This window comes from Staphylococcus parequorum, from assembly GCF_039237145.1.
GTDB lineage: Bacteria > Bacillota > Bacilli > Staphylococcales > Staphylococcaceae > Staphylococcus > Staphylococcus equorum_A.
On sequence record NZ_CP150682.1, the window covers coordinates 749,729 to 865,071 of the forward strand.

Genomic DNA, 115,343 nt, shown 5'->3' on the forward strand with positions numbered 1-115,343 from the left:
AAATAATTAGCTATGATAGTTATATAGAGAAAAAGATGACAAGGAGTGAATAAACATGTCGATATTAAAAGTAGAAGGACTAACAAAAAAGTACGGTAACAGACATCAGCAACAAGAAGTATTAAAAGGGATAGATTTTTCAATTGAAAAAGGTGAATTTGTTACCATAATGGGGCCTTCAGGCTCTGGTAAAACGACACTTTTAAACGTCCTAAGTTCTATTGATTATATAACGAGTGGCACAGTTGAAATTAATGGCAATAAAATAAATAACATGAGCAACAAAGCGTTAGCAGATTTTCGTAAAAAAGAGATAGGTTTTATTTTCCAAAACTATAGTGTCTTACACACATTAACAGTAAAAGAAAATATCATGCTTCCTTTATCAATTCAAAAAATGTCTAAAGCAGAAAAAGAAAATAATTATAATGAAGTAACAAAAGCGCTAGGTATTCATGAACTGGGTCATAAATATCCGAATGAAATTTCTGGAGGACAGCAACAGCGTACTGCAGCAGCACGTGCCTCGGTACATAAACCTGCTATTATTTTTGCTGATGAGCCTACAGGCGCATTAGATTCAAAAAGCGCACAAGATCTTCTCAATAGACTTGAAGATTTGAATGAAAGCATAGATGCAACGATTGTAATGGTCACACATGATCCAGTGGCAGCAAGCTATTCTAATCGTGTCATTATGTTAAAAGATGGTAGTGTTCATTCTGAAATATACCAAGGTGAGGACTCGAATCAAGCATTTTACAAAAATATCATTCATATGCAAACTGCTTTGGGTGGTGTAGCAAATGAGTTTTAACCAAATCGTAATTAAGAACTTCAGACAAAATATACGGCATTATGCGATGTATATATTTTCGTTGATTGTCAGTATCGTATTATATTTTAGTTTCGTTACATTAAAGTATACAGAGAGTATAAACAATGTAAATTCAATGTCTATTATTAGAAAAGGGTCTGAAGTAGGGTCATATTTCTTATTTGCGATCATACTTATATTTTTAATGTACGCAAATCAATTATTTATAAAACGACGGACACGCGAATTTGCTTTATATCAATTGATAGGTTTAACACGAAGAAATATTATGCGCATATTATTAATTGAACAGGCCGCAATGTTTTTAATAACAGGATTGATGGGCATCATTATTGGTGTCTTTGGTTCGAAGATTCTCTTAATGATTGTACTCAAGGTATTAACTATAGACACGAGTGTATCATTAACGTTCCAATTACCTGCTGTTATACAAACCATTTTATTAATTATCGTGTCTTTCCTATTGATTATGGCACAAAGTTTCATCTTTTTACGTAAGCGCAGTATATTATCAATGATGAATGATAGTACAAAATCTGAAGCAACTCAATCTAAGATGACATTTATTGAAGTTATCTCGGGCATCTTAGGCATAACCATGATTGTTTTGGGTTACTACATGTCTACTGAACTGTTTGGCAAATTCGCAGAGCAATTAATGTTCGCACCATTCGCCATTCTGTTTTTAACTATTGTAGGTGCATATCTGTTCTTTAGAAGTTCAGTGTCGTTGATTTTTAAAACAGTAAAACGTTCAAAAAATGGTAACGTGTCTATAACAGATGTTGTATTTACGTCTTCAATTATGCACAGAATGAAGAAAAATGCATTATCACTCACAATAATAGCGACGATATCTGCTGTTACTGTAACCGTGCTATGCTTTGGTGCAATCAGTAAGTCAACGATTGACGATACAGTGAAACAATCCTCACCACAAGATTTCAATTTTCTAAAAAATAAACAAGCACAACAATTTGAAGATGAATTAAAACAAAAGGATATAGGTTATAACAAAGTATATAAAGAAGTTACTCAATTAAAAGTAACTAAAGAGAATTTTTATGATTACAGTAGTAATTTTGGTGAAACTGATAAAATGTTTATAACAAGTAATAAATATTTTAATGATAAAGGTATTACGGACCATAAAGCGAAAATGATAAATATGGCTTCATCCGCAAGTATAATGAAATTTAATTTAAATACAAAAATTCAATTTGACACTAAACCAGCGCAAACATTTAAAGTAATTGATGCGAAAAAAGAAGTGGATTTTAAAAATGATGTCAGCTTTGCTTCACCAGTATTACTCATAAGTGAACAGCAATATAATCAATTAAAACCACAGGGCGAAGAAACACGTGCACAATATGGTTATGATTTGAAGAATCAAAATAATTGGAAAGAAGCTAATAAAATCGCTCATTCCGTTCATTCTGATATCTATCCTCAAAAATTAGTACGTCAAGAATTGAATGACTCTGCAGGTATTTTATTATTTGTCACATCATTCTTAGGATTAGCATTTTTAGTTGCATCAGGTTGTATCATCTATATTAAACAGATGGATGAAACAGAAGATGAGATACCGAGCTTTCGTATATTACGCAAAATTGGATATACGCATAGTGATATGCTCAAAGGGTTAGGACTTAAAGTAATGTTTAATTTTGGACTCCCACTTGTTGTGTCATTATTACATGCATATTTTGCAGCTAAAGCATTTATGTTGATCCTCAGTACTACAAATATGTTACCTGTCTATATTGTTATGGGTGCATATTCAATCGTTTATTGCATATTTGCAGTTATGTCATTTATCCATTCAAGTAGAATCGTTAAACATTCTATCTAAATCCGAATAATAAAATTAATAATTTAAAAGTTTAGTCAACACACTATAACGGAGCAGTTATAGTGTGTTGTTAGTGCATTCGTTTTATATTGTTCAAAACTAATTAAAAATTCAAAATGTTTGTATATGTTCTGAAGTGGTATCTAGCAAGTAATAGGCGTAAAAAATGGAGGTATTACAAATGAACTTAACTGAATTTCATAAACAAATTAAAGGTTATACGCAAGATAGACAGCCAGGAATTGAAAAAGATATGAATCCACAGCCACTTTCAGAAATGAAAGATTACAAGAGTGGTGGTAAATTGAAAGGAAAAGTTGCTTTGATTACCGGTGGAGATTCAGGCATTGGACGTTCAGTGGCAACACTATATGCTAAAGAGGGCGCAGACGTTGCGATTGGATATTATGATGAACATGAAGATGCTGAAGCGGTAGTACATCGTTTGGAAGCTTTAGGTGTAAAAGCAAAAGCCTATGCACATGATTTGAAAGATGTAACATCATCACAAAACTTAATTGAAAAAGTCGTAACTGACTTTGGTGGATTGAATATATTAGTTAATAATGGTGGCGTTCAATTTCCAAAAGACAATTTTGAAGATATCACACCAGAACAGGTAAAAGAAACATTTGAAACAAATATTTTTGGAATGATGTTTTTATCTCAAGCCGCAGTGCCACATTTAAGTGATGGTGACGCGATTGTTAATACTACAAGTGTGACAGCTTATAGAGGTTCGGGGCATCTTATAGATTACTCAGCGACAAAAGGCGCGATTGTTGCATTCACACGCTCGTTGGCAACTACGTTGATTGAAAAAGGCATTCGTGTCAATGCAGTGGCACCTGGCCCGATTTATACACCTTTAATTCCAGCAACATTCACAGAAGACAAAGTTGAAGATCAAGGTTCTGACACACCAATGGGACGTAGAGGGCAACCAGCTGAACTGGCACCATCTTATGTATTTTTAGCAACATACGCAGATAGTTCGTATATTACTGGGCAAGTCATACACGTCAATGGTGGAGATTATATGACGTCATAAATTTATAGATGAGGATTAAGAGAGTAAAACAGCGAGACTCCTATTGAAAAGGGGTCTCGCTGTTTTTGTTTTCCTTAAAATGTATCGAGATTGCTGAATAACGAATCTTTTAAAGCTTCCATATTTACGACAACATTGCACTTTTTAGCAACATCAATGTCATGTGTTGCTATTATGATAATTTTATTGTCATTTAAACATGCTAATAACTTATCTAGAATTTTTTCTCCATTTATTCTATCTAATGATCCTGTTGGTTCATCGGCTAGTATAATATTAGGATTTTTTAATAACAATCTAATTAAAGCGATGCGTTGTTGTTCTCCACCGCTTAATGTTGATATTTTTCGCTTTAAATCAACATTTACATTTAATTCCTTTAATAATATATTTTTACGTTTTCGTTTTTCTGCTTTCGAATGTTTTTGGAAGGCTAGTCCAATATCTAAATTGTCATCAACTGATAAATTATCTATTAATCCATAGTTTTGAAATAGATAACCTAATTGCGTTTTATAGAAATGGTTATCAGCAATTAATTTTTTGCCATTAAGATATATATGACCTGAATCTATTTTTTCAAATCCAGCAATACTATTTAATAATGTGGATTTACCGGATCCGCTATACCCCATTAAGGCATATGACTTACCATTTTTAAATGAGTAATTTAAATCTTTAAATATAGTATTTTCTTCTTTTGTAATTGTTAATCCTTGTATTTTTATCATTATCATCACCTAATATTTTTGGGGAGCGCTTGTTTCTCAATATAGTGTATTTCTTTCACGTATGTCCCTTTATGAATGATTTCTACAAACTTTTTACTTGGATCATAACCACCGAATGTTAATTTATAGTTCAATTTTTCCCCATTCTTGGAATACGCTGTGACATCGTTATATTGCTGTGTGTGTTGTTTAACTATGGCATACGATTTTTCTTCTTGTAGAAAAGGGTTAAATCTATCAAAGTTATCATTTGTTAGGAATGTAGTAACAGTAAGTATTATGATAATAATAATAACGATAGTTAATTTTTTACTCATTATTCTAACTCCTTTAAATTGATTAGGTTATTTTTTTCTAACTTATTTATATATATACTTTGTATTAATATTTGAATAATTATAATAAAGATAAATAAAAGGAGGATTGTGCTGTTATTCATAACTGCTATAGATATAACACCAACTAAAATGACTAAACCATTACTCAATAGTAAGTATTCACTATGATTTTTAATCAAATTGAAACCATGTATTTTTCTTATCATTAAAAATTTCATGTTTTTTTCAAAGTATTGTTGGATATCAAAAATTATTGTTAATACCAGTGTGATAAAAGATAAAAGTATTGAAATAGATATAATAAGCATTTTTATGTTAAGTGCTTTAAAATCCTTTAATACGATGTCTTTGTAATTTGTAATGCCACTTACAACATCTTCTAATCCATATTCCTTCAAATGTTTATTGGTATTTTTAAAATCTTTAAACAAGTAACTACCTTGTGTGACTGATGAATAATAAAAGTTATCTCCTAGGTCTGTTGCATCTATTAATACAACTAGAGGGCTTTTACTAAAATTATTTTTTAAACTAGATCTGGTATCAAAAGTAAATATTTCAAAGTTATCATTTGTTTGTTTCATGTTAATTTCTTTATTTCGATTATTATCCTGTTGGAAGTTAATCCAATCTTTGAAATCTTTTTTAATTTCTTTTTTAAAGTTATGCGCTTTAGTTGGTAATAATAAGTCAATTGTATTTTTAGAATTGGAAAGCTCCAATCGTTTATTAAATGCACTATTATAGAAATCTACGAAATTGCTATTTAAAAAAACAACATTACCATTTTCAGGAGTGTAATTCGTAGGGTGGGGATGATATAAATTATTGTGTCTAATAAGTAATGATTCATGTTTTGCTTCAGTATTTGAGATTAATTTATGAAATTTTTTGGATATATCACTTTCTTCTGAATGAGTGTACTTAAGTGGTGCAACTTCAATGACGTAATAATCATCTAACTTTGTCCAGTACTTTTCAGTTTCTTTAATCTTTTTCAATTCATGATATGAACTTAAATTTTGTACTAACAAAATTGCTAATACAATTAGAATAATTATCTTGAACGATACAGTTATCATTCGTAATAATGTATAGGGTTTTTTGCCTTTGATAATTAGTGGTATATCTGTCTTTATAAATAGTGTATAAGAGCAAAGTGAAATTAAAAAAAGTACGCTGAATAAAATGATTATGCCTAAGAAAACACGTACTATAAAAGTAAAAGTATTGTCTAAAATGTCCAATGCTAGTGATAAAATTAGTATAGAAATTAAAAAGAAACTTAATAAGAAAGTGTAGTATAAACATTTCTTACGTATATCTTCAGATATTATTTTTGAAATTGAATAACCATGTAATTTTTTAATACCATATTCTTTGAATTTTATATTGGCTATTTGTAAAAAATAAAAAATATAAAGTATTAATATTGAAACCATAGGGAATAGCAGTCCCTTATCATTTATGACAGATAAAAATAAGACGAATTTATTTAAACTAAGTATTTCTGAATCTACGCCTTTTTCCTGTAGTAGCTGTTTAATATTGTGGGGATCAAATGAAGCGCCCATTACAAAATAATTCCCTCGGACATCTTTACTAAGAAGGGTGTCATAGTTGATATATTTATACTTAATATGATTTTGGAATTTTGGTTTTTCTTCATTAAATGAGTATATATATTTGTATGTGTCTTGATTCGTATTTAAGATAGATTTATAGATTGTTATATTTTCCTTTTGGGAAATGGATTCAATTGTTTTATAAATTTCTTGCTTATTGTGACTATAATTCCAAGCAGAAATGTTTAATATGGTATGACTACCAGGTAATAATTCTTCCTCTTCTCTTAATGTGAATATCAGGACTAATATAGTAATGATACAAAGCGTTATAATATCTAAGGTCAATTTTATTATTTTCATACAGTACCTCATCAATTAAGGAAATGAATGCAATTTGTATTCATTTCCTTGCTATTATTAGTAAACGTTGTAATATGTTCTATTTACGAAGAATGATTTTGGAGCAGATGCTCTAGCTTGGATACCAGCTCTCGTTTTTCCACTATAGGATTTATATTTACCCACTGCTGTAGAGCCATGTGCTTTATAATTATTACTGTAATATGACCAAACATATTTGCTTCCTACTCCATAATTCCAAATTCTACCTTGTGCATAGATAGTTGCTGCATTTGCTATTGTTCCAGAGCCTAATACTATTGCTAAATACAATAAAATACTTATAATAGTCTTTTTCATTTATATAGCCTCCTGTTGTATAAATTAATATTATTATATAATTATAATCGAAATATGTCATTATGCTTTTTTTACACTTACCCCTTAAAAATTTATATTTTCCCACAAAAAAAGCGCATCTCCTTTAAATATTAGGAGATGCGCTTAATTTATTTGTATGAAGGTTGTCTTGGCTAATCTATTTGTTGAAATTTATGTTAATAAGGTACAACAATTACACTATCGATACGAAATTGGGACAAGATTGACACCCAGCATATCAGATAACGTTTGTTCTGTAATTATCTAGAAGAAAGTTGATAAACTTTAAAAGAAATCAGAAGGGATAAGATCATCTAATTGTAAGTGCTTTAATGAATCGAAATTCACACTTTCTATACTTTGAAGCAATTCACCATTTTTAGCTTGGTTATAATAATTAACTACTTCTGCTTGTACGTCATGGTCTTGGAATGTTTTAACTACGCCTAATATCAGTAATACTGCGATGGCCCCTTTAATGATTGTCTTCATAATAAATGACTCCTTCTATAAGTTTATATACTTATTCTATACCGTTTTGTACTTTGTGACATGCGTCCCTAGTATCGAAATTATATCATACCTTAGATGTATCACGACGTTACAAACTATTAAGTAACGTCTATTTATAATTTATAAACCGAATACAATAGGTAACCAGAAATATACGAATAGCGAGATGATAACAATTGCACACATGTTTAAAATAAATCCAGCTTTAACCATGTCTTGCATTTCTAATTCATCAGAACTAAATACAGCAGCATTTGGTGGTGTTGAAATTGGCAACATAAATGCGCAGGTTGAGGATACTGCGACAATTCCCATAATAATAAATGGGTCTTGGCTAATTGCTGCGGCTAAACCAATACTGATTGGCATTAACATATTAGAAACAGCTGTATTAGACATCACTTCTGTTAAGAATAAAATAGCTGTCGTCAATACGATAACAACAAGAATTAATGGTAAAGGTTCGACGAAACCTAACATACCACCAAACCATTTTGTCAGTCCTGAATCTTCAAATGCAGCAGCTAAGGATAAGCCACCACCGAACAATAACAATATCCCCCATGGTAGTTTACTCATGTCATTCCATACGAGTAACGCGCCATTAGATGACTTAGCGGGAATAAGGAAGAGTAACACAGCACCTAACATTGCTATAACTGTGTCTGATAAGTTTAAGGAAGCAGGCAAGAGACCGCCACCAATCCACAAGATACTAACGAAAAGGAAAACAATACCTGTTAATTTTTCCTCTAAACTCATCGGACCTAAATCATGTAAAGCTTTCTTTGCAAAATCTGAAGATATTTTATCGGAGTCTTCAATTTTAAATAACCATTTTGTCATTAATAAGTATAAAATGATTAACAATATAATTGTTAATGGTAAGGCGAATAACATCCATTGCGCAAAGGACACTTCTCTATTTAAAGTAGAGGAAGCGATGGCTGCGAAAACTGCATTTGGTACTGAACCAATAAGCGTTGCTAAGCCGCCGATAGATGCAGAATAAGCGACAGTTAATAATAATGCTTTCCCGAATTTGTGCGCTGATTCTGGTTTGAGGAATTGTGCATCTTTAATTTCTTTTATTAATGCTAAAGCAATTGGCAACATCATGAGTGCAGTTGCTGCATTGGAAATCCACATTGAAATAAATGCAGTTGCAATCATTGTACCTAAAATAATACGATTACTATTTGAACCCATCAAAGAAATGATGGTCATAGCAATTCGTTTATGTAAATTCCATTTTTCAATTGCCAGTGCGATAATAAAGCCGCCCATATACATAAATACGATTGGATCAGCATAAGCACTCGCAGCTACTTGTTCATTTGTACCACCACTCAAAGGTAGTAATATCAGTGGAATGAGTGATGTAGCAGGTATGGGAATTGCTTCTGTAATCCACCATGTAGCCACAAAAAGTGTGACTGCAAGAACAGCACGTGGTTCATCCGCTAAACCTGTAATACTAGGTATAAAATAAAAAATGATGAAAAGTGATGGTCCTAAGATTAAACCAATTTTTTCTTTCATATGCAAAAATCCCCCCTTGTTATTGTCTACAGTTGCAAGAATATCAATTTAAAAAGAGCAAAACAATGTATTTTTTCAGAAAATTATAAAAATTAATGAAAAATGCTGTTAAAATGTATTTAATATCTTAAAATAAAAATTTATTTCAAGGGGGGAAGTTCATGGTATTAGGTGCACTTATAGCTAAAGGTGACACGTGGACGTTATGGGCTATTATTATAGTTTGGGCAACAGTTAGTTTATTCCTAGAACAGCGATACAAGTGGGCAAGTACAATTTCAGGAGCAATTATAGCACTGGTGGGGGCAATGCTCTTATCAAACTTTAAAGTGATACCAACGAGTTCACCAGTGTATGACACGGTATGGGATTTTATCGTGCCACTTTCTATTCCATTATTATTATTCAGTTCAAATATTTTAAAGATATGGAAAGAAAGTAGACGATTATTATTCATTTTCATGATTGCTTCAGTAGGGACAATGATAGGTACAGTGGTCGCATTTCTTACTTTAAATCAATGGATACCTTATCTTTCTAAAATAGGTGCCATGATGACTGGAAGTTACATTGGTGGTGGCGTGAATTTTGCAGCTTTGAGTTCTAAATTTCAAACACCTGGAGACATGGTTTCTTCGACAGTAGTTGCTGATAACAGTGTTATGGCACTGTATTTCATATTACTTATAGCCCTTCCATCAATGCCTTGGATAAAAAAACATTTTACTACTAATTATAAAACTGAAACGACACCTGAGACACATCAGTCATTTTGGCAACCGAAAAAAATTCAATTATTAGATATTGCATTTTCAATGGCAAGTGCGATTGCGCTTGTGGCAGTTAGTTTCAAAATAGCAGAATTGATACAACTATGGGTACCTAAAAGTAATCTCATATTAACAATTATTGTATCTTTCTTTGGTGATTCATATTTATTATTAACAACATTGACATTAATCGTTGTTGCTATCTGGGGAGATTTCTTTGAGAAGTTAGCAGGTGCATCAGAAATCGGCACTTTCCTTATTTATATATTCTTTGTAGTCATTGGTACACCGGCTTCATTTGCTACAATTATTACAACTGCACCATTGTTGTTTGTTTTTGTCATTATTATTTTGATTTTCAATTTAGGTTTAAGTCTTATTTTAGGTAAGCTCTTTAAATTTAAAATTGAAGAAATATTGTTAGCAAGTAATGCAACTGCGGGAGGACCTACTACTGCAGCAGCATTAGCTATTGGAAAAGGCTGGTCTGGTTTAGTGGGACCGATACTTATTATTGGTACATTGGGTTATGTAATAGGTAATTATGCTGGAACAATAATGTATCAATTACTTATCCAACTGGGATAAATTGTAAAAGGTGCTAGAATACGTAGGTGTATTTGACGAAATTTAGTGAGGGAGGGGTAAATGTATGAGTGAAAAAGAAAAGATGTTAGCAGGTGAATGGTATGACGCTAACTTTGATGAAGCTTTGGATGTTGAAAGAAATAAAGCGAAAGATCTTTGCTTTGAATTAAACCACACAAAGCCGAGCAATTCAGAAAAACGCAATGCAATTTTAACTGACTTACTCAATGATAAGCCAGATAATTTAGAAATATTAAGTCCATTTCAAGTAGATTATGGCTATAATGTTTTTTTAGGAAATAACGTATTTGTAAATCATGATTGTTATTTTATGGATGGCGGAAAGATTTTCATTGGAAATCATGTCTTTATAGGTCCTAAATGCGGACTTTACACGGCTGTCCATCCTCTTCAATATCAACAAAGAAATTCAGGATTAGAGCAAGCATTGCCAATTACTATTGGAAATCATGTGTGGCTAGGGGCCAATGTTTTAGTTTTACCAGGTGTTACGATTGGTGATGGAGCAGTCATTGGGGCAGGTAGTCTTGTGGCTAAGGATATTCCAGAAAATGTAGTAGCAGTCGGGTCACCAGCTAAACCTATCAGTAAAATAGATAATTAATAGATAAAAAGCGATGATAGCATTCATTACGTAATGGATGTTACCATCGCTTTTTTCTTGTACATAGTGTAAATAATCATGAAATATAAAAATAATCTACAATAGTCATTATCATTAAATCGTGTAATATTAAAAAACAAATTAAAATAATGTAGAAAAATATTCCGCGGGGCTTAAATTTAAAATAATAAAATTGTTCGGAATATAATAGTGAAATGTGTTAAGATATAAAAATGTGAGTGAAAAGGTAAGTAGTATAATTGTAGATTAATATATAAGATAGATGAATCTGATTTTTAGAAAGGAATCGATAAATCCGCTTATAGTTAGAATTGAAACAATTATTTCCACACAAAACATAACTACTTCAAGAAAAGGAAAGAGGCATTTCAAAGATGGATATATTAATTGGAACTTTGTTTTTAGTTGTAGTATTAGCGTTATTTACACTGTTTACATATCGAGCACCTATGGGTATGCGTGCAATGGGTGCTTTAGCAAATGCTGCAATAGCAACATTCTTAGTTGAGGCATTTCATAAATACGTAGGTGGCGACCTATTAGGTATTAAATTTTTAGGTGAACTTGGCGATGCTGCTGGAGGTCTTGGCGGTGTAGCTGCAGCTGGACTTGTAGCATTAGCTATCGGTGTTTCACCTGTATATGCTTTAGTTATAGCTGCGTCATGTGGAGGGCTAGATTTAATACCTGGTTTCGTAGCTGGGTATGTTGTTGGTTATCTAATGAAATATGCGGAAAGAAAAGTACCAGATGGTATAGATTTGATTGTAGGTATTTTAATTATTGCGCCATTAGCAAGATTAGTTGCGACGGGTATTACCCCATTAGTAAATAATTCATTGTTAAAAATAGGTGACATCATTCAAAGTTCTACAGAAATCAACCCAATTATTATGGGAATTATTCTTGGTGGTGTTATTACAGTAGTAGGAACAGCACCGTTAAGTTCTATGGCTTTAACGGCATTACTTGGTCTGACTGGTATGCCAATGGCAATTGCTGCTATGGTTTCTTTCTCATCATCATTTATTAACGGCACAATGTTTAATAAATTGAAATTAGGTGATCGTAAATCAAGAATTGCTGTTTGTATTGAACCGCTATCTCAAGCAGATATTGTATCGGCGAATCCCGTTCCAATATATACTGCGAATTTTATAGGTGGTGCATTGGCAGGTGCGGTTATCGCTTCTTCTGGAATGATAAATGATGCAACTGGTACGGCAACACCACTAGCTGGTTTCTTAGTCATGTTTGGATTTAATGATCCATTGAAAATTTTCATTTATGGCGCAATTATCGCTGTTATTGGTCTAATTGTAGGCTATGTATGTTCTAAAATTTTCAAAAATTATCCAATTGTAACGCAAGAGGATATAGAATCCCGTTAAAACATACGCTGTAATGCGTTGAACTATAAAATATTGATGAATAAAGGACGTTTAGATTTTTCAAATGAAATCTAAACGTCCTTTTATTTTTGAGATAGTTGAAACAGTAATAGCTAACTAGTTATTAATCACTGATTTGACTATTAAGTATATCTGTAATAAACATATGTCCTGGTGCGTGGGTTATCATCAATTCTGGCTTCGCATCTAGAGCGATAGATTGTGGTGTCACACCACATCCCCAAAAGACAGGAACTTCATTTTCTTTTATTGTGGCAGGTTCTCCAAAATCAGGTTTTGTAATATTATCAATACCTATTTTAGACGGATCGCCAATATGTAGTGGAGTCCCATGCATATTTTTAAAACGCGAAGTAATTTCAGTTGCTTTAATGGCTTGCTGCATTGTCATAGGGCGCATGCTTACGGTGATATTACCTGTGAATTCGCCACTTGGTTCTGCAGGTATATCAGTGATGAACATAGGTACGTTGTGCTCTTCTTCAATATGTCGAATCGGAATGCCGGCTTCTAATAACGCATGTTCAAAGGTGAAACTACAACCGATTAAAAAGCTAACCATATCATCATTAAATAGATGTGTGACATTTGTTGGTGATTCAACAAGTTCTCCATAACGATAGACGCGGTATTCTGCCACTTCTGTGCTAATATCTGCAAATTTTCCGTAGAAAGGAAATGTGGTAGAACCTTTTTCTGATACATCTAAAAGTGGACATGTTTTCGGATTTCTAAAACAAAACCTTAAAAAATCATATGCATAGCTTGAAGGTAGAATAACGACATTAGCTTGTACGTAACCTTTAGCCATACCACTTGTAGGATCAGTAAGCTCGCCATTACTAATCATTTCTCTTAATTTATGTGGTTGTATATTATCTAAATTCATAAAACCATCCCCTTAATTTAAGACTTATCGTTAGTTTAGCAAAAATAAGTCATAACAGTTAAATATATGTATATTCCAAGTTTATAAAAATTCCCCTCCATTAGTTAGAGAATGAAGGGGGATCATTTTATTTGTCGTTATTATTTTCGTGTTTTTTATCTTTTCTATGTTCTTTGTTTGATTCAGTTTCTTTATCATTACTAATAGTGCTTTGTTTATCATTTACTGAATCATCTTTTGAATCGCTAGTATTCTCATCTTCACGCTGTTCAAGTGGAATTGAATAATCTTTGTCATCATCTATATGTGTCATTTTAAAATGTTTCGTTGGTTCTCTACGTAACGCACGCATCAGTGACACAATCATTAAGAGTAAGATAATAGAGAACGGGAGCCCAGTGACGACAGAGGCAGTTTGTAAACTTGTTAATCCACCAGCAATTGTCATAGATACTGAAATTGCCCCGATTAAAACGCCCCAAATTATTTTGTGTTTCGTCTTAGGATTTGCTATGCCACCTGTTGCCATGCCCGAGACAATATGTGTTGTTGAATCAGCACTTGTGACAATAAATATAAATATCAGTGCGATTGCTAAAGCACTCGTAATGTCAGCAAGAGGGAATTTAGACAATAATTCAAACAAGGCTACGGTATAGTCTTGATCTACAACGTTAGCAATATTATCATTCTCGTTGAGTGCAATTTTAACTGCGGTGCCCCCAAAACCAGCAATCCAAGTAAATGAAATTAGTGGTGGAATAATGAGTACGCCAACGATAAATTCTCTTATCGTACGTCCCCGTGAAACGCGCGCAACGAATCCACCGATAAATGGCGACCATGAAATCACCCATGCCCAATAGAAGACTGTCCATTGTTGAATCCAGCCATTGTCTCCAGTGTATGGGCTAATACGTAAACTATATTCAATAAAATGGCGCAAATAATCACCAATTGCTAAAGTGTATGATTCGAAAATAAATTTTAAATCACCAAAAATGAACATAAAGATAAGGAGTAAGGCACCTAAGCCTATATTTATGTTACTTAGCCATTTCACGCCTCTATTTAAACCAGTTACTGCCGAAGTTAAGAAAATAGCTACCATTAAAACAGTAATTGTGATTTTAGTAATATTATTATTAGGTACGTTGAAGACATGTTCTAACCCGCCGCTAATTTGCATAATACCTAATCCTATTGAAGTTGCGATACCCATCACTGTCGCAATAATAGCTAAAATATCGATGATGTTTCTGTAAGGGCGCTTATATGCTTCGCCAAATACAGGCTCCATTGCTGTTGAAATGAGTCCGTCACGGTTTTTTCTGAATTGGAAATAAGCAACGGTGAGTCCGGCAATTGCGAATATAGACCATTGTGAAATCCCCCAATGGAAGAATGTATAACCCATTGCTACTCTTGCAGACTCGGCGGACTCATCTGCGACCGTACCTGGGAAGGGAGAATGTAAATAATGACTTAATGGTTCAGCCACGCCCCAAAAGACAATCCCTACACCTAAGCCTGCTGAAAATAACATCCCAATCCAAGAATGCATAGAAAACTCAGGTTCTTCATCATCTTTACCTAATTTAAAGCGTCCGTAACGCGATACAGCTAGCGCTATTAAAAAGATATCTAAAATAAAAATAATAACTAAGAATAACCATCCGAAAGAATTTGATATGTAGTCATAAACTTGTTGTGCGTATGTTCCAAACCCCTTTGGGAAAATACCAGCAACTAAAGTGATGAGTAAAATGATAGCTACTGAGATAATATAGACCAAATTACGATTTTTTGTTTTTCTTTTATGTTTATTATTCATGGCGTTTTTTAATCATTCCTTTGTTTATTTAGGTAATAATTAGATACCCCTATTATTATCTTGATATTCATTGGGCTAAATTTGTTTGTTTTAAGGTTTAAATACAATAGAATAGATTGAGCAGTCATATAATTGCATAACGTTATTTGTGTGGGGTATAGAATCAATGAAGCAAGAAGTAAATTCCTGAGGAGGAAAATTATGAAAAGAACTGTGGAAAAAATATTAACCTGGGTAGGCATTATCTTACAGTTTATCTTAATATTTTTAATGGCTATCGTAACGCCATTTTTAAATGATGCGAGTGTGAAAGACTCACTCATACAATCAATGAATAATAGTCGAGAATTTAACCAGTTATCAAGTCAAATGACACCGTCACAATTATTAGAGATGGCGAGTAGTTTGTTTATTATAGCTTTAGGAGCCGTTATCGTATGTACAATTATCGCAATTATATTTGCATTATTAATCAATAAAATTCCTAAGGTATCAGGTGTAGTACTGATATTAATTGCAATTGTTACAGTATTTACATTTAATTGGATTACCGCATTATTGTGGTTAGTAGCTGGTATTTTATTATTAGTAAGAAAAGCCCATAAACCAAACTATGAAGGTGTTAATCATTCAAATAATAGAAGCAATACAGACAATCATTATCAAGAGCGAAATGCTGAATTAAAAGATGAATCACCTGAACAACATTCTGATGACAGAGACTTTACAGAGCAAGGGGAACTAGGCGATGATAAAGAAGAAGCATCGACTTCTGGTGAACATACGTATCAACGTCGCCAAGATCGTAAAGATAAATAAAAATGGAACAAAGTCAGTTTAAGTAATTAAATAGGATACTTTCATGGTGAACGTAAGTTGATGAACGGTAACCCTATGAATAATAAAATAAAGAAAGAGGACTAGCTGTATTTTACAATCAGCTAGTCCTCTTTTAATTATTGTATTTGATATATAATTTTTCATTATAATTTGTTAGTTTACTAGTCCATTTTGCCGTGTTTATAACTTTCATATACTTTGTCATAATTGATGTGTCCAATACCACCTACCATAAATTTTCCGAGTTTGAATAAGTTGAATACATATGCTAAACAAACTGATATTGTAACTGTGAGGATGAAAGTGAAAGCAATGTTTCTTAATGAACTATCCGCTCTCAATAAACCTAAATCATGGACAAAGAAGTAATGAACTAAATATATACAGAATGAGTAGTTACTTATAAATAATACGAATTTTGGTACATATTTTACATAGGATGAGAATAAGAAAAATAGCAAGATCACCATTGTGACATAAAATGGTATATCAAAGCGTTTAGATTCTACCCAAGTACTAACACCGAATAAATAGTTACTAATTAATATACCTGCTGACAAGATTGTGCCAAAAACAATAAGCCAAGTATATTTTTTAATATTCTTCATGAGAGACTCATAATATATGCCTGTGTAAAAACCAAGTAAGAAATAACTAATCCAACCTAAAAAGAGCATCCAACCTTCTCTTCCCCAAAACAATCCTAAAATTGGATTTTCTGATGGGGGTACAAATTCTCTAAATGCCCAATACAATGTGGCGAATATGGTTGCACCAATAATTACAGGAATAGGCTTCCATTTGATGATGTATTTAGCAAAGAGAATGTGTAGTATATAGAATTGGAAAATAATTACAATAAAGTATGTCACAGCGCCACCGTGAAACATCGTATTTGAAACATGTCCAAAGTAATCTTCTAATGTCTCAGGTTCAAAATAGAAATATGAGATAGCTAGATTAACCACGATATATGGGATACCTAAATAAATCAATTTGTTTTTAAAGAAACCAGGTTTTGTTTTAACCTGATAATTTTTCGCTAATAAAAATTCTGAAATGAATACAAATAATGGCGTACTAAACATTAGCAATAATTGAAATATTCTAATGGCAGTGCCATGTCCCACAAAATCCATCTTGGAAAACGTGGTTGTAATCGAATGAATGAGAACAATACTTAAACAAGCTATAGTACGCATCCAAAAAATAACAGACGTATATGTTTTCATAAATAGCTTAACCTCTCGATTGTTCTTTTATTTTTGAAATAAATATTGATATGATTATATTCAAGTTTAAATAGTAACATACGTAATGAGAATTCAGTGTAAATATTAGAATAAAATTTATTAAATTAGCATTTACTATTTGTACAATAACAACAATAAATTTCAATGAATATAATAGCAAATTTTAGGGAATAATGCGAAATAGGTTAGATACGATATAATTAAAAAAAGTGATTGTAAGCGATTGCATTTGTGGTGTGATACATATACAATAAAATCAAGAATGGAATAATTCCATTTGTGTTTTCTATTTACAAACTTACATGGGGGTAGAAAAATGGTAGTTAATTATCAGAATGAACCAGGTATCGATTTTACAGACAGTAAAAATGTAGAATCATTTAAAGAGGCTTTAAAGAAAGTTAAAGGTGAATTAAATCAAAAAATTCCTTTAGTAATTAATGGGGAAGAAATATTCACAAAAGATACGTATCAATCTATCAACCCTGCCAATACTACTGAAGTTATTGCAGAAGTTTCAAAAGCAACTCAAGCAGATGTGGATAAAGCATTTGAGTCTGCAAACGAAGCTTATAAATCATGGAAGAAATGGTCACACAAAGATCGTGCTGAATTTTTACTTAGAGTATCGGCAATTATTAGACGTCGTAAAGAAGAAATCTCAGCAGTGATGGTTTACGAAGCAGGTAAACCATGGGATGAAGCTGTAGGTGACGCAGCAGAAGGTATTGATTTTATTGAATACTATGCGAGGTCAATGATGGAATTAGCGGACGGTAAACCAACATTGGATAGAGAAGGAGAACATAATAAATACTTCTATAAACCAATTGGTACTGGTGTTACAATTCCACCATGGAACTTCCCGTTTGCAATTATGGCTGGTACGACATTAGCGCCAGTAGTTGCAGGGAACACAGTACTTTTAAAACCAGCAGAAGATACACCATTAACTGCATATAAATTAATTGAAATTTTAGAAGAAGCTGGATTACCAAAAGGTGTTGTTAACTTTGTACCAGGCGATCCAAAAGAAATCGGTGACTATCTTGTAGATAGTGTACACACGCATTTTGTAACTTTCACAGGTTCACTTGCTACAGGTACGCGAATTTTTGAAAGAGCTGCAAAAGTACAAAAAGGACAAAAATTCTTAAAACGTGTTATTGCTGAAATGGGCGGTAAAGATGCAATCGTAGTTGATAAAGATATCGACACTGATTTAGCAGCAGAATCTATCGTAAGTTCTGCATTTGGTTTCTCAGGACAGAAGTGTTCAGCATGTTCTCGTGCAATCGTACACAAAGATGTATATGATGAAGTGTTGAAAAAATCAGTTGAATTAACTAAGAATTTAACATTAGGCAATACTGAGAATAACACGAACATGGGACCAGTTATTAATAAAAAACAATTCGACAAAATTAAAAATTATATTGAAATTGGCAGTAAAGAAGGTAAATTAGAGTTCGGTGGTGGCACGGATGGTACTACTGGATACTTTATTGAACCTACAATCATCTCAGACTTAAAATCAAGAGACCAAATCATGCAAGAAGAAATCTTTGGCCCAGTTGTTGGCTTTGTTAAAGGTAATGACTTTGAAGAACTATTAGACATTGCTAACGATACAGATTATGGCTTAACAGGTGCTGTAATTACTAATAATCGTGAAAACTGGATTCATGCAGTTGAAGAATACGATGTAGGTAATTTGTACCTTAACCGTGGATGTACTGCAGCAGTTGTTGGCTATCACCCGTTCGGTGGTTTCAAAATGTCAGGTACTGACGCTAAAACAGGTAGCCCAGACTATCTATTAAACTTCTTAGAACAAAAAGTCGCTTCAGAAATGTTCTAATTAAAATTATAAAATAATTTAAAAGCCTCTCATTGCTTTGCAGTGAGAGGCTTTTTGGTGTGAATTTATTGTTTTACGTCTTTACTTTGATATTAATCATTTTATGAAAGATTTCATCTATTTCGTGTGCGGGACGTTTGATATTGTGGTCGCGCATCCACTCCATAAAACCAAATAAACTTGCGCCATATACATAAAAAATCAGTTCGATTGGAACACTTGGATCTACAGAAATACGTGACATATTATCTTTAATGTCATTTTGTAATACACGGATGAAATAATTTGTAATCGTTCGTTCAAAATCTTTGTCTTCTATTTGCTTTTCTTTAACTTTGTTAAGTTCATCGATATCTGTTATTGTTTTTTCCATAATAGTAAATGGATTGTTAATACGTTCTTTAAAATCAATTGAAAAATAATCTTTCATTAAATAAGTAATTAAATAAATGAGTAAGTCATATTTATCGTAAAAATGTTTATAAAAAGTTGTTCGATGTACCAAAGCTTCATTGCAAATTTGGTTTACAGTAATTGTTGAAAAGGGTTGTTTTTCTAAGAGATCATAAAAGCTCTTAGACAGCGCACGTTTGGTTTTAATAACACGAAGATCTTTTTCATTCATTCTACACTTCTCCTTTTTTGTAGTTTAAATAGACACATTCGCATAATTAGTTCTTTTTATAATGCGGCTGAGCTTGTAAAATGTTAATATAAATAATCTACACTATATGTATAAACTATAACGTTGATTAAATTAGGAGGCAATAGTTTGGCAAAGTTTTTGTATAAATTAGGTTCGTTTATTGCAAAACATAAATGGTGGAGTGTAGTTGCATGGGTCGTTTTACTCGTGGCAATTATTATACCGCTTACAATAAGTTCACCTAAATTTGATAATGACATCACTATGAATGGTTTAGAGTCACTCGATACTAACAAAAAAATTGAAGATGAATTTAACCAGGATAGTGAAAAAGCTCAAATAAGGATTGTATTTAAAAGCGATTCTGAGAACGGCATAGTTAAGGAAGACATGACTAAAGATATCAAAGACACATTGAATGACATCAAAGACAATGATGATGATATCAAGAATGTTTCAGATCCTTATGATAATAAACAAATAAGTAAAGATAAAACAACTGCTTTTGCAGATGTCAATTATGATGTGTCTGCTACAGCTTTAAAAGCAGATTCTAAAGATAATGTGAAAGATGAAGTTGAAAAATTAGAAGACAAACATAACGTACAAGCTGAATTAATGGGTACAGGCATGGAATCTACTGAAATTGGTGGTGCTTCAGAAGTAATAGGCATTATCGTAGCATTCGTCGTACTATTAATTACTTTTGGCTCATTTATTGCTGCAGGTATGCCAATCATTAGTGCATTACTTGGCTTAGGCACAGGTGTAGGAATTATTTCATTACTTACTTACGCGTTTGATATTCCAAACGTTACATTGACGTTAGCCGTTATGATTGGACTTGCAGTTGGTATAGATTACGCACTGTTTATACTATTTAGATATCGTCAAATAGTGAAGACAGAACCAGATCATATTAAAGCTATCGGTTTAGCTGTAGGTACAGCAGGTAGTGCTGTTATCTTTGCTGGTGTAACTGTAATTATTGCAGTTTGTGGGTTAGCACTCGTTGGCATAGACTTCTTAGCAGTCATGGGTTATGCATCAGCTATTAGCGTATTAGTAGCGGTAATTAGTGCATTAACATTATTACCTGCAATAATCAGTATTTTCCATAAGAGTATTAAGCCTAAACAAAGTAAATCAGAATTTGAAGGCGATGTTGATACAGCTTGGTCAAAATTTGTTGTAGGTAAACCTTTAGCAGCAGTCTTAATTGGTCTTATTATTTTAGTAGTAGCAGCAATTCCAATTAGTGATATGCGCTTAGGCATTCCAGACGATGGTATGAAATCAGAAGATACAACACAGAAAAAAGCATATGATATTATTTCTGACAAATTTGGCGAAGGCTATAATGGTCAAATTGCTATGCTTGTGAATGTTAAAGATAAGAAAGATGATCCTCAAGCATTACAAAAAGATTTACAAGATATGACAAAAGATATTAATGATATGGATAACGTAGATATGGCGACGCCTCCACAACTAAGTGATAGTAAAGATTATGCCTTAGTTGCTGTAATTCCTGAAAAAGGACCTAACGCGCAATCTACCAATGATTTAGTCCATGATTTAAGAGATTATAATGATGATGCAAAAGACAAATATGATTTCAAAACAGAAGTCTCTGGTCAAAGTGTAATCAACATTGATATGTCTCAAAAATTAAATGAAGCAATTCCATTATTTGCGAGTGTCATTGTAGCGTTGGCATTTATTCTATTAATGGTAGTATTCCGCTCAATCATTATTCCATTGAAAGCAGTGCTAGGGTTTGTATTATCATTAGTAGCAACACTTGGCTTTACGACATTAATTATGCAAGAAGGATTTATGTCTGGTCTATTTGGTGTTGACACTACAGGACCATTACTCGCATTCTTACCAGTGATAACAATCGGTTTATTATTTGGTCTCGCAATGGATTATGAAGTGTTCTTAATGTCACGTATTCATGAAGAATACAGTAAGACACGAAACAATGAACATGCTATCAAAGTAGGTATTAAAGAAAGTGGCCCAGTTGTGGTAGCTGCAGCATTGATTATGTTCAGTGTGTTCATCGCATTTGTCTTCCAAGATGACGTGATGATTAAATCAATGGGTATAGCACTCGGTTTCGGTGTGTTATTCGATGCATTTATCGTGCGTTTACTATTGATACCTGCACTTACACAGTTGTTTGGTAAAGCATCTTGGTATATGCCAGCATGGTTAAACAGAATTTTACCAAGTGTAGATATTGAAGGTCATGAATTACAAAGTATGATGCCTGCTCAAAAATTCAGCGCATCAAAAGAAAGTTATGATCGTACATTCAACATTCACCAACAATCAACTACAACAACTAAAAATAACAATGAAATTCCAGTTGATAGAAAAACTAAAATGTTATATGACGAGATTGCGCAACAAACGGCGCAGACAGATTTCTTATATCAAGCATTAGAAGACTATCAAGCAGGTAAAAAACAACCGCATTATTACAGCGATAATAATGATGCTAACAATGTAGATAACAGTACAGAACGTCATACAACATCAAGTACAGAAAACAAAGATGAAGACGTTATGTCACTGTTAGCACAACAAAGTAAAAACATTAACAAGTTGAATGAATTAATCGAGAAAACGATAAATAAAAAATAAGTTTAATTATATTAAGATGCTTAATTATTAAGAGCATCTCTTACTGCCAACAAAATCCCGGATTTTGTTGGCAGTTTTTTTGTCCAAAGATCAATAAAATAGCATAGATTATAGCCGGATTTTTAATTTTTAATGAACCAAACAATGTAACAGCAGCATAAAGGATGGATTACGCTTTGTGTTAGTGCTGAGAAGTAGATTGACGGTATGGAAATAGAATGAAATATATGGATACCAGAAAGGCGATATTTTTATTGTTGATGATTATATTGATTATGCTCCTATCATTTAAAGAAGCATCACGTCTACGTTATTCAACAAAGGGTCTAACACATAAATTACACTCAAAAAGTATATAATGTAAATAAGTTAAATATATTTAATATAGGAGGAACTGTCATGGTGAAACAATTAATAGATATATTGAAAGAGAAAGAAAACCGAATGATTGAGATACGCCGCTATCTTCATCAATATCCTGAGTTATCTTTCCACGAAGAAGAAACGCCTAAGTATATTGAAGATTTTTATAAAGATAAAGATTGTGAAGTAGAAACGAATGTAGGTCCGAATGGTTTGAAGGTGACAATCGATAGTGGGAAACCTGGTAAGACGATAGCAATACGTGCTGATTTTGATGCTCTACCAATTCAAGAGGACACGGGGTTAGCATTTGCTTCAAAAAATGAAGGTGTGATGCATGCTTGTGGTCATGATGCACATACAGCATACATGTTAATTCTTGCTGAAACACTTATCGAACTGAAGGATCAATTTAAAGGTAAAGTTGTTGTTATTCATCAACCTGCTGAAGAAGTGCCTCCAGGCGGTGCACAAGCGATGATTAAAGATGGTGTCTTAGATGGAGTCGACCATGTATTAGGCGTCCATGTGATGAGTCATATGCCATCTGGTAACGTATATTATCGTGAAGGCAATGTACAAACAGGTAGAGATTTCTTTAAACTTAAAGTGAATGGGCAAGGAGGACATGGTTCTTCACCACATACGGCAAACGACAGTATAGTAGCTGGAGCATATTTTGTTAATGCTTTACAAACGATTGTTTCGAGACGCTTAAATCCTTTTGAAACAGGCGTCGTAACGATTGGTTCATTTGATGGCAAAGGACAATTTAATGTGATTAAAGATAGTATTGAAGTAGAAGGCGATGTACGTGCCTTGACTGATGATACCAAACATACGATTAAAAAAGAGGTTAAACGTTTAACTGAAGGCTTAGAGGCAATGTTTGGTGTGACATGCGAATTAGAATATAATGATGATTACCCTGCATTATATAATGATCCAGAGTTTACAAAATTTGTTGCAGAATCTATTGAAAACGCTGATACAGATGCGATTAAAGGTATAGAAAGATGTGAAGCACAACCACCATCTGAAGATTTTGCATATTATGCTAAAGCTATACCTAGCACATTTATTTATGCGGGTGCTGCCCCTGATAATGGTGACATTCATCCTCATCACCATCCTAAATTTGATATCAGTGAAAAATCATTACGCGTAGCAGCTGAAGCAGTAGGCGTTACGGTATTCAATTACTTAAAATAAATTATTAAAACATCAAATAAAGGTTGTAGCTTATTATACTGGGCTACAACCTTTATTTTTGTGCGCTTATGATTTTATTCTTATTTTACATGTAGTTTATGTAGTCATATTAAAGTGTATATATAGAATAATAAAAAAATGAAAAAGGATGATTAAAATGAATGCGGATAAAAAATTAAGTGAATTGCTTGAAGATTATAATAAGCCATTAAAAAAATTATTCAAATATGATAAGTCAAAGGCACTTACATTTGATAAAGAAAGTAGAAGTGCAGTTCAAGAACAAAAAGGTATTTTTGTTATCTTTAAAAATAAAAAACCATTATATGTAGGACAAGCAGGTGGGTTTATGACGGGATATAAACTTACTCAAAAAGATTTAAATGATAAGCTGGCACAATTCAATGTGAAATCAGATGCTGGTACAGCAAAATTTAGAAAAGCCTATGTAGCACAACAAAATTTAGATGAATCAGAATTAAAAAATATTAAAGCTGAAGAACATAATTTGAAATTCCAATATATTAAAGTTAAAGGTAACCCAGCACTCATTAATATCTTGGAAATACTTGCTTTAGAATATGCGAAAGAAAATGATGTCGAATTATATAATTTTCTATAAAATCACCTGATGTCAAAGCGGTGAATAGGAAGAGGGTTGATTGCTATGAATATAAGAAATTTCAATATTCGGTTTCAACACCATGATATTAAAGTGAAATTACCTAAAGGATATTTTAAGCGTAACGCTGGTCCATACCCTTTAGTTGTTGTTCAAGATGGCGATGATTTATTTAAGGATATTGAACGAGAAATCATATTTGTGGGGTTACTGCCGAATGATGATACAATTTATGCGTCTTGGCAAGATGTAGTCGAGGATGAAGCATTTTATAAAGCAGCGGATGATTATATCTTATGGATTTCTGATCAATTGTTACCTTATTTAAAAAAATGTTTCAATATATCTGAACAACGTAGGGATATAAGTATTGCTGGGGCGTCACTAGGTGGATTAGTTGCGCTTTATGCTTTATTCAAGAAACCTGATGCTTTTGGCACATATATACTGCTTTCACCTTCAATATGGTATCCAGGCTTTCTAACATTTATGAAGCAACAACATATTATTAAAGCAGAAGAACATGTTTACTGGTACATTGGCATGCTTGAAGATGAGCAACATCCAGATATCAATACCAATATCTTAGCTCAAACTGAGCAAGGCGTAGACATTTTAAATGAACTTTTAATTTCTGAACAAATGTCATTTCACTTCGTTACAAGTAATAAAGGGCTACATCAGAAAATGTATTTTAAAAAATACTTTAATAAAGCGGTAAAAAAATTATTTTAGGTAATATACCCACGAAAATATGACAAATTATAGTCAATAGTTATCAGAAAATTCAAAATAACGGCATGTAAATTCTGACCTTTATATTTAATTAATGATAATATTTAAAGTGTAAGAAATTTCAAAAGAAATCATCGTGCCTAAAATGTGTAATAATCTCATTTGTAAAATACGAATACAAGAGTCTTTTGAAATTCTAACTTTATATTATTAACAAACATAGGGGATGCTTTTATGGTAGAAAAAATGAAACAAATTTCAGGGGGTAAATTGTTGACGGGTATTGTATTATCAATATTAACTTATTGGTTATTTGCCCAATCATTTTTAAATATTGGGCCTCAAATCCAGTCAACTTTTGGAGCTAGTCCAGGTATAGTCAATATTTCTATAAGTTTAACGTCATTTGTTACCGGTGTGTTTATGGTAGTAGCTGGTAATATTTCAGATAAATTTGGTAAGGTAAAGATGACACGTATTGCACTAGTATTAAGCATCGTTGGTTCACTTATGCTTATCGTCTCAGGTAACGTTGTATTGCTGATTCTAGGTAGAGTTGTGCAAGGTTTATCAGCAGCAATTATCATGCCAGCGACGATTTCCATCGTCAATGACTTTTTTGAAGGGGACGAAAGACAAAAAGCATTGAGTTTTTGGTCAATTGGTGCATTTGGTGGTACAGGTTTATCATCCTTCTTTGCAGGAGCGATGGCAACGTTTATATCATGGCAATCTATTTTTATTTTGTCGATTATATTATCGCTTGTAGCAATGATGTTATTAAAACATTTACCAGAAAGTGAATTAATTAAAGATAAAACAAATCGTTTTGATTATGTTGGACTGACAATATTTGTGATTATGATCGCGAGTATTAGTTTTGTCATTACGCAAGGATATAAAATGGGGTGGTTGAGTACACCGACATTAGTATTATTAGCTGTCTTTATCATATGTGTATTTATGTTCTTCAAAGTAGAACGTGGCAAAAAAGTGCCGTTTATCGATTTGGAATTATTTAAAAACAAGCCTTATATAGGCGCAGTACTTGCGAACTTCTTACTTAACACAGGCGTTGGTGTGATTGCTTTATTTAATATGTACGCGCAAGGTGGATTGAAATTTAGTGCGTTCCAAGCAGGTTTACTTACTTTACCGTACTTAATTACACTTCTTATTGTTGTGCGCTTAGGTGAAAAGAGTATTAAAAGATTTGGTGCGAAACGTGCGTTGGTTATCGGACCAATATTTACAGCAATAGGTATATTATTATTTAGTTTAACGTTCTTTGGTACCTCAGGATATATCGTTGTAGCGTTAATTGCATCAGTCTTTTTTGGTGGAGGTACAGGTCTTTTTGCAACACCTGCATTGAGTACTGCAGTTTCAACTACACCACCAGAAAAAGTGGGCGTCGCTTCCGGTATATTTAAAATGGGCTCAACACTTGGTGGCGCCTTTGGTATTGCGATTATGACTTCTATTTACACAGCGATTATGCAAAGTGGACAAAGCGTACATACAGCGGCAACAACAGGTTTTATCGTTGGTGCTTGTATCGTTGGTTGTGGTGTTCTTGCAAGTGCATTAATCATACCAACACGTAAAATAAATATGTAAATATTAAAATTAAAGGGAGTGGGACAGAAATCTAATTTTGCTAATAAAATTTCGTCGTATGAACCCAGCCCGGCACAGCTACTGTAAAATGGAATATAAGCGCTTCAGCGCTTGCATAAGAACTACTTGTCTTCATAAATGAAGTAGTAGTTCTTTAAAAGCTTGATATAAGCGCATTTTCAATTCAGTCAGCCACTGCCAATATAAAAAATGAGCCTGAGACATGTGCTATGTCCCAGGCTGTTTGTTACGTTGAATGATAAAATGTACTATTCATCATGCATTTCTGATTTTTTATATTTATGTGCCAAATGTAAATCATGTGACAATGCAATAAGCGGTCTAACCGTCATCTGTACACTACCGATTACAAACAGTATTGTACCTAATGTGACAGTAGAATCACTAAAAAATAAAAAACTACCTATTAAGAATATGATGCCAAGAACTACATCGTTTAATTGGTATAGTGCTTTATAAATCATTGTGAGACGTTCAGATCTTTGAGGTGTATTAAAATTTAAATCAGCACTTTTGTTAATAGGATTTTGTTGATTTGATTTAGACATAGAAAGGCCTCCCATACATATCTTGAGTTGTCTTACTCATTCCCTTAATGGTTTACATAAAACCAAGAAAGATTTATGATAAAACAAATTCAGAAGGACAGAAAGAGGGGAGCATCATGCATTATAAAAGATACTATCAAGCACCTATCGGACGCATTGCAATAACATCTGACGGAGAGCATATCACTGGCTTGTGGCTACCCAATCAAACCGATTTCGAATTAAAATATGATGATAAGTTAGTTGAAACAGAACAACCTATCTTTGATAAAGTAGAACGTTGGTTAGACGCGTATTTCTCGGGAAATATTCCGGAAATTGATTTTCCTTTAAAAGCGTCAGGTACGGAATTTCGTGAACAAGTCTGGGCAGCACTTTTAGAAATACCCTATGGCAAGACAGTAACTTATGGAGAACTCGCACAAATAATAGGGAAAAAAAGAGGTAAAACCCAAATGTCGTCACAAGCAGTGGGTGGTGCAGTAGGCAACAATCCAATTTCAATTATCATTCCCTGTCATAGAGTTGTTGGTAAAGATGGTAGCTTAACAGGTTATGGTGGCGGCATTGATACCAAAATCGAGTTACTTAAATTAGAAAAAATGGATATGGATGCATTTTATAGACCGAAAAATAGTACAAAGCCTTGAGCCCGTAGTATTGAGAAATAAGTTAATTTTTTCAAAAACCACTCTTAAATACGCTTGTAAGTTGTAAAAAATCTCTAACTAAGTTGATAATTTAACTCAGTATGGTATTCTATTACACGTCTTTGTTAAAAAATTAAGGGATGGTGAGCATTTTGCCAAAAGAAAAAAAACAATTTTCAAGTGTATTTATATATTCAGCTGCCATCATAGGATTACTTGTTTTGGTTGGTGCAATTTTCCCACAACAATTTGGGAGTATTACAGGTAGTGTGTCTACTTGGGTTTCAGATACATTCGGTTGGTATTATATGTTGTTATATACTGTAATATTAGGCTTTTGTGTGTTTCTAGCATTTAGCCCAATCGGTAAATTAAAGCTAGGTAAACCTTCGGATAAACCAGAATTTCGTACTATTTCGTGGTTAGCGATGTTATTTAGTGCAGGTATGGGGATAGGTTTAGTATTCTATGGCGCATCAGAGCCTATTTCGCATTATTTAGCACCGCCAACTGCAGATGCTGAAACAAAAGCAGCCATGTCAGAAGCATTTCAATCATCATTTCTGGACTATGGGATTCATCCATGGGCGATGTATGGTGTTGTAGCTTTGGCACTGGCATATTCACAGTTCCGTAAAGGAGAAAATGGTTTAATTTCAAAAACATTACGTCCTATCTTAGGAGATAAAGTAGATGGGCCTATTGGCACGGTTGTTGATGTGCTAGCAGTCTTTGCAACAGTAATCGGTGTTGCGGTTTCTTTAGGTGTAGGGGCCATTCAAATCAATGCTGGTCTTAATTATTTATTTGGTATACCAGCTAATTCACTGGTTCAAGGTATTATTATAGCAGTCGTTACTGTCTTGTTTTTATATAGTGCATGGAGCGGTTTAAGTAAAGGTATCCAATATTTAAGTAATTTAAATATGGTATTAGCAGGCTTACTACTCTTAATCGTTTTTATCGTGGGTCCAACGCTACTCATTTTAAACATGATGACAAGTGGCACAGGAGACTATTTGAATTCGATTTTACTTAATACTTTAGACGTAGCGCCATTAAATGAACAAAAATCGGACTGGATGCAAACATGGACGATATATTATTGGGGCTGGTGGATGAGCTGGAGTCCATTTGTTGGTATATTCATCGCTAGGATTTCAAAAGGACGTAGTATTAGAGAATTTGTTGTTGCAGTTTTAGGTGTTCCAACAGTGATTAGTATCATCTGGTTTAGTGCTTTTGGTACGACAGGTATCACAGTAGGACAAAAACATGGTGAACTATTTAAATTACCGCCTGAGACACAGCTATTTGGAATCTTTAATGAATTACCCTTTGGGTTTATCCTTTCAATCATTGCTTTAGCGCTTATTGCATCATTCTTTATTACCTCTGCAGATTCAGCGACTTATGTATTAGGTATGCAGACTGCACATGGTACGTTAAACCCTTCAGGTTTTGTTAAAATTGTCTGGGGCTTAGCATTAGCAGCTATTGCGTATGTCTTATTATTAGCTGGTGGGGACACTGGTTTAGACGCCTTACAATCAGCTGCCATTATATCCGCACTGCCGTTTAGTTTTGTAGTGATATTAATGATGATTGCTTTATATAAAGATGCAAACAAAGAACGGAAATATCTAGGTTTGACATTACAGCCCAATAAAGAGCGATACGAAGCATATACTCGTAAGATTGAACAAGAACAACAAGAACAAGCGGAAAAATAATTACGTTATAACATGATACGTACATAAAACAGAGGAGATACAGTCGTAAATTGACAAATATCTCCTCTGTTTTTGTTTATTGAATAAAAAGAAAAGAGGCTGAGACATAATGACGTGTCTTAGCCTCTTTTTTTATATTGGCAGTGGCTGACTGAATTGAAAATGCGCTTATATCAAGCTTTTTTCAATTCTAGTCAGCTGTGCCGGGGTGGGACGACGAAATTTTATTAGAAAAATTAGATTTCTGTCCCACTCCCTTTTTTATATACATAAATTTATCTAAATTCAGTTAAGACGTCTCAGCACATAATTTAAAGGCATAAGCTAAATATGATAATTTAAATTATGTTCCTGAATCATGATACGATTAAGTGATTTCAGATTTAATTTAAGGTATTATAATTACGGATATGATCATTAATACTTTCAAGATAGAAAATATTCTTTTTCTCATCAGCTAATTCAGTTTCGTGATCGAATTCTAAATTATCAAAACGTTTGAAGAAAGATTCATATGTTTCAACTGAAACTTCAGTACGGTTGTTTAAAAGGTCTTTATGTCCTTGAATATCAAGTGCATCTTGGTAGCCTTTTACAATTTTACCACTAAAGAACTCGCCTACAGAACCAGAACCATAACTGAATAGTCCGATTGTATCATCTGCAGACAGGTCATGTGTTTCTAATAATGAAATCAAACTTAAGTATAAAGATCCAGTATAGATGTTACCTACATAACGATTATAATATGTAGCATCTTCATAACCAGAAGTTAAGCGTGCTTTTGTTTGTTCATCAACAGAATCTGTTAAAATTGAGTCAAGTGCTTTTTTACCCATTTTAGTAAATGGTACGTGGAAACATAATGATTTAAAATTATCTAATGTTTTATTGTAGCGACGAGCATATTCATTCCAGCTTTCTTGGAACGAATGAATGTAAGCATCTTTCGATAATGCACCATCAACGAGAGGATATGGTTGTCCACTTGGACGCCAAAAATCATAGACATCTTCAGTGAAGGCAACTGCGTCATCATTTAGTTCAAGAATACGTGGGTTTTGTGATATTATCATAGCAACTGCACCTGCACCTTGTGTAGGTTCGCCACCAGAGTTTAAACCGTAACGTGCAGTATCGCTAGCGATAACTAATACTTTTTCATCTGGACGTTGTGCTAAATAATCTTTAGCTAATTGAATTGCTGGTGTTGCAGCATAGCAAGCTTCTTTCATTTCAATACAACGTGCAAATGGTTGAATGCCAAGCAAGTTATGTATTTGTACTGCTGAAGCTTTCGCAGAATCAATTGCAGATTCTGTTGCAACAATAACCATACTGATTTGTTTTTTATCTTCATCAGTAATGATGTCTTTTGCGGCATTTGCGCCCATTGTAACAATGTCTTGGCTTACTGGACTAACTGCCATTTCATTTTGGCCAATGCCAAGTAGAAATTTATTTGGGTCAACTTGACGTGATTCTGCAAGTTTAGCCATATCTACATAAAATCTTGGAACGTAAAAATTAATTTGATCAATACCAATTGTCATAAAGCGTATCGACACCTTTCTATATATAAATAAGCACCTGTATCATACCAAATCACGCTTATAAAATACAATGATTTAAAATTAACTGTAAATAAAGGAGATTGAAAATGAATAAAATAGCAATCGTAAGTGCAAAACGTACACCAATTGGAAGATTTAAAGGGAAGTTAAGTAATTATTCAGCAGTTGAACTCGGAAAGAAAACATTAAAAGCAGCGATAGAAGCAATTAAATTGGATCCAAATACAATAGATCAAGTCATTTATGGCAATGTGTTACAAAGTGGAAGTGGACAAAATCCAGCGCGTCAAATTAGTATCAATGCAGGTGTACCGAATACAACGCCAGCTATGACAATTAATGAAGTGTGTGGCTCAGGACTAAAATCAATTATCCTCGGTAAACAAGCGATCCAATTGGGAGAAGCGAAAGTAGTTGCAGTTGGTGGCGTAGAAAGTATGACGAACGCACCACAACTTATTTTAAAAGAGGGAGAATCACCTGTTCAAAGCTTTATGCATGACGGTTTAACAGATGCTTTTTCAAATGTGCCAATGGGCATTACAGCAGAAAAAATAGCTGAGAAATACGATGTGACACGTGAACAACAAGATAAATTTGCAAATGATTCTCATCAAAAAGCACATCAAGCGACTGAAGCGGGTAAATTTGATAATGAAATCGTACCGTTAAAAGACGTAAATGGTGAATGGATGACAAGTGATGAAGGTATACGTGGTAATACGAGTATAGAAAAACTTGCAACTTTAAAAACAATTTTCAAAGAAAATGGCACAGTTACTGGTGGTAATGCTTCTAGTATTAATGATGGTGGTTCAACGATTATCTTAATGGACGCAGCTTATGCAAAAGAACAAGGACATGAAATTTTAGCACTTCTAGGAGAGCATGCTGAAATAGGTTGTGACCCCGATTATATGGGTTATGCACCCTATCATGCAGTTACAAAATTATTAGATAAGACAGGTAAACATATTGATGATGTAGATGTTGTTGAAATGACTGAAGCATTTGCATCACAAAGTATTCCTGTTCGAGATAATTTAGGCATAGCTGAAGAAAAACTCAATCTATATGGTGGTGCGATTGCGTTGGGTCATCCAATCGGTGCAACTGGTACACGCTTGGTGACGACGCTTGTGAATGTATTGTCTCAAGAGGGTAAACAAAGTGGTATCGCTACTGCTTGTATTGGCGGCGGCTTAGGTATAGCACTAGAAATTGAAAAGGGGAATAAATAATGGAAGCGTTAGATAAGTCATTTCGTCATTTATCTCGTGAAGAGAAATTAGAGCAACTTGTTCAAAAAGGTTGGTTAAGTAATGAAAATAAAGCGGTATTGCTAAATAACCCACTTATTCCTGAAGAGATTGCGAATAGTCTAATTGAAAATGTGATTGGCCAAGGTTCTTTACCTGTAGGATTACTACCAGAAATTATTGTTGATCAAAAAGCATATGTCGTGCCAATGATGGTAGAAGAACCTTCAGTTGTTGCGGCTGCAAGCTATGGCGCTAAACTTGTCAATCAAACGGGTGGTTTCAAAGTGGTATCTAGTGAACGCTTAATGATTGGCCAAATTGTTTTTGATGGCGTAAATGATACACAGGCACTTGCACAAAAAATTAATCAGCTAGAACCACAAATCAAACAAATTGCTGACGAAGTATATCCTTCAATTATAGAAAGAGACGGGGGCTACCGCCGCATAGAAATTGACACGTTTTCAGCGGAAGGCTTATTGTCATTAAAAGTATTTGTAGATACAAAAGATGCTATGGGTGCGAACATGCTGAATACAATTTTAGAAGGTATTACAGCTTATTTAAAAAATGAATTAGACAATATTGATATTTTAATGAGTATTTTATCTAACCATGCGACAGCGTCTGTAGTTAAAGTGCAAGGTGAAATTGAAGTTTCCGCTTTATCCAAGGGTGGCCGCAATGGACAAGCAGTAGCGAAACGTATGGAACGTGCTTCTGTATTAGCTCAAGTAGACATTCACCGTGCAGCGACGCATAATAAAGGTGTAATGAATGGTATCCACGCTGTGGTCTTGGCAACAGGTAATGATACACGCGGTGTTGAAGCAACTGCACATGCATATGCAAGCAAAGATGGACAGTATCGTGGCTTAGCAACATGGCATTATGATGAGCAACGTCAGACACTGGTTGGGACGATTGAAGTTCCTATGACATTAGCGACAGTCGGTGGTGGCACAAAAGTGTTACCAATTGCTAAAACAGCGCTAGATTTAATGAAAGTAGATTCCGCTGAACAACTTGGACATGTAGTTGCAGCTGTTGGCTTGGCACAAAACTTTGCTGCCTGTCGTGCATTAGTGTCAGAAGGCATCCAAAAAGGACATATGAGCTTACAGTATAAATCATTAGCCATTGTCGTGGGTGCAGAAGGTAAAGAAATCGCACAAGTCGCAGATATGTTGAAAGATGAGCCAAGAGCCAATACAGCTATAGCACAGCAATTGTTAGATCAATTAAGAGAGAACGAATAGAAGTAGCGTATATAAAGCACTTTCAATTTGATAGTTATCATTGAATCATAGTTGGATATATTAGGGGGAGACACAATAATGTCTCCCCCTTTTTAGCGTGCTTAGTCTGAAGAAAAATAGATGTCCCTGATTAAAATGTTATAACGTTATTTTTATTACGCAATGCTACGGTTATGATTTTATTTTAAGAAAATACTATCATATACTTGTGATATAAGAAAAAGTAGAAAAGGGGTATGAATAATGGAAAACAACAACATTCCGACATTATCGTATAAAGGGAATGCAAGTACAGCTGTGCCAATACTTGCACATGAAGCGGATATCCAAACGGTTACGGCAGAACAATGGTTAAAAATCTCTGATGAGGGTTTACAACTTGAAGGGCTATGCTTTGATAAAGATGGGAATCTCCTTTTATGTGAAGTATTTGGGGGCACAATCTTTCACGTAGCTTTGCCAGAGAAAAAAGTGACAACACTATTTCAATCACAAAAACAAAATCCAGCAGCAGTTAAAATACATAAAGATGGAAGACTTTTTGTTTGCTATTTGGGAGATTTTGAAAGCTCAGGAGGCATCTTCGCAGTAGATTCAGAAGGTGAACAAGAAGTTCCAATTGTTTCAGATATTGATACTGAATATTGCGTTGACGATTTAGTATTTGATAGTAAAGGTGGATTTTATTTTACAGATTTCCGTGGTTATTCTACAAACCCTAAAGGTGGCGTATATTATGTGTCATCAGATTATAAAACGATTACACCTGTTATTCAGAATCTTGCTGTGGCCAATGGTGTGGCCTTAAGTACTGATGAAAAAACATTGTGGGTTACAGAGACAAATGCAAATCGATTACATCGAATAGATTTATTGGATGATGGTGTTACGATTGCGCCATTTGGTGCCTCTATTCCTTATCACTTCACAGGACATGAAGGCCCAGACTCTTGTTGCATTGATAGCGATGACAACCTTTATGTGGCAATGTATGGCCAAGGAAGAGTACTTGTTTTTAATACAAAAGGCTATCCAATAGGTCAAATCTTGATACCAGGACGTGACCAAGGACACATGTTGAGATCAACGCATCCTGCCTTTATTCCTGGCACAGATCAATTAATTATTAGTGCGAACGATATAGAAATGGGTGGAGACTCTTGGTTATTTACTGCTAAAGGTTTTGCTAAAGGCCATCATAGTTATCAATTTCATTAATTCTCCAACTGAATAAACAGATATAGAAAAAATGTAACTTCGACTCGGAGTTACATTTTTTCTATATTAAGGTTCTTAATGCGTAGTAATGCTCTTTAATAAAAATCGGGAAATATAATTTGACGTATTATTTTATAAAAAAGCGAGTTGTAAAAAATAGTGACCTATGTGTATAAAAAAAGTGATTTGGATAATGTAAAATAACTATAAATGTGATAATAACTACCTTTAAATAATAAATACGCTGTTGAAAGCGCATAAAAAGTTAAGTATGATATAAAATAACAAAGGGGGTGCCTACTATTTTTAATAAGAAAACTAAAAATAATGGCGAAAAGATTAGGACAAAGAAAGAATTAGGACTTACGTCTGCTTTAATTACTTTAATCATTATGATAACTTCAATGTTATTTACGGTAGCTGTGCTTGAAAAAGAGCCTCATATACCATTAATGATTGGTACGGCAGTCGCGATTATTATAACCATGCTACATGGTTACGCATTTAGCGAAGTAGAAGAAATGATGTATAAGGGGATTCGACATGCATTGCCTGCTATAGTAATCATTATTCTCGTAGGTTTAGTAATTGGCTCGTGGATAGGTAGTGGTGTAGTAGCTACTATGATTTATTATGGACTGCAATTAATCGATCCAAGATATTTTTTAGTCGTAGTAATTGTGCTCTGTGGCGTTGTGGCATTAGCTATAGGTAGTAGTTGGTCTACAATGGCGACAGTAGGCGTAGCATCTATGGGTATTGGCTTGAGCATGGGTATTTCTCCAGGTATGGTTGCAGGCGCAGTCATCTGTGGAGCTTACTTTGGAGATAAAATGAGCCCATTATCTGATACGACCAATTTAGCTTCTGGTTTGTCTGGTGTTAATTTATTTGAACATATTCAGCACATGTTTTATACAACAATACCAGCTTTGGTAATATCACTAGTTGCATTTTTCTTTATCGGTATACGTTTTGGTGATAAAAATTTTGATACAAAAAATATAGATGAAATACTGACTACGATGCAAGATAGTTTTGTGATTACACCGTGGTTACTCATAGTACCATTGGCAGTCATCGCACTTGTAGTAGTCAAAGTGCCAGCAATCCCATCGATTTGCGTAGGTATTATATTAGGGTTCTTCGCGCAACTGTTTATACAAGGTGATTCCATTGTAGAGGGGTTAACAGCACTACAAACAGGTTACACGATTGAATCAGGCAATTCACTGGTTGATGAATTATTTAACCGTGGTGGTTTAGAATCGATGTTCTATACGATTTCACTTACACTTGTCGCAATGACATTTGGTGGCGTACTTGAATATTCAGGCATGTTAACTGCATTAATTTCAGTTATTTTAAAATTTGCTAAAACTACTGGATCATTAATTGCATCTGTAATAGTGTCATGTATTGGTACAAACTTTACATGTTCCGAACAATACATATCCATTATCGTCCCATCTAGAATGTACGCTGGGGCATTTAAAAAGAAAAATTTACATGCTAAAAATTTATCCAGAGCTTTAGAAGATGGCGGTACGTTAACGTCTGTATTTGTACCATGGAATACATGTGGTGTATTTATTGCTTCAACATTAGGTGTGTCTGTTATAGAATATGCGCCTTATGCAATTTTAAATTACACAGTACCAATCATATCTATTATATTTGGATATATCGGTTTTAAAATCATAGGATTAAGTGAAGAAGAAATTGAACAAAATAGAAAAGAAGAAGAAGCGAACTTAACATAATACAGCATTGTGTTTTAAAATCAGTCATCATGTTGATTTGTAACAGTTGTATTTAACACCAGTGTAGCAAGGTAAATAATATAATATGAACTCAGTTTATAGATATATATCTGATTAATTAAAATTGTCCGAATATATTGAAAAATAAATGCACTCCAAAGTTGAATGTAGTTTCAATTTTTAGGAGTGCATTTTTCATGTTTAGGGTTCGTTTTTGATAAGTATTTAAAAATAATAAGGGGCTGTGTGTTAACGTTTTTGTAACGAGTTAATATTGAAATATTGAAATTTAAACGTATACTGGAAAGTATTAATTATGTTTCAAGTAGAGGAGAACGTGCATGGATATTAAACAGATGAAGTATTTTGTTGAAGTTGTAAACCAAAATAGTATGACAAATGCTTCCAAATCTTTATATATTGCTCAGCCAACAATTAGTAAAGCGATAAAAGATTTAGAAAAAGAATTGAACATGACACTTTTCGATCGCAGTAAACGACAACTTGCATTGACTGATGCAGGAAGAGTGTTTTATCAAAAAAGCAAAGAAATTTTAACACTCTATAATGATTTGCCTAGAGAGGTTAATAGTCTACTTGGTTTAGAAACAGGTCATATCAGTATAGGTTTATCTGCAGTGATGAACATGAATAAGTTTATTCATATACTTGGTGAGTTTCATCAGAAATATCCAAATGTAACATACAATTTAGTGGAAAATGGTGGGAAGATGATTGAGACTCAGTTAATTAAAGATGAGCTTGATATTGGTATTACCACAATTCCAGTAGATCAGTCCATTTTTCATTCTGTGTTACTATACGAAGAAGAATTGAAACTCGTATTGAATAAAGAGCACAGATTGGCGAATTATGAACAAGTAGATATGAGTATGTTAAAAGATGAGGACTTTATACTATTTAATGAAGATTTCTATTTAAATGACAAAATTATTGAATCGGCTAAAAATTCAGGATTTGTGCCAAATACAATTTCTAAAATTTCTCAGTGGAACTTTATTGAAAATTTATTAAGTGCACATCTTGGTGTGAGTATCTTACCAGAGAATATTGTGAATTTACTTGATGGTAATTTTAAAAGTATAAAAATTGATGACCCAGCAATGCGTTGGGAGTTAGGCGTTATATGGAAGAAGGATAAATATTTAAGTCATGCGACTAAAAAGTGGATTAAATTTATGAAACAACGATTATAAAAAGTACTTATATAGCTTATCGTTTTTCTAGTCAGTCTTGAGAGGGCAGGAAGAAATCAAATTTTGATTTCTTCCTGCCCTTGTTTTGTTTACAACAACGTAAATAATCAAATACAAAGTCATGTAAGTGTTGTGATAACAAAGACTTTTGAATGAAAAGGGTGAATATTAAAAGTTTAATTTTAATATAATGAAATATAATAGACTTAATCGCTTACATGAATAAAAGTAATAGGTGTCATTGATAATCAATATTTTTATTATATTACATACGGGCTTATACTAGTATATGTAATCAACAAAACACCAAATAAAAATGACGATAAAGGGATGATAAAAATGCAGATGTCACTAAAGGTAGTTAGAGTTTTATTTCAAATATTAATGATTATGGCTATTACGTATGCTGGAAATGTCTTGCAAAGTGTTCTGCACATTCCAATTGCAGGAAGCATCGTAGGCTTAATCTTATTTTTTCTCTTACTACAATTTAAAATTATCCCATCACAATGGGTTAGTAAAGGTTCGAATTTTTTCTTAACAACTATGGTATTTTTCTTTGTACCGTCTGTTGTAGGCGTCATGGATGTCGTATCTGAGATTAATTTAAATTTCATTTTATTCTTCGCAATGATTATTTTAGGAACTTGCTGTGTTGCTTTAATTTCAGGGTTTATAGCGGAGAAAATGGTTAGAACTACGGAATATGGGAATGGACAAGATTAGATGACACTTTTAAATGGTTTGATAATGATTGTCTTAACAATTGTTATGTATGTTGGAGCTAAAAAATTACAGCAAAAATTTAAAAACCCTTTTTTAAATCCAGCACTCATATCTTCTATTGGTATTATTGCTATCTTGCTTCTATTTAATGTAGATTATCAAGGTTATATGGTTGGCGGTCAATGGATTAACTATCTATTAAACTGTACGGTGGTTTGTTTAGCTTTTCCGTTATATCAGAACCGTCATAAAATATTAAAACATGCCAATATCATATTCAGTAGTGTCTTCTCAGCAGTGATATTAAACTTTGTATTTATATTCTGCTTGTTGAAAATATTAGGTTATTCAAGAGAAGTTATTATGACGATGTTACCACGCTCCATGACTGCCGCAGTTGGTATAGAAGTTTCAAATCAACTGGGCGGGGTAGATACGATTACTGTTATGTTTATCGTCGCAACAGGATTAATTGGTAGTATATTAGGGTCTTATTTATTAAAAGTGGGAAGATTTAAGACCGCTATTGCAAAAGGTTTAACGTACGGTAATGCTTCACATGCATTTGGTACGGCACAAGCATTTGAAATAGATGGTGAGTCGGGTGCTTTTAGTTCTATCGGCATGATTTTAACAGCCGTATTAAGTTCTATTGTCTTACCGATACTCGTCCTCTTATTATATTAAGTTTTAAAAAAGAACTAGATATTTTACTGCAAACAACATCAGAAGAATCAACGATTTAAAATGATTGAAATTTGAAAGGAGCTATTTTAAAAATGGCAAAAATAAAAGCAAATGAAGCATTAGTAAAAGCGTTGCAAGCATGGGATATTGATCATTTATATGGTATTCCAGGAGATTCTATAGATGCAGTCGTAGATAGTTTAAGAACAGAAAGAAATAATATTAAATTTGTTAATGTTAGACACGAAGAAGTAGCAAGTCTAACTGCTTCAAGTTATACAAAATTGACTGGTAAAATAGGGGTAGCATTGAGTATTGGTGGCCCTGGCGTAATTCACTTACTTAACGGTATGTATGATGCAAAAATGGATAATGTACCTCAACTCATTTTAGCTGGTCAAACAGATACCACGGCTTTAGGTACGAAAGCATTCCAAGAAACAGATATTAGCAAAATGGTTGAAGATGTTTCAGTTTATAACCGTCAAATATCTGAAAATGACAAAGATATATTTGGTATTGTCAATGAAGCAATTCGTACTGCTTATGAGAAAAAAGGTGTGGCCGTATTAATCTTGCCAAATAATTTATTAACAAATAAAGTTAAAGATACAACAAATACAAAAGTGGACACTGCACCACCAGCACGTGTAACACCAAAACCACGTAGTATTAAAAAAGCAACTAAGCTTATCAATAAAAGTAAACGTCCAGTAGTACTTGTCGGTATGGGTGCTAAACATGCCAAAGATGAACTGCTTCAATTTATTGAAGCGGTGAAAATTCCTTCAATTATCACGTTACCTGCGAAAGGTTTATTAGCAGATGCGCATCCTTATAATATTGGTAATTTAGGTAAAATCGGTACGAAAACATCTTACCAAACAATACAAGATGCTGATTTATTAATCATGATAGGTACGAACTATCCTTACGTAGATTATTTACCTAAGAAAAATATTAAAGCAATTCAAATTGATAACAATGCTGAAAATATTGGCCATCGTTTCGATGTGAATGTGGGTATTGTTGGTGACAGTAAATTGTCATTGCTACAATTAACAGATTCAGTTAAACATGTATCAGAACGTGATTTCTTAACTAAAACATTAGAAAGAAAAGCAACTTGGGACGCATGGATGACAAAAGATATGGAAGATAACAGTAAGCCAATTAGACCAGAACGTCTAATGGATGCGATAAACCAAGTAAGAACAGACGATGCAATCTTTTCTATTGATGTTGGTACAGCGACAGTATGGTCTACACGTTATTTAAACTTAACAGTTAATAATAAATTTATTGTATCTAGTTGGTTAGGTACTATGGGTTGTGCATTGCCAGGTGCCATTGCTGCTAAAACTGCATATCCTAACCGTCAAGTTGTCGGTATTGCCGGTGACGGCGGGTTCCAAATGGTAATGCAAGACTTTGCAACAGCAGTACAATATGACTTACCAATGACATTTTTTGTATTAAATAACCAACAACTATCATTTATTAAATATGAACAACAAGTGGCTGGTGAATTAGAATATGCAATAGATTTCACTGACATTGATTACGCAAAATTTGCTGAAAGTTGTGGTGGCGTTGGTTACACGTTAACTGATCCAAATAGAATTGATGAAGTAGTTGAAGAAGCAATGTCACAAGATAGACCGACAATAGTCAATGTGTACGTTGATGAAACTGCAGCACCATTACCAGGTAAAATTGTGATGAATGAAGCCTTAAATTATGGTAAATGGGCATTTAGATCAATTACTGAAGATGGAAAATTAGACTTTGATGAAGTACCTCCAATGTCAACGGCGGTTAAACGTTTCTTATAAACTTATATTAAAGCTACCAAACAATTTTATGTTTGGTAGCTTTTTTTATTATAAAAATTACTTTTACTTAGTATGTTACATATCCTTAAACATTAAAGTTAGCACTTGAATGACTATTGAGTTGAATGTATAATAATATTCAAATATATACTTTAATGAGAGGTTGGAGGATATGAATAAAAATGAAACGTGTGAAGTTTTCTGTTATGACGAAAAAAAGGTTAATAAAGTACAGCATGATTTACAAAGTATAGATATTTCCGGTGTTTCTCAACTTTTGAAAGCAATCGCAGACGAAAATAGAGCTAAAATTACTTATGCTTTATGTCAGGAAGAAGAATTATGTGTATGCGATATCTCAAATATCATAGGTGTGACGGTCGCAAATGCCTCTCATCATCTTCGTATGCTTAATAAACAAGGGATACTCAAGTTTAGAAAAGAAGGGAAAATGGCTTTCTATTCGCTGGATGATGAACATATCAAGCAGATTATGATGATGGCATTAACGCATAGGAAAGAAGTGAGCGCTAATGTCTGAGCAGCAAGACAAAGTAACAAATAAAGAAAGTAGTACATATCGAGTACAGGGTTTTTCATGTGCCAATTGCGCAGGTAAGTTTGAAACTAATGTTAAAAAACTGCCTAATGTACACGATGCAAGTGTTAATTTTGGTGCCTCTCAAATCTCTGTGCAAGGTGAAGCAAGTATTGAGGAATTGGAAAAAGCCGGTGCGTTTGAAAATTTAAAAGTAATACCAAAAACCACAACACGTACAACTTCGAATTCAAAGTATGAACAAGAAGAAAAGATTCCGTTTTATAAGAAACATAGTACATTGATTTATTCGGCGTTATTTATGACGCTGGGTTTCATTTCCATGTTTATTAATGGAAATGAAAATATTGTAACGGCGCTTTTATTTATCACATCAATGATTGTCGGTGGCGCTTCCATGATAACAACTGGTCTCAAGAATTTGATTCAATTAGAGTTCGATATGAGAACATTGATGACAATTGCTGTTATAGGTGGTGTCCTTATCGGTGAATGGGCAGAGGTATCGGTTGTGGTGATTCTATTTTCAATTAGCGAATCATTAGAACGATTCTCCATGGATCGAGCCAGAGCATCGATTACTTCATTGATGGATGTTGCGCCGAACAAGGCTTTAATCAAACGTAATAATCAAGAAATGACTGTACATGTTGATGATATTGTCGTTGGGGACATTATGATTGTAAAACCAGGTCAAAAAATTGCGATGGACGGTATTATAATTGATGGCTACTCATCAATTAATCAATCAGCAATCACTGGTGAATCTGTTCCAGTTGAAAAGTATAAAGATGATGATGTGTTTGCAGGCACATTAAATGAAGAAGGATTTCTAGAAGTAAAAATTACAAAACGAGTTGAAGATACTACAATATCCAAAATTATACATCTCGTGGAGGAAGCACAAGCAGAACGTGCACCGTCACAGGCATTTGTAGATAAATTCGCAAAATACTATACACCTGTCATCATAGCGATTGCGGCAATGGTTGCTGTATTGCCGCCCTTATTCTTTGAAGCAAGTTGGGATAAATGGGTATATCAAGGGCTTGCAGTTCTTGTGGTTGGATGCCCGTGTGCCCTTGTTATTTCTACACCAATAGCCATCGTATCGGCAATCGGTAATGCTGCGAAGAAAGGTGTACTTGTCAAAGGTGGCATTTACTTAGAAGAAATCGGAGCACTGAAAGCAATCGCATTTGATAAAACTGGCACTTTGACTAAAGGTGTTCCAGTCGTGACTGATTTCAAAGTTATCAATAATCGAGTGGATGAACGTGAAATACTGTCTATTATTGCTGCATTAGAATACCGATCCCAACATCCATTGGCTTCTGCAATTATGAGTAAAGCGAATGCTGAACACATTTCTTATTCAGATATTATTGTAGAAGATTTCTCTTCTATTACAGGCAAAGGTATAAAAGGTAGCATAGATGGTCGAATGACTTACGTTGGTAATTCAAAAATGTTTTCAGAATTATTAACTGCAAACAATGAAAATAAAGTTAGAAATTTAATTGCCTCTCTTCAAGAGCAAGGTAAAACAGTGATGCTAGTAGGAACGGATCAAGGTGTCGAAGCCATAATCGCTGTGGCTGATGAAGTGCGAGAAACGAGTCAGCAAGCACTGCACAAACTACATCAGGCAAGTATTGAAAACACTGTCATGTTAACAGGTGATAACCAGAATACTGCGGGAGCGATTGGTAATCAAGTTGGTGTTACAGATATAAAAGCAGAGCTTCTACCTGAAGATAAACTTAAGGTGATCAAACAATTAAAATCTAAATATAAACGCGTGGCTATGGTTGGAGATGGTGTCAATGATGCGCCAGCTTTAGCAGCTTCGACAGTCGGTGTTGCTATGGGTGGAGCAGGCACGGATGCAGCACTTGAGACGGCAGATGTAGTATTGATGGGAGATGATTTGAATAAGCTGCCGTTTACGATTAAACTGAGTCGTAAAACGCTGAATATCATTAAAGCGAATATTACTTTTGCAATAATAATAAAAATTATTGCATTGCTTTTAGTTATTCCGGGTTGGCTAACACTTTGGATCGCGATACTTTCAGATATGGGTGCAACGCTACTTGTGGCATTGAATGGTATGAGACTTATGCGAGTTAAAGAAAATGAGTAACAATTAAGCAGACAATTTTTTCGTCAAACAATAAAAGCGAGTATTATCGAACACTTTCGAGAAAGTACATTCTCTTGGCTGAAAAGCCCTTCCCCCTAAATATAAGATAAAAGCTTAATTTCTCAAATTTGATGTTGAGAGATTAAGCTTTTTTATATACAATTACAGCGTAAAATATGAACAGAAGTGATTACAGGGTTCCCTGTATCTCGTCTATATATAGTAGGCGTTTTGTATAAAAAAACAATTAACAGAAAAGCTTATTTCACAAAAAATAGGCTATATATGTAAATAAACAACAAATAGCGACTGACGTTAGTTTGGGTGAAGAAAGGAAGAGCGTGATGTTCAAATCATTTTTCAAATCAAATCGTTTTAAAACGCCACATACATATGCATTATTATTAATAATTATTGCCTTTTCAAGCTTACTTACATACTTGATACCAGCGGGGGAGTTTGAACGTGAGAAAAAAGATGGACAAACCTTGGTTGTTTCAGGATCTTATCAAGAAGTTGAACAACATGGTGTATCATTTTTCGATATATTTAGAGCGATACCTGAAGGATTAATCAGTGGTGGAGAAATTGTATTCTACATCTTTTTAGTAGGTGGCGCATTCGGTATCGTACATAAGACAGGCGCATTTGAAAATGGTGTTAATAAAGCGATGCAAGCATTAGGAACATATAAAGGATTTATGATTCCTTTAACAATGACTATCTTCTCTATCCTAGGGTTTTCTATTGGCTTGGCAGAAGAAACGATTATTTTCGTGCCAATCGGTATCATTATAGCTCGAACATTAGGTTATGACGCACTTACAGGCGCTGCAATGGTAATACTTGGGGCAGCCAGTGGATTTATAGGTGGTATGCTCAATCCATTTACAGTCGGTGTAGCGCAATCTGTAGCTGAATTACCCATGTTTTCAGGTTGGGGATTAAGGACAATCATCTATCTATTTATTTTAGCAGCCGCGATAATGACAGTAATGTTTTATGCAAGAAAAGTTAAGAAGGATAAAACTAAAAGTCTCGTTTATGAATTGGAACAAGCAGAAGGTGATGTGGAAGCTAGAATGTCCACGCCACGCTTTACGAAAAGACAGGCAATGGGTCTAGGTTTAATTGTTGCAGCGATTGTATTAAACGTATATGGTATTTTTACTTATGGTTGGTCGTTTAATGAAATGAGTGCCAACTTTTTACTCGCTGGTTTATTAGCAGGTTTCATTGGTGGCTTAGGGATGAATGGCACTTTTGATGCAATGATTGAAGGTATGAAAGATATACTATTTGGAGCAATGATTGTTGGTTTTGCTAAAGGTATTATTGTAATTTTAGAGAATGGTCAAGTCATCGATACAATTGTATATGGCATGACAACTTTATTAGCAGATATACCTTCTTCAATGGTAATCATAGCAATGTTTATACTACAATTTTGCTTGAATTTCTTTATACCATCTGGTTCAGGCCAAGCATTAACAACAATGCCCTTAATGGTGCCTATATCTGACTTATTAAACATTAATAGACAAGTTACTGTGCTTGCCTTCCAATATGGCGATGCGATTAGTAATGTTTTATTCCCAACGTCCGCAATTCTGATGGGCGCATTAGCTGTTGGGAAAATTACTTACACACAATGGCTTAAATTTGCGTGGAAATTAATTGTGATATGGGTCGTGATTTGTAGTATCGGGATGTCTATCGCGTTAATAATCGGTTACTAATTGCACGTCATAGTGAAAAGAAGTTATAGCATTTTGAAAAATAGAATGCGAATGGATATTGTATAAATTTTTAACTTAGTATATACTAAATTAAAAGAAATCGTCATATTGCGTGTTACTGGTTAAGCAGGCATGAGCAAACAAAGCGACTATCGGGAATAGTCTGTTTGCTCATGCCTTTTTGTGTGCGTTTTGACGGTAAAGATAGAGAAGGGATGTTTTGTATATGTTTAAAAAGTTTTTTGGACAATTGCAACGAATTGGTAAAGCGTTAATGCTACCAGTTGCAATTTTACCAGCCGCTGGTTTATTACTAGCAATTGGTACAGCAATTCAAGGGGAATCCTTACAACAATACCTTCCATTTATACAAAATGGAGGAATTCAAAATATTGCTGATATGATGGCAGGTGCAGGTAGTATTATATTTGATAACTTGCCAATCATATTTGCGATGGGTGTTGCAATCGGTTTAGCTAGTGGTGACGGCGTTGCAGCTATTGCTGCGTTTGTCGGCTATATCATTATGAATAAAACGATGGGCGCATTTTTACATGTGTCGCCAGATAACGTAAATGATGCTGCGAGTGGTTATGCGAGTGTATTAGGTATACCAACCTTACAAACAGGGGTGTTCGGCGGTATTATCATTGGGGCGCTTGCTGCTTGGTGTTATAATAAATTCTTTAATATTTCATTACCATCATATTTAGGTTTCTTTGCTGGTAAACGTTTTGTGCCGATTATGATGGCACTGACTTCGTTTGTATTAGCATTTCCTATGGCTTTAATTTGGCCACATATTCAAACGGGTTTAAATGCATTTAGTGAAGGTTTACTTGACGCCAATACAGGATTATCTGTATTCTTATTCGGATTTATCAAACGTTTATTAATACCATTTGGCTTACATCACATTTTCCACGCACCGTTTTGGTTTGAATTTGGTTCATGGACTAACGCTGCAGGAGAAATTATTCGTGGTGACCAACGTATCTTTGTTGAACAAATTCGTGAAGGAAGCCATTTAACAGCAGGTAAATTTATGCAGGGTGAATTCCCAGTAATGATGTTTGGCTTACCTGCAGCTGCTTTGGCTATTTATCATACAGCGAAACCTGGAAGTAAGAAAATTGTGGCTGGTTTGATGGGTTCTGCAGCTTTAACTTCGTTCTTAACGGGTATTACGGAACCATTAGAATTCTCATTCTTATTTGTAGCGCCATTATTATTCTTTATTCATGCAATATTGGATGGTTTAGCGTTTTTAACAATGTATCTATTAGATGTGCATTTAGGATATACATTCTCAGGTGGTTTTATAGACTTTGTATTATTAGGTGTGTTACCGAACCAAACAAGTTGGTGGCTAGTGATTCCAGTAGGACTGGTATACGCAGTAATTTATTACTTTGTATTCCGATTCTTAATCACAAAATTCAATTACAAAACGCCTGGTCGTGAAGATAAGCAAGTTGAAGCTTCTACTGCAACAGCAAGTGAATTACCATTTGAAGTGTTAGATGCAATGGGTGGTCAAGAGAATATTAAACATCTTGATGCTTGTATCACACGCCTACGTGTTGAAGTAAAAGAGAAGAGTAAGGTCGATGTTGGTGGATTGAAAGCATTGGGTGCTTCTGGCGTGCTTGAAGTGGGTAATAATATGCAGGCAATATTCGGTCCTAAATCCGATCAAATCAAGCATGATATGGCTATGATTATGAAAGGTGAAATTACAAAACCAAGTGAAACGACAGTGCCAGTAGAGGACGATAATAAAGTAACGCAGATGGACGATTTGGATGAAGTAGAAATTTATTCACCAGGTAAAGGTCAAATCATACCTTTATCAGAAGTGCCTGATCAAGTTTTCGCTCAAAAAATGATGGGCGATGGTGTAGGATTTGTTCCTGAAGATGGAGAAATTGTGGCACCATTTGACGGTACGGTGAAAACAATATTCCCTACCAAACATGCCATTGGTATTGAGTCAGATGAAGGTATAGAATTACTTATCCATATTGGTATTGATACTGTTAAATTAGATGGTGCTGGTTTTGAAAGTATGGTTAGTACAGGAGACACAATTAAAAAAGGACAAACGCTAATGCACGTTGATTTAGACTATATTAAAGCAAACGCGCCTAGTATTGTGACGCCATTGATATTAACAAACTTAGAAAACCGAACACTTGAAGTAACTGAAGTAACAGACGTGAAATCAGAACAATTGATTATGACAGTTAAACAAGACTAAATAATCATAAAGATATAAACTTTAAGTGAAACTGCAATAAAGTAGTTATATAGCAACTCAAACAGTTCGAATTAATAAAAATTCGAACTGTTTTTTATTTTTTAAGATAAAATGTTGAAATATTCTGAAATTATAAATATCATAGGAGTTATGATTATATTAAAAATGAGGGTGAAATTATGAACTATAGACCATCAATGCAAGTGATGCCTAAAGTAACACTTGTGCCACCAGAGTCAAATATGGCTGAAGCATTATATCAAACAATTAAAGAAAATTTTTCACACTTAGAACCATTTCTAGAATTTATTACGGAAGATGTTACAGTCCAAGACGAAAGTGCATATTTGAAAATGATGATTCAACAGCATGCAGACAATACAGGTCGCTTATTTCTTATTTACTATGAAGATGATCTTATAGGTACCATAGATTTACATAAAATAGATACGAAGAATCGCAAAGCAGAAATTGGTTATTGGATTGCTGAAGATTATACAGGTAAGCAAATAACAACGACGTGCGTGAAGTATATGTGTCATTATGCATTTGAAACATTAGGCTTAAATAAATTGACTATTTTAGCCGATGTTCGAAATATACCAAGCAATAAAGTGGCTGAAAAAGTTGGCTTTTCTTTTGTTGCTACTGATTATCAAGATCTATTCGATGGAGAAGTATTTAGAGATATGAACCGTTATATATTATTAAAAGAACACTTTCACTAAAATAAATTAAACACTTTCATCGCGTTTTAAAAATAATAATTTGAAAGGGGATGGATATGGATATCACAAGAGGCATAAACCATATTGGATTAACGGTACCAGATATTGAAGTTGCAACTATTTTTTTCAAAAAAGCTTTGGACGGAAAGATAGCCTATGATAGTCAAACAAAAGCCGATGATGCACGATCAGGTGAATTTGTAGAACATGTCTTAGATATAGAGCAAGGGGCAAAAATTATAAAGAAACGTATGATGGTATTTCATAATGGACCTAATATAGAAATGTTTGAATTTAAAGATGCGGCTCAGCAAAGTCCAGCATCGTTACAAGATATGGGTTTTACACATATTTCATTTTACGTAGATGATTTTGAAACTACTTTTAAGCGAGTGATACAAGCAGGGGGCAAACCGATTTCAGAACCACACAATAATACAAAATATGAAGATACAGCAAATAATAAAACCGTATATATACGCACGCCATGGGGAAGTTTAATTGAATTACAAACTATTCCTGAGGGTTATTATTATCCAGATGACAGTGAAACTGAAGTGTTTATACCTAAAAAATAAATATAAAACTTTAACTAAGGGGAATCGATGATGTTACAAAGAAAATTAAATATCGCGAATTTAAAGACACCTATTCATAAATTAGAGTCACTAAGTCAGTCACTAGGTAAAGACATCTATATTAAAAGAGATGACTATACAGGAACCGAAATTTCAGGTAATAAGGTAAGGAAGTTAGAATATACAATACAGTATGTATTAGATAACGGTTATGATACAGTCATTACAACTGGAGCAATCACATCTAATCATGCGCGTGCAACTGCTGCTGTCTGTGCACAATATAATATAGAATGTCATTTAATATTGAGAGGCACAAAGAAATACTATGAAGGAAATTTGTTTTTGGCAACGATGTTAGGCGCTCATATACATCTTATAGAACCCAATGCTTCAAGAGAAGAAGCAATGGATTCATTGTATATAGAATTAGAAGAAGGCGGTAAAACGCCATTTAAAATACCTGCAGGTGCATCTGATTGGATAGGCGCTCATGGTTATATCAATACTTATGAAGAAATATTAGAACAAGAAATCACGTTAGGCGTTCAGTTTGATTCTATTAATTTAGCTGTAGGTTCTGGTGGAACATACGCTGGACTTTGGTTTGGCAAAACGAGTAATAACTTAGAAACTCAAATCATTGGATATGCTGTAAACAAAAATGCTGAAACTTTTAAAAATAAAGTCATTGAGATTATTAAAGATTTAGATAAGGAGACGCCCTCGTTTGAATCCATTTTAATCAACGACGAATATATTGGTTTAGGATATGGTCAAGCAACGGATGAAGAACTCCAATTTTATATTGACATCGCGCAACAAGAAGGGATAATATTAGATCCCACATATACTGGAAAAGCTTTTCGAGGACTTGTTGAGGAAATAAAACAAGGTCATTATGATGATCAGCAATGCATTCTGTTTATTCATACAGGTGGTTTACAAGGCTATACACAAGAGATAAGAACGCGAATTGAACAATTAATTGATGTAAAATAATACGTAGACACTATAAAAGTCGAAAGCGATGCTTTAAAAATATAAAATGGACAATTGCTCAAAGGATATGAGCTGTTTTTAAATATTATATTATTGTATTTTGGAGCAAATACGTTGATTATTCTTCTGAAAATGTTTCATAATGAGATACAATTTGTGTGACGAGGAAGGTGTTTAAAATGACGCAAACATTGACTACGATAGAATCATTTCACGCGTTTGTTAACAAACATAAATTAGCGGTTATACATGTGATGAGAGACAATTGTAGCGTTTGTCATGCAGTTTTACCACAGATAGAAGGACTTGTAGGTGAATACACTAATGTGTCACTAGGCGTTATAAATCAAAGCAATTTAGAAGCTATCGCTGGTGAACTATCGATATTTACTGTGCCGGTAGATTTAATATATTTAGATGGAAAAGAAATGCACAGACAAGGTCGTTTTATTGATATGCAACGATTTGAACATCAGTTGAATTTGATGTATCAAAGTATAAATTAATACAAAAATAAGACACCTCGTTTTAAAGTTACTCTAACATAACTTTAAAACGAGGTGTCTTATGTATAAAAATTATAATATGACTCAGTTAACACTACCAATGGAAACTGAAATTTTGATTTCATGTTCCCATCTTTGTGTTGTTGATATTTTTAATAACACAGAATAATTAAATTGTCTCAAATAAAAATGAGGGTAATTAGATTAAAAGTTTCATGTTTCTTAAAATTAATGTATGATAAAGAATATTAATAGCGCAATAGGGGGATGTATATGCGAATAGAAAGAATCTGTCCTGATGAAGCAGAGGCATTATATACTTGTATGAAGAAAATCGACCAAGAAACGCAGTATATGTTGTATTTGCCAGATGAACGTAGTTTTGATAAAGAAGCATTTATTGATGATATTAAGCGCAATTTTTATATTGGTGTTAAAACAGATGATAATAAAATCTTAGGCTATTTGTCTGCACATATTAGTACATTGTCTAAGGTGAAACATATTGGTTATATTGTGACAGGGCTCGTTAACAACAAGCAACAGCAAGGCTTATCAACAAAAATGTTTGATGAAACAATTAGGTGGGCGAAGCGCAAGGGGTTAAGACGCTTAGAATTAAATGTGATCACATCGAATACACCTGCTATAAACTTTTACGAGAAATTAGGGTTTAAAATCGAAGGTATTAAACGTGAATCGATTTATATGGATGAACATTACTATGATGAACTCTATATGGCAATGATATTGGATCAAGACCTTATTCCTAATGCTATGCGCATGTTGTAGTTGTCTGGCGAAAAGACAAGGTAAGATTGAGCAATCAATATGTATACATAAAATTAAAATATTAAGCTTGCGTAATTGCTTTTACTAAAAATGTGAACTACTTTATTATAAAATATATATATCAGACGAATTGAAGGAGGTTATATATTTTGTTGAAAAAAATTGTAGCATTAACGAGTATTGGTGTAATAACTTCCTACTTTTATGCTAAAGTAAAAGAAAAACGTAGTTATAAAAGCTTTTTATATGAAGCAATGATAAGAGCTACTCAAATGAAAAAGCCATTTGAAAGTGTAGAAAATGCGCAAAAAATCTTGAAAATTGTGATGAAAGATACAGAGGGGCCACATAAAGGCACGGGCTATAGCTTTCGTAACGATGTTCGAACTACAAACATACAAAATACAACGACATATGTAGTGAATGATAAAGCAGATAGCCAGCAGCGAGTTGTACTGTATTTACATGGAGGTGCGTGGTTCCAAGACCCCATTAAAATGCACTTTGAGTATATAGATATACTTGCAGATGAATTGGATGCGAAAGTCATTATGCCTGTATATCCCAAAGTCCCACATGCAACTTACAAAGAAACGTTTGAATTGCTTACTGAAATCTATAATAATATAATTGCTCAAGTAGAACATCCACAACAAGTGATTATCATTGGTGATTCGGCAGGCGGTCAAATTGCATTGTCATTTGCACAATATATCAAAACATTAGGCTTAGAACAGCCAAGTAATATTGTCTTGATTTCTCCTGTTTTAGATTTAACATTATCTAATCCTGAAGCACCAGTGTATGAAAAAATAGATCCTATGTTAGGCATTAAAGGTACACAATATTTCATAGAATTGTGGACAGGCGACACACCATTAACAGATTGGCGTGTTTCTCCAATAAATGGTGCATTAGATGGCTTAGGACACATTACAATTTCAATAGGCACAAAAGAAACGTTATACCCAGATGCAGTGAAATTATCGAACTTATTAAATGAAAAAAATATAGAACATGATTTCTTACCAGGTTATAATTTATTCCATATTCATCCAATCTTTCCAATTCCGGAAAGACGACAATTTTTAGAACAACTAAAGCAAATTGTCAATAAACATTAAAAAAGGCTGTTTTTTGGCCGACTTCTGCAGAAAAGCACGAGCCGAAGACTACAAGACTTTGGCTGTGACTACGTAAAGTGTGCATAAAAAAATTGCCAACAAAGTCTTAGACTTTGTCGACATACTGAAAGGACCTTTCAATTTTTGGAAGGTCCTTTATTTTATAAAATACTACTTACGCGAGTTATTTTAGGAAACGACGCACGTAAGTAGTATTATTTATTTTTTAAATAAGCTGGGAAAAATTCTGTGAATAGGTCAATAAATGATAAATACACATCTTTTTCTACATATTCATCTACTTGATGCGCTTGACTGACTAAACCAGGACCATACATAATAAATGAAAAATCTTCGTCCTTATCTACAAGTAGGTCAGAAGCATCGGTTACACCTGGTGAAGCTTCTAAAGGTAAATCAGCATTTAAATATTTGGTGCCCATTTCGTGTGCTAATTCTGCTAGTTTATTTTGACCCGTTGTATAAACAGGTGGTCTAGACATATAAGTGTCGATTTCAATATCTGTATGATCAGTTTCAACTTGTTTTAAAATTTCATTGAAATAGGAAATGAATTGTTCGTTGTCATGTTCTGGGATTGTACGTATATTAAATTCTGACTCAGCATGTTCGGGAATGGAGTTCACTTGGTTACCGCCATTAAAGATAGTAGCATTCATAATGGCATTACCTAAAAGCGTATTACTTTTATCAAATTTTTCAAAACCTTCATCCGCTTTATAAACAAATTTCACGAGTGGCGAAATCGCATTAAAACCAAGGTGTGGCATCGAACTGTGTGAAGCTTTACCTTTTGAAGTAACACGAATATCCATTGAACCTTTATGTGCATAAACAATTCTATCTTGAGATGGTTCGGCAATAACAAGTGCTTCGACATCTTTCATATAACCTTGTTCTTGGAAAGCTTTTGCGCCTTCACCTACGATTTCTTCGCCTGCAGTTGCGAGTAAACGAATTCTTCCATGGTCTATTAACCCTTGTTCTTTGATATCAATCAAGCTGATAACCAATGCAGCAAGTCCTGATTTCATATCTGCAGAACCACGTCCATAAAATTTATTATCTACTTCAGTTAATTTGAATGGGTCATATGTCCATTTATTTTTATCGCCTTCTGAAACGACATCCATATGCCCTGAAATACCTAGAACAGGCCCATCTTCACCAATTTCTGCTATTAAATTTGCACGTGTATCGTTGATTTTAATTATTTTGGAGTCGATACCATGTTTAGATAATAAACCTTTAAGATATTCACATACTTCAATTTCGTGGTCATTAACAGATTTAATACTTACTAAATCTTCTAGTACTTGAACTTTTTCTGCTTCTGAAAATTTACTCATCTTAATAAAACCCCTTTTCTTTAAATAATAACCATCTGTCAACTTAATTATATCTGAAGATTCCGACTAATTAAATTTTAACGTATTGAAATAGGGGATAAATAATGAAAGTGAAATTTATTCGAGTTTTTATTTATATTTTGAGCCCATATCGTATGTTTAACAAAAAAATCATACATGGCTCTTAGATGAAGTGCGATCTAGGGACCTTGTATGAGTATTAACATTGTGTGATAAAGTTTCTGTTTTTAATGAACTAGTAAGATTAGATTGTAATTCATCGGGTACGCGATTACTTTCAGTTGTTGTCTTTTCAGATGAAGCTTCATTATTGTATTCTACATTTTCAATGTTTGTAGGCTTATCAGTATCTAATACTGCACCCTTCATATCATTACCTTGCATACTTCCAACTAAAATCATAATGAGATAGCTACAAGTGATAAGAAATACAACACCAAGATATATAGAAACTACTAATTTAACAGATTTACTCATAAACTGCCTCCTATATAGATTTATTGTTCCCTACACACATAAGATAACATTTAATTTTTAATAACATGTTAAGAAGCAGTAAATATTATATATTTGTTTATGGCAAAATAAACCGCAATACTAAATTAAATTTAAATTTTTCGATAAAAAATATTTATTTTTTCTAAAAATATAAATGCCATTAAATAAGGGTTTATAAAGATAAAAGATGAATATTACATGTATTGTAAATTTGAATTTACGAAATATTAATCAATAATTCAAACAATTTATATTAAATCAATAACTGCATGGTAGCATAACGGTATTGATAGGTAGGAATTGTTTAAACGTTGTGAATGCTATTTTTAGTTGATACATCTTCACTATGTATTAAGAACATGATTAACCTGCTTTGATATATACATAAAATTAAATACGCTGCTGAAAAGAGGGATAAAATTTGCTACTCATCATCATATGTGTAGGTCTCATTCTTTGGCTAGGTATTGTTGAGAAAAAACAACATTCCTACAGATTAGAAAAAGTACCGATACGCATAAATATAAATGGTATAAGAGGTAAATCTACTATAACTAGATTGATTTACAGTACACTGCGTGAGGATAACTACCGAGTTATAGGTAAAACAACAGGGACAGATGCACGTATGCTGTATTGGTTTACACCAAGAGAGTATCCAGTTTATAGGAAGCCTCAAGGAGCAAATATCGGCGAACAACGTGACATTATTCGCAAAGTTGTAAAACAAAAAGCCAATGCGTTAGTAAATGAATGTATGGCAGTTAATCCAGATTATCAAATTACATTCCAAAAAGACTTAGTGAAAGCAAATATTGGTGTGATTGTGAATGTGATGGAAGATCATATGGATGTGTTAGGTCCAACATTAGATGAGGTAGCCGAAGCATTTACCGCAACCATTCCATACAAAGGACATCTTGTAGTGATGAAAGATGATTATACTAAATTTTTTGCTAAAGTTGCTAAAAAACGTAAAACAAAATTAATTGTTGTTAATAAAGAAGATGTGCCTGAATCCTATCTCAGAAAGTTCGGTTACATTGTATTCCCAGATAATGTTGCAATTGCTATGGGCGTTGCCGAAGCAATGGGCATAGATCGAGATACAGCTCTGAGTGGCATGTTAAATGCGCCACCTGATGTTGGAGCGGTTGAAGTTAAATACTTTAATGCTAACAATTCAACTAACGTTTATGTTAATGCATTTGCTGCAAATGAGCCGAAATCTTCAAAAGCAATACTAGACAAAGTTGAAACCTATAATTATCCATATAAAAAAATTGTACTTATATTAAATTGTCGTTCTGACAGGATCGACAGAACGAGACAATTTTGTGAAGATTTTTTAAAGGATGTCGAATTCGATACATTAATTTGTACTGGTAAAAGTACTCAAATGGTCAACGATGTAATGAAAGGCCAGCCGAATAAGAAGTATTTAAACTTCGAAGGTAAAGATATAAAAGAAGTTGAGCGCGCATTATATAAAGAGTCTCAAAATGCCTTGATTTTCTGTGTTGGTAACATTCACGGACCAGGTAAAGAAATAGCGCAATATATAGAAGGGATCAAATAATATGATAGGTTCAGAGTTATATTTTTCATTATTTGTGGGCATTGTACTAAGTCTCATCTTTGCCGAAAAATTTGGTATTAGTCCAGCTGGATTAGTAGTACCAGGATATTTAGCACTGATTTTTGATCAGCCGATTATGTTACTATCTGTACTCATTATTAGTTGCATTACATATTTCATTGTTAATCATGGTGTAAGCAAAATCGTAATTTTATATGGTCGTAGAAAATTTGCGGCAATGATACTTACTGGTATGGTATTAAAGTTTGTATTTGACATCATTTATCCCTTAACTCCTTTTGAAATGGTGGAGATGTCAGGGATTGGCGTTGTTATTCCAGGTATCATAGCAAATACAATTCAAAAACAAGGTGTCATTATTACTTTATCTACATGTATGTTATTAACATGTATTACTTATGTCATCTTATTCTTTTATAGCTTTATCAATTAGTAAGGAGCATAAATATGAAACAATCTAAACGATTTACTATAGAGGAACGGGTATTAAAATGGACGAAACGTCACAAAAAACGCAACTCTATATACACCGGCATTATTTTAATAGGGGCAATTGCACTTTTAATATTCACTATGTCATCACAAAAAGTTGAACCAGTTCAAGCTATGAAGAAAGCCAAGGATGATATAAGGATGACTTATTTAGGCAATATAGAAATGAATAAGCATATAAGGAAAAATAATATTAATGACACCTTTAGTCCGATAGAAAGTGTTTTAAATGCGAGTGATTACTCAACAGCAAGTTTAAAACTCACTAATTTTTCAGATGATAGAAAGACAAACATTAATATGAATTTAGAGAACGTCATGTTTTTGAAGGGTTTAAATATTAAAAGTTTAAATATTATCAACAAAGTCACCGATAATATAACAGCGAGAGAGTTTAGTAGAGCGGTAGAAGGGCAGGCTGGTTATAATTATTTAACTGGAAATGGTTCGAATCCTATTAATAGTAAAACAGTACAGCAAACAGTTAAAGGTAAAAAAATTGCCAACGTTTCGTTTACAGACGTTGAATCTGATTACACGGACACCTTGAAAAATACAACATCGGTGAGTTTAGAACCGAATATCTATATTCCATTAATTAAAAAGTTAAAAGAGGAAAATGATTATGTTGTGGCTAATGTTGATTGGGGAATAACGGATGAACGCGCTGTTACAACAAGACAAAAGAAATATGCACATTCACTTGTTGATGCTGGTGCAGATGTCATTATCGGTCATAACTCAGTTATTCAACAGATAGAAAAATACAAAGATACGAGTATTTTTTATAGCCTTGGTAACGTAACTTCTGAAGATTTTTTATCTAAAAATAAACAAGGCTTAGCTGTTCAGCAAAATTGGAATGGTAAAGATTCAGAATTTATGGTAACACCAATTAAATCACAAGGTGGAAAAATTACAGAATCCAATCCTAACAAAGTGGAAGAAATTAAATTATTGAACAATATTGAAAGTAAGAGTGTAGACCTTAAAAAAGAGAATGGAGGTTACGTATATGAACATTAAAACACAATGGGTGGGCATTACGGTAGTTTCAATAGTATTAGTCATCTTTTTATTAATTGTATTTGCTCGTGCGAATGAAGGCTTAGATCAATATGAACAAAATGAACTTAAAACATCGCATCACCAATATTTGTCTAAAGGAGCTTAAGTATGAGTATTTATAATAAAAAAACACTCATCGTAATCTTACTCCTTACTATAATCATTTCTTTTATCTTTTTTATAGCAACCAAAGAAGATAATTATAATAAAGATGAATTATATGAAAATAAGATTGCTGATCATGATCAAAACCCATCTGATGAAAATTATGGTGTTGCGTCTAATAACCCAATAGCAAGCCGTGTTGGTGAGAAAATTATTAAAGATGGAGGAAATGCTGTAGATGCTTCCATGGGAGTTTCATATGCATTAGCAATAACCGAGCCTCACTCCTCTGGCTTAGGTGGAGGAGGCGCAATGTTATCCTATGATGGCAAACCGAATGTTGCGCCAAAGCAATGGCAATACAAAGATATTTCATCATTTAAATATGATGAGAAAGACGAAATAGGCACACCAGGTTTTGTACGAGGGATACATGATGCCCATAAAGAAGCGGGTAAAATGGATGAAGAGAAAATCTTAAACTATGTGATTCCTTTAGCAGAAGATGGGTTTGAAGTGGATTCGGAATTAGAACGCAGTTTGAAATTATATGGTTCTGATGTTGATAGAAACTCACCATTCTTTGAAGATGACAAAACTAAAAGAGAAGGCGAAGTAGTTAAACAGCCAGAATTAGCTAAAACAATTAAAGGAATTAGAGATCATGGGCCAGACTATTTCTATGATAAAGTGGGCGAAAGTGTTTCTGATCAAGTAGATGAAGAAATAACTGAAAAAGATTTTAATAGTTATAAAACCACGAAAAAAGAACCGGTTAGTACAGATTATTTAAATACTAAAGTATATTCTGCATCTAATCCATTAGGTGGCACATTGATGCTTCAAGGTTTAGAAATAGATGAAGCAACAAACAATCAAGTGCCACAAAATACCCAATCTGCGCCAGCAAATGAACAAATAGATCCAAATAATCAAACTACCCCTAATAACCGTTTAGATTATATTACTGGTATTTTAAAATCGAGAGCACTTATGTATCGAAATAGAGATATAGTCAATGGCCAAGATGAAGATTACGATGAATACTTATCTCAAGATTATTTACTAGGCAAACTAAATGAAGTGAACTTTGAAAGTAATTTCAATACAAATAATGTAGATAATACCAGTACAACACACTTTGTTGTAGTTGATAAAGAGGGCAAAGTAACAAGTACGACTAATACCTTATCAAGTTTCTTTGGTTCAGGTGATTTTATGAAGGAAGGCTTCTATATGAATAACTCTTTATCAAACTTTTCTTCTGATCCGTTAAGCCCTAACCATGGTGGGAAACATAAAACACCTAGATCATATACAGCTCCAAGTATAGTGGTGGGTCCTGATTATTATATGGGTATTGGGACGCCAGGAGGTAATAAGATTCCTACCACAACCAATGAAGTCTTGATAGATTACTTAAAGGGTAATGGCACGCTTCAAGAGTCAATAGATAAGCCACGCTTTTACAATGATGGTGGTACAGTGTTTTATGAAAATGCTATGAGTAAGGCAGATGTTGCTATTTTCAAAAGTTTAGGTTTTAAAGTAGAAGAAAAACGAAATGATCCTAACTTTGGTAGTGTGCAAGCAGCACTTTACAATAAAAATGATAAGACTGTAGAAATAGGTCACGATGTTGGTAATAGATAACATAAGACGCAAGCTAAATTGATGATTCTAGAAAACAACATAAATTTGATGACAAAAAGTGAAAAGGTAGATTTCCTATTTAAGGAAGTCTGCTTTTTTGTCATATTAATTTAAATAAGTTTAGGATGTTAGTCGGAAATAAATTTTATAAAGTTCTGTAATATTTATTATTAAAGTAAAGATATGGTTTGAAATTAGAAAAAAACTGTATTAACTTGTACGGGGATGGATATAAGTAGAAAAAGACCATAATAGTTGGTAATATAATGTTTATATAATGCATTTTATGAGTAGAGTATAAAAATGGACTTATAAAATATGTTTATATAGCAAGATATTTAATAATAAAATTTAAAAAGTAAAATAAAAACTGAAAAAGCAACAACTACATAGGAGGGAAATATATGATATATGCTGGTATTTTGGCTGGAGGTATTGGATCACGAATGGGAAATGTTCCATTACCAAAACAATTTTTAGATTTAGATGGGAAACCTATCCTTATTCATACAGTAGAGAAATTCTTATTAACAAGTGAATTCGATAAAATCTTTATTGCTACACCTCAAAAATGGATTTCTCATACAAAAGATACTTTACGTAAACATAATATTAATGATGACAGAATTAAAGTTGTGCAAGGCGGCGAGGACCGTAATGAAACCATTATGAGTATCATAGAGGCAGCAGAAGCCGAAAACGGTATTACTGATGAAGATGTTATTGTTACACATGATGCAGTTAGACCATTTTTAACACATCGCATTATTAAAGAGAACATAGCAAGTGTTTTAAAATATGGTGCAGTAGATACTGTAATAACTGCGACTGACACAATCATCACATCAGAAGATGGTGAGTCTATAAAGTCTATACCAGTTAGAAGTGAAATGTATCAAGGTCAAACGCCTCAATCATTTAATATTAATTTGTTAAGAAATAGTTATAATGAGCTCTCAAGCGATGATAAGAAAATTATGACAGATGCCTGTAAGATACTAGTTGTAGCAAACAAATCTGTAAGACTAGTTATGGGAGAATTATACAATATAAAAATAACGACACCTTATGATCTTAAAGTTGCTAACTCAATCATAAAAGGTGGGATGTCGAGTGATTAATCAAGTATATCAACTCGTTGCTCCGAGACAATTTGAAGTAACATATAATAATGAAGACATTAAAAGCGATAAAGTTATTATAAGACCATTGTATTTGTCAATTTGCGCTGCAGATCAAAGATATTACACAGGTAGCAGAAATGAAAAAGTGCTGAAAAATAAGTTGCCAATGTCGTTGATTCATGAAGGTGTTGGTGAAGTTGTTTATGACAATAAAGGTGTGTTTGAGATTGGTACGAGAGTCATTATGGTGCCTAATACACCTGTGGAAAAAGATGATGTTATAGCTGAAAATTATTTACCAAGCAGTAAATTTAGATCGAGTGGATTTGATGGGTTTATGCAAGATTATGTATTTATGGATCACGATAGAGTCGTTGAAATAGATGATAGTATCGAAGATTTAAGTACAATTGCTTATTCAGAATTAGTCAGTGTAGCCTGGCATGCAATTCAACGTTTTGAACGTAAATCAATTTCATATAAAAATAGTTTTGGCGTATGGGGAGATGGGAATTTAGGTTATATAACAGCTATTTTACTCCATAAACTATATCCAGACGCTAAAATTTATGTTTTTGGTAAAACGGATTACAAATTAAGTCATTTTTCATTTGTAGAACATATATATCATATTCATGAAGTTCCAGAAGATGTCTCATTTGACCATGGTTTCGAATGTGTGGGCGGTAAAGGAAGCCAGTCTGCGGTGAATCAGATTATTGATTTGATTTCTCCAGAAGGGACAATTAGTTTGTTAGGCGTAAGTGAATATCCAATAGAAGTAAATACACGTCTTGTACTAGAAAAAGGTATAACGATGTTTGGAAGTAGTAGAAGTGGTGCACAAGATTTCAGAGATGTTGCTCAATTTTATAAAGACAATCCTGATGTCGTTGAAAAATTAGCACTTCTAAAAGGTAATGAATTTGATATTAAAACCATTAATGATGCTGTAAAAGCATTTGAAACAGATTTATCCACATCATGGGGCAAGACTGTGCTTAAATGGACAATGTAAAGAACGTGAATATATAAATATAAACAAGATAACTGAAAATTCAATTTATATTTATTTTCAACTATTCTAAATTAGTTATTAATATCGGTTCAAGGGTTTTAAAACTAATTAATTGAACAAGAGAGGGTTTTTAAAATTGAGCAAATCTAAAATAATAATTGATGACATCTATTGGGAGCGAATTCAATTATTTATTGAAGGTCACGTTAATGATATTGAGCTTAACAAGAAAAATTTTGTTTTGCGAAATTTGACTGAAACTAAAGAATTAGCAGCAAATGATGTGAAAATTGAAGGGAATAAATTTAGAGCACGTTTTAACGTGGCGATTTTAGATGATGGAAACTATCTTCCATCTGGTGAATATCTCATTGTCTACAAGGATGATTTTGATTATATTGCCCATATCAATGAAGCGTTACTGAATCCTAATAGTTATGAATTAGATGATATCCAACTAGAAGAATATGAAGCAGAAGAAACACAAAATGGAAAAAATAATTATCTTTTGACCCATTATGAGTTTGTATTTAAAAAAGGTGGCAATTCTAAGAAAACAGAATATGCTGTTCAGCCCATGATTTCGAGCGAAGTAAATGAATTTGTATTAAATATTGATTTTAAAGCGCCTGAACCGAAAGTAAATCCAATTAAGAAAAAAATGATGGATTTGCGTTTAAAATACAATAGATACTCTTTTAATGTGCGTAATTTTGTATTTCAATCTATATTTAAAGTTACTAAATTTTTCCACTTGAAAAAAGGGAATACAGTATTATTCACTTCTGATTCAAGAGAATATATGTCAGGTAACTTTGAGTATGTATATAACGAAATGCTGCGTCAAAATTTAGATGAAAAGTATAAAATTCATGCCTTGTTTAAATCTAATATTTCAGCTAGAAGAAATTTCATTGATAAATTTAAGTTTCCGTTTTTATTAGGTAAAGCAGATTATATTTTCGTAGATGATTTTCACCCACTACTATATACAGTGAAGTTTAGAAAAAGCCAAGAAATTATACAGGTTTGGCATGCAGTTGGGGCATTTAAAACAGTTGGATATAGCCGTACTGGTAAAAAAGGCGGTCCGTTCTTTAATTCTGTTAACCACAGAAACTATACAAAAGCCTTTGTATCCTCTGAAACAGACATCCCTTTTTATGGGGAAGCATTTGGCATTAAAGAACAGAATATTATACCAACAGGCGTGCCTAGAACAGACATTCTTTTCGATGAAAATTATGAAAGAGAAATTGTAGCTGAAATGGAGCAAGATTTACCTATCATTAAAGGTAAAAAAGTTATTCTATTTGCACCAACATTTAGAGGCAGCGGCCACCACACAGCACATTACCCATTCTTTAAAATAGACTTTGCGAGATTTGCTCGCTATTGTCGTGAAAATAATGCTGTTGTACTGTTCAAAATGCATCCATTTGTAAAAAACAGATTGAATATACCTAGAGAATATGAACAATATTTTGTAGATGTATCAGATTTTAGAGAAGTTAACGACATTCTATTTGTTACAGATATATTGATTAGTGATTATTCTTCTCTAGTATATGAATTTGCAGTATTTAAACGTCCAATGCTCTTTTATGCATTCGACCTTGAAGACTATATTACTTCACGTGATTTTTATGAACCATATGAAACTTTTGTTCCAGGTAAAATTATTGAATCATTTGATGATTTAATTACAGCATTAGATAATAACGATTACGAAGTAGAAAAAGTATCACCTTTCTTAGACAAACACTTTAAATATCAAGATGGGCGATCAAGTGAACGTTTAGTAAGAAATGTATTTGGAAGTTAACTTATAGAACAACTAAAATAATAAGGTGAATATAGTGAGTTAAGTACAATGATAAATAGACTGATGGTAAGATATAGCGTATATTTTAATTGCTATTAAACTAAGTATATTGCATTGTATCTTAACTCACTTTTTATGAGGTGAAATAAAGTGAAATTTTCAATTATAGTACCAAGCTATAACTCAGAAAAATATATTGAAGAGTTATTAAACAGTTTAAAAAATCAAAAGTATGATAAAAAAGATTTTGAAGTGATACTTGTAGACGATTGTTCAACAGATGACACTCTAAAAATTGTAGAACCATATAAAGACAAAATGAATTTGATTGTGAAAAAACTTGATGCAAATTCAGGTGGTCCAGGTAAACCAAGAAATACAGCACTACAAATTGCTCAAGGAGAATATGTATTTTTTGTAGACTCTGATGATTATATTAATAACGATACGTTAAAAGATGTGTCTAAATTTGTAGATAACAATAATGCAGATGTGGTATTAGTAAGAATGGAAGGTGTAAATGGTCGTGGTGTTCCAAGGTCTATGTTTAAAGAAACGAGCGACTCTGTGACACTAGAAAATTCGAGGATCATATATACACTAGGTCCTACTAAGTTTTATAGAACCTCATTATTACGCAATAATAATATTGATTTTCCAGAAGATTTGCGTAGCGCTGAAGATCAACTATTTACAATGAAAGCTTATCTTAATGCAGATAAAATAGCCGTATTAGCTGATAAACCTTATTACTATGCTACAAAACGTGAAGGCGAACATATGAGTTCAGCCTACGTTTCACCAGAAGATTTTTACAAGGTCATGTCATTGATAACAGAAGCAATATTAGACAGTCCTTTAGATAATAAACATAAGGTGCTAGGTTATTTTATAGATCGTCATTTCTCTTTCTCAAGAACTAATAATTTTTCTCTAAAAATAGCAGATGATAAAAAAGAAGTATGGATGGATGCATTAGGTGACTTTATTCAAAAAGTACCTTCTGAAGTAGATGAATTAGTAAACGATGCGTTGAAACCATTGTTGTATTACGCACGTCTAAAAGATATGAAACATTACCAAAAGGTTGAAGAAAGTTATAAAAATGGTCGCTTTTATAACTATAATGCACATCAAGGAGAGCTAGAAATACAATTTGGTGAAAATGAGCCGTTTTTCACATTCAAACAATTGATTAAACCTGATTTAAGAATGTCACAGTTTAAATTTAATGATAAAGGATTTGAAATAGAACTAGAATTCTTAAAATCAATTATTAATCCTAATCATGTTGCGACAATGATTCAATTAAAACTTGTATCTCGAAATAAAAAAGAGCTGATTTATGTACCATTAGCAATTAATGATCAATCTCACTTTAAATTTAGTGCGTCGATGAATGATATAATCCCATACTTGGTGAAAGAAAAAGTTTGGGATGCCTTTTTAGAGATGAGAGTAGATAACATGATTGTGGAAAAACGTATTGGTAGTAAACGTGCAAAATACCCTTATGAGGTAGAGACAAGTACAATTGCAGAAAATAATAATAAATATTATCGCTTTACACCATACTTCACAAAAGATTTTGATAACCTGTCATTCTATGTAACTAACAATAAACTTTATGACATGTTAGAAGTTACTTCTAAAGACAGTAAAACAATACAATTACGTAGCTTAAAATTCAATTACTTATTATCAGAAGGTATGACAGCACTTATGTTGTCTAAACGCTTCACGTATGGTTATTTAAACAGTTTAGCAACAAACGATAAGATGACGTATCATTTAACTGTTCAAGAGAAAGTGAAAGTAAACGAACTTAAAAAGAATTTTAGAATTGAAACGCCGCACTTAATTTTAAAGTATTAATTATATATTAGTATATCTTTAAAGATATCTAAGCATAAACTCAAAATTGAATAGATGACTGTTAGAATTCTACGGAAATCTAACAGTCATTTTTTATTTAACAATATAATTATTTTATGGGGATCATGAAATATAAAATTGAAGAATTAGAAACTGTTAATACCATAGGTTCTTTATGAGCATGCATATTTAATTTTGCTAATGGATAGTTGGTATTATTTATCTGTTTTAGTATTGCAGGATTAATATATTTTTGGTTGAGCTTGTGAGGTACCAAGTGTGAAACTATACCATGATTACGGTTGAGTAACCGCGTAAAAACAGGGAAATCGTTAGAGAAGTTATGGCTAATATTGACTTCTAAGGATCTATGAGTCTTATTACTTTGATTATTAAACAGTAAAAAATGATAATGGTTTTTTGTTTTAGCTATGATGCCATAAGAAAGTAATACAACTTGATTGTTGATAAAAGGCTTCAATAAACTATAAACATGAACGATAGGCATTGCGCTTTGGTGGTGATTGATAAGCATAAAGTGTGTTTTATCATCTGTGTAATATGCATAGCCAAAGCCACCGATCTGTTGACTCAGTTCAATCAATAGTTCAATCAATAATATATGAGTAGCATCAGTCTCATTATTGAAATAAACTTTCAATGCGTTATGCGTTATTTTACTGAAGATTAATTTTTTTGATTGTTTTCTTCCAATTTGATGAAGAAATAGCGCTATATTTTGTTTTAAAGTATTTTCTGATTTAGAATAAGTTATTTTTTTTGAAATTAAATTTCCAAATGTAATCAAGTCATAATTAACATAAAAATAATCTACTTGTAATGCATTAATTTTCTTAATAATGTGAGTGAGGTTATGACCATATTCAATAAAAGGGTCTATAACAATTCCTGTTTTTAACAAAGGAAACTGGTGATTTAATCTTTTGATGAGCAATGGCATATCTTTAATAGAACTGGTTTCAAGTTCAAACAATAGCGTTATTTGTTCTAAGAAATTTTTAGTATTTAGGGTTTCTTTCAATACTTTAAGTACATGATAATCAAATGTTTCTACTAAATTTAAAGTAGTAATTTTAAATGTTAAATCATACCCTTGAGTAATTAAATATTTAATTGTATCCAATAACTGTTGCGTATCTAAATCATTTAAGTACACGAAGTCTGTATTTTTAATTAAAAAATTTACTTTAGAGAAGTTGGAATAAATATTATTTTGTATAGCATGGTAATTAAATTTTAATAAGTCTTGTAAATTATCTAACCGAATAACCATAAAAGTATCTTCGAAGTGTTGGTCAAAAGATAGGCTAGGTAGATTTAAAGTATAGGGCAATTCTATTTGATTACGAGAAAAGTTATAAATATCCGAAAAATATTTAGACAAATTAGGCTCATTAATTGCTATTTGATAAGGATTGTTGAAATAACCTTTTCTAAATTGATAAATATACCTTTTAGGAGGTACGCCAATATAATGTTTGAAATGTTTTGAATAAGTACTTACATTCATAAACTTATATTTTGTTGCTACATCATGAATCGCTTTATTATCCTGTATTAAATCAAATATGGATAAAGCGATTTTTAATGAACTTATATAGTGTTTAAAATTCATAGTTAATATTTTTGAGAATAAAATAGAGATATAGGATTGCGAAATGAAAAAAGTTTTGGATACTTGTTTAGTAGTTAAAGCATCATAGATGTTTTTATGGATATATTGCGTTAGGCGATAAACTAGCGGGTGCTTTGTGTATAGGGGTGGTAAATAATTATTTTGTAATGTCACTTTTGCTTCTTTTAGTAAAAACTCAATTATATTAGAAATATAATAATTCATTGCATTTTTGTCTTGAAAATTATTTTGGAGCTTTTGTAAAATTAAGTTTTTGAATTGCTCGACATAACGTATTTTATTAAAGTCAAAAAATGCATGGGATAAACACGTATCCTTTTCAATAAATAAAGGTAATGGGATATTTAGTTCAAGAAGATCTTGAACATCAATCATTTGATATAAATCAGCATTGTTAATTATAACGCCATTTTCTATCGTTATAATTGAGCCATTCAAATTAATTTTACATGGCTTTCCTAGTGGAAGTAGTATAATTACTTTATTTATACAGCGTGTTAATTCAGTTGTGTAATGACTTCTAATAGATAAAGAACTTATCACAAATATCACCTTTGCCTAAATATAAACCGATTGCTTTATAGTAATAACGCTATTGTACAACTGTGACATGAAAAAATGTTCGAATATCAAATAAGATTAACAAAAGGATATCTTAAAGTAATAATTAGTCATTTAGATAAATGACTTCTTAAAGAAACATGGGAATTCATTAAAATTATTGTGTTCTAAATTAACAAATAAGGTACTTTATTTAAAAAGAAAAAATCTAGATGCGTTGAAAATAAATGGGTTTGTATATATTTTTAAAATATAGGCTAAATATATGCAATAAACATAAAAGTGAGGATATAAGTGTTTGTGTTGTAAATTAAAGTGAGAGAAAGTATTAAATAATGAAAAAGTAATGCGCTTCTTGCAATTAGAACGAAAGGTGACGTACTAACTTTATGATTTATTTAAAAGGATAATAAGGGGAAGCGTGAACTATACAAGAAGATCTAAAACCACAGCCTGAAAGTGATTTTAGATCTCTTTGCAAAGGGCCTATATTGAAGTATATGCTCATTTGCTGAGAATCATGTTTATACGCTTTATTAAAACGGGTGCATAAAGTTTAATTCTGGGAATGGAATATAACTATGATGATAAACGGCACGTTTATGGGCCTTTATATAAAACGCAAACACATTCTCTACAAATATTATATAACTAACAATGTAGTCTTACAATATAAATTGCATAAATAATAAAAATTTGTACAATTTAAAGTGGAATGATTAAAATGCTTTAACTTTTTTGAAATTAAAATAAGTTAGCACTAAATAAAGAGAGAGAAATAAATTTTTAGTGGAATCATTTTTGCTTAGCATATAAGTCTATAGATTTAAAAAGTAAAATTGAACAAGTAATAAATAAAAACAAAGTGAATAAGCCATTAAATAAAGTATTTCTGAAAATTTGAAAAATAGTGATAGAGCTAAGTTTTTCTAAAAATATAGAGCCACTTGTCTTGATTTCAAACAGATCAAGGGAAAACAGTATTAACGTGATAAAGATCATATATAGTAAAGCTATGACAAAAAGGTTTAATATGTCAGACACAAATATTTTTTTCATAGTCACCAAGCTCCTCTCTTATTTCTCTATAGCCGATTAAACAATAAATAATAGTAATATGTATAAATTTACTAAAACTTTACAAAAGGTATAATAAAGCGAGTTATAGTGAACAATATAAATGCCATATAAGAAAAAGTGAGAATTTAATAAAATAACTTTAAATTTTAGGTCAAAACTGTTTAACATACCAATATTGTGCTAAAGAGTAAGTAGTTGGATTTTATCAAGAAGGGGAGGTTCAATATGTATAAAGCTATTATCTTTGATGTATATGGAACAATCTTTGATATGTCATCTTTAGAAAATGATATGACTCAATTTGATGATGAACTAGCTGCATCAATTTCAAAACTATGGCGAAAGACACAATTAAACCATATGTTTTTAAGACAAATTATGCAGCGCTATATTCCGTTTGATGATTTAACTAAAGATGCTTTACGATATGTACTGGATGAACATAAAATACAGTATAATAGAGATGATGTAAATCAATTATTTGATGCCTTTTTAGATTTAAATTATTTTAATGAAATACCACGTGTACTTTCTAGTTTGAATGCCAAAGGTTTTGATATAGGTGTACTATCCAATGGTAATGATAGTATGTTAATGCCATTAGTCGACAATTCCAAAATCAGTGACTATATAAACACTGTAATTAGTGTAGATGAGATTAAACAATATAAGCCAAGCCCTGCAAGTTATGCGCTAATATTAGAATATTATAAAATGACTAGAGAAGATATTTTGTTTGTATCTTCAAACTCCTGGGATGTAACAGGTGCAGCTAATTTTGGTTTTGATACCGTATGGGTAAACCGTAAAGGTGAACAATATGATAATAACGGTCAGTCGCCAACTATTACAGTGAATAATTTAAATGAAATGGCAAAATGGTTAGAAATGAATAAATAAATATAATAATAAAACAGCCCTAAATTTTAGGGCTGTTCAGAGTGTCGACAAAGTTTACGATTTTGTCGGCATTTTTTGTATAGACTTTTGCGATCACAGCCTGAGCCTGTAGTCTTTTTATTAACTAGTCAGGAGTCGGCCCAAATCAATGTGACTCTTCAAACAAAAATAATATGTTAGATTTAAATTTTATTTATGAAGTTGCCGAAGACAAATATTTGAAATGTATAGTATTATTTCAACGGAAGCGCACTTAAATCTAATTGGTAAAAGGCTAAATCAAGCCACGTATCAAATTTATAACCTACATTATGTATGGTGCCGGAATGCGTAAAGTTAAATTTCTTATGTAAATAAATACTATAATCATTTGTAGCATCAATACCAGCAACTAATGTTTTATAGCCATTGCTGTGGGCCTGTTGAATGATTTCTGAGAGTAATTGAGAAGCAATTCCTTTACCTCTATGGTGTTTATTAACATAAATAGAATGTTCAATTGAGTATTGATAGGCGGGCCAATCTCGAAATGAACCATAAGTAGCAAAACCGATTGCTTCTCCTTGTTCTTCATATACGATTACAGGTTCATTATTGTCGGTCTTTTTTTTGAACCAAGCTTCTCGCGATTCTAGGGTTTGGGGCTTATATGTATAAACTGCTGTAGTATTGAGTATAGCGTCATTATAGATATCTAATATATTAGGTAAGTCAGATTGAACTGCGTGGCGTATCATAAAATATCATCCTTTCAGTGAGGTTTTGTAAAAAATTCATAAGTGTAGTTAGAAAATCATTTATTTATATTTAACACCTAATATGATAAATACGCAATTTATTGTTATGAAAGTTAACATCTTAGATTATATAATAGATATTACCTTAGGAAATGAATGTATAGCCTATTATGCGTTGTGCTATACTTATGTAGAATTCTATAATAATTAAAGCTAATAAAGGAGTTATAAAGCATGAAAAAATGGGGGAGCCGACTCATTTCACTTGTTGGAGTATTGCTTATATTGGCAGCTATTTATATCTTTGCCAAGCCACATATTGATAATTATTTTACTGAAAAAGAGAATAATGAAAAGGTTGAAACTTTCGATCAACAACACAATAAGAACCAACGAAAGCATGTTGAAATACCAAAAGATAAATCAAAAATGGCAGGCTATATATCTGTACCAGATGCAGATATAAAAACACCAGTTTATCCTGGACCAGCGACACCAACACAACTTAAAAGAGGTGTGAGTTTTGCTGAAGCAGATGAATCATTAGAAGATCAAAACATTGCAATTGCTGGCCATACATTCACAGGTTCATCGACCTATCAATTTTCTAATTTGCCAAAAGCAAAAGAAGGAAGCAGTGTCTATTTTAAAACTGGTAATGAGGAAAAGACATATAAAATCACTAAAATATTTGATGTAAAACCTGAAGATGTTGAAGTTCTAGAAGAACAACAATCAGATAAACAGCAACTAACTTTAATCACTTGTGATAACTATAATGACCAAACTGGTGAATGGGAAGACCGTAAAATATTTGTTGCAGAAGCAACTTAAATGAAATTAGAACGTGAAAAAAAGACCGTATCGAGACGATGGTATTAAACTACTGTGATTAAACAAGAGTGTAGTTTAACGACAAGCATGAGCTTGCAATAATCGCTTGATAACGGTCTTTTTATTATTTATCGATAACGTCGATAAAACGTTTTGTAATTTCTTTTGGACGAGTAATTGCGCCACCAACGACAGTGCAATGCACACCAAGATTAGTAACTGCTTTGAACATCTCAGGTGTAATAACATTACCTTCAGCAATGACTTTAGCATCAACATTTGCTAAAACATCTTTAAGAAATTGGAAATTATTTTCATATAAAATATGTCCTTTAGTATAAGATGTATAGCCACGTAATGTAGTGCCTACATAATCGAAACCTAATTCGTCCGCGTATTGAGCTTCTTCAAGCGTTGAAATATCAGCCATGATTTCGACATTTGGTGCTGCTTGACGAATATATGAAACAAGTTCTTGTAGTGATTCTTTAGGACGTTGTTGTTTTGTAGCATCTAAGGCAATGACTTCACATTTGCTTTCAATTAATTCGTCAATTTCTTGACTTGTTGCGGTAATAAAAACGTCTGAATTATCGTAATCACGTTTAACGATACCAATAATTGGGAGGTGAACTTCTTTTTTGATAGCAATGATATCTTCTTTAGAATTTGCTCTAATGCCAACTGCGCCACCTTCGTATGCAGCTAGAGCCATTTTTGACATGATAAATGATGAGTGTAAAGGCTCATCAGATAGAGCTTGGCATGAAACAATTAATCCTTGTGGTAACATAATTTTGCACTCCATAACTTTTAGTAGATTTAATATTAAAATTAATTTGTATCGACTTAGTAATTTTAATATAACATCAAGAAAATAATAATCAATAGTTTTCGTTGTTATGAAAAACATTTTCATATATACTTTAATTATTATTTATTTTGAAAGGGTGAATTTTATGAAATTTGAAAATCGTGTTCAACGTTATCATCATTTATTTACAAAAACTGATAAACAAATTGTTGATTACATTCAAAATAATGATTTTGATGATACATTTTCCACAATTAATTCATTAGCCTATGCAATCAAAACATCGCCAGCGACCATTACACGCTTTAGCAATAAGTTGAATTATGACAACTTTCAAGATTTGAAATTTAATTTACAACAGGAAATGACAGACAGAGTTATTGAGAATAGCCCGCTTATTCAACGCATTCATAAGTACCATCAAGATATTATTCAACAAACTGGAGAGTTTATTTCTGATGAGAAAATTCAACGTTTTGTAAACCAAATTAATCGTAGTCGTCAGATTATTTATGCTGGTCTCGGTAGTTCAGGCTTATCTGCAACTGAATTTTACTATCGTATGATGCGCATGGGATTGAAAGGGAGTGTCTCTACAGATGCACATCAAATGAAAATTTTTGCGTCCTTATTAACAGCTTCTGATACTTTTGTAGCGATTTCAAATAGCGGTGAGACTACAGAGTTAATTGCTGCAGCTGAAATTGCCCATGAACGCGGTGCTTATGTAGTCGTCATAACAAATTATGAAGGCAGCACGTTAACACAATGCGCAGATTTAGTATTAATTACAACGGATCAATCTAGAATTAATGATACACAATTTATTAATACACAAATTGCGACACTTTTCTTAATAGATATCGTCAGTTATTTATTGCTGGATGACGAATATATGAATAATGTCTATCAACAAACTAAAAAAGTAATTTTAAATGAATGATAATAAAAAGATAACCTGCGAAATTGGGTGCGCGACTTTCCTCATATTTACTGAACGACATGTCGTCGTTTAAGTTAGAAGAAACGCATGATTTCACAGGTCATTTTTAAAATTTAGAAATTGCACCAAATAATGAAGCGTGATTTTGTGTACGTGTAGTTTGTATAGCTGCGTGACCATATTGTGGTGGTAAAAAACGTTCTATTTTTGGTGTGATATATTTTAGTAATTGTTGGTCTTGAGAGGATATACCGCCACCGATAAGAATTAAACCAGGATCATAGATGATTTGAATTTGTGCAATCCCTTCAGCAACAGCTTGGCTCCATTGGTTAAGAATAGATAGGGCCAGCGTGTCTTCTTGTTCAGCTAATTCAAATAGTTTAGGGACATCATCTTCATAAGGAAAAGCACGAGATAGCATTAAAGCTTTAAGTGCTGAAGTTGAGGCACGTTGCTCGAATGTCTTATTGTCTTCCGGGTTATATAATAAATAACCGATTTCGTTTGCCCTGTTACGTTCTCCATTGTATAACTGCAACGTATTGTTATAAAAAGCACCGCCGACGCCAGTACCTAGTGTAAGACAAAATATATTATCCACTTCATATTGGTGAAGGCAAAGTTCACCGAGTAAGGCGGCATTCACGTCATTAAAGACTTGTACTTGTGCACTCAGTGGTGCGAGTAAATTGTGAAAATTTGTTCCATTATAATTAGGTATCGTTGGTCCAGTGTAGACAACGATGCCGTTTTCTTCATCGATGACGCCAGCGCTAGATATGCCTACCTGTAAAGGGTTGAGATTGTGTGTGTGTTGAAAGTGCTCTACTAATGCATATACCGTATCGACGATAAGATGATTAATATTGTCAGGTGTAGAAACTTTGTGATAATCGATAAAATTTAAATCTTCGTCTAAAACAGCAGCTTTAATAGCTGTTCCTCCGATATCAATTGCGACTTTATAATTTTCCATATGCGATGCCTCCTGTAACGTCTTCTTATTATATGTATCATCTTTGTATTTAAATGTGTAGTTATAATCACATTTGAAAATTATTTTCATAAAATATCATAACAAATGATGAAACTTTTCAAAAAGCTATTGCTACTATTTATGGTAGCGTTTACAATTTTAAGTGTAAATAGAAATCTATGAAAGATGATATATAAATCAGTGAGTGATGATATACATTTTTTATAATAATAACTTAAGAAAAATAGATGGAGGGTTATCACATGGAAGAGAATTTAAAAGGTTTATATGCAGCGTTGTTGGTACCATTTGATGAGCAAGGCCAAGTGAAAGAAGAAGGATTACAACAGATTGTTAAAAACGCAATTGAAACAGAAGGTTTAGATGGTTTATATGTTAATGGTAGTTCAGGTGAAAACTTTTTAATAAATAAAGAACAGAAAAAACAAATCTTTAAACTTGCAAAAGAAGCAGTAAATGATGATGTGAAGATGATTGCACAAGTCGGTTCTTTAGATTTAAATGAAGCGATTGAATTGGGAAAATATGCTACAGAGTTGGGCTATGATGCTATTTCAGCAGTTACGCCATTTTACTATCCTTTCTCATTCGAAGAAATTAAAGATTATTATTTTGAATTAATTGAAGCAACTCAAAATAATCTCATTATATATGCTATTCCTGATTTAACGGGTGTAAATATATCAATTGAGCAATTCGGAGAACTCTTCAATCACGAAAAAGTAATCGGTGTGAAATACACGGCACCAAACTTCTTCTTGCTTGAGCGTATACGTAAAGCGTATCCAAATAAACTAATACTTTCTGGCTTTGATGAAATGTTAGTTCAAGCTGCAATATCTGGGGTAGATGGTGCAATTGGCTCAACTTATAATGTAAACGGCAAACGCGCAAGACAAATTTTTGAAAAAGCTCAAAATGGTGAAATTGAGGAAGCTTATCAAATTCAACATGATACAAATGACATTATTGAAAATGTATTATCCATGGGCATTTATTCAACATTAAAAGAAATTTTAGCAACACGTGGTATTGATGGTGGTCAACCTAAGCGTCCATTCAAACCATTTGATGAAAGTAATAGAAGTAAATTGGAAACATTAATCAAAAACTATAATTTATAAAACATCACGTAAGGGGATGAAGTAAATGCAACAGGTAGGTTTTGGTACATGGAACTGGGTAGCAGTAATCGTTTATTTATTAATTATGCTGTTAGTTGGGGCATATTTTACAAAACGAGCAAGTCAAAATACAGATAGCTTTTTCACGGCAAGCGGACGTTTGCCATCTTGGGCGGTAGGATTTTCTATTTATGCGACCACTTTAAGTGCGATCACATTTATGTCTACGCCAGAAAAAGCATTTCTAACTGACTGGTCTTATATTGCTGGTAATATTGCAATTGTAGCAATTATTCCACTGTTAATTTATTTTTATGTGCCGTTTTTCAAAAAGTTAAATGTTACTTCGGCATACGAGTATTTAGAAGCACGATTTGGACCGAGTGTCCGCGTCATAGGTTCATTACTGTTTGTGTTATTTCATATAGGTAGAGTTGCAATAGTAATTTATTTACCTACATTGGCAATCACAGCAGTATCTGATATGAATCCTTATGTAGTGGCAAGTCTGGTCGGCATACTTTGTATCTTATATACTTTCCTAGGGGGCTTTGAAGGTGTAGTATGGAGTGACTTTATTCAAGGGGTTATCTTATTAGGTGGTGCCGCAGCAATTATCATCTTAGGGGTAACGCATATACAAGGTGGTATGGATACACTTATATCAGATGCTTTAGAGAACAAGAAAATTATTAGTGCAGATAACTGGAAATTAAATTCAGCAGCTGCAGCGATTCCTATTATTTTCTTAGGGAATATATTTAATAACTTGCACCAATATACGGCGAGTCAAGACGTAGTACAACGTTATCAAGCGTCAGATTCGATGAAAGAAACAAAAAAATCATTATGGATGAATGGTGCTTTAGCATTAATTTCTGCACCATTATTTTATGGTATGGGTACAATGCTTTATTCATTCTATAGCCATGAAAGTAGTTTGCCAGAAGGTTTTAATACATCATCAATCGTACCTTACTTTATACTTACTGAAATGCCGCCATTTATTGCTGGTTTACTAATCGCTGCTATTTTTGCAGCCGCGCAGTCAACGATTTCATCAAGCTTAAATTCAATTTCTGCTTGTTTATCTGTCGATATTAAACATAGATTTTTCGGTAAAGGTGAAGAGAAAAAAGAAGTTACGTTTGCAAGATGGATGATTATTTTATCAGGTTTGTTTGGTTTTGGAATGTCACTCTATCTTATTGCAGCGGATTCCAATGATTTATGGGATTTATTCTTATTAGTTACAGGTCTTGTAGGCGTACCATTAGCAGGTGTATTTGCGGTTGGTATCTTTACAAAACGTACGAATACATTTGGTGTCATTGTAGGATTGATTTTGGGAATTATATTTGCTTATATCTTTAACGGTGTAGGTGGAGGAAGTTCACCATTCTTCGTTTCCATTATTTCATTTGTAGTTGCATTTATCTTCTCTTATATTGTGAGTATTATTGTTCCAGGTGAGAAGAAAGATATTAAAGGTTTAACTATTTATGATATTAAAGAAAAATCTAATTATGTATCTAAAGTACATGTTAAAAAACCTAAAAGTTAAGCATGATTATACAACAACTTTCCTTAATTAAAATAACTGTTAAAGCTATAATATAGTTTGAAATAAAAGTGAAAATTACAATATTGGAAGCATATAAACTGTCGAAAAAGCATCAAATTTTCCGGCAGTTTTTGTATTTGTTTTCCATTATTTAAGTTACATGAAAAAATATAAAATTGATTTTTGTAATAAGACAGTGTGGGTTAAGTATTAATAATTAAATTACAATATATAATGAATTTACTTTGAATCAAACTGTATAGTCGATATAATATAAAGATATACATAATAAGGAAGATTTGAGGGGACATTATGATAAAAGCAATTGCAGTTGATATGGATGGAACATTTTTAGATTCCAAAAAAGGTTATGATGAAAAAAGATTTGAACAAATTTTTCAACAGCTCAAAGCACATGACATTAAGTTTATTGCAGCAAGTGGTAACCAATATGCAAAATTAAAATCTATTTTCGGGCAACGTGATATGTTGTTTGTGGCTGAAAACGGTGCGGTTATATATGAAGGAGATACTTTATATGACTATGAAGCATTTGATAGAAGCTTTTATCAAAAAGTAATTGACTATTTAAATATTGAGCGTGGCATTGATAATCTGATTGTTTGTGGATTACGCAGTGCATATATATTAAAAGATAATACGGAAGCATTTAAAAAAGATGCGCATTTTTATTATCGTCAATTGGAAGAAATTGAGTCATTTCAAGATTTGCCAGAGGATGAATATGTGAAAATAGCATTGAATATTAATAGAAACTCACATCCGACACTGGATGATGATTTAACTAAAAACTTTACAGAAGATTTAAAACTTGTGTCGAGTGGTCGAGACAGTATCGATCTTATTATACCTGGAATGACTAAAGGCCAGGCATTGCATCGTTTACTTAAAAAATGGGAATTAAGTCCTGATAGCCTGATGGCATTTGGTGATGCCAATAATGACTTAGATATGTTAGAACTTGCAACACATAGTTATGTTATGAAAAATAGTGAAGATGAAACATTATTTGAAGTAGCAAATCACATCGCACCTACGAATGATGAGCAAGGCGTGTTAACTGTGATTGAGGAAAAAGTATTAAAAGTACTGAATTAAATAGGGAAGCGGGACAGAAATCTTTAACTTTGCTGTATTTATGTACCTTACGCTTAAACTGTCGACAAAATCGTAACGTTGTTGGCAGTTTTTTTGTCCTTTCTACAAACATAACTTTGACAGTGCTATATAAATTTCATACTCGCTTGCCTAGGGCTATAAGCCTCAGCCTATAGTCTTGGGCTCGTGCTGTTCCCTCAGGCGTCTCGTATGAAATAATGATTTGGATACTATAGTTTATATAAAGAGAGTTGATTTATTATAAATCATACTCGCTTGCAAGAGCACAGCCTTAGTCGTTTATATTAGCCACTACAATTATATAAACATATTATTTCAATAAGAATTAAAAAGTAGCTATACTAAGATATATAATTGATTTGAAAGGTAGGTCACTCAGGTTATGACACAAATGCAACAAACGATATTAGATGCGTTTAATTTTAGACATGCAACAAAACGTTTTGACGCAAGTAAAAAAATAGAAGACAGTGATTTTAATACTATTTTAGAAGCGGGCAGACTTTCACCAAGTTCACTTGGATTAGAGCCGTGGAAATTTGTTGTAATTCAAAATAGTGAGATCAGAAATAAATTGAAAGAAATCAGTTGGGGGGCACAAGGCCAACTAGATACAGCAAGTCATTTTGTATTGCTTTTAGCACGCAAAAATGTAACAGCAAAATCACCTTTCGTTCAACATATGATACGTGATATTAAACAATATAGTGAAGAAAGTATTCCCGCAACAGAAGAAAAATTTGAAAGTTTCCAAACAAGTTTCCATATTAATGATACTGAACAAACATTGTTAGATTGGGCTAAAAAACAAACATATATTGCACTTGGTAATATGATGACGAGTGCAGCATTGTTAAACATTGATTCTTGTCCTATCGAAGGCTTTGATTTAGATGCGGTTACTCAATTCTTAGATGAAGAAGGTATTGCAGATACAGCACACTTTGCACCTTCCGTAATGGCTGCTTTTGGTTATAGAGAAACAGAATCGAAAGACAAAGTACGTCAGCCACAATCAGATGTTGTAACGTGGTTATAATAAACTATTAGTAAAATATTTAATTTATATAATAAATAAAACCTCCAAACTATCTACTTTTTGCAGAAGCTTTGGAGGTTTCTTTGTATACTTTATTCGAAAAGACGCTAGTAGTTATTCATTTTTATCTGCTACGAGTGAGGTGTCATTGTGTATTGCAATTTCAAAACCTTCTGGTCCAATAAATTGTTCTGAAGTTGCACTAGGTTTGTAAATATCTACATGTGATAGACCGAAACTTGTGTCGTTATCTTGACGCATCGTGTTAGATTGCCATACGTTTGCTGCAATATGGTGGTGGTATCGGTTAGTAGACATGAATAGCGCTTGTGGGTAATCAGAAATGTGCTCTAACCCTAATTGGTCAATATAATAACGACGCGCTTGTTCTAAGTCTGCGGTTTTTAAATGTAAATGTCCTATTTTGGCATCGCTAGGCATACCTTGCCAACCTGTTTCTGTACGTTGTGCAACAAGGTCATTAACGTCGACTTGCAGTGTATCCATTTTTACTTTATTACCGTTCCATGACCATTCATCTTTTGAGCGATCATCATAGATTTCAATTCCGTTGCCTTCAGGATCTGAGAGGTATAACGCTTCACTGACAAGGTGGTCACCTCCACCAACTTGTACGCCTAAACTTGATGCGTGATATAAAAAATTAGCTAAATCTACTCTAGATGGTAATAGTAGAGCGATATGGAATAGACCTGCTTCTTTCATAGAAGGGCGACGTCCATCAGTGATTTCGTGTAAAGTTAAAGTGTGACCATGGTTGCCTATATTAAATATAATGTCCTTTTGTGTTTCAGTATTGACGGTTAAGCCTAAAATTTGTTTATAAAATTTAATCATTGTTGATAGGTTTTCAACATTTAAAGTGATATTCGTTACTTGGATTGATGTATTATCGTGAAAAGTCATAATAAAGCTCCTTATCATTACTTGTATTTATTATTATTACAAGTTTGAGTTTAGAGTAACTTACTTTATAAGTCAACACAATTTGCTTGAATATACAAATAGAATTTCAAAATTATTTATTGTTTGAATATCAACATTCGGGTATATTAGGGTTAAATGAAGAAAGTTAACGGATAGGAGTTTTGAAAATGCCACATTATTATTTTAAAGAAAATTTTTTCAGTTCTTCCAAATCAGCAATTGATGTGTTTAATGATAAGGATGAAGCGGTATTTAAGTTACAGTTATTTTATACTTCATCAACACAAGAAGCTTTTGCAATGTTTGGCAATAGTAAACAAAACTTTGAGATTACAGATGGCAAAGATACGTATCGTATTCTTCAGGAAAAAACCATAAGTGGGGCATTTAAAACGCCATTTAAAACGGTATGGGAAGTAGAGAAAAACGACAATCCAATAGGTGTTTTTCGTTCGAAAATAGGGTTTAAACCCACATTACTTTTTGAAGGTAATAAAGGAGATACATTAAAATTTCAATCAGGACTTTTTTCTAGAAGCGTAAAAGTGACAGACGGACACAATGTATTAATGCAAACAAAGTCTGAACGCTTTAAATTAGCATCACGTCATGACGTATATATTGAAGATGAAACGTATCACCCAGCAATGTTAATTATGTTATTTCAAGTGTTTTACGAATTTCAAGAACAACAACGGAAAAACTCAAACTAAAACTTATTATAATTATGCCGGCAGTGATCCTCATTGCTGGTATTTTTGTATCTTTCTCAGCAACTAATTATGTAAAAATATTCCTATATTTACATATGTTAACTTATGGTAAAATATGGAGACAATGTAATTAACGTGATTTTGGGGGTGAGGGTTTGAAAGTATTTTGGAAATTAGGATGGTTTTTTAAGCAACAAAAAATGAGCTATATTATTGGTTTGTTTACGTTGCTATTAATCGCATTAATTGAAATTGTACCACCTCAAATCATAGGTAAGACAATAGATCAAATGACGACAAATAAGTTAACACCCAAATTATTAACAATCTACCTCATTATCCTAACTATAGTAGCGATATTAACGTATGTTTTAAGATATGTATGGAGATTATCTATTTTTGGAACGAGCCAAAAGTTAGGGCAGACTTTGAGAACCTATTTATATGAAAAATATACGGCGATGAGTGCGATATTTTTCCAAAACAGACGTACAGGCGATTTAATGGCGCATGCAACTAACGATATTAGAGCAGTTCAAAATGCTGCAGGTGCGGGTATTCTAATGATTGCTGATTCGCTAATTAGTGGAGGTACCGTTGTAATTACTATGGCTACGACGGTAAGTTGGAAACTAACATTAATTGCGCTCATTCCCTTACCTTTTATGGTGTTATTAACAAGTTACTATGGGTCTCTTTTAAGCAAAGGGTTTAAAAAAGCACAAGCTGCATTTAGTAAATTGAATGATAAAACACAAGAAAGTGTTGCAGGTATTAAAGTGACTAAAACATTTGGTTATGAAACAAGTGACCAAGCAGATTTCAAAGCGCTCAGTGATGATGTCGTAGCGAAAAATTTGAAAGTATCGAAAATAGACGCCTTATTTGACCCTACGATAACATTGGTAATTGGTACGAGTTACTTTTTAGCAATTGCATTTGGTGCACAAATGGTATTTCAAAATGAGATTACGCTAGGACAACTTATCACTTTTACTACGTATTTAGGCATGCTTGTATGGCCATTATTAGCACTAGGTTTATTTTTTAATATTGTGCAGAGAGCCAAAGCTTCTTATGAGCGTATTGAGGAAATTGAAAACTTACCGAATGATATAGAGACTACTTATAAAATCGATGGTCCTCCAACAGGTGACATTATATTTAATATAGAACAATTTAATTTCCCGGGTAATGATGAACAAGGACTTTATGGAATTCATTTTTCAGTTAAGCAAGGATCGACACTCGGTATTGTAGGGCGTACAGGTTCTGGGAAAAGTGCATTAATACGTTTACTATTGAGAGAATTTGATACTAAAAGACCACAAGATATCACTTACGGTGGCTATCCAATTCGAGACTATAATGTGAAGCATTTAAGAGCTCAATTTGGCTACGTGCCACAAGAACACTTTTTATTTTCTACTACAATACGTAATAATATCGCATTTAGTAATGAGGAGATTGATGATGACAGTATTTATGAAGCGAGTCGCTTAAGTCTTATTCATGACGATATTATGGATTTTCCCAATAGTTATCATACTGTAGTTGGTGAACGAGGTGTTTCTTTATCTGGTGGTCAAAAGCAACGTGTGTCAATCGCACGAGCATTGTTAGTAGATCCAGAAGTTCTTATCTTGGATGATTCATTGTCAGCTGTGGATGCACAGACAGAAGAAGCTATTTTAGCTAATTTAGAAAGTGTTAGAAATGGTAAAACCAACATCATTACTGCACATCGCATGAGCGCTGTAAAACATGCTGACTTCATCATTGTATTGGATGAAGGGACAATCGTTGAAAGTGGTACACACACTTCGCTCATAGAGAAAAAAGGTTGGTATTATGAAACGTATCAAGCCCAAGCTTTACAAGATAAGTTATCACGTAACTTAGATGATCTTACGAAAGGGGGCGATGAAAATGACTGAACGTACTAACTTAACTGCCAAGGATCAAGGGAGTGCATTAATTCGGTTATTTAAATATACGCTACCCTATAAAGGTACAATCACGTTAGCCTTTATCATGCTGATCTTATCCACTGTGGCAAGTATGATGACGCCGTATATGGTCAAGATATTTATTGATGATTATTTAACGCCACGATATTTTCCAAAAGATATTATGATTTGGTTGATTGTAATATTTCTAGGCATACAAATCATAGGTGCTATCACGCTTTATTTTAGTCAGTATATGTTCCAATATTTAGCTTTTAAGGTAATTCAACAATTGCGTATTGACGCTTTTAATAAATTAGGGAAATTAGGAATGAAGTATTTCGATAAAGTACCTGGGGGCAGTATTGTATCAAGATTGACGAATGACACAGAAACAATCGTGGATATGATTATTGGTGTGTTTTCTACTTTTATCATGGCATTTTTTATGATGATTGCAAGCTATATTATGATGTTTATTTTAGACGTAAAATTAGCATTAATTGCACTTGTGTTTTTGCCTATTATTTTTCTAATATTAGCGACGTATAGAAAATATTCTGCCTTTCTTTTTACTAAAACGAGACAAAGATTATCTGATTTAAACTCTAAATTAGCAGAATCAATTGAAGGTATGAGAATTATTCAAGCGTTTAATCAAGAGCAACGATTAAATAAAGAGTTTAATAAGATTAATGACGAACATTATGATTATATGCTGAAGACAGTAAAGTTGGATAGTTTATTATTACGTCCTGCCATCAGTTCGATATCAGTTTTTGCAGTGGTCATGATTCTTGGTTATTTTGGTGTTATAAGTTTTACTACTGGTATCACGGCGGGTGTTGTATTTGCGTTTGTACAATATATGGAACGTTTCTTTGAACCTATTAATCAAGTGAGTCAGAATTTAAATATCTTACAACAAGCACTCGTATCAGCTAGCAGAGTATTTGCACTTATTGATGATGACACTTATGAACCACAACAGCATGAAATCAATACGCGCAAAATTGAAGAAGGAAAAATTGCATTTAAACATGTTAGTTTTAGTTATGATGGTGAAACAGATGTGCTGAAAGATATCACTTTTACTGCCAATCCAGGTGAAATGGTAGCTTTAGTTGGTCATACTGGCTCTGGAAAGAGTTCTATCATTAACCTGTTTATGCGTTTTTATGAATTTAACCGAGGTGACATAGAAGTGGATGGCAATTCACTTAAGACGATACCTAAATCGGAATTAAAAGAGAAGATAGGATTAGTCTTACAAGATGCATTTATATTTTACGGTACAATATCATCTAATATTAAGTTGTACCATCCTACAATGACATTTGAACAAGTGAAGGCTGCAGCAGAATTTGTACATGCTAATCATTTTATTGAGAAATTGCCAGGGCAATATAATCATAAAGTGATAGAAAAAGGGAGTGCCTTTTCAAGTGGCGAAAGACAATTAATTGCCTTCGCGAGAACAATTGCTACGAATCCCAAAGTATTAATTTTAGACGAAGCAACTGCAAATATAGATTCAGAAACAGAAGAACAAATACAAAAATCATTAAATGAAATGCGAAAAGGTCGCACAACTTTAGCAATTGCACATAGATTATCTACAATACAAGATGCGGATCAAATTCTTGTATTAAACCGTGGGGAAATAGTAGAACGTGGTACCCATGATCAATTGATTGCACAACACGGTATATATCATAATATGTATTTATTACAAAATGGATAAGAAAGAGGCGGGCGTATGAAATCAAAATTTGATTTCATACATCCACCTCTACATGGCTGACTAGAACAAGGCATGCAAGAACTGAAACGTTTGCATAAGAACTTGAAACAAGTGTATTTAAATGTCAGCCAGCTATTGTGAAATATCTAATTTAAACTTTTAATACTTAACCTACATAAACATCTTGATAATCTGAATTTTTTTCAATTACTGCTTCAGCAAATGGACAAGATGCAGTCACTTTTAAATTATTATCACGTGCATAATCTACAACTGCTTTAACTAATTTCGAACCAATGCCTTGTCCGCCAAATTCTTCTGGAACACCAGTGTGATCAATATCAATTTGATTATCACCTTGTTGTTTGAAAGTAATTTGTGCTTGTGGGTTATTTTCGTCATCACCAATGTAAAATTTATTGGTACCTTGTTTAATATCAGCCATTATTATCACTCCTATTATAAATGTATTACTTACTAAATATCACGTTTTGCCGAATGTTAAACAATTTACAGTATGAATTAACATAGAAGTGATAAAGTTGAGTATAGAAAATATAATGATTAAGCGAAAACCATTGAAAAATATGTAAAATAAGTTTATAGTTTTAACGGAACAATTTCGATTTGGAGGAGCGTTTTTTTGAAAAAAAGTATACTGTTGATACTGACATGTGTATGTGCTGTGTTACTCAGTGCGTGCGGAGATATTAATAAAGAAGAAAAAAAAGACGTCAGTTCTAAAAATAAACTAAAAATATATACGACTGCATTTGCATTCAAAAGCTTTACCGAACAAATCGGTGGCAAATATGTGGAAGCAGAATCTATTTATCCACCGGGCGCTGATATGCACTCATTTGAGCCTACGCAAAAAGAGATGATTAATATTGCCAAAGGTGATTTGTTTGTTTATTCAAGTGAAGATATGGATCCAGTCGCAAAAACAATTACAAATTCTATCAATAATGATAATTTAAAATTGCCCTTAGCAAAAAATTTGAGTGAAAAAGATTTTAATGCTAATCATGAACACGAGGAAGCAGAGCATAGCCATGAACATGAAGGCCACGAACATGAAGAAATAGCACACGAACACGAAGGCCATGAACATTCAGACAAAGCAGATGAACACGAAGGCCATGACCATGGCAAAAATGATCCTCATGTGTGGCTTGATCCAGAGATGAACAAAATATTCGCAAAAGAAATCAGAGATGATTTAACGAAAAAAGATCCTAAACACCAAGATTATTATGACAAAAATTATCAAAAATTAGTTAAAGATATTGAAGCTATTGATGAGCAAATGAAAGCAATTACTAAAGATACGAAACGAGATAAAGTAGTTATTTCACATGATTCGATTGGTTATTTAGCTAACAGATATGGTTTTGAACAAGTGGGTGTCAGCGGTATGAATAATGAAGAACCAAGTCAAAGAGATTTGATGGATATTGTTAAAAACATTAAAGCTACAGGACAGCCCTACGTTTTATATGAACAAAATATTTCTTCTAAAGTAACAGATGTCATTCAGAAGGAATCTGATTCGACACCATTAGGTTTCCATAATATGGCGACCTTGTCTAAATCCGAAGCGGATAAAGACAACATTTCATACCAATCATTGATGAAAAAAAACATAAAATCATTGGATAAAGCTTTAAACGATTAAAAAGTCAAAGTCAAAAAGCCACGAAAGAATGGTGTTTTAGCGCATTTCTTCGTGGCTTTTTAATATTATTATTCAAGTCTATGACTGATGTGTTTAGTCATATCTTATATAAGATACAGTGGTATTATAATATTCATCAAGACCATGAATACCATCAGCGCCACCTAAACCAGATTCTCTCCAACCTGCATGGAAGCCATTCACGACTTCTTCAGCTTCACAGTTAGCATAAACTTCGCCAAATTTAAGACGTTCTGTAGCAGTCATTATTTCTTTTAAATCTTCAGAAAAGATAAATGACGATAACCCGGCATTAGTATCGTTTGCTTGTTCAATAGCGTCTTCAAATTCATTATATGTCACAATCGGTATGACAGGACCAAAAATTTCTTCTTTAAATGCACTATCTTGTGGATTAACTTTATCTAAAATAGTTGGTTCATAAAAATAGCCGGCGCCATCCACTTTATGTCCGCCTGTAATTAAGTCAGCACCATTTTTGATAGCATCTTGTACTTTGTCATCAATGCTATCAAGTTGTTGTTGATTAATAATAGCACCATAGTCCGTATCCTTATTGAATGGGTCGCCAACTTTAAGTTGTTCCATCTTAACTTTTAATTTATTGATAAATGTATCGTGAATTGCTTCGTGTACAAAAATACGTTCTGGACATGTACATACTTGACCAGCATTGTTTACTCTTGCAGTAACGATATAGTCAACAGCTTTATCTAAATTAGCGTTAGCAGTGACGAGTGCAGGGGCGTTACCACCAAGCTCTAAATTAACCTTTTTAACTGTACTAGCACTTTCAGCATAAACAGATTTACCCGCACGCATACTACCAGTAAGAGAGATTAATTGAATGTCAGGATGTTGTGCCAATTGAGTACCAACTGTTTCGCCTTTACCTGGTAGGATTTGTACAAGGCCAGCAGGTATTGTAGATTGGCGAATAAGTTCTGCAAGTTTAAGTGTAATTAAAGAAGTTGCTTCACTAGGTTTAATCACTACCGAACAGCCAGTAACGATAGCTGGTATGACTTTTCTCATTAATACCATAATTGGCGCGTTCCAAGGAACAATGCCAGCAGTAACACCAACGGGTTTTTTCGTAAGTAAAATAGTTTCGTTTTCACGACTGTTTTGTAAAACCTCACCTTTGTTACTCATACTTAAGCTAGTCATATAATCGATGAACTGAATCGCTTTATCAATTTCACCCTTAGCTGAAGCAAGTGTTTTACCTTGTTCTTTAACGTATAATTCTGCCAATGTATCTTTATTCTGTTCCAATAATGGAATTAATAATTTTACATGATCAGCACGCGTAGGTTCAGGTACTTTTTCCCATTCTAACTGAGCGTGTTTTGATTTTTCTACTGCATCATTAACTTCTGATTCTGTTGCGAATGAAATTGTATCTATTACTTCTTCCGTAGCAGGGTTAATTACGTCTGCTGTGTCAGTTGATTTACTTTCGATAAATTCATTATTGATAAATACTTTGTTCAATTATGACACCTCCATCTAGTTCCTTCTACCACTGAAGTGGTTTTTAAAAACGAAAATGAGAGAAATAATATTATTTTGTATAATAATTAATGAGATATTTTAATTTACTTTTGAAGTGAAAATAAGTAATGAAAATGACTTTTAGTCTTAAATAAGAGCATAAAATAGATGTTTTATTTATTTTGGTATATTTTTTATACTTATCTGTTGACTATGTTATTGAGAGGTGTTATATTTATCTCGAATTCGAAACAAATTGAAAGTTGGTGACGTAATGAACCGTACAAAAGAATCATTAAATGCATTCATTGGATTAAACCGAACGGTAGACTTTTTGGAACAAATTGTAAGGACAGACGTTCAACGTTATGGCTTAAATCTTACAGAATTTGAAGTAATGGAATTATTGTATAACAAAGGTGATCAACCGATACAGCGTATTGGACAGAGAGTATTAATTGCTAGCAGTAGTATCACATATGTTGTAGATAAATTAGAAGAAAAAGGTTTTGTAATCAGAATACGTAATGAACAAGATAAACGTGTTACCAATGCTTCGCTTACCGATCAAGGACATGCATTGATGGATGATATATTTCCAGAACATGCAGCAACGTTAACATCAACATTCTCGGTACTTACCGATGAAGAAATGACCACATTAAAACAAGCTTTGAAAAAAATAAGTGCTCAATCCACGTAGTGTAGTAGCACTTTTAAAATTTAGTAAAAATTACTTCGAAATCGAGATAAATTATAAAAAATAAGGAGTTTTATTATGACAAACAATCAATTATTAGGTATCCACCATGTAACTGCGATCACTGACGATGCAGAAAGAAACTATAAATTTTTCACAGAAGTATTAGGTATGAGACTTGTTAAAAAAACAGTAAACCAAGATGACATATATACGTATCACACATTTTTTGCAGATGATGTCGGTTCACCAGGAACAGATATGACATTTTTCGATTTTCCTAACGTGCCAAAAGGGACTGGTGGAACAAATTCAATTTCACGTTCATCATTTAGAGTTCCAAATGATGCAGCACTTGAATATTATGAACAACGTTTTAATGACTTTGAAATAAAACATGATGGCATACAAACGTTATTTGGCACAAAAGTTTTACCATTTGAAGAAGTGGATGGTCAAAGATACCAACTTGTATCAGATGAGCATAATACAGGTGTTGCACCGGGTACACCATGGAAAAATGGACCTGTACCAACAGATAAAGCTATTTATGGATTGGGACCAATCGAAATTACAGTTAGCTATTTTGAAGATTTCATCAAAATATTAGAACAAGTCTTTGGCATGAAAGTGAAACATGAAGAAGATAATGTTGCTTTATTAGAAGTCGGTGAAGGTGGCAATGGCGGTCAAGTAATTTTAAGAAAAGATGCTGAAGGACCAGCATCGCGTCAAGGATATGGTGAAGTACATCATGTGTCATTCAGATTAAAAGATCATGAAGCAATTGAGCAATGGATGGAAAAATATAAAGAAATGGGCATAGGTAATTCTGGCTTAGTGGATAGATTTTATTTTGAAGCTTTATATGCACGTATCGGTCATATATTAATTGAAGTATCTACAGATGGCCCAGGTTTTATGGGTGACGAACCGTATGAAACACTTGGAGAAAGTCTAGCACTGCCACCATTTTTAGAAGAGCAACGTGAATATATTGAATCAGAAGTCAAACCATTTAACACAAAACGTTAAAGCACTCGCATTAAAAAAGTGTAAAGGTAAATAATTAGGGGGGAACAATTATGGAAGCAATTCAACACATTCATCATATTTCAGCAATTGTAGGTAATCCAGAAGAAAATATTCAATTTTATAGAGATATATTAAATTTGAAATTAATTAAAAAGACAGTGAATTTCGATGATCCGTCTACGTATCATTTATATTTCTCGAATGGTAACGTCGATAATGGAACGATATTAACGTTTTTCAATTGGCCAAATGCACATAAAGGTCGTATTGGTGCAGGGCAAGTTGAAAGAATTGCGTTTAGAATTCCAAAAGATGCTATTGCAGCTTGGGAACAACATTTACAAGAAAATGATATAAAGGTAGAAAGAACACAGTTATTTGATAAAGAAACGCTAGAGTTTGATGATATACATGGTTTGCCATTGGCACTTGTTGAAGGCGAAACAAATACAGGTAATGACAAAGATATTATTGGTTTTCATGGTGTGACGCTGTTGTCTATGGATCCAACAGCGACTGCCCGTACTTTAACAACTGATATGGGGTTGTCTCAAGTAAGTGAAAATGATGATTATCTCCATATTGAAACAGCTGGAGATTGGCAACATCATGTGATGGTTAAGAAAGTCGCACCGAAAGAAAATGTACGTTGGGGTGTTAGCGTTGTACATCACATTGCTTGGTCTGTACCTACAGATAAAGACCATCGTGGCTGGCAAGTAAAAATGACAGGAAAAGGTTATCACGTAACAGATGTTAAAGACCGCAATTATTTTAATGCAGTTTACATGAAAGAACATGGTGGTATCATTTTTGAATTTGCGACAGAGGGTCCAGGATTTACTGTTGATGAACAATTTGAGGAACTTGGTACACATTTGATGTTACCACCTCAGTTTGAAGATAAAAGAGAAGAACTTTTACGCCATTTACCACCAATTAGAATATAGTGGTTTATTATAATAGTGATTTTACACATTAGCAGGTTGAATGAATATAATACAACAATAAAAGGAGCTGTCGATATATGGAACACATTTTTAAAGAAGGCGAAGCAAACGCACCTACATTTATTTTATTACATGGTACAGGTGGGGATGAAAAAGACTTGTTACCATTAGGTGAAGTATTGAATTCTAAATATAATGTATTAAGTGTTAGGGGAGAAGTTTCTGAAAATGGTATGAACCGTTACTTCAAACGTCTAGGAGAAGGAAAATACGATATCGAAGATTTAGAATATAGAACAGAGCGCTTAATTACATTTTTAAAAGAAGCGGCTGATAAATATAACTTTGATTTAGCTCAAGCCATACCAGTAGGTTTTTCAAATGGCTCAAATATAGCGATTAGCATGATGTTACATGATAATATTACATTTAAAAAAGCATTGTTATATGCACCACTTTATCCTGTAGATTTAGTGAACAATAAAGATTTAAGTGGTGTAGATGTATTACTCTCTATGGGAGAAAATGATCCAATCGTTCCTGTAGAAGCTAGTAAGAATGTAATTGATATTTTTGAAAGCCGTGGAGCAAATGTAACGCAAGTTTGGGTGAACAGTCACGAATTGACTCAAGCAGGTATTCAAGCGGGCCAAACAGTATTAAATCAATAATTTAGCAAGAATTAGAAGGCATAAACTTCATGTGTGTAAAATAGCGCATGCAGTTTATGTCTTTTTTTATTTAGAGGTAATAATAACTAGATTTAAAATACATAAAAAAGAAGAGTCTAAGACAAAATATATGTCTCAGACTCGATTATTACCTAGTCAGCTGTGCTGGACTGGTTTCATACGATGAAATCTTGCTAGGAAAAATAGATTCCTATCCCACTCTCCAAAGTGGTGGAAATATTCGATTTTGACTATATCTTATAAAAGTGATTTTCTTTCGGAATATAGATGATCAAATATGTGTTATTCGGGTTTGTTTTTAAGTATCCCTTTAATAAATATCGGAATTAATAGAATGAAACCGAAAATACCCATAATAGGGAATACTTTGCCTATCAATTCGATAAAACCAATAAAAGTTGTAGCAAAAGTAATGATTGCCATTACGATAATTAAAATGTAATACGATTTACTATAAGGTTCAGTAAAGCGTGAGGCAAATGCATACATTAAACCTACAACTGTGTTATAAATAACCAAAATCATAACGATAGCCATAAATACACCAATAAAAGGAGAAATATTATTTGCTAGTAATAATGATGGGAGTGCAACGCCTGTAATTTGAGCAAACTCTGTAACCATTCCAAGATTGAGCATTAGCAATAAGAAGGTGATGATAATACCACCAAAAATACCACCCCAAATAGTGGATTTCTCAAATTTTAAACGTCCGCCCATTACTGAAAGAAAGCTAAAAGCAGCAGCAATTTGTAAACTACCATAATTGATTGCGTCGAACCACCACCAGTTGTCTGTACGGCCTTCACTGTTTGCATAGTTGTCAGCAGCCTCAAAATTAAATTGGCCAGTTGAAAAATAATATATTGCAATAATTGTTACTATTAAGACTAAGAATGGGGTAACCATACCTAATACAGTAATTAAGCGATCAAATTTTAAAAATAGTGTTAATAAAATAACTAAGATTAATAAAAATGAACTAAGACCATAGGGAATATCAAAACTTTCATTAATTGTAGATACGCCACCTGCAGTCATAATCATTGCTAATGCAAATAAAAATAATGTTAATATGATATCAAATATCGTAGCAATTGTACGAGGTAAGTAAAATTTAATCGGTTCTGTATGACTATGTGAACGCAGACGATAACCTGTGTTCAGCACAAAAACCCCGCCAACAGTAATAATCAAGCCAGTAATAAAAACACCATAAATACTAAAATTACCGTTACTTGTAAAAAATTGGAAAATTTCTTGCCCTGTAGCAAAGCCAGCACCTACTACAACACCGACAAATGCAAAAGCAACAATAATAATTTCTTTTAATTTATTCATATTGTTTGGAATCCTTTCATGACAATTCATTATCCGAATTAAGTTATGTTATATAAAAAACATCACAATAGTTAATTCTACCTTAAAAAGGAAGAGAAATAAACACGAAAGTTTATTTGGTGTAGACATATGTATATCAGGAACGTACTTTATGAAGCGTTTCGGAATAGCGCTACGATTAAAGTGAAATATGTGTGGGTATATAGTGAAGGTCATTTTAGTGCGTTAAACTTAAAATTTTGGTAGTATGTTTTTCTGTTAATGAATTTTTGAAAGAAAGCATAAAAAAGTTGTTTGATATTAAAAATAGAGAGAGGGAGTTATGTGACTTTACTAAACTTACCGTTAATGTTGCTTATCGTTATATTTTTAGCGCTTGGCATTTTCAGCCAGTGGTTTGCTACCAGAATTAAATGGCCATCGATTGTCGTCATGGCCATCGTAGGGTTACTTGTAGGACCAATATTTGGTCTGATTAATCCTCAAGAAAGTTTAGGACAAGAAGTGTTCAGTCCATTAGTATCATTAGCTGTAGCAATTATCTTATTCGAAGGAAGTAGTAATTTAGACTTTCGTGAATTAAAAGGTATTTCCAAGGCAGTGATGCGTATCATTACTATAGGAGCTACGATTGCTTGGATCTTAGGTTCTATTGCCTTACATTATGTATTAGGATTCTCATGGGCAATTTCACTCGTCTTAGGCGGTTTATTTTTAATAACGGGACCTACCGTAATTCAACCGTTATTAAAACAAGCTAAAGTTCGAAAAAGTGTAGATTCAATATTAAGATGGGAAAGTATCATACTTGATCCTATTGGCCCTATGTTAGCGCTCGGTGCTTTTTATGTGTTTCAAATATTTGAACAGGGCTTTGAATTGCAAATTATATTGAGTTTCGTCTTACGTTTCTTAGTAGCTGTGGTCATCGGTTTTGGTGCATCATACTTATTTATGTGGCTGATTAAACGTGATTTAATCCCTCAAAATCTCATGCCACCGATTCAATTAGTCTTTATTTTATTAATATTTGCTATATGTGATGAAATTTTACCAGAATCTGGATTACTTGCAGTTACAATTTTCGGTTTAATGATGGCACGCATGAAACGACACGATTTAATATTCAAAGAATCTGATCATTTTATTGAGAACACGTCATCAATCATGATTTCAACGGTATTTATTTTAATTACATCTTCTTTAACATTAGAAGTATTAAAAAGTGTCATGTCGTGGAAATTATTTATTTTCTGCGCAATCATGATTATTTTAATTAGACCGATTTCAATTATACTGGCTACGATAAATACAGAAATTTCAAAACGTGAACGCGCGATGGTGTCTTTGATGGCGCCACGTGGTATTGTCGTTCTTACTGTTGCTCAGTTTTTTGGGGGCTTATTTGTAGAGAAAGGTACACCGATGGCTGAATTCATAACGCCAGTTACTTTTGGTTTAGTGTTTATTACCGTAGTGATTTATGGTTTTAGTTTCTTACCATTGAGTAAAGTGATGAAGCTTTCAAGTACAGAACCACCTGGTGTAATCATTGTAGGGGAAAGTGAATTTGCTTTTCATCTCGGTGCAAAATTGAGAGAACATAATATTCCAGTTATGGCATTTAATTTATTTAAAAATACGTCTCAACGGTCACATGATTTAGATTTTGAAATTTTTGAAGGCAATTTACTGTCTAGTAATGATCGTATTTATGCAGATATGACACGTTACAACAAATGTTTACTTATGACGCAATCATTTGTATTTAACAGTCTAGCATTTAATGAATTAGTCCCAGAATTTGGTTTGAAAAATGTAGATATGATGCCCGTGTCATTTAGTGATGAACATGCACGAAGTAATGTGGATGGGCCAATCAAAAATCATATTCTTTTTGATTGGAATTTTACATCACGTTGGTTTAACCGTTTTATTAAAGATCACAATATTATAGAAATACCAGTATCTTGTAAAGATGAGTTAACTGAAAATGATATGATACTTTATCATATCAGCGATGGTAAAGTCGTAACATTCAAACGTGGTAATAATAATCCTGTAGAATCAGAAAAAGGGATGATTGGTTATTTGAAAGACGCTTATTTACATCAAAATATATAGAAAAAATCCATTTGCGCAATGTTTTATTGTTAGCAAATGGATTTTTTATGCGTTTATTGAGTTGTTTTAATTTACGAAACGGTCATGCATTAACTCTTTTAAGATATCAATTTTTTCTTGGATAGTTTGACCTGAATTCGTATCACGTATTTTTTTACGCTGTAATTCTTTATCTACGACGCGGCGAATCGAAAGTTCGTCGGCACCGTTAAGTAGAACATGCTTTTTCGAATTAAAATGTTTATGAGCCACAAGCTGCATACCGAATGAGTTATAAAGTAAGGTATAGCCTGCGATACCGGTCGTTGATTGATAGGCTTTTGAGAAGCCGCCATCGATTACAATCATTTTACCTTCTGCTTTAATTGGATTTTCACCATCAATTTCTTTTACAGGGGTATGTCCGTTGATAATATGGCCTTGTTCTGGATCTAATCCAAAGTCTTTCAGCATTTTTTTACACATATCTACATCTTCACGTAAATAATAATATGGGTTTTTAGCTTCTTTATGTGCTGATTTATCACTAATAAAGTAACGTTCAAAAGTTGTCATTGCTCGTTTACCAAATAATGAAGAATATTTGCCAGTCCATAAATACCACACGAGATCAGTTGCTAAGTCATCTTCAATTTCTTTATTATCGAATGCTTTTCTTACGTGAGTTTCAAAGTAGTCTAATAAGTTTCGACCATAACGTTTTTCACCGTCTATCGTCATAGATTCCATTTCACCATTTTCATCTACAGGAATGCAACCATGGATAAGTAAATTACCGTTATAAGGCAAATAGAGCTTGCCTTTTTGCATTAAGAAAGTCATATGACGTTTTAATTTTTCTGATTGTTGAACAGATAATAATAAATTGTTCATCACTTCTTCTTCTTCTTCAAGTAATTTATTAGGGTCTTCTGGATCGATTGTTTGGAAACAAGTATTTTCTAACGTGTAAGTCTTGCCATACAATGTAGCTTCATTTTTTGCATAATCGATACTTTCTAACACTAAACGCTCTTCCATTTCGAATGCTGGGCGACGTTTAATAATAGGTGCTTCTAATTTAAACTGTAAGATTGCGATAGCTTGGTGTATTTTCGTGATTTGTTCTAATTCTGCTTGGGTTAAATCCTGAGGATTTTTAGGTTGAAACGCTTTGTTATTACCATCATAGTACTTTTCAGCAAGTGTTAATAATGGGCGCAAATTAATACCATAGGCATCTTCAACGATATCTAAGTTATTGTAACGTGCGCAAATACGCAGTAAATTAGCTAAACAAACCTTAGAGCCCGCATATGCTCCAATCCATAAAACGTCATGATTACCCCATTGAATATCTATTGAAGGATAGTCAATCAGTGTTTCTAAAATTTTATCTGGTTCTGGGCCACGATCATAAATATCACCTACAACATGTAAATGATTAACTACTAAATGTTGTATAGTAAATGATAAACCGATGATTAAATCATCAGATTGTTCAAGCTCTATGATTTGATTGATTAATGTTTCGTAATAGGAATGTTTATTATTGTATTTATTACTTTTATACAGTAATTCTTCAATAATGAAGACATAGTTTTTAGGTAAAGATTTACGTAATTTTGTACGTGTATACTTTGATGATGCATATGTAATCAATTTAATTAAACGATTAATTGTAGTTACATACCACTCATCTAATTCAGCTTTAGAAGTAAAATTGTTTTTTATTAATTTTATTTTTTCTTCTGGGTAGTATACGAGTGAGGAAAATTCATTAATTTCTTTACGTGTTAAAGTATCTTGGAAAATGTCGTTAATCTTTGACAGTACATTCCCAGACCCATTACGTAACACATGTTGGAAAGCATGGAATTCACCATGTAAATCACTGACGAAGTGTTCTGTGCCTTTTGGAAGTTCTAAAATAGATTCCAAATTAATGATTTCTGTAGCCAATTCTTCCTTTGAGTTGAATTGTTCTGAAAGTAAGTCTAAATATCTGTCCTTTACGCTCTTATCCGTTGTTTTACACATGATTTATGTCACTCCAGTTGTATAATTTTTGTAATGTTTTGTATTACAGCTATGTAAAACGCTTTCATTATATAGTCTATATTGTAGCATTATTTTGAATTGTTATGTCCATTTCTTATTATATTATTAACTGTACATAAATTCTAAAAAATGGCTTAGTCATGTATAAACGATAGCAAATATATATAATGGAAAAGGTCGATTATCACAAAAAATAATGTAAAATAACATGTTACTCAAATACAGTTAAAATGATATTAATATAAAAGTTGTGGGAAACATACATTATTTTGAATTGTAAAGTGTGATTATAAGCACGAAAAGAGAATAATTACACCTTTAATTTTAACCGTTAAAAACGCTTGTATAACAGCATTTATAGTGTCATAAAGACCTTTTAATAAAAAAAGACCAAAAAAAACTTCTCATAAGTGGTTTAAAATTCCATTAATTTTTGTATAATGAATGCATGTGACAAAATCATATAATAAAAGGGAGTTTGTTCAATGTTTACATTGGGAGCATCATTACAGAGTCAAGTAGACCCGAACTGGCAAACGTATATTATGCTGATTATTTATTTCATTGTTTTATTGGGCATAGGTTACTATGGCTTTAAACAATCGACAGGCAATGTCAGTGAATATATGTTGGGCGGCAGAAACATTGGTCCATATGTAACAGCACTATCTGCAGGTGCATCCGACATGAGTGGTTGGATGATCATGGGACTACCTGGGGAAGTTTATACTACTGGGCTATCAGCAGCGTGGTTAGCGATTGGTCTAACTATAGGGGCATACATAAACTATATTGTTGTAGCACCGCGTCTCCGTGTATATACAGAGAAAGCTGGGGACGCCATTACGCTACCAGATTTCTTTAAAAATAGATTAGATGATAAATCTAACTCTATTAAAATAATTGCCGGGGCAATTATTGTCGTATTCTTTACGCTTTATACTCATTCTGGAATGGTTTCAGGTGGGGTGTTATTTGAAAGTGCATTTGGTATGAACTATCACTTAGGTATGATAATCGTAGCAGCTATTGTTATTGCATATACATTCTTTGGTGGATATTTAGCCGTATCATTAACAGACTTTTTCCAAGGGGTCGTTATGATTATCGCTATGGTAATGGTACCGATTGTTGCTATGATGCAATTAAGTGGACTTGATACAATATCACAAGCAGCAGCATTAAAACCTACGAACTTGGACTTGTTTAAAGGTACAACAGCGATAGGTATTATTTCATTCTTTGCTTGGGGCTTAGGTTATTTTGGTCAGCCGCATATTATTGTACGTTTTATGTCTATCAAATCAATCAAACAAATACCAACAGCAAGACGTTTTGGTATTGGTTGGATGGCAATCAGTTTATTAGGTGCAGTAGGCGTCGGTCTTACAGGTATCACATTTATCAATCAAAGTGGTACTGATATACAAGATCCTGAAACACTATTCATTTTAATGGGACAAATTTTATTCCATCCGCTTGTTGGTGGATTCTTACTTGCTGCTATTTTAGCCGCAATTATGAGTACAATTTCTTCACAATTGTTAGTGACATCTAGTTCATTAACAGAAGACTTTTATAAATTATTCCGTGGTGAGAAAGCAGCCAAAGAACATCAAAAAGAATTTGTTATGGTGGGACGTTTATCAGTAATCGTTGTAGCACTTATATCACTTTGGATTGCTTGGACACCAAACGACACGATTTTAGGTCTTGTAGGTAATGCATGGGCAGGTTTTGGTGCAGCATTTGGACCACTTGTACTATTGTCATTATATTGGAAAGGCTTAAGTCGTACTGGTGCAGTGAGTGGTATGTTATCAGGGGCAATTGTAGTAGTTATATGGATTGCGTTTGTTAAACCACTTGGTGAAATCAATGATTTCTTTAATTTATATGAAATCATACCAGGCTTCTTAACAAGTTTAATTGTAACGGTTGTAGTAAGTAAATTTACTAAAAAACCTGAGATTGATGTTGAAGCTGATTTAGCAGATGTACGTCAAACTGTTAACGATGCTAAAAAGCAAAAATAGTACATAATTTAAATAAGGGGTTTAAATTATGACTACAAAATTAAACAAATAAACTAAATAGTGATTGTGGAATCACCATTTAGTTTAAAGCGGGAGAAATTATAGATTATAAAAGACTAACTTCAAAGGGGGAGTTAGTCTTTTTTATTGATTAAATTGACTTCAAAATATGATGTATTTCGATTTATTACTGAATGATACTTTTTTGAATGATTGATATAAAGCATGCAATGTTTGCGATATTGAGTTTGCGGTAATTAATAAAGATAATGATTTCCTAGGAGGATTAAAAGATGGTTACTGTAAATGCTATAATGAAGATTGACCCGTCAAAGCGTGATCAGTATTTAGCACTAGTAGAACCACTTGTATTAGCAGCTAACAAAGAAGATGGCGCATTGTATTATGCACACTTTGAACGCACTGATGAGCCTAATACATTTGCTTTTATTGAACAATATGAAAATGAAGAAGCTTTAGAAGTGCACAATGGTACAGAACACTTTCAACACTTTTTCAAAAAAGTTACGCAATATTTGATTACTAAACCAGATATTCAAGTTTCTCAAACTAAATAAAAGACTATTTCAAAATAAGAGTCTAAACTTACGTAATCTTGTGAGTTTAGACTTTTTATTCCTTTTTCCTAGGGTTAATTAAGACACTAAGCTGTTGTAGTGTAATATAATGGTGTATAATTTCATATTGGAAGCAATTATAATAAAAATACCCCTATTTTTTAAAAGTGCGTAATACGTTTTAGTAAGGAGAGAAGAGATAATGTTGTATCAACACGGTACACTAGGTACGTTGATGGCAGGTTTGTTAGAAGGCACTGCTACGATTAACGAGATTTTAGAACATGGTGATTTAGGTATAGGAACGCTAACTGGCTCTGATGGTGAAGTTATTATATTAGATGGTATCGCATATCATGCTAATGAATATGGTGAGTTCAAACAATTAGAGGGTCACGAAATGACACCATTCTCTACAGTTACCCCTTTCAAAGTAGATAAGCAATTTGATGTTCGATATATCACCGACTCTGAAGCTGTGTTGAATGAAATCCAACGTCAAGCAGCGAGTAATAATATATTTATAGCTGTCAAAATCACCGGTAAATTTGAAATGATTCATGCCAGAATGATGCCGAAGCAAGAGAGACCTTATACAAAATTAATAGAATCAGCTAAAAAACAACCTGAATATACGAAAGAACAAGTACATGGCACGATTGTAGGATTTTATTCTCCACAATTATTTCATGGCGTCGCTGCAGGAGGATTTCATTTACATTTTGTGGATGAAAATAAAACGTTTGGTGGCCATGTCTTAGATTTTGAATTTAATAGTGGTTCTGTAGAAATTAGTAATATAGAAACACTTGAACAACACTTTCCTGTGAATAATGATGAATTTTTAAAAACAGATATAGATTATTCAAGCGTTCATGAAGATATTAAAGAAGCAGAATAAATCATTGAGTGCTATAAAAAGATTTTTCACATCATACAAACAATGAAATGATTTATAATAATTTGGCTATGAAATTATCCAATCAAATACGGCAAAATATTTTTAGAAAAGTGTTAAAATGGTGGAGTGATGTTTTGAGTTGGACATATGTAGCTTTACGATAATAAAAAATATTGAATTGTTAGTAAACTGAGATAAATAGGCTACATGTGCTTACGATCTAATGAGACTGAGATATAAATACAACATACTACGTTGTAAATGTAAATTTGAGATTACACAGTAGTTGTCTGATATCTAAATGCACTTGTATCAAGTTTTAAAGAACTAATGCTTCATGTATGAAGGCTAGTAGTTCTTATGCAAGAGCCTCAGCTCTTGTATTCCTTTATCTAGTCAGCCTTGTGGGGGTGGGAATACGAAATCAAATTTCACATTTTTGATTTCTCTCTCTCTCCCATTTTTATATGTGCTTTTTAAATACTAAAATTTGTAGGGCGCATACGTATTAAACTAATAAAAAAATAAAATATTAAAGGAGATGAACACCAACATTGGTTAAATATTTAAAGTCACTTGTTCGATTTAATACCATGAAAATCGATGTTGCTAAAGGTTTAAGACAAGCTATATTAATGTTTATCCCACTCGTTATTGGTTATTTAATGGGTCATCTTTCTACAGGATTATTAATATCTACTGGTACTTTAGCACATATATATGTATTTGGTGGGTCATCCAAATCGAAACTACGTATCGTATTTTTCTCATCGATAGGGTTATCTATTGCAATGATATTAGGTACGCTCACAGTAAGCCAGCCACTTATCTTTGGTGTATTACTACTTATTGTTACGGTGATTCCGTATTATATATTTAGTTCGTTGAATATACCTGGACCTTCATCGACATTCTTTATTGTTGCTTTCAGTTTACCTTTTAACTTACCTGTAGCTCCAGAAGAAGCCTTATATAGAGGGCTTGCTATGTTTGTTGGGGGATTATTAGCAACATTAATTGTTACTATCCTTATAGTAATCTCAAAAGAATCTGCAGAATCAAAAGCTATTAAAAACGATTATAATATCATTAAACAACTTATTTATAATTTTGATGATCCGAAAGCATTTGCTAAAGCATCACAATTCGCAGTGACTGCTTTTAGAAATTCAGACACTCAGCTGATCACTTCCAGTACTGCCAAATCTAAAGAGTCACCCGAATTTCAACGTTTGCTGTTACTTCATAATACGGCGCAAGGTATTCATTCAGAATTATTAGAGCTGAATGAAAAGAACACACGTCCATTACCTAAAGAAATCAAAGTAATGGCAGATTTTGTAATTAAACTTGTATATTCTGAAGGTGATATTAAAAAACAATGGACAAAAGCAGTGGAAATTGATGACCAATATCAAAATCTCGTTGATAATATATTCAAAGTAGATGCAATCATGAATGCAGGTGATGAACGTGTAGAACATGAAATTGATATTCGTGTTCCTATATACGGACATCGTATGTTAACAAATTTAACACTGGATTCATTTGTGTTTAGAAATACATTACGCTATACAGTTATTATGGCTATTTCAATTTTTATAGCGCTTATGTTTGGTTTTGAAAAAGCATATTGGATTCCTTTAAGTACACATACAGTACTATTAGGTTCAACAACGTTACATAGTTTTGAGCGTGCTGGATCTAGGGGAGTTGGTACAATTATAGGTGTGCTTGTATTATCTCTTATTTTATTATCGACGCCGCCGTTACCAATTGCGATTCTCTTGTTAGCTGCAGCAGCAGGTGTGACAGAAGTGTTTGTGGGGGCTAACTATTCATTCGCTGTTATTTTCATAACGATTCAAGTGATCTTGTTGAACGGTATAGCAGCAAACCACTTAACAATTTTAATTGCGTTGCCACGTGTGATTGATGTAATTGTGGGTATTGCAATTGCTGTTATTTGTTTATTGATAATAGGCAGAAAGACAGCGTCATCCATGTTACCAGCAACACTTGCAGACGTTGCAAGAGACGAGGCAGTATTATTCCATTACTTGTTTGCAAGTAGTAAATATTCATCACGAGAACAAGACAAACAAGAAATGCTTCAGTTAAGTGTGAAACTCAATAACATGAAGCAAGTATATAACAGCGCAAACGGTGAACTGTTTAGTAATAAGATGGTCATACAGTATTATTATCCGAGTATTTATGCCCTAGAAGAAATTAGCTTTATGCTTACAAGGGCTTTGAGTAATGAAGAAAGATATCATATAGATGATGAAACAATGGGCGAATACTTACTTATCTTTGAAAATATAGCAAAACATTTTGAAAGAGGTTCGCATATTAAAGTCCAAGAAATACCAGAACTACCTCAGTATATACACATTAAAACATCATTGATGAGTATTCAGAATAACTGTATGAATGCAAGACAAAAAGTGAATTTAGCACAAGTTTAAAAAGCAAGCCAACCCTATGATGAATGAAATCAAGGGTTGGCTTGCTTTGTTTTTTATTTATTTTAAGGTGTCAAACAAGTTTTCAAGTGCGAAAGGGAGTCTGAGGTTTGTCTGAGGTAAGACTGCCCTTAGTGATCTTGTTTATTTTCACCTTCTTGTTCTGCTTTCTTTTCTTCCTCTTGTTTTTTCTCTTCAATATCTTTCTTAGCTTCAGTTCTTTTCTGTTCTTGTTGTTTTTCTTGGTCTTCCATTTTTTTATAACGTTCTTTTTGTCTAAACCCATAAGTACTTTCTAATATGAGTTCTTCATTGTTTAAACCAGCACCAATTGCACCGGCAACTGTTGATATAGAAGTAGCAAACCAAGCAAGATTTATATAAGTGATTAACGTTGCGGGGCCACCCATTTGTAAAGTTTGGCCTAAATAGCCTGAAGGCAAGACTACAAGAGTAGCAATTAAGAATAAAAAGAATAATATTATATAATAAATGATAAGTGAAACAGTTAGCGTTAGTACTGTCGTCAAATTATATAACATTGTAACTCTTTTATTTCTACTCTCTTTTTTCGATTCCCATAAATGGTGCGCTACAATAATCCAAAACATCATGCCAAAAATGGCGACTACCATCATGAGTAACATACGCCAAGATGAATAAACATAACTTAAATTCCACATCGTAGTAAAAACGATACCGAAAGCACCAGTAGTGAATGCTATGGCTACGACATTACTTAAGCTACTGAGCATGTTTAATGGATTGTTTGCAAATGTCATACCACTAATTAAACGGAAAGAACCTTTTGTATTAGATGAAACAAAATAATGTGTATGTTTGGAATTTGTATCTTCCAAATATGCTGTACGTGATTTTAAAGTTGAAAGTGGAAATTGTGATTTTAATTTTTCTTGACTATCTTTATCGTGGTTACTATTTTTTTGTAAATCCTGTGAATGATCCATATTTACAGTTTCAATAATTCCAACTATAGATTTTTGTATACGTTTTTGAACTGGTCGCCAACCGTAGGAAGGGACGGAAATTAAACTGGCACCATTACTTTTATTGATATCAAAAGCGATTACATTATTATCTTTAATAATAGGGAGGTCAGTAAGTCCTATCGTATATTGCCAATTATTATTATTTTGGTAGTTAGCAATTTTCTCGAATATTTCTTTGGCGGTTTCTGCAGAACCGGTGAGGGGATCAACAACTGTATTGATTTTCCATTCGATATCTTTAGCAAAATAATTTGATAATACCTCTGATAAGTTATTTTCAAGATTGTGAGCGATTTTTTCTGTTATTCCTGGCGCCGCTACTAATCCAATTTCAATCGTTCTATTTGTCATTGGAATCCTCCTCACTGTGTGACAGTTTTTGGCCATTATTGTATTCTGATGCTTGATTAGAACTATTAGTGTTATCGTCGTCTTGTTCTAGTTCTTTATATCTATAATATTGTCTGAATGAATATGTTACACGTTTGATTTTTTCAGCATTTTCAACCGTTGAACCCATGGCACCAGCTAAAATGCCCAACGAAGTTATAAACCAAATAAGGTTAATATAGTTGACGAAAGTTGGCTGTTTTTCATTCAAAGAAGTCCAGCTAGAAAAGATCTCTGGTGGTACAAATAATAATGTGCTTATTGTGAGTAATATAAATAATGCAGCAAAATTAAAAATGGTAATAGCGAATAATGTAGTCAATGTCGTGAAATTGTAAATGAAACGATACGATTGTTGTGTCTTTGGATTTGGGCGCTCCCATAAATTATATGAATATATTAACCATCCGACCATGCCGCTTATAGATAATAACATGAGTAGAATAAAGCGCCAGTATTCATAATCTAAGCTCAAATCCCATGGTGTTGAGAAGATTGCGATATATGTTCCAGTTGCAAAGGATACTGAAATAATTTTTTTGAAATCTAAAATAGCAGACCAAGGTTCATTAGAAAAAGTCATGCCTAAGATTAAATGAAACCAACCTAAAAATGATGTTTTAGAAACAATACGCTTTCTATTATCTTGTTTGTTATCTTCATTTGGTATAACTTCATTGAATTTTGTTAATTTAAAATACTTTGATTTCAAAAGGCTTTTATCTGAACCTGAAGTAAAAAAATATTTAACAATAAATGTAATGAAATGACGTAGCTTGTGTTTTAAATTCACAGCACCTAATGCTGGAACCGATAATAATGCTGTTTTGTCGTCTAGGTTTATATCACAAATTACAGTTTTATTATTAGATAAGCTTGGTAAATCAGTTATACAAATTGTGTAATCCCAATTCTTTTGTTTTTTAATATTTGATGCGATATCTAGTGCTTTATCCATATGTTCAGCAGTTCCAACCATTGAAGCGACATGTGTTTCAAATTCCCAATTCGTTTTATCATCTACATGGTTTTGGATATCATCAGCTAGATAATCGGAAATCTTGTTTATCAGTTTATGTGGCATGTCAGGTGAAGGAATTAAACCTATTGTTATATTTGTCATTATATCCCTCCTTTATAAATAGTGTATGAAATGATTAGATTCATACTTTAATTCCCGTTCGTTAAGGAAATTAATCATTTTTAATGAGTTTGAGTTTTTAATTGAAAGTGTATATTACTTTGTTTGTAACTTTTTAGTAGTGGTAAACAATAATTAAGACGAAGAATAAATTATAACGTAGGAGGTTGAAGTTAATGCCTTGGACAATGAATGATTACCCACAAAGTTGGAAAAACATGGAAAAACTAGAACTTAAAAAAGCAATAGATATTGGAAATGCGATGCTTAAAGATGGTTATAAAGAAGATAGAGCAATACCAATTGCGACGAAACAAGCTGAATCTTGGTATAAAGACGCTTCTAAAAAAGAATTAGATGAATTGAAAAACAAGAAAATAACTAAACATGAAAAAGATGATTCAGCGAATCCTAAATTAAATAATAAAGATGTTCACGTTTATTTTGAAGATAATAAGTGGAAGATTAAAACGGAGGGTGCTAAGCAAGCTTCCGATAGTTTTGATAAGAAAGAAGACGCCATGAAACGTGCACGTAATATTGCTGATAACAGATCGACAGAAGTGAGAGAACATAAGAAAGATGAATAGCATTCAAATATTCAGTTTTCTAGTCATCTTTGCCGGGGTGGGACAACGAAATCTCATTTAAAAATGAGGTTTCTGTTCCACTCCTTTTTTTAAATATATTTTAGTTTTGAAAACAAAACAACGATTTTTTAAAAGTGTAGTTTATCACATTTGAAGTATCTTTTTATTTAGTTAATAAATGGGAATTAGCTATAATGTAGTTTAAGTAGATTTTTGGGAGGAACGAAATATGTATATTGAACGTAAACCTTCGTTAAATATAGACAATTTGAAGGAAGAATTTAGAGCGAGTATAAAAAATATCAATAATCAAGAAGATGCATTTGATATGGTAATAGGGTTTGTTGCTTTAGAACAATTATACTCGTCAGCGCTTAAGGAAATTAGTACTAAGTTAGATATCTTAGATGACAATTTTCAACAAATGTATAAACACAACCCAATTCATCATATGGAACGTCGTGTTAAAGAAATGAGAAGCTTAATTAAAAAGTTAAATCGTAAAGGATTAGAGATAAGCACAACGTCTGCTAAAGAAAATATACTAGATATCGCAGGTATTAGAGTGATATGTAATTATATTGATGATATTTATGTTATAGAAGAATTATTACTCAAACAAGAAGATGTGAAGCTCTTGAAACGTAAAGACTATATTGGAAATCCTAAAGATAATGGATATCGTAGTTTACATATCGTTGTAGCCATTCCAGTATTTTTAGCTAATTCAGTAGAAACTGTGCCTGTAGAAATTCAAATTAGAACAATTGGTATGGATATGTGGGCAAGCTTAGAGCATAAAATACGCTATAAAAACACTGAAAATACTGAGAACCATAGAAATGTATTAAAGCAATGTGCAAACGAAATAACAGCGGTTGAAAGTAAAATGCAAAATATACATTCTGAAGTCTTCGATAATTAAATAAGGCTACATTAAAGTTGAAGCTCTAATTTGTTGTGGCTAGGGACGGGTGTCGTGAGCTTCACCCATCTTAATGCTTCAAATTTTTTATGAAAGTAAAATAAATATAATAACCGATATGCCAGGTTCAAGTCCTGCCATGTCGGTTTTTTAAGTTGAAAAGAGATAAAAATATCATTTGCAAGCGTTTGCAAATACTGAACTTGTGTATTACTATACTTGTATACAAGTATATCGTATTGATAAAAGAGGTGATGTCATCATGAATTATAAATATCCAGAACAATGGTTAGAAGGTGTCTCGAAAGGTGAAATGATTGCTGCAGAGATTCGTTTAAGAATTGTTGAGGGCACAATAACGCCAGATACGTTATTGACGGAGAATCAAATTGCTAAAGAATTTAATGTTAGTCGATCGCCAGTTAGGGATGCATTTAAATTATTAAAGCAAGATCAATTGATACATTTAGAAAGAATGGGCGCAGAAGTATTGCCTTTTGATGATACAGAGAAAAAAGAACTTTATGATTTAAGAATAATGTTGGAATCATTTGCGTTTAGTAGAATCAAAGCTTTGAATAATGAACAGATTGTTAAAGAATTACGTAAACAATTAGAAATGATGAAAGTGGCAGTTAAATTCGAAGATGCAGAAGCATTTACTGAACATGATATGAAATTTCATGAAGTAACCATACTCGCTTCAAAGCACCAATACTTAAAAAATTTTTGGAATAACTTAAGACCGGTAATGGAAGCACTGATACTATTGTCAATGCGTACACGCATGAGCGAGAATCCAGAAGATTTTGAGCGCATTCATCGTAATCATGAAGTGTTTATAGAAGCGGTTGCGAAGCAAGATGCTGCAAAACTTAGAGAAGCATTCCATCTCAACTTTGATGATGTTGGTGAGGATGTTGACAGTTTCTGGTTAAATTAATGTTTTAACCCGGTAAAGAAGTAGGAGGAAAAATCATGAAATACATGATAGGTGTCGATATAGGCACAACGAGTACGAAGTCAGTACTATACGATGAAAAAGGTCAATTTATAATGAAACACAATATCGGTTATCCATTGCATACACCGAATGTGGAAATTTCTGAAGAAAACCCAGACGAGCTATTTGATGCAGTGTTAATGACAGTTAAGTATGTAATGAGAGAAGCTAATATCGCTAAAGAGGATCTCAAATTAATCTCCTTTAGTGCACAAATGCACAGTTTAATAGCAATGGATGCAAGTAATCAACGCTTAACTGAAAATTTAACTTGGGCAGATAATCGTGCAAGCCAATACGCTGAACTAATTAAAAATGAACATAATGGTAATGAAATATATCAAAGAACCGGCACACCAATCCATCCTATGTCACCATTGGCAAAAATATTCTGGATGAAGCACGAACAACAAGAAATATACAAACAAACTGCTACATTTGCTGATATTAAGACATACATTTTCTACCAATTATTTGAGCAATTTGTTATAGATCAATCCATGGCATCATCTACAGGAATGCTTAACTTAGAAACATTATCTTGGGATAAAGAAGCGCTCGAATTGTTAGGTATTGAAGAAACACAATTGCCAGAGGTTGTACCAACAACGCACATTTTAAAAGGTATGAAACATCGTTATGCAACATTGATGGGCATAGATGAAAATACACCAATTGTGGTTGGTGCAAGTGACGGGGTACTTTCCAATTTAGGTGTGAACGCATTTAAAAAAGGTGAAGTCGCTGTGACGATAGGAACATCAGGAGCGATAAGAACAGTGATAGATAAACCACGTACAGATTATAAAGGACGTATTTTCTGTTATGTGTTAACTGAAGACCATTATGTTATAGGTGGTCCTGTGAACAATGGTGGTGTTGTATTACGTTGGCTTCGTGATGAATTATTAGCTAGTGAAGTAGAGACTGCAAAACGTTTAGGCGTCGATCCGTATGATGTGTTAACTAAAATTGCTAATCGAGTTAAACCAGGTGCAGAAGGGTTGATTTTCCATCCATATCTCGCTGGTGAACGTGCACCATTATGGAATGCAGATGCTAGAGGTTCATTCTTTGGTTTAACACTAACACACAAAAAAGAACATATGATTCGTGCTGCGTTAGAAGGTGTACTTTATAATCTTTACACCGTATATCTTGCGCTAATCGAAGTGATGAATGAAACGCCATCGACAATTAAAGCAACAGGCGGTTTTGCGAAAAGTGAAGTGTGGCGCCAAATGATGGCAGATATTTTTGATACGAATTTAATTGTACCTGAAAGTTATGAAAGTTCTTGTTTGGGCGCATGTGTATTAGGAATGAAAGCACTTGGGGAAATTGATGATTTTTCTATTATCGAAGAGATGGTCGGTACTACAAACGAACATAAACCAAACCAAGATAATGTAAAAGTGTATCAACAACTCGTTTCCATATTTATCAACTTAAGTCGATCATTAGAGGATCGCTACGCAGAAATTGCAACATTTCAACGTGAACATATGACAGAGGACAAACCATAGCAAAACGATATAGATATAACCTTTAAAGAGAAAAGTGACAAGTAAACAAGCGACACTCACGTTATGAAAAACTTGTCACATGCTCTTTAAAATTTTAATTATGAAAGAAAGCGTTACCATGATTGATTAGTTACATGTCTGTTAAGTTCTAATTCAATCTTTAATTTGAAAGGGGAGAACGATGATGTTTGAAACAATTTGGCCATTGATTACGGTGGTAATAGGAATTATCGTATTATTATCACTTATTATTTTCTTGAAATTAAACACATTTATTTCATTAATTATCACATCAATTGTGACAGCAATTTTACTAGGTATGCCTTTAGATAAAATCATTGAAACAGTAGAAAATGGTATGGGAAGTACACTAGGACATATTGCATTGATCTTCGGATTAGGCGCTATATTAGGGAAACTACTCTCTGATGGTGGGGGTGCGACACGTATTGCCGACACGCTCATCGATAAGTTCGGACCTAAACATGTACAATGGGCAATGCTTGTAGCTGCGTTTATTGTAGGTATTGCCTTATTCTTTGAAGTAGGTTTAGTATTATTGATTCCTTTAGTATTTACGATTGCTAAACGTGCAAATGTTTCACAATTGAAATTAGGTTTTCCAATGGTTGTGGCTTTATCTGTAACACACGGATTTTTACCGCCACATCCAGGACCAGTGGTTATAGCTAAAGAATTAGACGCAAACCTAGGTCATGTATTACTTTACGGTATGATTATTGCGGTTCCAGTTACAATTATAGCTGGACCATTGTTTAATAAAATTGCTCAAAAAATTGCACCAACAGCTTATACGCGTGAGGGTGATATATCAGCCTTAGGTGCACAAAAAGAATTTTCAGAAGAAGAAATGCCAGGATTCGGAGTCAGTTTATTAACTGCGATTTCCCCTGTTATTTTGATGTTGTTATCAACAATTGTACAATTAATTACAGGACATGAAGAAGCTACCAATGGCTTTGAATCATTTATTTACTTTATTGGTACTGCAGCTACGGCAATGCTTATCGCGGTATTGTTTGCAATCTTTACTATGGGTATAAAACAAGGACGCAAAAACTCAGAAATTATGGATTCAGTATCTAATGCGATTTATCCAATTGGGATGATGATCTTAATTATTGGTGGTGGCGGCACTTTCAAAGAAGTGTTAATTGAAGGTGGCGTTGGAGATACGATTGCTACATTATTTGAAGGTACAGAAATGTCGCCGATATTCTTAGCATGGCTGGTTGCTGCAGTACTTCGTATTGCACTAGGTTCATCAACAGTAGCAGCAATATCATCTACAGGTATCGTCTTACCATTGTTACAAGTATCAGATGTTAACGTTGCGCTCGTTGTTCTTGCCATAGGTGCGGGTAGTGTTATTTTATCTCACGTTAATGATGCAGGTTTCTGGATGTTCAAAGAATATTTCGGTTTGACTGTTAAAGAGACTTTCTTAACGTGGTCATTACTTGAAACTGTGATTTCAGTATCTGGTTTAATCTTCATACTTATACTTAATATGTTTGTATAAAATAGAAAGACAATTTGTCGACAAAGTCTAACGACTTTGTTGGCATTTTTTTATGCACGCTTTCTGCGGGCACAGCCTCAGCTTGTAGTCTTCGGCTAGTACTTTATTAACGAGGCAGGAGTTGGGCCAAATAATTGCCGTTTTAAACTAAAATAATCTCATGAGTGAACTCATATAAAAGCAAACACATATAAAAAATATAACTGGAAAAGAGAAAAAAGATTAACTTAATATCTATTAAAATTAAAAAATGAAATTGATGAACAAAGATAATCTCAATAAAGGAGTCCTTAATAGTTAAGAGGCTTTTTATGTAATTTATTATGAATTTTCAAATTTTTGTTGTGATTTTACGTTACTTAAATATAGTTGTCATTGAGAAGAACAACATTAAATTGCTTTAAAATGATAAAATAGAATCAATCTCAAATTTTTAACGGTGTCAAAATGCCTATTTCAATCTTTTCGAGTGATTGAAATATGAGTTATTGATGTTACACAAATATACGAGAATTGAAATTATACACAACTCATTTATAGTAAGTAAAATAGGGGGGCTTAATTATGAAAAGAATATTACTGATCGCAAGCGCGTTTATCGGTGTCATTGTAGGAGCCGGATTTGCATCAGGGCAAGAAGTACTCCAATACTTCACGAGCTTTGGCATTATGGGGACATTTGGCGCTATCATTACTACAGCATTATTTGCTTATGTGGGTATGATGCTTGTTTGGTTAGGAAGTAAATCTAAGACAGATTCTCATAAAGAAGTTATACATAATATCACAGGGAAATCTATATTCGGTAAAATTTTAGGATGGATTATTGATTTAGTCATTATCTTTACGCTCTTTGGTGTAGGTGTCGTTATGATTGCAGGAGCTGGATCAAACCTTAATCAACAATTTGGAGTACCTTCAATTGTAGGTACTATCCTTATGACAATACTTATTTTACTTGCGGGTATGATGAAAGTAGAAGGCGTTGTTAAAGTTATTGGGAATATTACTCCATTTTTAATTATATTCATTATAATAATTTCAGTTTATAGTTTTATGACAACAGATACATCATTTTCACAACTTAATACAATGTCGGATGCGAAACCATCAACTTTACCCAATTGGTTTGTAGCAGGTGTAAACTATGCATCATTTAATACAGCAGTTGGTGCTTCTATGGCAATCGTTATGGGTGGGTCTGAGAAAAATACAAAAGTTGCAGCATTAGGTGGTTTATTCGGTGGACTCGCATTAGGTGTGATGATTGTACTAAGTCATTTAGCTATCTTTACACAAATCGATATTGTTGGCGAAATGGAGATGCCAATGTTAGGTATCGTAAATCATATTTCACCTATACTCGGCGTCGTTATGGCTTTTGTCATTTTCGGTATGATTTTCAATACTGGTTTAGGTATGTTCTATGCATTTGCAACTCGTTTTACGGTAGTAGATACGAAACGATTTAAACTTTTCTATACAGTTACAGTTATCGTTGGTTTATGCTTGAGTTTCGTAGGTTTTACAGATTTAGTAGCAATTTTTTATCCATTAATTGGTTATTTAGGACTTGTACTAATATTTGTATTATTCTATGCACCATTTAAACTCAAATTTGGTAAGAAAAATTCACATAAATAAGCACGAGAGTATAACGTAAAAAGTCGTTTATCTTGTTTGAATTAATATTTTTAATGAATTTTTTTAATAATAAAAAATGAACTAGTTATAGAGTTATTTGATAAATTCAAAGAAATTTAATATAAATTTCACACCTCACTCCTTATTTTTAGATATAATAAAAATATAAGGAATGGGGTGTTTTTTTATGAATGAGGAAACGCTAGAGATTTTACAGATGCATGCACTACAATTATTGGGAATTCGGCTAGAAGGATATGATATGAGTGATATGAATGGGGTGATTAATCATATCAAGACGCCGTTTACAAATACTGCGCGCAAGCAGTTCAAAAATGAATTGAAACATTTTATTGTGCAAATGCACAGCAATAAAATTTATCATTATACGAATCGTTTTGGTGTGAACTTTTTAATCTTCAAATTTAAAAAGTACAAACAAATTTATATTGTTGGTCCATATATGGAGAAGCGGCCTAATGAACGTCGTTGTAATGAGTTGCTCCAGAGTTTGGATATTAAAATATCTAAACTATCTATATTGAAACAATATTTGCTGACTATACCATTATGTCATCAAGTTAAAGCACAAAAAATGTGTCGTTTAGCAGTTCGATTCTTGAAAAAAAGAAATATAAATTATGAAACTGTAAAAATTGATTTTAGTTTTCATTCAAATACAGAAGATTTAGCAGAATCTAAAGCGCAAATGGATTATACGTTAAAAGAAATAGAGTATCGTTATAATTTAGAGAATCAGCTACTTACTGCAGTTGAAAATGGCAATGCTAATGAGGCTTTATCAATTCTTAATGCAATGAATTTATCAGTGGCAGGCTTACGACGTGTAAGGGATGATATTTCAAATGAACAATATAAGGCATATTTGATTAATACGTTATGCCGTAAAGCTGGTGAAAAAGCAGGTGTAAGTTTGATTCATATTGACGAAATATCTGCAAAGTATGCGGCATTAATAGATCAAACGATGGACATAGAAACTTTAGATGAAATTACCCATTCAATTGTTAAAGCATATACAGATAGCGCGATGAAGGTAAAAGCGAATGCCTATAGTCCAAAAGTAAGTAAGGTAATTCAATATATTGAAAGAAACTTAGATAGTGCATTGTCATTAGATGAACTCGCTTCATATGTTGGTTTGGCTCCGAGTTATTTGTCCAAAATATTTAATAAGGAAATTCATAAATCTATCTCACAATACATCATTGAATCTAGAGTTAAAAAGGGACGTGATCTTATTGCAAGAACTAAAATGACGGTCGCTGAAGTTGCTAATTATGTAGGTTTCAAAGAACAAAGTTATTTTACTCAGTGTTTTAAAAAACAATACGGAACAACACCATTAAATTATCGAACAAAACATAAAGAGTTTTATTAGAATAATGAAGTATAGAAAATTAAAAAAGGCTTTAAATCTTTCATTTTTAGTGAATATATTATTAAAAATATCAATAAAATAATAATTATGATGTAAAATCATTGTTTAACGTACAAGTTTACAACATATATTTAAAAAATGAATTGTAGGCAAACCAAAAAGAACAGCTGAATTTGTATGTCAAAAAGAAGCTGTAGTTACAGTGTTTGTGAATCACCTACACTTACGATGTATTAGTTAAGTGAAATTCATTTTATAACAACGTTGTTATTTTAATGTTGACTGTTTTGTATTTAAAAATATAATAAAGTTAAGATTCCTATAAATAAGGGTGAGCGATATGTCACTATCGACTTCAAAAACAGTTTGATTTATGGGGATAAAAATTTTTAACGATATAAGAAAACGCTTACATCACTGCATATCTTATTATCGATTGATTGTAACAATCACTAATACATACTAAGAAACGATTAAACAGCAAAGTGTAGTCAGAAACGTTTCTATAGTGGAAAGAGGTTATCAGCATGGTTACAGCAAAATTAAAACCAGCAAATAGTAAGTTAAAGAGTTTTAAAGAAATTCAATCACCAAGATTAAAATTCAAAGAAAAACTTGCATATGGATTTGGAGATTTAGGTAATGGCTTAATGTTTGATATGGGACAAATTTACTTATTGTTATTCTATACAGATATTTTGGGCATACCGTCAGTAGTTGGGGGAGCTGTGTTTCTTGTTGCGAAGTTCTTTGATGCTTTTGTAGATACTGGAGTGGGGACTTTAGTAGATAATCAAAGGAACTTTGCTAAACGTGGCAAGTTTAAGCCTTTTATTTTGTATGGTACGATACCGCTCGCCTTACTTACAGTTTTAACCTTTATGTCGCCAGATATTAGCCAAACTGGGAAAATAATATGGGCATTTGGAACTTACTTGTTATTTAACGCAGCATATTCATTTGTGAACATTCCATATGGTTCATTATCAGCATCTATGACAATAAATGCAGATGATCGTACGCAACTATCAGTATTTCGTAACTTAGGTTCACAGGGGGCTATGTTTATTTCTGGGATTGTAGTTATCCCATTAGTTAGTCTATTCCCTAATCATGCATTAGGTTATCCAGTTGTAGTGGGTATACTTGCTGTCGCTGGTGTGACATTCCATCTATTGTGTTACAAAGGCGTTAAAGAACGCCATACAGTAGAAAGACCGAAAGAAAAAGGTATTGGTCGTAAAGCGTTTTTAAATTTATTTAAAAATAGACCATTTATCATTTTAGCATTATATACTTTATTAACGATTACAGCATTATTCTTACAACAGTCCTCGCAACTATATTACTTCCAATATGTGCTGGGTGAAGCTAATTTAGTGGGCGTTGTGAGTACATTAAACGTTATTATATTAGTACCCGCATTGTTCTTAACTACATTTTTAAGTAAAAGACTAGGTAAGAAAATGACAGCAGTTATCGGTGTATCTGGTTTCGTTGTATTCCAATTTATTAACTTCATGTTCTTCTCCGATAATGTGTTATTATTCTTAATTGTTAATACGATTGCACAATTATTCTTAGTTATTCCTAATACTGTGACTTGGGCATTTATTGCAGACGTTGTAGAATATGGCCAATGGCAATCAGGTATTAGATCAGAAGGTATTATTTATTCAA

At 33.0% G+C, this 115,343-nt stretch carries 95 protein-coding genes (1 of these 95 cut by a window edge); 70 read left to right on the forward strand and 25 right to left on the reverse strand.

The features are described 5' to 3' along the window. The first annotated feature begins 55 nt into the window (after nt 1-55). From AAA453_RS03465 to AAA453_RS03475, 3 genes are all read left to right on the forward strand, one after another. Nucleotides 56-817, forward strand: a complete 762-nt coding sequence (locus AAA453_RS03465) for an ABC transporter ATP-binding protein (protein WP_427706300.1) — start codon at nt 56-58, stop codon at nt 815-817. Further along, nucleotides 807-2,696 carry an FtsX-like permease family protein gene (locus AAA453_RS03470; RefSeq protein ID WP_427706302.1) on the forward strand — a complete coding sequence of 630 codons (1,890 nt, stop codon included), beginning with the start codon at nt 807-809 and terminating at the stop codon, nt 2,694-2,696. The genes AAA453_RS03465 and AAA453_RS03470 overlap by 11 nt, the downstream gene beginning before the upstream one ends. A 181-nt stretch (nt 2,697-2,877) precedes the next feature. Continuing rightward, nucleotides 2,878-3,747, forward strand: coding sequence for an SDR family oxidoreductase (locus tag AAA453_RS03475; protein WP_427706303.1), 870 nt, complete (start codon nt 2,878-2,880; stop codon nt 3,745-3,747). Between the two features lie 74 nt (nt 3,748-3,821). On the opposite strand, the gene AAA453_RS03480 is transcribed toward AAA453_RS03475, so the two are convergent. From AAA453_RS03480 to AAA453_RS03505, 6 genes are all read right to left on the reverse strand, one after another. Further along, on the reverse strand, nt 3,822-4,478 hold the full coding sequence (locus AAA453_RS03480) for an ATP-binding cassette domain-containing protein (protein ID WP_427706305.1): 657 nt from the start codon (nt 4,476-4,478) through the stop codon (nt 3,822-3,824). Nucleotides 4,479-4,483: 5 nt separating this feature from the next. Beyond that, nucleotides 4,484-4,795: a YxeA family protein gene (locus tag AAA453_RS03485; RefSeq protein ID WP_427706307.1), complete on the reverse strand. Its 312-nt coding sequence runs from the start codon at nt 4,793-4,795 to the stop codon at nt 4,484-4,486. Then, the gene (locus tag AAA453_RS03490; RefSeq protein WP_427706309.1) at nt 4,795-6,744 is read right to left on the reverse strand and encodes a DUF1430 domain-containing protein; all 1,950 of its coding nucleotides are present in this window, start codon (nt 6,742-6,744) and stop codon (nt 4,795-4,797) included. The genes AAA453_RS03485 and AAA453_RS03490 overlap by 1 nt, the downstream gene beginning before the upstream one ends. A gap of 57 nt (nt 6,745-6,801) precedes the next feature. Then, entirely contained in the window at nt 6,802-7,083 is a 282-nt protein-coding gene (locus AAA453_RS03495) for a lactococcin 972 family bacteriocin (protein ID WP_427706311.1), read from the reverse strand. Between the two features lie 306 nt (nt 7,084-7,389). Then, on the reverse strand, nt 7,390-7,596 hold the full coding sequence (locus AAA453_RS03500; RefSeq protein ID WP_069818160.1) for a hypothetical protein: 207 nt from the start codon (nt 7,594-7,596) through the stop codon (nt 7,390-7,392). Nucleotides 7,597-7,737: 141 nt separating this feature from the next. Then, entirely contained in the window at nt 7,738-9,159 is a 1,422-nt protein-coding gene (locus AAA453_RS03505) for an SLC13 family permease (protein ID WP_427706313.1), read from the reverse strand. Nucleotides 9,160-9,320: 161 nt separating this feature from the next. Here AAA453_RS03505 and AAA453_RS03510 point away from each other — a divergent pair, with 161 nt between their 5' ends. From AAA453_RS03510 to AAA453_RS03520, 3 genes are all read left to right on the forward strand, one after another. Next, nucleotides 9,321-10,517, forward strand: coding sequence for a DUF819 domain-containing protein (locus AAA453_RS03510; protein WP_427706315.1), 1,197 nt, complete (start codon nt 9,321-9,323; stop codon nt 10,515-10,517). 64 nt (nt 10,518-10,581) lie between these two features. Next, the gene (locus tag AAA453_RS03515) at nt 10,582-11,142 is read left to right on the forward strand and encodes a sugar O-acetyltransferase (protein WP_427706316.1); all 561 of its coding nucleotides are present in this window, start codon (nt 10,582-10,584) and stop codon (nt 11,140-11,142) included. Between the two features lie 395 nt (nt 11,143-11,537). Next, nucleotides 11,538-12,554, forward strand: a complete 1,017-nt coding sequence (locus AAA453_RS03520) for a PTS sugar transporter subunit IIC (protein WP_427706318.1) — start codon at nt 11,538-11,540, stop codon at nt 12,552-12,554. Nucleotides 12,555-12,678: 124 nt separating this feature from the next. Here the strand turns inward: AAA453_RS03520 and AAA453_RS03525 are convergent, their stop codons facing one another. Continuing rightward, the gene (locus tag AAA453_RS03525; RefSeq protein WP_427706320.1) at nt 12,679-13,464 is read right to left on the reverse strand and encodes a putative hydro-lyase; all 786 of its coding nucleotides are present in this window, start codon (nt 13,462-13,464) and stop codon (nt 12,679-12,681) included. 127 nt (nt 13,465-13,591) lie between these two features. Further along, nucleotides 13,592-15,298 carry a BCCT family transporter gene (locus tag AAA453_RS03530; protein WP_427706322.1) on the reverse strand — a complete coding sequence of 569 codons (1,707 nt, stop codon included), beginning with the start codon at nt 15,296-15,298 and terminating at the stop codon, nt 13,592-13,594. 201 nt (nt 15,299-15,499) lie between these two features. Between AAA453_RS03530 and AAA453_RS03535 the strand changes: the two genes are divergently transcribed. Further along, nucleotides 15,500-16,117: a DUF4064 domain-containing protein gene (locus AAA453_RS03535; protein WP_427706324.1), complete on the forward strand. Its 618-nt coding sequence runs from the start codon at nt 15,500-15,502 to the stop codon at nt 16,115-16,117. Nucleotides 16,118-16,299: 182 nt separating this feature from the next. Here the strand turns inward: AAA453_RS03535 and AAA453_RS03540 are convergent, their stop codons facing one another. Then, a complete protein-coding gene (locus AAA453_RS03540) occupies nt 16,300-17,370 on the reverse strand; it encodes an acyltransferase family protein (protein WP_427706326.1) in 1,071 nt (356 codons plus the stop codon). 337 nt (nt 17,371-17,707) lie between these two features. Here AAA453_RS03540 and pruA point away from each other — a divergent pair, with 337 nt between their 5' ends. Then, nucleotides 17,708-19,252: an L-glutamate gamma-semialdehyde dehydrogenase gene (pruA, locus tag AAA453_RS03545; RefSeq protein WP_002511548.1), complete on the forward strand. Its 1,545-nt coding sequence runs from the start codon at nt 17,708-17,710 to the stop codon at nt 19,250-19,252. Nucleotides 19,253-19,325: 73 nt separating this feature from the next. Here the strand turns inward: pruA and AAA453_RS03550 are convergent, their stop codons facing one another. Continuing rightward, nucleotides 19,326-19,877 carry a TetR/AcrR family transcriptional regulator gene (locus tag AAA453_RS03550; protein ID WP_069818170.1) on the reverse strand — a complete coding sequence of 184 codons (552 nt, stop codon included), beginning with the start codon at nt 19,875-19,877 and terminating at the stop codon, nt 19,326-19,328. Between the two features lie 147 nt (nt 19,878-20,024). Between AAA453_RS03550 and AAA453_RS03555 the strand changes: the two genes are divergently transcribed. From AAA453_RS03555 to AAA453_RS03575, 5 genes are all read left to right on the forward strand, one after another. Continuing rightward, nucleotides 20,025-22,553, forward strand: a complete 2,529-nt coding sequence (locus tag AAA453_RS03555; protein WP_069818171.1) for an MMPL family transporter — start codon at nt 20,025-20,027, stop codon at nt 22,551-22,553. A gap of 399 nt (nt 22,554-22,952) precedes the next feature. Beyond that, nucleotides 22,953-24,128 (forward strand): M20 family metallopeptidase, encoded by a 1,176-nt coding sequence (locus AAA453_RS03560; protein ID WP_069833186.1) that lies wholly within the window; start codon nt 22,953-22,955, stop codon nt 24,126-24,128. Between the two features lie 157 nt (nt 24,129-24,285). Continuing rightward, entirely contained in the window at nt 24,286-24,750 is a 465-nt protein-coding gene (locus AAA453_RS03565; RefSeq protein ID WP_069818173.1) for a hypothetical protein, read from the forward strand. A gap of 45 nt (nt 24,751-24,795) precedes the next feature. Next, nucleotides 24,796-25,485 (forward strand): alpha/beta hydrolase, encoded by a 690-nt coding sequence (locus tag AAA453_RS03570; RefSeq protein ID WP_427706328.1) that lies wholly within the window; start codon nt 24,796-24,798, stop codon nt 25,483-25,485. A gap of 234 nt (nt 25,486-25,719) precedes the next feature. Further along, the gene (locus AAA453_RS03575) at nt 25,720-27,105 is read left to right on the forward strand and encodes an MFS transporter (RefSeq protein WP_427706330.1); all 1,386 of its coding nucleotides are present in this window, start codon (nt 25,720-25,722) and stop codon (nt 27,103-27,105) included. Nucleotides 27,106-27,374: 269 nt separating this feature from the next. Here AAA453_RS03575 and AAA453_RS03580 read toward each other — a convergent pair whose 3' ends face one another. Beyond that, nucleotides 27,375-27,674 (reverse strand): YrhK family protein, encoded by a 300-nt coding sequence (locus tag AAA453_RS03580; RefSeq protein WP_069818176.1) that lies wholly within the window; start codon nt 27,672-27,674, stop codon nt 27,375-27,377. A 116-nt stretch (nt 27,675-27,790) separates the two neighbouring features. Here AAA453_RS03580 and AAA453_RS03585 point away from each other — a divergent pair, with 116 nt between their 5' ends. Together AAA453_RS03585 and AAA453_RS03590 are read left to right on the forward strand one after the other, a co-directional pair. Continuing rightward, nucleotides 27,791-28,324, forward strand: a complete 534-nt coding sequence (locus AAA453_RS03585) for a methylated-DNA--[protein]-cysteine S-methyltransferase (protein WP_427706332.1) — start codon at nt 27,791-27,793, stop codon at nt 28,322-28,324. Between the two features lie 140 nt (nt 28,325-28,464). Beyond that, nucleotides 28,465-30,057 carry a BCCT family transporter gene (locus AAA453_RS03590; RefSeq protein WP_427706334.1) on the forward strand — a complete coding sequence of 531 codons (1,593 nt, stop codon included), beginning with the start codon at nt 28,465-28,467 and terminating at the stop codon, nt 30,055-30,057. Nucleotides 30,058-30,440: 383 nt separating this feature from the next. Here the strand turns inward: AAA453_RS03590 and AAA453_RS03595 are convergent, their stop codons facing one another. Next, entirely contained in the window at nt 30,441-31,610 is a 1,170-nt protein-coding gene (locus tag AAA453_RS03595) for a hydroxymethylglutaryl-CoA synthase (protein WP_427706336.1), read from the reverse strand. A gap of 107 nt (nt 31,611-31,717) precedes the next feature. Between AAA453_RS03595 and AAA453_RS03600 the strand changes: the two genes are divergently transcribed. The 18 genes from AAA453_RS03600 to AAA453_RS03685 all read left to right on the forward strand — a co-directional run bounded on the left by AAA453_RS03600 (nt 31,718) and on the right by AAA453_RS03685 (nt 53,032). Further along, entirely contained in the window at nt 31,718-32,872 is a 1,155-nt protein-coding gene (locus AAA453_RS03600) for a thiolase family protein (RefSeq protein ID WP_069818238.1), read from the forward strand. Continuing rightward, entirely contained in the window at nt 32,872-34,152 is a 1,281-nt protein-coding gene (locus tag AAA453_RS03605; RefSeq protein WP_427706338.1) for a hydroxymethylglutaryl-CoA reductase, degradative, read from the forward strand. The genes AAA453_RS03600 and AAA453_RS03605 overlap by 1 nt, the downstream gene beginning before the upstream one ends. 243 nt (nt 34,153-34,395) lie before the next feature. Next, the gene (locus tag AAA453_RS03610) at nt 34,396-35,370 is read left to right on the forward strand and encodes an SMP-30/gluconolactonase/LRE family protein (protein ID WP_427706340.1); all 975 of its coding nucleotides are present in this window, start codon (nt 34,396-34,398) and stop codon (nt 35,368-35,370) included. Between the two features lie 293 nt (nt 35,371-35,663). Beyond that, the gene (gene nhaC / locus AAA453_RS03615; protein WP_427706342.1) at nt 35,664-37,133 is read left to right on the forward strand and encodes a Na+/H+ antiporter NhaC; all 1,470 of its coding nucleotides are present in this window, start codon (nt 35,664-35,666) and stop codon (nt 37,131-37,133) included. Nucleotides 37,134-37,474: 341 nt separating this feature from the next. Beyond that, nucleotides 37,475-38,350: a cidABC operon transcriptional activator CidR gene (gene cidR, locus AAA453_RS03620; RefSeq protein ID WP_427706344.1), complete on the forward strand. Its 876-nt coding sequence runs from the start codon at nt 37,475-37,477 to the stop codon at nt 38,348-38,350. 339 nt (nt 38,351-38,689) lie between these two features. Then, nucleotides 38,690-39,076, forward strand: coding sequence for a CidA/LrgA family protein (locus AAA453_RS03625; RefSeq protein ID WP_002511542.1), 387 nt, complete (start codon nt 38,690-38,692; stop codon nt 39,074-39,076). After that, a complete protein-coding gene (locus AAA453_RS03630; protein WP_069818243.1) occupies nt 39,077-39,763 on the forward strand; it encodes an LrgB family protein in 687 nt (228 codons plus the stop codon). It begins immediately after the preceding gene. 92 nt (nt 39,764-39,855) lie between these two features. Next, the gene (locus AAA453_RS03635; protein WP_427706346.1) at nt 39,856-41,598 is read left to right on the forward strand and encodes a pyruvate oxidase; all 1,743 of its coding nucleotides are present in this window, start codon (nt 39,856-39,858) and stop codon (nt 41,596-41,598) included. A gap of 172 nt (nt 41,599-41,770) precedes the next feature. Next, nucleotides 41,771-42,139 (forward strand): ArsR/SmtB family transcription factor, encoded by a 369-nt coding sequence (locus tag AAA453_RS03640; RefSeq protein WP_427706348.1) that lies wholly within the window; start codon nt 41,771-41,773, stop codon nt 42,137-42,139. Continuing rightward, nucleotides 42,132-44,303 carry a heavy metal translocating P-type ATPase gene (locus AAA453_RS03645; protein WP_427706350.1) on the forward strand — a complete coding sequence of 724 codons (2,172 nt, stop codon included), beginning with the start codon at nt 42,132-42,134 and terminating at the stop codon, nt 44,301-44,303. The genes AAA453_RS03640 and AAA453_RS03645 overlap by 8 nt, the downstream gene beginning before the upstream one ends. 344 nt (nt 44,304-44,647) lie before the next feature. Further along, nucleotides 44,648-46,042 carry a YfcC family protein gene (locus tag AAA453_RS03650; protein ID WP_427706352.1) on the forward strand — a complete coding sequence of 465 codons (1,395 nt, stop codon included), beginning with the start codon at nt 44,648-44,650 and terminating at the stop codon, nt 46,040-46,042. A gap of 226 nt (nt 46,043-46,268) precedes the next feature. Further along, the gene (gene ptsG / locus AAA453_RS03655) at nt 46,269-48,302 is read left to right on the forward strand and encodes a glucose-specific PTS transporter subunit IIBC (protein ID WP_427706354.1); all 2,034 of its coding nucleotides are present in this window, start codon (nt 46,269-46,271) and stop codon (nt 48,300-48,302) included. A gap of 179 nt (nt 48,303-48,481) precedes the next feature. Then, nucleotides 48,482-49,030 (forward strand): GNAT family N-acetyltransferase, encoded by a 549-nt coding sequence (locus tag AAA453_RS03660; RefSeq protein WP_069833195.1) that lies wholly within the window; start codon nt 48,482-48,484, stop codon nt 49,028-49,030. A gap of 56 nt (nt 49,031-49,086) precedes the next feature. After that, a complete protein-coding gene (locus AAA453_RS03665; RefSeq protein WP_069817201.1) occupies nt 49,087-49,608 on the forward strand; it encodes a VOC family protein in 522 nt (173 codons plus the stop codon). A 30-nt stretch (nt 49,609-49,638) separates the two neighbouring features. After that, entirely contained in the window at nt 49,639-50,610 is a 972-nt protein-coding gene (locus AAA453_RS03670; protein ID WP_069817199.1) for a D-cysteine desulfhydrase family protein, read from the forward strand. Between the two features lie 179 nt (nt 50,611-50,789). Beyond that, nucleotides 50,790-51,116: a thioredoxin family protein gene (locus tag AAA453_RS03675; RefSeq protein WP_427706356.1), complete on the forward strand. Its 327-nt coding sequence runs from the start codon at nt 50,790-50,792 to the stop codon at nt 51,114-51,116. A 273-nt stretch (nt 51,117-51,389) separates the two neighbouring features. Then, entirely contained in the window at nt 51,390-51,908 is a 519-nt protein-coding gene (locus AAA453_RS03680; RefSeq protein WP_427706358.1) for a GNAT family N-acetyltransferase, read from the forward strand. 149 nt (nt 51,909-52,057) lie between these two features. Next, the gene (locus AAA453_RS03685; RefSeq protein ID WP_427706360.1) at nt 52,058-53,032 is read left to right on the forward strand and encodes an alpha/beta hydrolase fold domain-containing protein; all 975 of its coding nucleotides are present in this window, start codon (nt 52,058-52,060) and stop codon (nt 53,030-53,032) included. Nucleotides 53,033-53,247: 215 nt separating this feature from the next. Here the strand turns inward: AAA453_RS03685 and AAA453_RS03690 are convergent, their stop codons facing one another. Beyond that, nucleotides 53,248-54,402: an ArgE/DapE family deacylase gene (locus AAA453_RS03690; RefSeq protein WP_427706362.1), complete on the reverse strand. Its 1,155-nt coding sequence runs from the start codon at nt 54,400-54,402 to the stop codon at nt 53,248-53,250. A gap of 171 nt (nt 54,403-54,573) precedes the next feature. Then, a complete protein-coding gene (locus AAA453_RS03695; RefSeq protein ID WP_427706364.1) occupies nt 54,574-54,900 on the reverse strand; it encodes a hypothetical protein in 327 nt (108 codons plus the stop codon). Nucleotides 54,901-55,342: 442 nt separating this feature from the next. Here AAA453_RS03695 and pgsB point away from each other — a divergent pair, with 442 nt between their 5' ends. The 9 genes from pgsB to AAA453_RS03740 all read left to right on the forward strand — a co-directional run bounded on the left by pgsB (nt 55,343) and on the right by AAA453_RS03740 (nt 65,681). Beyond that, nucleotides 55,343-56,500: a poly-gamma-glutamate synthase PgsB gene (pgsB, locus tag AAA453_RS03700; RefSeq protein WP_427706366.1), complete on the forward strand. Its 1,158-nt coding sequence runs from the start codon at nt 55,343-55,345 to the stop codon at nt 56,498-56,500. 1 nt (nt 56,501) lies between these two features. Then, nucleotides 56,502-56,954 carry a poly-gamma-glutamate biosynthesis protein PgsC gene (gene pgsC / locus AAA453_RS03705; RefSeq protein WP_002506667.1) on the forward strand — a complete coding sequence of 151 codons (453 nt, stop codon included), beginning with the start codon at nt 56,502-56,504 and terminating at the stop codon, nt 56,952-56,954. 14 nt (nt 56,955-56,968) lie between these two features. Further along, nucleotides 56,969-58,039, forward strand: coding sequence for a CapA family protein (locus AAA453_RS03710; protein ID WP_069817186.1), 1,071 nt, complete (start codon nt 56,969-56,971; stop codon nt 58,037-58,039). After that, nucleotides 58,029-58,187: a hypothetical protein gene (locus AAA453_RS03715; RefSeq protein WP_172793174.1), complete on the forward strand. Its 159-nt coding sequence runs from the start codon at nt 58,029-58,031 to the stop codon at nt 58,185-58,187. Before AAA453_RS03710 ends, AAA453_RS03715 begins: the two co-directional genes overlap by 11 nt. Before the next feature lie 2 nt (nt 58,188-58,189). Further along, the gene (locus tag AAA453_RS03720; protein WP_427706368.1) at nt 58,190-59,839 is read left to right on the forward strand and encodes a gamma-glutamyltransferase; all 1,650 of its coding nucleotides are present in this window, start codon (nt 58,190-58,192) and stop codon (nt 59,837-59,839) included. 404 nt (nt 59,840-60,243) lie between these two features. Then, nucleotides 60,244-60,960 (forward strand): D-ribitol-5-phosphate cytidylyltransferase, encoded by a 717-nt coding sequence (locus AAA453_RS03725; protein ID WP_340754835.1) that lies wholly within the window; start codon nt 60,244-60,246, stop codon nt 60,958-60,960. Further along, entirely contained in the window at nt 60,953-61,981 is a 1,029-nt protein-coding gene (locus AAA453_RS03730; RefSeq protein WP_427706370.1) for an alcohol dehydrogenase catalytic domain-containing protein, read from the forward strand. Before AAA453_RS03725 ends, AAA453_RS03730 begins: the two co-directional genes overlap by 8 nt. Nucleotides 61,982-62,117: 136 nt before the next feature. Next, a complete protein-coding gene (gene tarL, locus AAA453_RS03735; RefSeq protein ID WP_427706372.1) occupies nt 62,118-63,806 on the forward strand; it encodes a teichoic acid ribitol-phosphate polymerase TarL in 1,689 nt (562 codons plus the stop codon). Nucleotides 63,807-63,956: 150 nt separating this feature from the next. Beyond that, nucleotides 63,957-65,681 carry a glycosyltransferase gene (locus tag AAA453_RS03740; RefSeq protein ID WP_427706374.1) on the forward strand — a complete coding sequence of 575 codons (1,725 nt, stop codon included), beginning with the start codon at nt 63,957-63,959 and terminating at the stop codon, nt 65,679-65,681. A gap of 109 nt (nt 65,682-65,790) precedes the next feature. Here AAA453_RS03740 and AAA453_RS03745 read toward each other — a convergent pair whose 3' ends face one another. Further along, nucleotides 65,791-67,713 carry a helix-turn-helix domain-containing protein gene (locus AAA453_RS03745; RefSeq protein WP_427706376.1) on the reverse strand — a complete coding sequence of 641 codons (1,923 nt, stop codon included), beginning with the start codon at nt 67,711-67,713 and terminating at the stop codon, nt 65,791-65,793. Nucleotides 67,714-69,204: 1,491 nt separating this feature from the next. On the opposite strand from AAA453_RS03745, the gene AAA453_RS03750 reads away from it, so the two are divergent. Then, complete coding sequence (locus AAA453_RS03750; protein ID WP_069817170.1) at nt 69,205-69,879, forward strand: haloacid dehalogenase type II; 675 nt, start codon at nt 69,205-69,207, stop codon at nt 69,877-69,879. A 233-nt stretch (nt 69,880-70,112) separates the two neighbouring features. On the opposite strand, the gene AAA453_RS03755 is transcribed toward AAA453_RS03750, so the two are convergent. Further along, nucleotides 70,113-70,616 (reverse strand): GNAT family N-acetyltransferase, encoded by a 504-nt coding sequence (locus tag AAA453_RS03755; RefSeq protein ID WP_427706378.1) that lies wholly within the window; start codon nt 70,614-70,616, stop codon nt 70,113-70,115. 234 nt (nt 70,617-70,850) lie between these two features. Here AAA453_RS03755 and srtA point away from each other — a divergent pair, with 234 nt between their 5' ends. Next, entirely contained in the window at nt 70,851-71,450 is a 600-nt protein-coding gene (srtA, locus tag AAA453_RS03760; RefSeq protein WP_427706380.1) for a class A sortase SrtA, read from the forward strand. Nucleotides 71,451-71,574: 124 nt separating this feature from the next. Here the strand turns inward: srtA and AAA453_RS03765 are convergent, their stop codons facing one another. Continuing rightward, nucleotides 71,575-72,243: an N-acetylmannosamine-6-phosphate 2-epimerase gene (locus AAA453_RS03765; protein ID WP_069817164.1), complete on the reverse strand. Its 669-nt coding sequence runs from the start codon at nt 72,241-72,243 to the stop codon at nt 71,575-71,577. 166 nt (nt 72,244-72,409) lie between these two features. Here AAA453_RS03765 and AAA453_RS03770 point away from each other — a divergent pair, with 166 nt between their 5' ends. Then, nucleotides 72,410-73,207 carry a MurR/RpiR family transcriptional regulator gene (locus AAA453_RS03770; protein ID WP_277581870.1) on the forward strand — a complete coding sequence of 266 codons (798 nt, stop codon included), beginning with the start codon at nt 72,410-72,412 and terminating at the stop codon, nt 73,205-73,207. A gap of 106 nt (nt 73,208-73,313) precedes the next feature. Here the strand turns inward: AAA453_RS03770 and AAA453_RS03775 are convergent, their stop codons facing one another. Continuing rightward, nucleotides 73,314-74,186 (reverse strand): ROK family protein, encoded by an 873-nt coding sequence (locus AAA453_RS03775; protein ID WP_427706382.1) that lies wholly within the window; start codon nt 74,184-74,186, stop codon nt 73,314-73,316. A gap of 263 nt (nt 74,187-74,449) precedes the next feature. Here AAA453_RS03775 and AAA453_RS03780 point away from each other — a divergent pair, with 263 nt between their 5' ends. The 4 genes from AAA453_RS03780 to AAA453_RS03795 all read left to right on the forward strand — a co-directional run bounded on the left by AAA453_RS03780 (nt 74,450) and on the right by AAA453_RS03795 (nt 79,074). After that, nucleotides 74,450-75,331: an N-acetylneuraminate lyase gene (locus AAA453_RS03780; RefSeq protein WP_069817158.1), complete on the forward strand. Its 882-nt coding sequence runs from the start codon at nt 74,450-74,452 to the stop codon at nt 75,329-75,331. A gap of 25 nt (nt 75,332-75,356) precedes the next feature. Beyond that, entirely contained in the window at nt 75,357-76,895 is a 1,539-nt protein-coding gene (locus tag AAA453_RS03785) for a sodium:solute symporter (RefSeq protein ID WP_427706384.1), read from the forward strand. 312 nt (nt 76,896-77,207) lie between these two features. Continuing rightward, entirely contained in the window at nt 77,208-78,014 is an 807-nt protein-coding gene (locus AAA453_RS03790) for a Cof-type HAD-IIB family hydrolase (protein ID WP_069817154.1), read from the forward strand. Nucleotides 78,015-78,417: 403 nt separating this feature from the next. Then, nucleotides 78,418-79,074 carry an NAD(P)H-dependent oxidoreductase gene (locus AAA453_RS03795; RefSeq protein WP_069817152.1) on the forward strand — a complete coding sequence of 219 codons (657 nt, stop codon included), beginning with the start codon at nt 78,418-78,420 and terminating at the stop codon, nt 79,072-79,074. Between the two features lie 114 nt (nt 79,075-79,188). On the opposite strand, the gene AAA453_RS03800 is transcribed toward AAA453_RS03795, so the two are convergent. Further along, nucleotides 79,189-80,001 (reverse strand): VOC family protein, encoded by an 813-nt coding sequence (locus tag AAA453_RS03800; RefSeq protein WP_427706386.1) that lies wholly within the window; start codon nt 79,999-80,001, stop codon nt 79,189-79,191. 188 nt (nt 80,002-80,189) lie between these two features. Between AAA453_RS03800 and AAA453_RS03805 the strand changes: the two genes are divergently transcribed. The 3 genes from AAA453_RS03805 (at nt 80,190) to AAA453_RS03815 (ending at nt 84,428) form a co-directional block, all read left to right on the forward strand. Beyond that, on the forward strand, nt 80,190-80,735 hold the full coding sequence (locus tag AAA453_RS03805; RefSeq protein WP_069817148.1) for a tubby C-terminal domain-like protein: 546 nt from the start codon (nt 80,190-80,192) through the stop codon (nt 80,733-80,735). 155 nt (nt 80,736-80,890) lie between these two features. After that, nucleotides 80,891-82,672, forward strand: a complete 1,782-nt coding sequence (locus tag AAA453_RS03810) for an ABC transporter ATP-binding protein (RefSeq protein ID WP_427706388.1) — start codon at nt 80,891-80,893, stop codon at nt 82,670-82,672. Next, a complete protein-coding gene (locus AAA453_RS03815) occupies nt 82,665-84,428 on the forward strand; it encodes an ABC transporter ATP-binding protein (protein ID WP_069833213.1) in 1,764 nt (587 codons plus the stop codon). Before AAA453_RS03810 ends, AAA453_RS03815 begins: the two co-directional genes overlap by 8 nt. Nucleotides 84,429-84,594: 166 nt before the next feature. On the opposite strand, the gene AAA453_RS03820 is transcribed toward AAA453_RS03815, so the two are convergent. Next, entirely contained in the window at nt 84,595-84,873 is a 279-nt protein-coding gene (locus tag AAA453_RS03820; protein WP_069817142.1) for a GNAT family N-acetyltransferase, read from the reverse strand. Nucleotides 84,874-85,071: 198 nt separating this feature from the next. On the opposite strand from AAA453_RS03820, the gene AAA453_RS03825 reads away from it, so the two are divergent. Then, the gene (locus tag AAA453_RS03825) at nt 85,072-86,106 is read left to right on the forward strand and encodes a metal ABC transporter solute-binding protein, Zn/Mn family (RefSeq protein ID WP_427706390.1); all 1,035 of its coding nucleotides are present in this window, start codon (nt 85,072-85,074) and stop codon (nt 86,104-86,106) included. Between the two features lie 93 nt (nt 86,107-86,199). Here AAA453_RS03825 and aldA read toward each other — a convergent pair whose 3' ends face one another. Continuing rightward, nucleotides 86,200-87,624 carry an aldehyde dehydrogenase gene (aldA, locus tag AAA453_RS03830; protein ID WP_069817137.1) on the reverse strand — a complete coding sequence of 475 codons (1,425 nt, stop codon included), beginning with the start codon at nt 87,622-87,624 and terminating at the stop codon, nt 86,200-86,202. A 274-nt stretch (nt 87,625-87,898) separates the two neighbouring features. On the opposite strand from aldA, the gene AAA453_RS03835 reads away from it, so the two are divergent. The 4 genes from AAA453_RS03835 (at nt 87,899) to mhqD (ending at nt 90,980) form a co-directional block, all read left to right on the forward strand. Then, nucleotides 87,899-88,327: a MarR family winged helix-turn-helix transcriptional regulator gene (locus tag AAA453_RS03835; protein ID WP_069817135.1), complete on the forward strand. Its 429-nt coding sequence runs from the start codon at nt 87,899-87,901 to the stop codon at nt 88,325-88,327. Nucleotides 88,328-88,402: 75 nt separating this feature from the next. Continuing rightward, entirely contained in the window at nt 88,403-89,359 is a 957-nt protein-coding gene (gene mhqE, locus AAA453_RS03840; RefSeq protein WP_427706392.1) for a ring-cleaving dioxygenase MhqE, read from the forward strand. A gap of 50 nt (nt 89,360-89,409) precedes the next feature. Then, the gene (locus AAA453_RS03845) at nt 89,410-90,309 is read left to right on the forward strand and encodes a VOC family protein (protein WP_427706394.1); all 900 of its coding nucleotides are present in this window, start codon (nt 89,410-89,412) and stop codon (nt 90,307-90,309) included. Nucleotides 90,310-90,386: 77 nt separating this feature from the next. Then, entirely contained in the window at nt 90,387-90,980 is a 594-nt protein-coding gene (mhqD, locus tag AAA453_RS03850) for a methylhydroquinone degradation carboxylesterase MhqD (RefSeq protein ID WP_427706395.1), read from the forward strand. Between the two features lie 303 nt (nt 90,981-91,283). On the opposite strand, the gene AAA453_RS03855 is transcribed toward mhqD, so the two are convergent. Continuing rightward, on the reverse strand, nt 91,284-92,342 hold the full coding sequence (locus AAA453_RS03855) for a YkvI family membrane protein (RefSeq protein ID WP_427706397.1): 1,059 nt from the start codon (nt 92,340-92,342) through the stop codon (nt 91,284-91,286). Between the two features lie 348 nt (nt 92,343-92,690). On the opposite strand from AAA453_RS03855, the gene AAA453_RS03860 reads away from it, so the two are divergent. Then, nucleotides 92,691-94,466 carry a cation:proton antiporter gene (locus tag AAA453_RS03860; protein WP_176723001.1) on the forward strand — a complete coding sequence of 592 codons (1,776 nt, stop codon included), beginning with the start codon at nt 92,691-92,693 and terminating at the stop codon, nt 94,464-94,466. 66 nt (nt 94,467-94,532) lie between these two features. Here AAA453_RS03860 and AAA453_RS03865 read toward each other — a convergent pair whose 3' ends face one another. Then, on the reverse strand, nt 94,533-96,485 hold the full coding sequence (locus tag AAA453_RS03865) for a fructose-1,6-bisphosphatase (protein ID WP_427706399.1): 1,953 nt from the start codon (nt 96,483-96,485) through the stop codon (nt 94,533-94,535). A 506-nt stretch (nt 96,486-96,991) separates the two neighbouring features. Between AAA453_RS03865 and putP the strand changes: the two genes are divergently transcribed. The 4 genes from putP (at nt 96,992) to AAA453_RS03885 (ending at nt 102,492) form a co-directional block, all read left to right on the forward strand. Next, nucleotides 96,992-98,542, forward strand: a complete 1,551-nt coding sequence (gene putP, locus AAA453_RS03870; protein ID WP_427706401.1) for a sodium/proline symporter PutP — start codon at nt 96,992-96,994, stop codon at nt 98,540-98,542. A gap of 293 nt (nt 98,543-98,835) precedes the next feature. Continuing rightward, nucleotides 98,836-99,120 (forward strand): putative quinol monooxygenase, encoded by a 285-nt coding sequence (locus AAA453_RS03875; protein ID WP_427706404.1) that lies wholly within the window; start codon nt 98,836-98,838, stop codon nt 99,118-99,120. 202 nt (nt 99,121-99,322) lie between these two features. Next, nucleotides 99,323-100,021: an acetolactate decarboxylase gene (gene budA, locus AAA453_RS03880; protein ID WP_427706406.1), complete on the forward strand. Its 699-nt coding sequence runs from the start codon at nt 99,323-99,325 to the stop codon at nt 100,019-100,021. Nucleotides 100,022-100,575: 554 nt separating this feature from the next. Continuing rightward, nucleotides 100,576-102,492, forward strand: a complete 1,917-nt coding sequence (locus AAA453_RS03885) for an FUSC family protein (RefSeq protein ID WP_427706408.1) — start codon at nt 100,576-100,578, stop codon at nt 102,490-102,492. Between the two features lie 128 nt (nt 102,493-102,620). On the opposite strand, the gene AAA453_RS03890 is transcribed toward AAA453_RS03885, so the two are convergent. Further along, the gene (locus AAA453_RS03890) at nt 102,621-103,850 is read right to left on the reverse strand and encodes a 5,10-methylene-tetrahydrofolate dehydrogenase (RefSeq protein ID WP_427706410.1); all 1,230 of its coding nucleotides are present in this window, start codon (nt 103,848-103,850) and stop codon (nt 102,621-102,623) included. Next, nucleotides 103,840-105,012 carry a hypothetical protein gene (locus tag AAA453_RS03895; RefSeq protein ID WP_427706413.1) on the reverse strand — a complete coding sequence of 391 codons (1,173 nt, stop codon included), beginning with the start codon at nt 105,010-105,012 and terminating at the stop codon, nt 103,840-103,842. Before AAA453_RS03895 ends, AAA453_RS03890 begins: the two co-directional genes overlap by 11 nt. A 194-nt stretch (nt 105,013-105,206) precedes the next feature. On the opposite strand from AAA453_RS03895, the gene AAA453_RS03900 reads away from it, so the two are divergent. The 8 genes from AAA453_RS03900 to AAA453_RS03935 all read left to right on the forward strand — a co-directional run. Further along, on the forward strand, nt 105,207-105,620 hold the full coding sequence (locus tag AAA453_RS03900) for a DUF2188 domain-containing protein (protein ID WP_427706415.1): 414 nt from the start codon (nt 105,207-105,209) through the stop codon (nt 105,618-105,620). 229 nt (nt 105,621-105,849) lie between these two features. Further along, nucleotides 105,850-106,545: a GTP pyrophosphokinase gene (locus tag AAA453_RS03905; protein WP_427706417.1), complete on the forward strand. Its 696-nt coding sequence runs from the start codon at nt 105,850-105,852 to the stop codon at nt 106,543-106,545. A 262-nt stretch (nt 106,546-106,807) separates the two neighbouring features. Beyond that, entirely contained in the window at nt 106,808-107,488 is a 681-nt protein-coding gene (locus tag AAA453_RS03910; RefSeq protein ID WP_427706420.1) for a GntR family transcriptional regulator, read from the forward strand. A gap of 35 nt (nt 107,489-107,523) precedes the next feature. Continuing rightward, nucleotides 107,524-109,074 carry a gluconokinase gene (gene gntK / locus AAA453_RS03915; protein WP_069817113.1) on the forward strand — a complete coding sequence of 517 codons (1,551 nt, stop codon included), beginning with the start codon at nt 107,524-107,526 and terminating at the stop codon, nt 109,072-109,074. Between the two features lie 184 nt (nt 109,075-109,258). Beyond that, complete coding sequence (locus AAA453_RS03920; protein ID WP_069817111.1) at nt 109,259-110,617, forward strand: gluconate:H+ symporter; 1,359 nt, start codon at nt 109,259-109,261, stop codon at nt 110,615-110,617. Between the two features lie 564 nt (nt 110,618-111,181). Beyond that, a complete protein-coding gene (locus AAA453_RS03925) occupies nt 111,182-112,261 on the forward strand; it encodes a YkvI family membrane protein (protein WP_427706422.1) in 1,080 nt (359 codons plus the stop codon). Nucleotides 112,262-112,448: 187 nt separating this feature from the next. Beyond that, the gene (locus tag AAA453_RS03930; RefSeq protein ID WP_427706424.1) at nt 112,449-113,663 is read left to right on the forward strand and encodes a helix-turn-helix domain-containing protein; all 1,215 of its coding nucleotides are present in this window, start codon (nt 112,449-112,451) and stop codon (nt 113,661-113,663) included. Nucleotides 113,664-114,190: 527 nt separating this feature from the next. Further along, on the forward strand, nt 114,191-115,343 hold the 5' portion of the coding sequence (locus tag AAA453_RS03935) for an MFS transporter (protein ID WP_427706426.1). It continues 251 nt past the right edge of the window; only the first 1,153 of its 1,404 coding nucleotides appear in the window; it begins with the start codon at nt 114,191-114,193; its stop codon lies beyond the right edge, outside the window.

Coding starts and splice junctions, on each gene's coding strand:
- AAA453_RS03715 (WP_172793174.1), top strand. CDS start 58,029: ATGAACATTAAAACACAATGGGTGGGCATTACGGTAGTTTCAATAGTA.
- AAA453_RS03575 (WP_427706330.1), top strand. CDS start 25,720: ATGGTAGAAAAAATGAAACAAATTTCAGGGGGTAAATTGTTGACGGGT.
- AAA453_RS03745 (WP_427706376.1), bottom strand. CDS start 67,713: ATGATTGATGTTCAAGATCTTCTTGAACTAAATATCCCATTACCTTTA.
- AAA453_RS03490 (WP_427706309.1), bottom strand. CDS start 6,744: ATGAAAATAATAAAATTGACCTTAGATATTATAACGCTTTGTATCATT.
- AAA453_RS03905 (WP_427706417.1), top strand. CDS start 105,850: ATGTATATTGAACGTAAACCTTCGTTAAATATAGACAATTTGAAGGAA.
- ptsG (WP_427706354.1), top strand. CDS start 46,269: ATGTTTAAAAAGTTTTTTGGACAATTGCAACGAATTGGTAAAGCGTTA.
- srtA (WP_427706380.1), top strand. CDS start 70,851: ATGAAAAAATGGGGGAGCCGACTCATTTCACTTGTTGGAGTATTGCTT.
- AAA453_RS03845 (WP_427706394.1), top strand. CDS start 89,410: ATGGAAGCAATTCAACACATTCATCATATTTCAGCAATTGTAGGTAAT.
- AAA453_RS03580 (WP_069818176.1), bottom strand. CDS start 27,674: ATGTCTAAATCAAATCAACAAAATCCTATTAACAAAAGTGCTGATTTA.
- AAA453_RS03660 (WP_069833195.1), top strand. CDS start 48,482: ATGAACTATAGACCATCAATGCAAGTGATGCCTAAAGTAACACTTGTG.
- AAA453_RS03510 (WP_427706315.1), top strand. CDS start 9,321: ATGGTATTAGGTGCACTTATAGCTAAAGGTGACACGTGGACGTTATGG.
- AAA453_RS03505 (WP_427706313.1), bottom strand. CDS start 9,159: ATGAAAGAAAAAATTGGTTTAATCTTAGGACCATCACTTTTCATCATT.
- budA (WP_427706406.1), top strand. CDS start 99,323: ATGTTGTATCAACACGGTACACTAGGTACGTTGATGGCAGGTTTGTTA.
- AAA453_RS03470 (WP_427706302.1), top strand. CDS start 807: ATGAGTTTTAACCAAATCGTAATTAAGAACTTCAGACAAAATATACGG.
- AAA453_RS03675 (WP_427706356.1), top strand. CDS start 50,790: ATGACGCAAACATTGACTACGATAGAATCATTTCACGCGTTTGTTAAC.
- AAA453_RS03650 (WP_427706352.1), top strand. CDS start 44,648: ATGTTCAAATCATTTTTCAAATCAAATCGTTTTAAAACGCCACATACA.
- AAA453_RS03710 (WP_069817186.1), top strand. CDS start 56,969: ATGAAACAATCTAAACGATTTACTATAGAGGAACGGGTATTAAAATGG.
- AAA453_RS03920 (WP_069817111.1), top strand. CDS start 109,259: ATGTTTGAAACAATTTGGCCATTGATTACGGTGGTAATAGGAATTATC.
- AAA453_RS03775 (WP_427706382.1), bottom strand. CDS start 74,186: ATGGAAAATTATAAAGTCGCAATTGATATCGGAGGAACAGCTATTAAA.
- AAA453_RS03600 (WP_069818238.1), top strand. CDS start 31,718: ATGAATAAAATAGCAATCGTAAGTGCAAAACGTACACCAATTGGAAGA.
- AAA453_RS03795 (WP_069817152.1), top strand. CDS start 78,418: ATGACACAAATGCAACAAACGATATTAGATGCGTTTAATTTTAGACAT.
- AAA453_RS03585 (WP_427706332.1), top strand. CDS start 27,791: ATGCATTATAAAAGATACTATCAAGCACCTATCGGACGCATTGCAATA.
- AAA453_RS03695 (WP_427706364.1), bottom strand. CDS start 54,900: ATGAGTAAATCTGTTAAATTAGTAGTTTCTATATATCTTGGTGTTGTA.
- AAA453_RS03670 (WP_069817199.1), top strand. CDS start 49,639: ATGTTACAAAGAAAATTAAATATCGCGAATTTAAAGACACCTATTCAT.
- AAA453_RS03605 (WP_427706338.1), top strand. CDS start 32,872: ATGGAAGCGTTAGATAAGTCATTTCGTCATTTATCTCGTGAAGAGAAA.
- AAA453_RS03925 (WP_427706422.1), top strand. CDS start 111,182: ATGAAAAGAATATTACTGATCGCAAGCGCGTTTATCGGTGTCATTGTA.
- mhqE (WP_427706392.1), top strand. CDS start 88,403: ATGACAAACAATCAATTATTAGGTATCCACCATGTAACTGCGATCACT.
- AAA453_RS03860 (WP_176723001.1), top strand. CDS start 92,691: ATGTTGCTTATCGTTATATTTTTAGCGCTTGGCATTTTCAGCCAGTGG.
- AAA453_RS03725 (WP_340754835.1), top strand. CDS start 60,244: ATGATATATGCTGGTATTTTGGCTGGAGGTATTGGATCACGAATGGGA.
- AAA453_RS03780 (WP_069817158.1), top strand. CDS start 74,450: ATGGAAGAGAATTTAAAAGGTTTATATGCAGCGTTGTTGGTACCATTT.
- AAA453_RS03800 (WP_427706386.1), bottom strand. CDS start 80,001: ATGACTTTTCACGATAATACATCAATCCAAGTAACGAATATCACTTTA.
- AAA453_RS03500 (WP_069818160.1), bottom strand. CDS start 7,596: ATGAAGACAATCATTAAAGGGGCCATCGCAGTATTACTGATATTAGGC.
- AAA453_RS03835 (WP_069817135.1), top strand. CDS start 87,899: ATGAACCGTACAAAAGAATCATTAAATGCATTCATTGGATTAAACCGA.
- AAA453_RS03570 (WP_427706328.1), top strand. CDS start 24,796: ATGAATATAAGAAATTTCAATATTCGGTTTCAACACCATGATATTAAA.
- mhqD (WP_427706395.1), top strand. CDS start 90,387: ATGGAACACATTTTTAAAGAAGGCGAAGCAAACGCACCTACATTTATT.
- AAA453_RS03910 (WP_427706420.1), top strand. CDS start 106,808: ATGAATTATAAATATCCAGAACAATGGTTAGAAGGTGTCTCGAAAGGT.
- AAA453_RS03890 (WP_427706410.1), bottom strand. CDS start 103,850: ATGACAAATAGAACGATTGAAATTGGATTAGTAGCGGCGCCAGGAATA.
- AAA453_RS03690 (WP_427706362.1), bottom strand. CDS start 54,402: ATGAGTAAATTTTCAGAAGCAGAAAAAGTTCAAGTACTAGAAGATTTA.
- AAA453_RS03630 (WP_069818243.1), top strand. CDS start 39,077: ATGACACTTTTAAATGGTTTGATAATGATTGTCTTAACAATTGTTATG.
- AAA453_RS03595 (WP_427706336.1), bottom strand. CDS start 31,610: ATGACAATTGGTATTGATCAAATTAATTTTTACGTTCCAAGATTTTAT.
- AAA453_RS03750 (WP_069817170.1), top strand. CDS start 69,205: ATGTATAAAGCTATTATCTTTGATGTATATGGAACAATCTTTGATATG.
- AAA453_RS03895 (WP_427706413.1), bottom strand. CDS start 105,012: ATGACAAATATAACAATAGGTTTAATTCCTTCACCTGACATGCCACAT.
- AAA453_RS03560 (WP_069833186.1), top strand. CDS start 22,953: ATGGTGAAACAATTAATAGATATATTGAAAGAGAAAGAAAACCGAATG.
- AAA453_RS03520 (WP_427706318.1), top strand. CDS start 11,538: ATGGATATATTAATTGGAACTTTGTTTTTAGTTGTAGTATTAGCGTTA.
- AAA453_RS03475 (WP_427706303.1), top strand. CDS start 2,878: ATGAACTTAACTGAATTTCATAAACAAATTAAAGGTTATACGCAAGAT.
- gntK (WP_069817113.1), top strand. CDS start 107,524: ATGAAATACATGATAGGTGTCGATATAGGCACAACGAGTACGAAGTCA.
- AAA453_RS03855 (WP_427706397.1), bottom strand. CDS start 92,342: ATGAATAAATTAAAAGAAATTATTATTGTTGCTTTTGCATTTGTCGGT.
- AAA453_RS03515 (WP_427706316.1), top strand. CDS start 10,582: ATGAGTGAAAAAGAAAAGATGTTAGCAGGTGAATGGTATGACGCTAAC.
- AAA453_RS03805 (WP_069817148.1), top strand. CDS start 80,190: ATGCCACATTATTATTTTAAAGAAAATTTTTTCAGTTCTTCCAAATCA.
- AAA453_RS03530 (WP_427706322.1), bottom strand. CDS start 15,298: ATGAATAATAAACATAAAAGAAAAACAAAAAATCGTAATTTGGTCTAT.
- AAA453_RS03720 (WP_427706368.1), top strand. CDS start 58,190: ATGAGTATTTATAATAAAAAAACACTCATCGTAATCTTACTCCTTACT.
- AAA453_RS03480 (WP_427706305.1), bottom strand. CDS start 4,478: ATGATAAAAATACAAGGATTAACAATTACAAAAGAAGAAAATACTATA.
- AAA453_RS03525 (WP_427706320.1), bottom strand. CDS start 13,464: ATGAATTTAGATAATATACAACCACATAAATTAAGAGAAATGATTAGT.
- AAA453_RS03640 (WP_427706348.1), top strand. CDS start 41,771: ATGAATAAAAATGAAACGTGTGAAGTTTTCTGTTATGACGAAAAAAAG.
- AAA453_RS03815 (WP_069833213.1), top strand. CDS start 82,665: ATGACTGAACGTACTAACTTAACTGCCAAGGATCAAGGGAGTGCATTA.
- AAA453_RS03540 (WP_427706326.1), bottom strand. CDS start 17,370: ATGAAAACATATACGTCTGTTATTTTTTGGATGCGTACTATAGCTTGT.
- AAA453_RS03610 (WP_427706340.1), top strand. CDS start 34,396: ATGGAAAACAACAACATTCCGACATTATCGTATAAAGGGAATGCAAGT.
- AAA453_RS03765 (WP_069817164.1), bottom strand. CDS start 72,243: ATGTTACCACAAGGATTAATTGTTTCATGCCAAGCTCTATCTGATGAG.
- AAA453_RS03465 (WP_427706300.1), top strand. CDS start 56: ATGTCGATATTAAAAGTAGAAGGACTAACAAAAAAGTACGGTAACAGA.
- AAA453_RS03875 (WP_427706404.1), top strand. CDS start 98,836: ATGGTTACTGTAAATGCTATAATGAAGATTGACCCGTCAAAGCGTGAT.
- putP (WP_427706401.1), top strand. CDS start 96,992: ATGTTTACATTGGGAGCATCATTACAGAGTCAAGTAGACCCGAACTGG.
- AAA453_RS03820 (WP_069817142.1), bottom strand. CDS start 84,873: ATGGCTGATATTAAACAAGGTACCAATAAATTTTACATTGGTGATGAC.
- AAA453_RS03900 (WP_427706415.1), top strand. CDS start 105,207: ATGCCTTGGACAATGAATGATTACCCACAAAGTTGGAAAAACATGGAA.
- AAA453_RS03625 (WP_002511542.1), top strand. CDS start 38,690: ATGCAGATGTCACTAAAGGTAGTTAGAGTTTTATTTCAAATATTAATG.
- pgsC (WP_002506667.1), top strand. CDS start 56,502: ATGATAGGTTCAGAGTTATATTTTTCATTATTTGTGGGCATTGTACTA.
- AAA453_RS03485 (WP_427706307.1), bottom strand. CDS start 4,795: ATGAGTAAAAAATTAACTATCGTTATTATTATTATCATAATACTTACT.
- AAA453_RS03635 (WP_427706346.1), top strand. CDS start 39,856: ATGGCAAAAATAAAAGCAAATGAAGCATTAGTAAAAGCGTTGCAAGCA.
- AAA453_RS03680 (WP_427706358.1), top strand. CDS start 51,390: ATGCGAATAGAAAGAATCTGTCCTGATGAAGCAGAGGCATTATATACT.
- AAA453_RS03565 (WP_069818173.1), top strand. CDS start 24,286: ATGAATGCGGATAAAAAATTAAGTGAATTGCTTGAAGATTATAATAAG.
- AAA453_RS03535 (WP_427706324.1), top strand. CDS start 15,500: ATGAAAAGAACTGTGGAAAAAATATTAACCTGGGTAGGCATTATCTTA.
- AAA453_RS03785 (WP_427706384.1), top strand. CDS start 75,357: ATGCAACAGGTAGGTTTTGGTACATGGAACTGGGTAGCAGTAATCGTT.
- AAA453_RS03755 (WP_427706378.1), bottom strand. CDS start 70,616: ATGATACGCCACGCAGTTCAATCTGACTTACCTAATATATTAGATATC.
- AAA453_RS03865 (WP_427706399.1), bottom strand. CDS start 96,485: ATGTGTAAAACAACGGATAAGAGCGTAAAGGACAGATATTTAGACTTA.
- AAA453_RS03930 (WP_427706424.1), top strand. CDS start 112,449: ATGAATGAGGAAACGCTAGAGATTTTACAGATGCATGCACTACAATTA.
- AAA453_RS03665 (WP_069817201.1), top strand. CDS start 49,087: ATGGATATCACAAGAGGCATAAACCATATTGGATTAACGGTACCAGAT.
- AAA453_RS03645 (WP_427706350.1), top strand. CDS start 42,132: ATGTCTGAGCAGCAAGACAAAGTAACAAATAAAGAAAGTAGTACATAT.
- AAA453_RS03590 (WP_427706334.1), top strand. CDS start 28,465: ATGGTGAGCATTTTGCCAAAAGAAAAAAAACAATTTTCAAGTGTATTT.
- AAA453_RS03495 (WP_427706311.1), bottom strand. CDS start 7,083: ATGAAAAAGACTATTATAAGTATTTTATTGTATTTAGCAATAGTATTA.
- AAA453_RS03550 (WP_069818170.1), bottom strand. CDS start 19,877: ATGAATGAAAAAGATCTTCGTGTTATTAAAACCAAACGTGCGCTGTCT.
- AAA453_RS03790 (WP_069817154.1), top strand. CDS start 77,208: ATGATAAAAGCAATTGCAGTTGATATGGATGGAACATTTTTAGATTCC.
- AAA453_RS03770 (WP_277581870.1), top strand. CDS start 72,410: ATGAAATTTGAAAATCGTGTTCAACGTTATCATCATTTATTTACAAAA.
- pruA (WP_002511548.1), top strand. CDS start 17,708: ATGGTAGTTAATTATCAGAATGAACCAGGTATCGATTTTACAGACAGT.
- cidR (WP_427706344.1), top strand. CDS start 37,475: ATGGATATTAAACAGATGAAGTATTTTGTTGAAGTTGTAAACCAAAAT.